Source organism: Flavobacterium sp. 22659, from assembly GCF_052044235.1.
Classification (GTDB): Bacteria; Bacteroidota; Bacteroidia; order Flavobacteriales; family Flavobacteriaceae; genus Flavobacterium; species Flavobacterium johnsoniae.
Genome location: NZ_JBQEMU010000001.1, coordinates 86,086 through 201,428, shown reverse-complemented (window position 1 = coordinate 201,428; position 115,343 = coordinate 86,086). Strand labels below are relative to the sequence as shown.

110 protein-coding genes and 2 tRNA genes (2 of these 112 only partly in view) are annotated in these 115,343 nt (G+C 33.7%); 33 read left to right on the top strand and 79 right to left on the bottom strand.

Annotated elements, in window-relative coordinates:
- From ACTJIW_RS01010 to recF, 8 genes are all read right to left on the bottom strand, one after another.
- Window positions 1-1,080, bottom strand: partial view of a glycosyltransferase gene (locus ACTJIW_RS01010; RefSeq protein WP_012022329.1) — the 5' portion only. It extends 27 nt beyond the left edge of the window; the window shows 1,080 of its 1,107 coding nt (coding positions 1-1,080); the start codon lies at window positions 1,078-1,080; its stop codon lies beyond the left edge, outside the window.
- An 84-nt stretch (window positions 1,081-1,164) separates the two neighbouring features.
- Window positions 1,165-1,779 carry an FMN-binding negative transcriptional regulator gene (locus ACTJIW_RS01005; RefSeq protein WP_012022328.1) on the bottom strand — a complete coding sequence of 205 codons (615 nt, stop codon included), beginning with the start codon at window positions 1,777-1,779 and terminating at the stop codon, window positions 1,165-1,167.
- A gap of 10 nt (window positions 1,780-1,789) precedes the next feature.
- A complete protein-coding gene (locus tag ACTJIW_RS01000) occupies window positions 1,790-2,248 on the bottom strand; it encodes a GNAT family N-acetyltransferase (RefSeq protein ID WP_440715356.1) in 459 nt (152 codons plus the stop codon).
- A gap of 39 nt (window positions 2,249-2,287) precedes the next feature.
- Window positions 2,288-3,301 carry a UDP-N-acetylmuramate dehydrogenase gene (gene murB / locus ACTJIW_RS00995; protein WP_012022326.1) on the bottom strand — a complete coding sequence of 338 codons (1,014 nt, stop codon included), beginning with the start codon at window positions 3,299-3,301 and terminating at the stop codon, window positions 2,288-2,290.
- A gap of 172 nt (window positions 3,302-3,473) precedes the next feature.
- Window positions 3,474-4,577 carry a pyridoxal phosphate-dependent aminotransferase gene (locus tag ACTJIW_RS00990; protein WP_440715357.1) on the bottom strand — a complete coding sequence of 368 codons (1,104 nt, stop codon included), beginning with the start codon at window positions 4,575-4,577 and terminating at the stop codon, window positions 3,474-3,476.
- A gap of 152 nt (window positions 4,578-4,729) precedes the next feature.
- Window positions 4,730-5,788, bottom strand: a complete 1,059-nt coding sequence (locus ACTJIW_RS00985; RefSeq protein ID WP_440715358.1) for a glycosyltransferase — start codon at window positions 5,786-5,788, stop codon at window positions 4,730-4,732.
- A 98-nt stretch (window positions 5,789-5,886) separates the two neighbouring features.
- Window positions 5,887-6,564: a DUF2461 domain-containing protein gene (locus ACTJIW_RS00980; RefSeq protein WP_440715359.1), complete on the bottom strand. Its 678-nt coding sequence runs from the start codon at window positions 6,562-6,564 to the stop codon at window positions 5,887-5,889.
- Window positions 6,565-6,762: 198 nt separating this feature from the next.
- Complete coding sequence (gene recF, locus ACTJIW_RS00975; protein ID WP_440715360.1) at window positions 6,763-7,842, bottom strand: DNA replication/repair protein RecF; 1,080 nt, start codon at window positions 7,840-7,842, stop codon at window positions 6,763-6,765.
- A 238-nt stretch (window positions 7,843-8,080) separates the two neighbouring features.
- Here recF and ACTJIW_RS00970 point away from each other — a divergent pair, with 238 nt between their 5' ends.
- The 6 genes from ACTJIW_RS00970 to ACTJIW_RS00945 all read left to right on the top strand — a co-directional run bounded on the left by ACTJIW_RS00970 (window position 8,081) and on the right by ACTJIW_RS00945 (window position 14,328).
- On the top strand, window positions 8,081-8,860 hold the full coding sequence (locus ACTJIW_RS00970) for a tetratricopeptide repeat protein (protein ID WP_012022321.1): 780 nt from the start codon (window positions 8,081-8,083) through the stop codon (window positions 8,858-8,860).
- Between the two features lie 78 nt (window positions 8,861-8,938).
- Window positions 8,939-9,511 (top strand): 6,7-dimethyl-8-ribityllumazine synthase, encoded by a 573-nt coding sequence (ribH, locus tag ACTJIW_RS00965; RefSeq protein WP_012022320.1) that lies wholly within the window; start codon window positions 8,939-8,941, stop codon window positions 9,509-9,511.
- A gap of 163 nt (window positions 9,512-9,674) precedes the next feature.
- Window positions 9,675-11,603, top strand: a complete 1,929-nt coding sequence (gene mutL, locus ACTJIW_RS00960) for a DNA mismatch repair endonuclease MutL (RefSeq protein WP_121360208.1) — start codon at window positions 9,675-9,677, stop codon at window positions 11,601-11,603.
- A complete protein-coding gene (locus ACTJIW_RS00955; RefSeq protein WP_440715361.1) occupies window positions 11,600-12,349 on the top strand; it encodes a rhomboid family intramembrane serine protease in 750 nt (249 codons plus the stop codon). Before mutL ends, ACTJIW_RS00955 begins: the two co-directional genes overlap by 4 nt.
- Before the next feature lie 46 nt (window positions 12,350-12,395).
- Window positions 12,396-13,259 (top strand): rhomboid family intramembrane serine protease, encoded by an 864-nt coding sequence (locus tag ACTJIW_RS00950; protein WP_012022317.1) that lies wholly within the window; start codon window positions 12,396-12,398, stop codon window positions 13,257-13,259.
- A 16-nt stretch (window positions 13,260-13,275) separates the two neighbouring features.
- Window positions 13,276-14,328, top strand: coding sequence for an endonuclease/exonuclease/phosphatase family protein (locus tag ACTJIW_RS00945; RefSeq protein ID WP_183044554.1), 1,053 nt, complete (start codon window positions 13,276-13,278; stop codon window positions 14,326-14,328).
- On the opposite strand, the gene ACTJIW_RS00940 is transcribed toward ACTJIW_RS00945, so the two are convergent.
- From ACTJIW_RS00940 to ACTJIW_RS00910, 7 genes are all read right to left on the bottom strand, one after another.
- On the bottom strand, window positions 14,325-14,939 hold the full coding sequence (locus ACTJIW_RS00940) for a WbqC family protein (RefSeq protein ID WP_012022315.1): 615 nt from the start codon (window positions 14,937-14,939) through the stop codon (window positions 14,325-14,327). The genes ACTJIW_RS00945 and ACTJIW_RS00940 overlap by 4 nt on opposite strands.
- An 87-nt stretch (window positions 14,940-15,026) precedes the next feature.
- On the bottom strand, window positions 15,027-16,580 hold the full coding sequence (lepB, locus tag ACTJIW_RS00935) for a signal peptidase I (protein WP_121360211.1): 1,554 nt from the start codon (window positions 16,578-16,580) through the stop codon (window positions 15,027-15,029).
- A 64-nt stretch (window positions 16,581-16,644) separates the two neighbouring features.
- Window positions 16,645-17,346, bottom strand: a complete 702-nt coding sequence (gene dapB, locus ACTJIW_RS00930; RefSeq protein ID WP_012022313.1) for a 4-hydroxy-tetrahydrodipicolinate reductase — start codon at window positions 17,344-17,346, stop codon at window positions 16,645-16,647.
- A gap of 38 nt (window positions 17,347-17,384) precedes the next feature.
- Window positions 17,385-17,945, bottom strand: a complete 561-nt coding sequence (locus tag ACTJIW_RS00925; protein ID WP_012022312.1) for a DUF5683 domain-containing protein — start codon at window positions 17,943-17,945, stop codon at window positions 17,385-17,387.
- Window positions 17,945-18,853: a ParB/RepB/Spo0J family partition protein gene (locus ACTJIW_RS00920; RefSeq protein WP_440715362.1), complete on the bottom strand. Its 909-nt coding sequence runs from the start codon at window positions 18,851-18,853 to the stop codon at window positions 17,945-17,947. The genes ACTJIW_RS00925 and ACTJIW_RS00920 overlap by 1 nt, the downstream gene beginning before the upstream one ends.
- A 5-nt stretch (window positions 18,854-18,858) precedes the next feature.
- A complete protein-coding gene (locus ACTJIW_RS00915) occupies window positions 18,859-19,626 on the bottom strand; it encodes a ParA family protein (protein WP_121360213.1) in 768 nt (255 codons plus the stop codon).
- Between the two features lie 219 nt (window positions 19,627-19,845).
- Entirely contained in the window at window positions 19,846-20,247 is a 402-nt protein-coding gene (locus ACTJIW_RS00910; RefSeq protein ID WP_274251307.1) for a septal ring lytic transglycosylase RlpA family protein, read from the bottom strand.
- A 223-nt stretch (window positions 20,248-20,470) separates the two neighbouring features.
- On the opposite strand from ACTJIW_RS00910, the gene ACTJIW_RS00905 reads away from it, so the two are divergent.
- Window positions 20,471-22,639 (top strand): hypothetical protein, encoded by a 2,169-nt coding sequence (locus tag ACTJIW_RS00905; protein ID WP_440715363.1) that lies wholly within the window; start codon window positions 20,471-20,473, stop codon window positions 22,637-22,639.
- A gap of 181 nt (window positions 22,640-22,820) precedes the next feature.
- Here ACTJIW_RS00905 and ACTJIW_RS00900 read toward each other — a convergent pair.
- Window positions 22,821-22,895, bottom strand: a tRNA-Pro gene (locus ACTJIW_RS00900).
- 176 nt (window positions 22,896-23,071) lie between these two features.
- On the opposite strand from ACTJIW_RS00900, the gene trxB reads away from it, so the two are divergent.
- Window positions 23,072-24,019, top strand: coding sequence for a thioredoxin-disulfide reductase (trxB, locus tag ACTJIW_RS00895; protein WP_012022307.1), 948 nt, complete (start codon window positions 23,072-23,074; stop codon window positions 24,017-24,019).
- A 148-nt stretch (window positions 24,020-24,167) separates the two neighbouring features.
- On the opposite strand, the gene ACTJIW_RS00890 is transcribed toward trxB, so the two are convergent.
- The 5 genes from ACTJIW_RS00890 to ACTJIW_RS00870 all read right to left on the bottom strand — a co-directional run bounded on the left by ACTJIW_RS00890 (window position 24,168) and on the right by ACTJIW_RS00870 (window position 28,522).
- On the bottom strand, window positions 24,168-25,001 hold the full coding sequence (locus ACTJIW_RS00890) for a GIN domain-containing protein (RefSeq protein ID WP_433813557.1): 834 nt from the start codon (window positions 24,999-25,001) through the stop codon (window positions 24,168-24,170).
- Window positions 25,002-25,086: 85 nt separating this feature from the next.
- Complete coding sequence (locus ACTJIW_RS00885; protein ID WP_433813555.1) at window positions 25,087-25,821, bottom strand: head GIN domain-containing protein; 735 nt, start codon at window positions 25,819-25,821, stop codon at window positions 25,087-25,089.
- Window positions 25,822-25,832: 11 nt separating this feature from the next.
- Entirely contained in the window at window positions 25,833-27,569 is a 1,737-nt protein-coding gene (locus tag ACTJIW_RS00880; RefSeq protein ID WP_274251303.1) for a PspC domain-containing protein, read from the bottom strand.
- A gap of 3 nt (window positions 27,570-27,572) precedes the next feature.
- A complete protein-coding gene (locus ACTJIW_RS00875) occupies window positions 27,573-27,905 on the bottom strand; it encodes a PadR family transcriptional regulator (protein ID WP_008464689.1) in 333 nt (110 codons plus the stop codon).
- Between the two features lie 161 nt (window positions 27,906-28,066).
- The gene (locus tag ACTJIW_RS00870; protein WP_183044555.1) at window positions 28,067-28,522 is read right to left on the bottom strand and encodes a DUF4870 domain-containing protein; all 456 of its coding nucleotides are present in this window, start codon (window positions 28,520-28,522) and stop codon (window positions 28,067-28,069) included.
- Between the two features lie 254 nt (window positions 28,523-28,776).
- Here ACTJIW_RS00870 and ACTJIW_RS00865 point away from each other — a divergent pair, with 254 nt between their 5' ends.
- Window positions 28,777-29,229 (top strand): DUF4442 domain-containing protein, encoded by a 453-nt coding sequence (locus ACTJIW_RS00865; RefSeq protein ID WP_012022302.1) that lies wholly within the window; start codon window positions 28,777-28,779, stop codon window positions 29,227-29,229.
- A 148-nt stretch (window positions 29,230-29,377) separates the two neighbouring features.
- On the opposite strand, the gene ACTJIW_RS00860 is transcribed toward ACTJIW_RS00865, so the two are convergent.
- The 7 genes from ACTJIW_RS00860 to ACTJIW_RS00830 all read right to left on the bottom strand — a co-directional run bounded on the left by ACTJIW_RS00860 (window position 29,378) and on the right by ACTJIW_RS00830 (window position 37,165).
- Window positions 29,378-29,536: a hypothetical protein gene (locus ACTJIW_RS00860; protein WP_175556815.1), complete on the bottom strand. Its 159-nt coding sequence runs from the start codon at window positions 29,534-29,536 to the stop codon at window positions 29,378-29,380.
- A 138-nt stretch (window positions 29,537-29,674) separates the two neighbouring features.
- Window positions 29,675-31,915, bottom strand: a complete 2,241-nt coding sequence (locus ACTJIW_RS00855) for a multicopper oxidase family protein (protein ID WP_440715364.1) — start codon at window positions 31,913-31,915, stop codon at window positions 29,675-29,677.
- A gap of 9 nt (window positions 31,916-31,924) precedes the next feature.
- Entirely contained in the window at window positions 31,925-34,438 is a 2,514-nt protein-coding gene (locus tag ACTJIW_RS00850) for a heavy metal translocating P-type ATPase (RefSeq protein WP_440715365.1), read from the bottom strand.
- Window positions 34,439-34,669: 231 nt separating this feature from the next.
- A complete protein-coding gene (locus tag ACTJIW_RS00845; RefSeq protein ID WP_121360221.1) occupies window positions 34,670-35,230 on the bottom strand; it encodes a helix-turn-helix domain-containing protein in 561 nt (186 codons plus the stop codon).
- Between the two features lie 4 nt (window positions 35,231-35,234).
- Window positions 35,235-35,765 (bottom strand): DUF3347 domain-containing protein, encoded by a 531-nt coding sequence (locus ACTJIW_RS00840; protein WP_121360222.1) that lies wholly within the window; start codon window positions 35,763-35,765, stop codon window positions 35,235-35,237.
- Between the two features lie 113 nt (window positions 35,766-35,878).
- A complete protein-coding gene (locus ACTJIW_RS00835; RefSeq protein ID WP_440715366.1) occupies window positions 35,879-36,259 on the bottom strand; it encodes a hypothetical protein in 381 nt (126 codons plus the stop codon).
- Window positions 36,260-36,331: 72 nt separating this feature from the next.
- Window positions 36,332-37,165, bottom strand: coding sequence for an AraC family transcriptional regulator (locus ACTJIW_RS00830; RefSeq protein WP_012022296.1), 834 nt, complete (start codon window positions 37,163-37,165; stop codon window positions 36,332-36,334).
- Window positions 37,166-37,268: 103 nt separating this feature from the next.
- On the opposite strand from ACTJIW_RS00830, the gene ACTJIW_RS00825 reads away from it, so the two are divergent.
- The 4 genes from ACTJIW_RS00825 (at window position 37,269) to ACTJIW_RS00810 (ending at window position 45,734) form a co-directional block, all read left to right on the top strand.
- Complete coding sequence (locus ACTJIW_RS00825; RefSeq protein WP_440715367.1) at window positions 37,269-38,435, top strand: MFS transporter; 1,167 nt, start codon at window positions 37,269-37,271, stop codon at window positions 38,433-38,435.
- Window positions 38,436-39,059: 624 nt separating this feature from the next.
- Window positions 39,060-42,302, top strand: a complete 3,243-nt coding sequence (locus tag ACTJIW_RS00820; RefSeq protein ID WP_274251296.1) for a SusC/RagA family TonB-linked outer membrane protein — start codon at window positions 39,060-39,062, stop codon at window positions 42,300-42,302.
- Between the two features lie 17 nt (window positions 42,303-42,319).
- Window positions 42,320-44,134 (top strand): RagB/SusD family nutrient uptake outer membrane protein, encoded by a 1,815-nt coding sequence (locus tag ACTJIW_RS00815; protein ID WP_440715368.1) that lies wholly within the window; start codon window positions 42,320-42,322, stop codon window positions 44,132-44,134.
- A gap of 31 nt (window positions 44,135-44,165) precedes the next feature.
- The gene (locus ACTJIW_RS00810; RefSeq protein WP_440715369.1) at window positions 44,166-45,734 is read left to right on the top strand and encodes a DUF4957 domain-containing protein; all 1,569 of its coding nucleotides are present in this window, start codon (window positions 44,166-44,168) and stop codon (window positions 45,732-45,734) included.
- 131 nt (window positions 45,735-45,865) lie between these two features.
- Here ACTJIW_RS00810 and ACTJIW_RS00805 read toward each other — a convergent pair whose 3' ends face one another.
- The 7 genes from ACTJIW_RS00805 to ACTJIW_RS00775 form a co-directional block, all read right to left on the bottom strand.
- Entirely contained in the window at window positions 45,866-46,438 is a 573-nt protein-coding gene (locus ACTJIW_RS00805) for a pentapeptide repeat-containing protein (protein WP_440715370.1), read from the bottom strand.
- 33 nt (window positions 46,439-46,471) lie between these two features.
- Entirely contained in the window at window positions 46,472-46,681 is a 210-nt protein-coding gene (locus tag ACTJIW_RS00800; RefSeq protein WP_012022290.1) for a hypothetical protein, read from the bottom strand.
- Between the two features lie 62 nt (window positions 46,682-46,743).
- Window positions 46,744-47,664 (bottom strand): helix-turn-helix domain-containing protein, encoded by a 921-nt coding sequence (locus tag ACTJIW_RS00795; protein ID WP_440715371.1) that lies wholly within the window; start codon window positions 47,662-47,664, stop codon window positions 46,744-46,746.
- Between the two features lie 2 nt (window positions 47,665-47,666).
- Window positions 47,667-48,230, bottom strand: coding sequence for a DUF6642 family protein (locus tag ACTJIW_RS00790; RefSeq protein ID WP_012022288.1), 564 nt, complete (start codon window positions 48,228-48,230; stop codon window positions 47,667-47,669).
- A 171-nt stretch (window positions 48,231-48,401) separates the two neighbouring features.
- On the bottom strand, window positions 48,402-48,611 hold the full coding sequence (locus tag ACTJIW_RS00785; protein ID WP_044047381.1) for a hypothetical protein: 210 nt from the start codon (window positions 48,609-48,611) through the stop codon (window positions 48,402-48,404).
- Window positions 48,612-48,635: 24 nt separating this feature from the next.
- Window positions 48,636-48,986, bottom strand: coding sequence for a hypothetical protein (locus ACTJIW_RS00780; protein ID WP_440715372.1), 351 nt, complete (start codon window positions 48,984-48,986; stop codon window positions 48,636-48,638).
- A 1,134-nt stretch (window positions 48,987-50,120) separates the two neighbouring features.
- A complete protein-coding gene (locus ACTJIW_RS00775) occupies window positions 50,121-50,363 on the bottom strand; it encodes a hypothetical protein (protein ID WP_012022286.1) in 243 nt (80 codons plus the stop codon).
- A gap of 334 nt (window positions 50,364-50,697) precedes the next feature.
- Here ACTJIW_RS00775 and ACTJIW_RS00770 point away from each other — a divergent pair, with 334 nt between their 5' ends.
- Both ACTJIW_RS00770 and ACTJIW_RS00765 read left to right on the top strand, forming a co-directional pair.
- Entirely contained in the window at window positions 50,698-51,957 is a 1,260-nt protein-coding gene (locus ACTJIW_RS00770; RefSeq protein WP_274251289.1) for a putative DNA modification/repair radical SAM protein, read from the top strand.
- A 4-nt stretch (window positions 51,958-51,961) separates the two neighbouring features.
- Complete coding sequence (locus ACTJIW_RS00765; RefSeq protein WP_440715373.1) at window positions 51,962-52,735, top strand: TIGR03915 family putative DNA repair protein; 774 nt, start codon at window positions 51,962-51,964, stop codon at window positions 52,733-52,735.
- A 143-nt stretch (window positions 52,736-52,878) separates the two neighbouring features.
- Here ACTJIW_RS00765 and ACTJIW_RS00760 read toward each other — a convergent pair whose 3' ends face one another.
- Window positions 52,879-53,631: a DUF1349 domain-containing protein gene (locus ACTJIW_RS00760; protein ID WP_073408921.1), complete on the bottom strand. Its 753-nt coding sequence runs from the start codon at window positions 53,629-53,631 to the stop codon at window positions 52,879-52,881.
- 105 nt (window positions 53,632-53,736) lie between these two features.
- Here ACTJIW_RS00760 and ACTJIW_RS00755 point away from each other — a divergent pair, with 105 nt between their 5' ends.
- On the top strand, window positions 53,737-54,507 hold the full coding sequence (locus ACTJIW_RS00755; RefSeq protein ID WP_274251286.1) for a response regulator transcription factor: 771 nt from the start codon (window positions 53,737-53,739) through the stop codon (window positions 54,505-54,507).
- Window positions 54,508-54,523: 16 nt separating this feature from the next.
- On the opposite strand, the gene ACTJIW_RS00750 is transcribed toward ACTJIW_RS00755, so the two are convergent.
- The 4 genes from ACTJIW_RS00750 to ACTJIW_RS00735 form a co-directional block, all read right to left on the bottom strand.
- Window positions 54,524-54,742, bottom strand: a complete 219-nt coding sequence (locus ACTJIW_RS00750; RefSeq protein WP_012022281.1) for a hypothetical protein — start codon at window positions 54,740-54,742, stop codon at window positions 54,524-54,526.
- Window positions 54,743-54,745: 3 nt separating this feature from the next.
- Complete coding sequence (locus tag ACTJIW_RS00745) at window positions 54,746-56,212, bottom strand: glycoside hydrolase family 130 protein (RefSeq protein ID WP_121362820.1); 1,467 nt, start codon at window positions 56,210-56,212, stop codon at window positions 54,746-54,748.
- A 279-nt stretch (window positions 56,213-56,491) separates the two neighbouring features.
- Window positions 56,492-58,066 (bottom strand): Na+/H+ antiporter, encoded by a 1,575-nt coding sequence (locus tag ACTJIW_RS00740; RefSeq protein ID WP_121360234.1) that lies wholly within the window; start codon window positions 58,064-58,066, stop codon window positions 56,492-56,494.
- 4 nt (window positions 58,067-58,070) lie between these two features.
- The gene (locus tag ACTJIW_RS00735; protein ID WP_274251284.1) at window positions 58,071-58,964 is read right to left on the bottom strand and encodes a helix-turn-helix domain-containing protein; all 894 of its coding nucleotides are present in this window, start codon (window positions 58,962-58,964) and stop codon (window positions 58,071-58,073) included.
- Window positions 58,965-59,143: 179 nt separating this feature from the next.
- Here ACTJIW_RS00735 and ACTJIW_RS00730 point away from each other — a divergent pair, with 179 nt between their 5' ends.
- Window positions 59,144-60,124: an aldo/keto reductase gene (locus ACTJIW_RS00730; protein WP_012022277.1), complete on the top strand. Its 981-nt coding sequence runs from the start codon at window positions 59,144-59,146 to the stop codon at window positions 60,122-60,124.
- A 72-nt stretch (window positions 60,125-60,196) separates the two neighbouring features.
- Here the strand turns inward: ACTJIW_RS00730 and ACTJIW_RS00725 are convergent, their stop codons facing one another.
- The 8 genes from ACTJIW_RS00725 to ACTJIW_RS00690 form a co-directional block, all read right to left on the bottom strand.
- Window positions 60,197-60,742: a YceI family protein gene (locus ACTJIW_RS00725; RefSeq protein ID WP_440715374.1), complete on the bottom strand. Its 546-nt coding sequence runs from the start codon at window positions 60,740-60,742 to the stop codon at window positions 60,197-60,199.
- Between the two features lie 11 nt (window positions 60,743-60,753).
- The gene (locus tag ACTJIW_RS00720) at window positions 60,754-61,104 is read right to left on the bottom strand and encodes a c-type cytochrome (RefSeq protein WP_274251281.1); all 351 of its coding nucleotides are present in this window, start codon (window positions 61,102-61,104) and stop codon (window positions 60,754-60,756) included.
- Between the two features lie 11 nt (window positions 61,105-61,115).
- Window positions 61,116-61,958, bottom strand: coding sequence for a DUF5777 family beta-barrel protein (locus ACTJIW_RS00715; protein WP_440715375.1), 843 nt, complete (start codon window positions 61,956-61,958; stop codon window positions 61,116-61,118).
- A 2-nt stretch (window positions 61,959-61,960) separates the two neighbouring features.
- Window positions 61,961-62,356 (bottom strand): OB-fold protein, encoded by a 396-nt coding sequence (locus ACTJIW_RS00710; protein WP_121360237.1) that lies wholly within the window; start codon window positions 62,354-62,356, stop codon window positions 61,961-61,963.
- Window positions 62,357-62,463: 107 nt separating this feature from the next.
- Window positions 62,464-63,366 carry a COG4315 family predicted lipoprotein gene (locus ACTJIW_RS00705; protein ID WP_440715376.1) on the bottom strand — a complete coding sequence of 301 codons (903 nt, stop codon included), beginning with the start codon at window positions 63,364-63,366 and terminating at the stop codon, window positions 62,464-62,466.
- 305 nt (window positions 63,367-63,671) lie between these two features.
- Window positions 63,672-66,176 (bottom strand): carboxypeptidase-like regulatory domain-containing protein, encoded by a 2,505-nt coding sequence (locus ACTJIW_RS00700; protein ID WP_440715377.1) that lies wholly within the window; start codon window positions 66,174-66,176, stop codon window positions 63,672-63,674.
- A gap of 27 nt (window positions 66,177-66,203) precedes the next feature.
- Complete coding sequence (locus tag ACTJIW_RS00695; RefSeq protein WP_012022271.1) at window positions 66,204-67,103, bottom strand: FecR family protein; 900 nt, start codon at window positions 67,101-67,103, stop codon at window positions 66,204-66,206.
- 51 nt (window positions 67,104-67,154) lie between these two features.
- Window positions 67,155-67,670 carry an RNA polymerase sigma factor gene (locus ACTJIW_RS00690; protein ID WP_433813518.1) on the bottom strand — a complete coding sequence of 172 codons (516 nt, stop codon included), beginning with the start codon at window positions 67,668-67,670 and terminating at the stop codon, window positions 67,155-67,157.
- 196 nt (window positions 67,671-67,866) lie between these two features.
- Here ACTJIW_RS00690 and ACTJIW_RS00685 point away from each other — a divergent pair, with 196 nt between their 5' ends.
- A complete protein-coding gene (locus tag ACTJIW_RS00685; RefSeq protein ID WP_440715378.1) occupies window positions 67,867-68,889 on the top strand; it encodes a hypothetical protein in 1,023 nt (340 codons plus the stop codon).
- Between the two features lie 113 nt (window positions 68,890-69,002).
- On the opposite strand, the gene map is transcribed toward ACTJIW_RS00685, so the two are convergent.
- The 6 genes from map to ACTJIW_RS00655 are packed head-to-tail and all read right to left on the bottom strand — an operon-like array spanning window position 69,003 to window position 74,002.
- Entirely contained in the window at window positions 69,003-69,767 is a 765-nt protein-coding gene (gene map, locus ACTJIW_RS00680) for a type I methionyl aminopeptidase (RefSeq protein ID WP_012022268.1), read from the bottom strand.
- Between the two features lie 51 nt (window positions 69,768-69,818).
- Window positions 69,819-70,361 (bottom strand): dihydrofolate reductase family protein, encoded by a 543-nt coding sequence (locus ACTJIW_RS00675; protein ID WP_440715379.1) that lies wholly within the window; start codon window positions 70,359-70,361, stop codon window positions 69,819-69,821.
- A complete protein-coding gene (locus ACTJIW_RS00670) occupies window positions 70,358-71,158 on the bottom strand; it encodes a helix-turn-helix domain-containing protein (protein WP_440715380.1) in 801 nt (266 codons plus the stop codon). Before ACTJIW_RS00670 ends, ACTJIW_RS00675 begins: the two co-directional genes overlap by 4 nt.
- Before the next feature lie 6 nt (window positions 71,159-71,164).
- Window positions 71,165-72,307: an MBL fold metallo-hydrolase gene (locus ACTJIW_RS00665; protein ID WP_440715381.1), complete on the bottom strand. Its 1,143-nt coding sequence runs from the start codon at window positions 72,305-72,307 to the stop codon at window positions 71,165-71,167.
- 2 nt (window positions 72,308-72,309) lie between these two features.
- Window positions 72,310-72,957 carry an NAD-dependent epimerase/dehydratase family protein gene (locus tag ACTJIW_RS00660; protein ID WP_440715382.1) on the bottom strand — a complete coding sequence of 216 codons (648 nt, stop codon included), beginning with the start codon at window positions 72,955-72,957 and terminating at the stop codon, window positions 72,310-72,312.
- Window positions 72,958-72,961: 4 nt separating this feature from the next.
- Window positions 72,962-74,002 (bottom strand): SDR family oxidoreductase, encoded by a 1,041-nt coding sequence (locus ACTJIW_RS00655; protein WP_440715383.1) that lies wholly within the window; start codon window positions 74,000-74,002, stop codon window positions 72,962-72,964.
- A gap of 165 nt (window positions 74,003-74,167) precedes the next feature.
- On the opposite strand from ACTJIW_RS00655, the gene ACTJIW_RS00650 reads away from it, so the two are divergent.
- Entirely contained in the window at window positions 74,168-75,598 is a 1,431-nt protein-coding gene (locus ACTJIW_RS00650; protein ID WP_440715384.1) for a hypothetical protein, read from the top strand.
- Between the two features lie 87 nt (window positions 75,599-75,685).
- Here the strand turns inward: ACTJIW_RS00650 and ACTJIW_RS00645 are convergent, their stop codons facing one another.
- The 10 genes from ACTJIW_RS00645 to ACTJIW_RS00600 all read right to left on the bottom strand — a co-directional run bounded on the left by ACTJIW_RS00645 (window position 75,686) and on the right by ACTJIW_RS00600 (window position 84,085).
- On the bottom strand, window positions 75,686-76,528 hold the full coding sequence (locus ACTJIW_RS00645; RefSeq protein ID WP_012022261.1) for a DUF4249 domain-containing protein: 843 nt from the start codon (window positions 76,526-76,528) through the stop codon (window positions 75,686-75,688).
- Between the two features lie 4 nt (window positions 76,529-76,532).
- Complete coding sequence (locus ACTJIW_RS00640) at window positions 76,533-79,151, bottom strand: TonB-dependent receptor (RefSeq protein WP_012022260.1); 2,619 nt, start codon at window positions 79,149-79,151, stop codon at window positions 76,533-76,535.
- Window positions 79,152-79,251: 100 nt separating this feature from the next.
- Window positions 79,252-80,094, bottom strand: a complete 843-nt coding sequence (locus ACTJIW_RS00635; RefSeq protein WP_121360245.1) for a FecR family protein — start codon at window positions 80,092-80,094, stop codon at window positions 79,252-79,254.
- An 11-nt stretch (window positions 80,095-80,105) separates the two neighbouring features.
- The gene (locus ACTJIW_RS00630; protein WP_044047378.1) at window positions 80,106-80,315 is read right to left on the bottom strand and encodes a hypothetical protein; all 210 of its coding nucleotides are present in this window, start codon (window positions 80,313-80,315) and stop codon (window positions 80,106-80,108) included.
- A gap of 47 nt (window positions 80,316-80,362) precedes the next feature.
- Entirely contained in the window at window positions 80,363-80,884 is a 522-nt protein-coding gene (locus tag ACTJIW_RS00625; RefSeq protein ID WP_012022257.1) for an RNA polymerase sigma factor, read from the bottom strand.
- A 234-nt stretch (window positions 80,885-81,118) separates the two neighbouring features.
- Window positions 81,119-81,601, bottom strand: coding sequence for a GNAT family N-acetyltransferase (locus tag ACTJIW_RS00620; protein WP_440715385.1), 483 nt, complete (start codon window positions 81,599-81,601; stop codon window positions 81,119-81,121).
- 4 nt (window positions 81,602-81,605) lie between these two features.
- Window positions 81,606-83,024 (bottom strand): PLP-dependent aminotransferase family protein, encoded by a 1,419-nt coding sequence (locus ACTJIW_RS00615; RefSeq protein WP_440715386.1) that lies wholly within the window; start codon window positions 83,022-83,024, stop codon window positions 81,606-81,608.
- 18 nt (window positions 83,025-83,042) lie between these two features.
- Window positions 83,043-83,411: a hypothetical protein gene (locus ACTJIW_RS00610; RefSeq protein ID WP_440715387.1), complete on the bottom strand. Its 369-nt coding sequence runs from the start codon at window positions 83,409-83,411 to the stop codon at window positions 83,043-83,045.
- 204 nt (window positions 83,412-83,615) lie between these two features.
- Window positions 83,616-83,873 (bottom strand): hypothetical protein, encoded by a 258-nt coding sequence (locus ACTJIW_RS00605; protein WP_073408900.1) that lies wholly within the window; start codon window positions 83,871-83,873, stop codon window positions 83,616-83,618.
- 135 nt (window positions 83,874-84,008) lie between these two features.
- A tRNA-Met gene (locus ACTJIW_RS00600) sits at window positions 84,009-84,085 on the bottom strand.
- Between the two features lie 150 nt (window positions 84,086-84,235).
- On the opposite strand from ACTJIW_RS00600, the gene ACTJIW_RS00595 reads away from it, so the two are divergent.
- Window positions 84,236-84,628: an START-like domain-containing protein gene (locus tag ACTJIW_RS00595; RefSeq protein WP_012022252.1), complete on the top strand. Its 393-nt coding sequence runs from the start codon at window positions 84,236-84,238 to the stop codon at window positions 84,626-84,628.
- A gap of 54 nt (window positions 84,629-84,682) precedes the next feature.
- Window positions 84,683-85,519, top strand: coding sequence for an aminotransferase class IV (locus ACTJIW_RS00590; protein WP_012022251.1), 837 nt, complete (start codon window positions 84,683-84,685; stop codon window positions 85,517-85,519).
- Here ACTJIW_RS00590 and ACTJIW_RS00585 read toward each other — a convergent pair.
- The 6 genes from ACTJIW_RS00585 to ACTJIW_RS00560 form a co-directional block, all read right to left on the bottom strand.
- A complete protein-coding gene (locus ACTJIW_RS00585) occupies window positions 85,516-86,076 on the bottom strand; it encodes a YqgE/AlgH family protein (RefSeq protein ID WP_044047376.1) in 561 nt (186 codons plus the stop codon). The genes ACTJIW_RS00590 and ACTJIW_RS00585 overlap by 4 nt on opposite strands.
- 129 nt (window positions 86,077-86,205) lie before the next feature.
- Window positions 86,206-86,478: an HU family DNA-binding protein gene (locus ACTJIW_RS00580; RefSeq protein ID WP_012022249.1), complete on the bottom strand. Its 273-nt coding sequence runs from the start codon at window positions 86,476-86,478 to the stop codon at window positions 86,206-86,208.
- A gap of 180 nt (window positions 86,479-86,658) precedes the next feature.
- The gene (gene fmt, locus ACTJIW_RS00575; RefSeq protein ID WP_440715388.1) at window positions 86,659-87,606 is read right to left on the bottom strand and encodes a methionyl-tRNA formyltransferase; all 948 of its coding nucleotides are present in this window, start codon (window positions 87,604-87,606) and stop codon (window positions 86,659-86,661) included.
- Complete coding sequence (locus tag ACTJIW_RS00570) at window positions 87,606-89,501, bottom strand: RecQ family ATP-dependent DNA helicase (RefSeq protein WP_433813483.1); 1,896 nt, start codon at window positions 89,499-89,501, stop codon at window positions 87,606-87,608. The genes fmt and ACTJIW_RS00570 overlap by 1 nt, the downstream gene beginning before the upstream one ends.
- Before the next feature lie 65 nt (window positions 89,502-89,566).
- Window positions 89,567-90,100, bottom strand: coding sequence for an AAA family ATPase (locus ACTJIW_RS00565; RefSeq protein ID WP_044047374.1), 534 nt, complete (start codon window positions 90,098-90,100; stop codon window positions 89,567-89,569).
- A 645-nt stretch (window positions 90,101-90,745) separates the two neighbouring features.
- Entirely contained in the window at window positions 90,746-91,657 is a 912-nt protein-coding gene (locus tag ACTJIW_RS00560) for an alpha/beta hydrolase family protein (protein ID WP_440715389.1), read from the bottom strand.
- Window positions 91,658-92,056: 399 nt separating this feature from the next.
- Between ACTJIW_RS00560 and ACTJIW_RS00555 the strand changes: the two genes are divergently transcribed.
- The 4 genes from ACTJIW_RS00555 to ACTJIW_RS00540 all read left to right on the top strand — a co-directional run bounded on the left by ACTJIW_RS00555 (window position 92,057) and on the right by ACTJIW_RS00540 (window position 95,517).
- A complete protein-coding gene (locus tag ACTJIW_RS00555) occupies window positions 92,057-92,353 on the top strand; it encodes a DUF493 family protein (protein WP_012022243.1) in 297 nt (98 codons plus the stop codon).
- Window positions 92,354-92,356: 3 nt separating this feature from the next.
- A complete protein-coding gene (locus ACTJIW_RS00550) occupies window positions 92,357-93,073 on the top strand; it encodes a DUF4290 domain-containing protein (RefSeq protein ID WP_440715390.1) in 717 nt (238 codons plus the stop codon).
- Between the two features lie 185 nt (window positions 93,074-93,258).
- The gene (murA, locus tag ACTJIW_RS00545; RefSeq protein ID WP_012022241.1) at window positions 93,259-94,572 is read left to right on the top strand and encodes a UDP-N-acetylglucosamine 1-carboxyvinyltransferase; all 1,314 of its coding nucleotides are present in this window, start codon (window positions 93,259-93,261) and stop codon (window positions 94,570-94,572) included.
- A 66-nt stretch (window positions 94,573-94,638) separates the two neighbouring features.
- Window positions 94,639-95,517, top strand: coding sequence for a cation diffusion facilitator family transporter (locus ACTJIW_RS00540; RefSeq protein WP_012022240.1), 879 nt, complete (start codon window positions 94,639-94,641; stop codon window positions 95,515-95,517).
- 181 nt (window positions 95,518-95,698) lie between these two features.
- Here ACTJIW_RS00540 and ACTJIW_RS00535 read toward each other — a convergent pair whose 3' ends face one another.
- The 3 genes from ACTJIW_RS00535 to ACTJIW_RS00525 all read right to left on the bottom strand — a co-directional run bounded on the left by ACTJIW_RS00535 (window position 95,699) and on the right by ACTJIW_RS00525 (window position 99,446).
- On the bottom strand, window positions 95,699-98,188 hold the full coding sequence (locus tag ACTJIW_RS00535; protein WP_440715391.1) for a DUF5686 and carboxypeptidase regulatory-like domain-containing protein: 2,490 nt from the start codon (window positions 98,186-98,188) through the stop codon (window positions 95,699-95,701).
- A 157-nt stretch (window positions 98,189-98,345) separates the two neighbouring features.
- The gene (gene aroQ, locus ACTJIW_RS00530; protein WP_440715392.1) at window positions 98,346-98,759 is read right to left on the bottom strand and encodes a type II 3-dehydroquinate dehydratase; all 414 of its coding nucleotides are present in this window, start codon (window positions 98,757-98,759) and stop codon (window positions 98,346-98,348) included.
- Between the two features lie 126 nt (window positions 98,760-98,885).
- Complete coding sequence (locus tag ACTJIW_RS00525; protein WP_149206324.1) at window positions 98,886-99,446, bottom strand: porin family protein; 561 nt, start codon at window positions 99,444-99,446, stop codon at window positions 98,886-98,888.
- Between the two features lie 281 nt (window positions 99,447-99,727).
- Between ACTJIW_RS00525 and ACTJIW_RS00520 the strand changes: the two genes are divergently transcribed.
- The 4 genes from ACTJIW_RS00520 to ACTJIW_RS00505 all read left to right on the top strand — a co-directional run bounded on the left by ACTJIW_RS00520 (window position 99,728) and on the right by ACTJIW_RS00505 (window position 103,715).
- A complete protein-coding gene (locus ACTJIW_RS00520; RefSeq protein WP_012022236.1) occupies window positions 99,728-100,288 on the top strand; it encodes an outer membrane beta-barrel protein in 561 nt (186 codons plus the stop codon).
- A gap of 203 nt (window positions 100,289-100,491) precedes the next feature.
- On the top strand, window positions 100,492-101,076 hold the full coding sequence (locus ACTJIW_RS00515) for a porin family protein (RefSeq protein ID WP_012022235.1): 585 nt from the start codon (window positions 100,492-100,494) through the stop codon (window positions 101,074-101,076).
- Window positions 101,077-101,155: 79 nt separating this feature from the next.
- Window positions 101,156-102,052: a site-specific tyrosine recombinase XerD gene (gene xerD / locus ACTJIW_RS00510; RefSeq protein WP_440715393.1), complete on the top strand. Its 897-nt coding sequence runs from the start codon at window positions 101,156-101,158 to the stop codon at window positions 102,050-102,052.
- A 142-nt stretch (window positions 102,053-102,194) separates the two neighbouring features.
- Window positions 102,195-103,715 carry a sensor histidine kinase gene (locus tag ACTJIW_RS00505; RefSeq protein ID WP_440715394.1) on the top strand — a complete coding sequence of 507 codons (1,521 nt, stop codon included), beginning with the start codon at window positions 102,195-102,197 and terminating at the stop codon, window positions 103,713-103,715.
- Window positions 103,716-103,781: 66 nt separating this feature from the next.
- Here the strand turns inward: ACTJIW_RS00505 and rny are convergent, their stop codons facing one another.
- From rny to ACTJIW_RS00490, 3 genes are all read right to left on the bottom strand, one after another.
- Complete coding sequence (gene rny, locus ACTJIW_RS00500; RefSeq protein WP_012022232.1) at window positions 103,782-105,341, bottom strand: ribonuclease Y; 1,560 nt, start codon at window positions 105,339-105,341, stop codon at window positions 103,782-103,784.
- Window positions 105,342-105,549: 208 nt separating this feature from the next.
- Window positions 105,550-105,843, bottom strand: a complete 294-nt coding sequence (locus tag ACTJIW_RS00495) for a cell division protein ZapA (RefSeq protein WP_440715395.1) — start codon at window positions 105,841-105,843, stop codon at window positions 105,550-105,552.
- A 4-nt stretch (window positions 105,844-105,847) separates the two neighbouring features.
- Window positions 105,848-106,138 carry a hypothetical protein gene (locus ACTJIW_RS00490; protein WP_073408887.1) on the bottom strand — a complete coding sequence of 97 codons (291 nt, stop codon included), beginning with the start codon at window positions 106,136-106,138 and terminating at the stop codon, window positions 105,848-105,850.
- Window positions 106,139-106,319: 181 nt separating this feature from the next.
- Between ACTJIW_RS00490 and ACTJIW_RS00485 the strand changes: the two genes are divergently transcribed.
- The 3 genes from ACTJIW_RS00485 to ACTJIW_RS00475 all read left to right on the top strand — a co-directional run bounded on the left by ACTJIW_RS00485 (window position 106,320) and on the right by ACTJIW_RS00475 (window position 111,280).
- Complete coding sequence (locus ACTJIW_RS00485; protein WP_440715396.1) at window positions 106,320-107,999, top strand: M23 family metallopeptidase; 1,680 nt, start codon at window positions 106,320-106,322, stop codon at window positions 107,997-107,999.
- 11 nt (window positions 108,000-108,010) lie between these two features.
- The gene (locus tag ACTJIW_RS00480; protein WP_440715397.1) at window positions 108,011-110,476 is read left to right on the top strand and encodes a TonB-dependent receptor plug domain-containing protein; all 2,466 of its coding nucleotides are present in this window, start codon (window positions 108,011-108,013) and stop codon (window positions 110,474-110,476) included.
- A gap of 84 nt (window positions 110,477-110,560) precedes the next feature.
- Entirely contained in the window at window positions 110,561-111,280 is a 720-nt protein-coding gene (locus ACTJIW_RS00475; protein ID WP_012022227.1) for a hypothetical protein, read from the top strand.
- A 167-nt stretch (window positions 111,281-111,447) separates the two neighbouring features.
- Here ACTJIW_RS00475 and ACTJIW_RS00470 read toward each other — a convergent pair whose 3' ends face one another.
- From ACTJIW_RS00470 to ACTJIW_RS00460, 3 genes are all read right to left on the bottom strand, one after another.
- Complete coding sequence (locus ACTJIW_RS00470; protein ID WP_073409119.1) at window positions 111,448-112,149, bottom strand: hypothetical protein; 702 nt, start codon at window positions 112,147-112,149, stop codon at window positions 111,448-111,450.
- 131 nt (window positions 112,150-112,280) lie between these two features.
- Window positions 112,281-114,110 (bottom strand): ABC transporter ATP-binding protein, encoded by a 1,830-nt coding sequence (locus ACTJIW_RS00465; RefSeq protein ID WP_012022225.1) that lies wholly within the window; start codon window positions 114,108-114,110, stop codon window positions 112,281-112,283.
- A 296-nt stretch (window positions 114,111-114,406) separates the two neighbouring features.
- The gene (locus tag ACTJIW_RS00460) at window positions 114,407-115,012 is read right to left on the bottom strand and encodes a nitroreductase family protein (protein ID WP_073408883.1); all 606 of its coding nucleotides are present in this window, start codon (window positions 115,010-115,012) and stop codon (window positions 114,407-114,409) included.
- 94 nt (window positions 115,013-115,106) lie between these two features.
- On the opposite strand from ACTJIW_RS00460, the gene ACTJIW_RS00455 reads away from it, so the two are divergent.
- Window positions 115,107-115,343 carry the 5' portion of a winged helix-turn-helix transcriptional regulator gene (locus tag ACTJIW_RS00455; protein ID WP_012022223.1) on the top strand. It continues 111 nt past the right edge of the window, so 237 of the gene's 348 nt are visible here — the first part of the coding sequence; its start codon is at window positions 115,107-115,109; its stop codon lies off the right edge, out of view.

The following is a 115,343-nucleotide window of genomic DNA, read 5'->3' as shown; positions in this document are numbered from 1 at the left end:
AATATTAGTTATAAAGATATTAATTTGCGTTAATATAAGCGCTATCTCTACAATAGGAAACCAGATTTTAATATCTTTTTCCTTTAATTTTCCGGCAGAAAATCCAATTACAGTCCAAACTACTGTGTATCTCGTTGCCAAAATAGCCACAACAGCAATCCATTGAAATTGAAAAGCCAGTAAAACAATAACTGATAAAAAGAAAAATAATTGTGAACAGAAGAAAAGTCCTAATTGAAATTTATCAAAAAACTTATAATGTTCTGCTGTAGAAATATGTCTTCTTTTTTGAGTAAACCAATCTTTAAAAGATTCTTTTGGATTTGAATATGTAAAACTTTCCGGATTATACGATATCGTAGTGTTTGATTTATTAGCTGCCTGATTTATAAATAAATCATCATCGCCTGAACGAACCTGAATATGATCGATAAAACCATTTACATTAAAAAACTCTTCTTTTTTATAGGCTAAATTACGTCCCACTCCCATGTACGGAAGTCCTGCTTTTGCCCATGAAAAATATTGAACTGCTGTTAAAACAGTTTCAAAACGAATTATTTTGTTTAAAAAAGAACGCTCTCTTTTTTCGTAACCTCCATATCCTAAAACAATAGTTTTACTTTCTGTAAATTGAGAAGTCATAGAAGTAATCCAGTCTTTTGATGTTGGATAACAATCAGCATCTGTAAATAAAAGGTATTCTTTTTTGGCAGCCTTAATTCCCAGTGTCAATGCGTATTTTTTATTTCCCCAAAAGGCTTCGTTGTTTTCAACTTTAACCAGACGAATGTTTGGGTATTTTTGCTCAAACTCTTCAAAAACTTCCAAAGTTTCGTCGCTTGAAGCATCGTCAATTAAAACAATTTCAAAATCAGGATAATTTTGTTCGGCTAATAACGGAACAAATTTCTTTACATTTTCTTCTTCATTTTTTGCGCAGACAATTACAGAAACCGGAATGTTTTTTGGTGTAACTTCTTGAGGTTTAGCAAAAGCAAACTTTCCAAAAATTCCTAAATAGTAGAAAAGTTGAATAAAAACAACAGCAATAAAGAAGTAAAATAAAGTTATAAGCATATAGTTTTAATGTCTGTTAGTACTTGAATTTTTGCGAGAACAAATGTAGTTATGAATTCCTAATTTTCAATGTTTAATGCCAATTTACTTTCGGCATTTTGACATTTCTTTTGCAACAGCAATAGACTGAGGGTTTTCGGTTTTCTCTAATTCTGAAATTATGTTTTTATAATTATGATCGTCGCGGTTTTGAGAAAGTTTTTTAGTGGCCTGAATCTCATCAATTTCAATTTCAAGACCAAAAATTCCTCTAGCTTCGCGCATTGTTTTATCTGATAAATTTTCAACACGAACCGGATTTGCAGAATTTGCTTCGTATTTGTCAACTAATTTTTTGAGCTGGTCTACAGAGGTATCGTAATCAACTATTTTGATTCTTCCGTAAACATGTACGGCTATGTAATTCCAGGTAGGCACATTTTCATGGTCGTACCAGGAGGACGAAATGTAACTATGCGGACCGGAAAAAACGGCTAAAACCTGATCGTTTGCTGCAAAACCTTCAGCCTGCGGATTGAGTTTAGAGATATGACCTTCCAGAATTTCTTTTCCCTCAGCATTAATTCCTAATTCCATTGGAATATGCGTGGCGTATAATTTCCCGTTGGTTTGATTAATCAGGATTCCAAAACTATTTTCTTTTAAAAATGTTCTGATTTCTTCCTGATTTTCATTTTTGTATAAATCTGGTGTGTACATTTTCTTGTTTTTATATCAAAGACTTCCCAAAACAAATTGCCTCTGGTCTGTCAATATATTTTCCATAATTTGGAATTATATTGTATTGTTGTTTTTTGTAAAATTCTACGGCTTCGACATTTTTTACTCTGGTTTCTAAAACTAATTCGGTAAAGCCAATTTTCTTTGCTTCTTTTTCCAGAAATGCCAGAATAGTCTGCCCGATTTTCTTTCCCCGAAACTTTGAATACATTCGTTTTACCTCGCCAATATTTCCTTCAATTGGTCTTATTGCACCGCATCCTATAATTTCATTGTTTAATTCTGCTGCGACAAATACAAATTTTGCATTATTGTTCTGCCAGTCTGTAAACGAATTTCTGCCGTCACTTCCAAAACGAAGATAGAGATTTGCAGACAATTCTTCGAGAATTGGAGCTGCTTTTTCATCATCCGGGTTTATTATTTTTATGGAAATGTCTTCTGTCATTATGCAGAATAAAAAATGATAAATTATTAAAAGATATTTTTAAATTACATTCACTTCGGCTTCAATCTTAATTCCGAAGGTTTCAAAAACAGTTTTTTGAACTTCTTTTGAAACATTCAATATTTCCTGACCTGTAGCATTTCCATAATTAACCAAAACCAAAGCCTGGTTTTTATGAACTCCGGCATCGCCAAAACGTTTTCCTTTAAAACCAGCTTGCTCGATAAGCCATCCAGCAGGAACTTTTACTTCGGTTTCTGAAACTTCGTAAAATTTCATTTCAGGGAATTTTTTGTGGATTTGCTCGAAATCAGATTTCAATAAAATTGGGTTTTTAAAGAAACTGCCGCTGTTTCCCAGTTCTTTCGGATCCGGAAGTTTACTTTGTCTAATCGCAATTACAGCATTGCTTACATCTTTTAGAGTTGGTTCTGAAATGTTGTTTTTAGCTAACTCAGCCAAAATATCGCCATACGATGTATTAATTTTATGATTGCGTTTTGTCAATTTATAAATAACCGAAGTGATAATAAACTGATCTTTTACTTCATTTTTAAAAATGCTTTCGCGATATCCAAAATTACATTCAGCATTAGTGAAAGTTTTAGTTTCCTGAGTTTCGATGTTTATGGCGTTGCAGGAAACGAAAGTGTCTTTAATTTCAGTTCCATAAGCGCCAATGTTCTGAACAGGTGTTGTGCCTACATTTCCGGGAATTAGAGACATATTTTCTAATCCGCCAAAATTATTATCGATTGTCCAAAGAACGAAATCATGCCACGTTTCGCCTGCCTGACTTTCTACCCAGACAAAATCATCGTCTTCTTTAATTATTTCTTTGCCTTTTAAATCAATATGAATAACCAATGCGTCTATATCTTTGGTCAAAAGCATATTGCTTCCGCCGCCAAGAATGAACTTTTTTTCGTTTTTATTTTCTTTTAAAATGGTTTTCAATTCTTCAACAGAATGTACTGCTATGAATTGTTTGGCTTTGGCTTCGATACCAAAAGTGTTGTAATTTTTTAAAGAAAAATTGGATTGGATTTCCATATATAAAAGCTTTTTAATCTGGGTTCAAAAGTAAGGATTATAATTTTTGGTTTTACCGCAAAGACATAAAGTTTGCAAAGTCAGCTAAGTTTTTCTGCTGCAGATTAGCACAGCTTAAAAAAAAATGTTGAAATGGGTTAAATCCTAATCTTCGACCGGGTTTTTAGAATCTTTATTTTACAGCTTCAATAAATTGCTGCATTTCTTTCATAGTACCAATTGTAATTCTGGTCCATTTTCCGTTTTCTTCGTAGATTTTAGTTCCCTGTATGTTGTTATTCTCTAATTGTTTAAAGTAATCTTTTTTGTAGTTGTCTAGAGAAAAATAGATAAAATTGGCTTGAGAAGGAATGCAGGTTAAATTTAGTTTGGTAAGCTGCTCGATAGTATATTTTTTGACTTCCTCATTTGCAGTTTGCACTTGCTGAATAAATTTATCGTCATTTAATGAGGCTAGAGCAGCGGCTGTTGATACTGAACTGACAGATAAATTAGGAGACGATTTTAAAGCGCTGAGTTCGTCAATTGTTGATGCAGCAGCAATGGCATAACCAATTCGCGCGCCGGCTAAACCGTACATTTTTGAAAAAGTTTTAGTGATAATTAAATTTTGGTTTTCTATTACAAGACCGCTCAGAGATTTTTCTTTCGTGAAATCAAGATAAGCTTCGTCAACAAAAACAATTATATTTTTAGGTACTTCTTTTACAAAAGCAACCAGTTGCTCGTAATTACAGATTGTGCCCGTTGGATTATTAGGATTGCAGATGTAAATCATTTTTGTATCTGAATCAATTGCTTTTAACATTGCTGTTAAATCATGTTTTTTATCTGCGGTTAACGGAACCGTAATTTTTTTGAGTCCTAATTTCTCAAAAGGAAATGTCCAATAGTTAAAGGTTGTTTCGACAAGTATAAAATTTCCCTTTTTTAAAGCGGTATATTGAAGAACTAAATCTAAGATTTCTGTTGAACCGGCACCTAATAGTATATTGTTGTCTGAAACACTGTTCTTTTTTGCAATAAGAGATATCAATTCTCCTGAAAGATCCCAGCCGTATCGATTACTGCTGTTGACGCTTTTTTGCATGGCAGTGCGGGCGAGTGGAGAAGGACCATACGGATTTTCATTTGATCGTAATAATATGGGAGATTTATTTAAATCTAAAGAAACATAGTTTTCTGCTGACGGATTTGCAAATGTTTCAAATTGAGTAAAGCTTAATCCGATTGCGCCTAAACCTATTTGTTTTAACCAGTTTCTTCTATTGCTCATATTATTTAAGAATTAAATTAGATAATTCATTTTTAATAATATGTCGTTGAGATTGAAAAAAAGTTACGATGGTTTTTTTACCGCAGATTTGCAAAGATTAGAACGATTGGTTAAAAACTGTTTAATCTAATAATCTGTGGCTGAATTTTAGGTTAGTTATTTCGAGAATCCAACAACTCATGATATCGATCAGCAATAACCTTCATATTAGTATCATAATTCGCATTTTTCTCAACAAACTTTCTATTTCTTAAAATAGCCTGATTTCTGGACTCAGCATTTTCAAATGACCAGATCAATTCATTGGCGAGCATTTCGATATTGTCAATTTCAATTAATTGTCCGTTTTCACGATGTGTAATCCAGCTCTGGTTTCCGGGAATATCAGAAACAACAGGGTAACAATTACAAGCCATTGCTTCAAATAATGATGCCGAAACGCCTTCGGTAATTGGCATGCTGATATAGATATTGGATTGCTGTAATAGTTTTGGAAGTTCTGTATTTGGGATTCTTCCTGTAAAGGTTACTTTGTTATCGATTTGCAGTTCTTTGGCTAAATCTTTTAAATACTGCAATCTGGTTCCATCTCCAACAATTGTAAGCGAAAAATCGATTCCTTTTTGATGTAAAATTCCGAAAGCTTTTAAAATAGAATCATGGCGGTATTCCGGCTGTAAAGAACGTGTTACAATCGCTTCAATTTTATTTGAATTGTTGGTTGAAGGAGTAAAAAGCGACAAATCAATTCCTTTTGGAACGACCAAAACCTTACTCATATCAACGCCGATTGCTTTCATATGAATTGTCATAACTGGCCCCCACGCATGAATTAAATGTGCTTTTTTGAAAGCATATTTCTGAATGAATTTCTTAAAAGGGTATAAAACAGAACCTTCCGGCCATAAATCAGTTCGGCCTTGCTGTGCAATGGCAATAGTTTTAGAACCGGATAAAGCAGCAAGAAAGCCGTAACTTGTAGTTCTTTCTGCAATAACCATATCTGGTTTTTGGTTTCTAATAATTTTTCTAATAGAAACAGGAGAGAAGAAATATTCTAAAATACGTTTGAATCTGTTAAGTTTTGAATTGTTTGGCGTTTGAAGTTCCCAGGTGATAATTTCAAAATCGCCAAATTCTTTCAAACCTTTCATCCAGGTTATAGCGTCAGCGCGGTAAGATTCTCCAAGAAAAAGTATTTTTCTTTTCATTTAAGTATTGTTTTTTGCCACAGATTAAAAAGATTAAAAGGATTTTGCTGCTGCAAAAATTAATCTGAGAGGATCCGTTAAATCTGTGGCAAATAAAACTAAAATTCCTCAGTTTCTAAAGCGCGGTTTATAAATTCGTTTAAAGGTTTTAGAGCAATCAGTTTTTTACTCACTTTAGAAACGAAGTCTTTCTGAGTAACTTCGGAAATATCATATTTTTGAGTAGCTGTAAAACTCTTCAATTTTAAAAACTCAATTGCCGGATGATCTTTTTCGTAACCGCGAGGCATGCTTTTTAGTGAGTTGTTTTCGTTGATATCTAAACTTCCAAATTCTTTTTTAAAGTTTTTGTCGTTTAATATTTCTTGCAGATCATCGTAGAAAAAAGCAATTTCTTTGCGGACTTTTTTTAAATCTTCAGGGTCAGGAGAGTAAAATCCGCCGGCGATAAAACTGGCGCCTTTTTCAATGTGAACATAATATCCTGCACGATTTGCGCCTTTTGCACCAGTTGACATCCAAACGCCCAAATGTGCTTTATAGGGAGATTTGTCTTTTGAAAATCGAATATCACGATTAATTCTAAAAGTACAATTTTTAACTTCCAGCAATTCTAATGAAGGATCAAGAGGTTTCATAGCATCCAGAAAATCACTTACCAATTGATGGTAATCTTTTTTGAAGACTTCATAACGTTTTTTGTTATCCTGAAACCAGTCTCTATTATTGTTCTTTTTTAAATCGTCTAAAAATTGCAATGATTCTTTCGTTAACATATTCTGTGTTTTTTGATTGCAGTTACTTTTTTTTTAATTCGTTTTTTTAGTTTGCCACGAATTACACGAATTTACACTAATTTATTTTCTTATTTTGCCACAGATTAAAAGATTTACACAGATTGAATCATTTTAATCCTTGCAATCTGTGGCAAAAATAATTCGCGTAAATTCGTGTAATTCGTGGCAAAAAAAACTTTATAAATTGAATATCTTATACGTTTGGTGTGTCGATTTTACAATCGCTTCGGTTCGTTCCGGATGTGTGTCTGAAATAAAAAGCTGTCCAAAAGTTTCGCTGTTCACCATTTCAACAATTTTAGCAACGCGGGTTTCATCCAGTTTGTCAAAAATATCATCAAATAATAAAATGGGTTTTACGCCGCTTTGTTTTTTCAAAAATTCAAACTGAGCCAGTTTCAAGGCAATCAAAAACGATTTTTGCTGTCCCTGCGATCCGAATTTTTTTATAGGATGCGAATCAATTTCAAAAGACAAATCATCTTTATGGATTCCTGAACTTGTGTAATGCAGCGCTCTGTCCTTATTTATGTTTTCCTGTAAAAGCGTTAATAAATCTTTTTCAAACAAATGACTTTCGTAAACCAATTGCACCGATTCTTCTGAACCTGTTATGGCCTGATGGTGTACATTAAATATAGGTATGAATTCTTCGAGAAACTCTTTTCTTTTTTCAAAAATCGATTTTCCAAATTCATTTAACTGCTCATTGTATATAGATAAGGTGTCGTTGTCGAAAGTATGGTTGAGTGCAAAATATTTTAAAAGAGCATTTCGCTGTACAATTACTTTTTGATATTGAATAAGCTGATGGAGATATGTCGAGTCTAACTGCGATATAACACTGTCCATAAATTTACGGCGTGTTTCGCTTCCTTCTACAATTAAATCGCGGTCTGCCGGAGAAATAATTACAAGCGGAATGAACCCGATATGATCAGAAAATTTATCGTATGCTTTTCCGTTTCTCTTTAAAGCCTTCTTTTGTCCTTTTTTTAAACTGCAGACAATTTGCTCTGTTCTGTCATTTTTTTCTAATTCAGCATCAATTACAAAAAACTCTTCTCCGTGTTTGATGTTTTGCACGGCAAGCGGATTAAAATAACTTTTTCCGTAAGCTAAATGATAAATAGCATCGAGAACATTGGTTTTTCCAATTCCGTTTTTGCCTACAAAGCAGTTGATTTTGATGTCGAAATCAAAACTGGCTTCAGAGAAATTTTTATAATTGAATAAAGAAAGTTTGTTTAAATGCATTTTGAGACTCTAAAAAGAAAATTTACTGTTTTATACCAGTAAAATTAAGGATGTAAAATTATCTAATTTTATCGATATAAAGGGCTTTTAGGATGTTTCAAGTTGATTTATTTTGATACTGATGTGAAAGGACTTAGCTTTATTGAAAATATTTTTTTTAAAATAGTGATAATTTTGATTTTTTTTGCCTCAGTTTCAAGAAAAATTTTATTTTTGCCGTTCACTAAATTAATTTTAAATGGCTACTTACAATAAAAGAGGATATAAAGCACCAAAAGAGAAGGAAGTTAAAGAAGTAACTGAAGAACAACAGGTGGTAATTGATGAAAAAGACAGCACAACTGCTGGTGTTTTTTCTAAATTAGATGAAACTGCTTCAAGAACTGAGGATTGGGTTGCTAAAAATCAAAAAATCATTATTGGTTTAGTTGCTGGTATTGCAGTTGCTACTATTGGTTATTTGGCTTACCAAAAATTTATTGAAACTCCTAAACAAGACGAAGCGGCAAACGAAATGTTTGTTGCACAGCAAAACTTTCAAAAAGCTGTTGACGGTGTAGCAAGTGATTCATTATACAAATTAGCATTAAACGGATCTGAAGGTAAATTTGGATTTGTGAAAATTGCTGACGAATATTCTGGAACTGATGCTGGAAATTTAGCAAATTACTATGCTGGTATGGCATATTTAAATACAGGTAAATTTGACGATGCTATTAAGTATTTAGGCGAATTTAAATCTGAAGATATGATTTTAGGCGCTTTAGCAAAAGGTGCTATTGGAGATGCTTACTCTCAAAAAAACAACCAAAAAGAAGCTTTAGATTATTATGTAAAAGCTGCTGAGTCAAACAAAAACGATTTTACTACACCTCGTTTCTTGTTAAAAGCTGCTAAAACTGCTTTGGCTTTAGGACAGAAAGAAGACGCTTTAAAATATTTAAATAATATTAAAGATAATTTCGATGCTGCTCCAGAAGCTGCTTCTGTTGAGGCATTGATTGGATTAGCGCAATAATTTATAATTTTAGAGTTAAGAATTTAGATTTTAGATTCGTATTTTTACAGTCTGAAACTTAAAATCTAAAATATACAGATGGCTACTGAAAATAAAAATTTATCAGAATACGATAAAAACACGATCCCAAATGCGAAAGACTTTCGATTTGGGATTGTTGTTTCTGAGTGGAATGATGTTATAACAGAAGGACTTTACAATGGCGCTTTTGAAGCCTTAATTGATTGTGATGTTCCTGCACAGCAAATTATCCGTTGGAATGTTCCAGGTAGTTTTGAATTGATTTACGGTGCAAAAAAAATGCTGCAGACACAAAATGTAGATGCAGTTATTGTTATTGGATGCGTAATTCAGGGAGAAACAAAACATTTTGATTTTGTATGCGAAGGTGTAACTCAGGGAATAAAAGATTTGAATGTTCAAACTGATATTCCGGTTATCTTTTGCGTTTTAACAGATAATAACATGCAGCAGTCAATTGACAGAAGCGGCGGTGTTCATGGTAACAAAGGAACCGAAGCGGCAATTGCTGCAATTAAAATGGCTTATATTCGCCAGCAGGCTTCTATTTCTCATCCGTTTAACCAGCCTTTATTATCTTCTGGTGCACTTCAAATTGAAGAAACACCTATAAAAATCGAGAAAGAATAAAACACATTTGTTTTAAAATATTAAAACCTATACTGTGTCATAATAGTATAGGTTTTTTGTTTTTTTTATGATTGCTGATATTCAAAAAGCCAGTAGAAATTTACTAAATTTGTGCTTCTTGGTTTTTAATTTAAACCCTAAACCTTAAAATTATTTTTGCTTAATGTCGAGTATTATTCAATTACTTCCTGATCACGTTGCTAACCAGATTGCTGCAGGAGAAGTGGTCCAAAGACCAGCTTCTGTTGTAAAAGAGCTGTTAGAAAATGCTGTTGATGCAAAAGCAACTGATATCAAATTGATTATAAAAGATGCCGGCAAATCCTTAGTTCAGGTTATTGATAACGGAGTAGGAATGACGGTTACTGATGCACGTTTGTGTTTTGCACGTCATGCGACTTCAAAAATTCGTCAGGCCGAAGATTTGTTTTCATTGGGAACAAAAGGTTTTCGCGGGGAAGCTTTGGCTTCTATCGCTGCGATTGCACACATGGAAATGAAAACCAAACAAGAACAGGATGAATTAGGAACTCATATTGTAATTGAAGGAAGTAAGTTTGTTTCGCAGGAAGTGGCAGTTCTGCCAAAAGGAACATCATTTGCCGTTAAAAACCTATTCTTTAATATTCCGGCGCGTCGTAACTTTTTAAAGTCGGATACGGTTGAATTTCGTCATGTAATGGATGAGTTTCAGCGTGTAGCTTTGGCGCATCCCAATATTCACTTCAGCTTTTATCATAACGGAAGCGAATTGTACAATCTTCCCGCTGCAGGATACCGTCAGCGAATTGTGGGGATTATGTCGGGTAAAACCAATGAAAAACTGGTTCCTGTAAATGAAGATACAGAAATTATCAGCATACAGGGATTTGTTTGTAAACCCGAATTCGCTAAGAAAAACAGGGGAGAACAGTTCTTTTTTGTAAACGATCGTTTTATAAAAAGCGGTTATTTACATCATGCTGTTATGGCTGCTTACGACGGACTTTTAAAAGATGGTTCACAGCCGAGTTATTTCTTGTATTTACAAGTACCGCCAAATACAATCGATATTAACATTCATCCAACTAAAACAGAAATTAAGTTTGATGATGAACAGGCTTTATATGCCATTTTAAGAGCGTCAATTAAACATAGTTTAGGACAGTTTAATGTAGCTCCTGTTTTAGATTTTGACAGAGATTCGAATTTAGATACACCGTATCACTATAAAGATGTAGAAGCAGAAGTACCGACAATTCAGGTAGACGGAACTTTTAATCCTTTTACAGACGATAAAACCAATCAGCATTATACAAAAGCGGGTTCAGGTTCTGGTTATAGTTCAGGATCTTCTTCGTCTTCCGGATCAGGTTCAGGTTCGTCTTATTCTGGATATTCAAAAAGGGTAGAGCCAACTGTAAGCTGGGAAAGTTTATATGTGGGCTTGGATACTGAAAATCCGGAAACTATCGAAAGTTCGCCTTTTATATTTGAAAATGAAGAAGTAACTTCTTCTTTATTTAATGATGATGAAGTAGAACAGGCGAGTCAAAAAACGTATCAGATACATAAAAAATATATTGTTTCGCCAATAAAATCCGGAATGGTAATCGTTGATCAGCATCGTGCGCATCAGCGTATTTTATATGAGCAGTTTTTGCTGAACATGACCGTAAATCAGGCTTCGAGCCAGCAATTGCTGTTTCCGCTGGATTTATTTTATTCTTCTTCAGAAATGAAATTGATCGAAGAATTAAAACCTTCGTTGGAAACAACCGGATTTGTGTTTGAAGAAGCACAAACAGATCATGTTGTAATTTCCGGAATTCCGGTAAATATTACCGAAAGCGAAGTTTCTTTGGTAATAGAACAGTTGTTGAGCGATTTGCAAGACGGAATTCCTGCAAGCAGTTATAGTCAGAACGATACTATTGCCAAATCGATGGCCAAAAGTTTAGCGGTTAAAACCGGATCTTATTTAACCGAGAAAGAACAAGATAATCTGGTAAACGGTTTGTTTGCTTGTAAAGATCCTAATATTTCACCTTTTCAAAAACCTACCTTTATCACTATGCGTGTTGAAGATATAGATAAAAAATTTGCCTTATGATGAATATGACTCCAGTTGTAAAACAACTGCTTATAATTAATATAATAGTTTTCATTGGTGCTCAGTTAGTGCCGGTTTCTTCCGAATATCTGGCGCTGTTTTTTCCGGAAAATCCTGGATTTAAAGTTTGGCAGCCTATTACGCACATGTTTATGCACGGCGGTTTTGCTCACATCGCATTTAATATGTTTGCACTTTATTCGTTTGGATCAACATTAGAGCATTTCTGGGGCGGGAAGAAATTTTTATTCTTCTATATTTCATGCGGACTAGGAGCTGCTTTGGTAAATTTTGCAGTAAATTATTATTTCTATCAGGACAGTTTAAATATTCTGCTGGCTAACGGATATCACAAAGCAGATATTTTGAATTTACTGAATGATGGAAAAATTGATACAAGATGGCAGCAAATTTTGACGGTTTCAGAGTTTAAACATTTCATGAATGCATATTTAGGAACTGTTGTTGGAGCATCTGGAGCTATTTACGGATTGCTTGTCGCATTTACTTTTATGTTCCCAAATGCAGAACTTGGAATTATGTTTATTCCAATTCCAATTAAGGCTAAATATTTTGTGCCAATTTATATGCTGTTGTTTGATGGATTTTTTGGAATCTTCGGAAGTTCTTTAATGGGCATCGATTCCGGAATTGCTCATTATGCTCACATTGGCGGTGCTTTTTTTGGATTTATGATTATGTGGTACTGGAAAAAAAATCAGTTTAACAACAATCGTTGGAATTAATTTTTAACTTTAATTGATTAACTTTAAGAAACCAAAAGAAGACTTTATGAATATCCTTGACGATTTAAAACTTCAATATAAATTAGGCGGTATCGCTTTGCGTGTTATTTATTGGAATATCGCTTGTTTTCTCATCTCTTTAGTTTTTTTCTATCAATTTTCTAACGGAAGTTTTGCTTTTCCAAACTGGCTGGCTCTGTCTTCAGATCCTCAGGTTTTTATGTTTAAACCGTGGACGTTTTTAACGTATGCATTTTTTCATTTCGGATTTATGCATTTGTTGTTTAATATGCTGGTTTTAAACTTTGCCAGTAATTTGTTCCTGACATTTTTTTCGCAGAAACAATATTTAGGATTGTACATTTTAGGAGCCATTTTTTCGGGAATTGTATTTGCTTTGAGTTTTTATGTTTTAGGAACTTCGGCATCAATAGTCGGGGCGTCAGCTGCTATAATGGCAATTTTAGTTGCGGCAACGACTTATCAGCCTTTAATGAATGTTCGATTGTTTTTGTTTGGCAATGTAAAGCTTTGGCATATTACAGGTGTAATTTTAGTTTTAGATCTAATGCAGTTTCGTTTGGATAATATGGGAGGTCATATTTCTCATTTAGCCGGTGCTTTTTTTGGGTTTATCTTTATTAAACTGCTTCAAAACGGAACAGATTTAAGTACTGTAATTACCAGAATATTAGATTTTTTTGCTAATCTTTTTAGAAAATCACCAACGACTCCATTTAAAACAGTTCATAAGAATTATAAAAAGCCTACTGAGAAAACAACATCAAAAATTGTCACAAAAGACAAAACACAGCAGCAAATCGATGAGATTTTGGATAAGATCAGTCAGTCTGGTTATGACTGCCTGACAAAAGAAGAAAAAGAGTTTTTGTTTAAAGCTGGAAAATAATCCTTAGCAGAATACTATGAAAAACCTTTCGTGGTTTAATAAAATAATGTTCTTTTTGAATATAGTGCTGACTGTGCTTACATTCAGCGTCTATATTCTGCCCTTTCTAGCACCTAAGAGTTTTCCGCTTTTATCGGTGCTTACGCTGTTTATGCCGGCTTTTTTTGTTGCTAATGGGTTGTTCTTTGTTTATTGGGCAATTCAGTTTAAAAAACGTCTTATTTTATCTGGTTTGGTTTTGTTAACCGGAATTACCTTTATCAGTAAGTTTTATAAATTTTCTGCAAAAGAATATAGTAAAGACGAAAAAGACTTTTCGGTAATGAGTTATAATGTCCGCTTGTTTAATGTTTTTAAATGGCTCGACCGCGATGATATTCCCGAAAATATAAAAGGATTTATAGATGAAAAAGACCCGGATATTTTGTGTATTCAGGAATATTCAAACTCTGCACATTTGGATTTAAAAGTATATCCGCATCGTTACATTTTTATTGATGGGAAACAAATAAAAACAGGTCAGGCTATTTTCTCAAAATTCCCTATTATCGATGAAGGAAAAATTGTTTTTCCTAAATCAGATAATAATGTGGTGTATGCCGATATTAAACGTGGAAAGGATATTATTCGTGTTTATAATATGCACCTGCAGTCTATTAAAATATCTCCGGATGTAAGTGAGATTTCTGATGATATTGATAATGTGAACCAAAAGAAATCACAGCGTATTTATGCCAGAATCAGTAAAGGATTTACGCAGCAGCAAGAGCAGGCAGAAATTTTTAAAGAGCATATAAAAAAGTGCAAATACCCTATTATTATTTGCGGAGACATGAATAACAGCCCGTTTTCATACGTTTACAGAAATATTAAAGGAAAACTTAAAGATGCTTTTGAAGAGGCCGGAGAAGGCTTTGGAGCAACGTATAAGTTTAAATATTATCCTGCAAGGATTGACTATATTTTTACCGACACTAAAATGAAGGTAAAACAATTTGAAAGCTTTCCTGATTTTGAAAACTCAGATCATTATCCTATAATGACAAGGCTTTCAATAGATCAGTTTTAGATTATTTTTTGGGTTTTTAAATAATCCATTGCAAATTTGCCTTCATTAAAAAGTAAATCCAAAACACTCAAGTTGTTGATAAACCCGTGTTTGTCATCAAAAACCTGGGTGTATTTTTCGAATGAATTCTGGTCTTTTTTTCCGTTTGCTAAATGTCTGAAATCAGAAATGTTTTCAACTTCGTGGAAATATTCGGTTGTTTTTCCAAACTCCAATTTCATTCTAAGACATTTTGTTACTGTGTCCAGAACTTCAAAATTAAGATCCATCAAAAAGTTATGTTTTTTCTCGAAAATAGGAACGATATCATCTTCAAAGTACTCAAAGAAAGGAGAACTTCTATATGCGGCTTCTAATGACTTAAAATGCTGTTTCTGCCAGTCAAATTCGTTTTCGATTAAAATATCTTTCGTTTTTTGATGTGCCGCTTTAGAGTGTTTAACCGGTATGTTTAATAATTGAATTCCGTTTGGACTATAGATATAAGTACGGTTTCTATTGGTCTGTTTCTGAAAATTATCTTCCATCTCAAAAGTTATATTTTCAGATTGAGCCATAACTGCAAAGTGGCTGATTGACGGAAAATAGGTGGGAAGTATTAAAGAGTTCATTGCGGTTCTAGTTTAATCGGTAAATCGTTTAATCGTTCTTTTTGTGAAACGATTAAACGATTTACCAGTTTAACGAATTAACGTTTTTTATGCTTTATTTTGTTTTCTTTTTTTCCAGAAAAATTCTCCAACGAAGTAAAGAGCTAGAATGATTAAGAAATATTTAAAGTAAGATTGCGGCTGACCTTCGCCGTCAACTGTTGTAAATACTCTGCTCCAGCGAATTTTGTTGATACCTTTTCCGTTTGTATCCCAGCTCATCCAGATGAAAACAGGCTTACCTACGATATGGTTTTCCGGTACATAACCCCAGTAACGGCTGTCTTCAGAGTTATGGCGGTTGTCTCCCATCATCCAATAATAGTTTTGTTTGAAGGTGTATGTGTTCGTTTCTTTACCATTAATTAGGAATTTAGAGCCTTGTAATTCTAAAGTGTTTCCTTCATAATTAGTAATGATTTCTTTGTAAAATGGCAGAGATTCATTTGTTAAAGCAACTGTTTTTCCTGCTTCCGGAATATAAATCGGACCAAAATTATCCTGACTCCATTTGTTAATGTGAGGGAAAATAGCATTGTCGTTTCCGTGGTCAATTTCTCTTTTTACAGCGGTAACGCCCGGAGTGTTTTTTAAACGTTCTGCACCTGCTTCGGTTAATGCTCTAAAATAAAGAGTATCTCTTTTTTCTGTTCTAAAACCTGCCGGATCAGTAATGTCTAATTCTTTAAATAAAGATTCGAAATCTATTGAAGTTTTCCCATCTAAAGCTACAGAATAAGAATATTGAGGTTTTGCTCTTTCAGGCAAAACCAATTTTTTGCCGTTAATGAAAACAAAGCCGTCTTTAATGGATAAACTGTCACCTGGAATACCAACACATCTTTTTACGTAGTTTGACTTTTTGTCGATTGGTTTTATAACACCCGGTCTTCCTTTTGGCTCGTAGAAATAATGTACTGTATCTACCGGCCAGTTAAAAACCACAATATCATTTCGTTTTATTTTTTCGAAAGCCGGAAGTCTAAAATAAGGCAGCTGCGGCCAGCTTAAGTATGATTTTCTTTTTGTTAACGGGATAGAGTCATGAACCATTGGCAGTGCAACAGTTGTCATTGGTACTCTTGGACCATAATTTAATTTACTTACAAACAAGAAGTCACCAATTAAAAGTGATTTTTCTAATGAAGAAGTTGGAATCGTATAAGGCTGAATTACGTAAGTGTGAACTAAAGTTGCTACGATAATGGCAAAAAGAAGCGAACTTACAGTGTCAGCTGTTTTGTTTTCCGGAGTTAATTTTCTGTTGGCATTGTACTCTAATTTTTGAGTATAGTTTACATAATAGATGTAAAAACCAAGTGTAAAAATTCCTAAAAGTGTATCTACAGTCGATTTTTTCCCAAAGGTTCTAAGTGTTTCAACCCAGACAACCGGAAACATAATTAAATTAATAATTGGAATGAAAAGCAGTAAAGTCCACCAAGTTGGGCGACTGATGATTTTCATCAATACGATTGAATTATATACCGGAATTGCTGCTTCCCAGCTTTTTCTTCCTGCTGCCAGATACAGTTTCCATGTACCCGCAAAATGAATTATTTGAACAGCCAGAAAAAATACGAACCAAGAGTAAAGTGTCATAATATTGTATTTTAAGTTTCAAATTAAGGATTGAGGTTTTGTTTAATCCAAAATTTTATTCTGTTTATTGTAGATTTAATACGTCTTTCATTGTGAAAATTCCTTGTTTCCCTGCAAGCCATTCTGCTGCAATAACGGCACCAAGGGCAAAACCTTCACGATTATGAGCAGTATGTTTAATTTCGATACTGTCGATAACTGAATCGTAATTTACGGTATGTGTACCCGGAACTTCACCAATTCTTTTAGCTTCAATGTGAATTTGATTGCTTTTTGCTTCTTCTAAAGTCCATTCTGCATAATTACTGTTTTGAATAACACCTTGTGCCAGAGAAATTGCAGTACCGCTTGGCGCATCTAGTTTATGCACGTGGTGAATTTCCTCCATTGAAACTTTGTAAGAATCAAATTGATTCATGATTTTGGCTAAATATTCATTTAATCCAAAGAAAATATTTACTCCAAGACTAAAATTTGAACTTGAGATAAATCCGCCTTTTTTCTCATTGCAAAGTGCAATCATTTCGTCGTAATGTTCCAGCCATCCTGTTGTGCCTGATACCACTGGTACATTAGCATTAAAAGATGCAGAAATGTTGCTTACTGCTGCAGAGGGAACGCTGAAATCAATGGCAACATCGGCAGTTGAAAGTCCGTCATAAGTATTGAATTCATCTTTCTTTAAAACTATTTCATGACCTCTTTCTAAAGCAATTCTTTCGATTACTTTACCCATTTTTCCGTATCCTAAAAGCGCAATTTTCATTTTGTATGTATTTGTGATTGTTTTAAACAGAAAGCTGTTTAAAAGCGATAATTAAAAGTTAGTCCAACATTTGGTTTAAATGTTACATCGTTGGGATAAATTTCCGGACGCATCGATAGTCTTTCGTTTACGTTAAATTGAATTAAAGCAGCATCAACATTGGCATCGATGATGTTTAAAACGTAAAATCCAACAACAAATAAAGCAGAAAGGTCTCTGTTTCTCTGGTAAAATTTTTGTCCTGCAACAAGACGGCTTTCATCCAGATATTGGTATTTATCGTCATTATAGCCTTCTAATCTTCGTTTGTAGGCGTTTCTGTAATCACGATATTTATTGTTGTTGTCTATATAGAAGTATAAACTTGTACCAATAGCTCCGTAAACTAAAGGAATTTTCCAGTATTTTTTATTATAAGCTTGGCCTAAGCCGGGTAAAATAGCAGAGTAAAAGGCTGCTTTTGCTGGTGTCAGCGGGTCTATTTCTTCTAACGCAATACTGTCTTTAGCGACCAAAACCGTTTCTTCTTTTACCTGGGCAAAAAGAGAGACGGTTCCTAAGAGAAAGAACAATAAACTTATGGGGACAATTTTATTCACTATCCGTTTATTAATTTTATGATTCTGTTAAAATCGGCTTCAGAATTAAATGGAATCGTAATTTTTCCTTTTCCGTTACCAGCAACTTTTATATCAACTTTCGAACCAAAATAATCATTGAAAGTGTTTTTTTGTGTTTCTCTAACTATAAATGCAGAATCAGGTTTAACTTTTCCTTCTCCTTCTTCTTTTGGCTGCTGGCCTTCGTGATAGTTTTTAACTAAAGCTTCGGTTTCACGAACTGATAAGTTCTGGCTTACGATTTTTTGGTAAATATCAGTCTGTACATCTAGATCTTCTATATTAATGATGGCACGGCCATGTCCCATACTGATAAAACCGTCGCGAATACCAGTCTGGATAATCGGATCTAATTTTAAAAGACGTAAATAGTTAGAAATAGTTGAACGTTTTTTTCCAACTCGCTCGCTCATTTGTTCTTGTGTTAATTGAATTTCGTCAATTAAACGCTGGTAAGAAAGAGCGATCTCGATTGGATCTAAGTCATGACGCTGAATGTTTTCAACTAATGCCATAACTAATGACTCATTATCGTTAGCAATACGAATGTAAGCCGGAACATGAGTTAAACCAATTAAAGTTGAAGCACGTAAACGACGCTCTCCTGAGATTAACTGGTATTTGTTGAAATCTAATTTTCGAACAGTAATAGGTTGAATTACACCAAGTTCTTTAATAGAAGTGGCTAATTCGCGTAATGATTCTTCATTAAAATTGCTTCTAGGCTGAAACGGATTTATTTCGATAGCACTTATTTCAAGCTCAATAATATTTCCAACAACCTTATCAGCATTTTTGTCTTCTACTGATTTAATGTCGTTTTCCGGATCCTTTAATAATGCTGATAATCCTCTTCCTAAGGCTTGTTTTTTAATTGCTTTTGTCATAAAAACTATTTACTGTTTTTCTTTATAATTTCTTGAGCTAAATTAATATAGTTTACGGCACCTTTGCTTGTAGCATCATAATTAATGATACTTTCTCCAAAACTCGGAGCCTCACTCAATTTTACATTTCGCTGAATTACGGTATCAAAAACCATATCGTTAAAGTGTTTTTGAACCTCTTCTACAACCTGATTAGATAAACGTAATCTTGAATCGTACATTGTTAATAATAAACCTTCAATGTCAAGATCCGGGTTGTGTATTTTTTGAATACTCTTAATAGTGTTCAATAGTTTTCCTAATCCCTCAAGTGCGAAATACTCACACTGAATAGGAATAACTACAGAATCTGCAGCTGTTAAAGCATTCAGGGTTAACAATCCTAGAGATGGTGCACAGTCGATAATGATATAATCATATTCTTCTTTTGCTTCTTCTAATGCTTTTTTAAGCATGTACTCACGGTTTTCTTTGTCAACCAATTCAATTTCGATCGCAACAAGGTCAATGTGAGCTGGTATCACGTCAACATTTGGAGATGTACATTTTAAAATGGCTTCTTTTGGTGTAACAGTATGTTCTAGAATTTGATAAGTTCCAACTTCAACTGTTTCTACGTCTATTCCAAGACCAGATGTAGCATTGGCCTGTGGATCAGCGTCGATCAATAATACTTTTTTCTCTAAAACACCTAATGAGGCCGCAAGATTTACTGATGTAGTAGTCTTTCCAACGCCTCCTTTTTGATTAGCAATAGCAATGATTTTGCCCATTTATTTTCTGAATTTTGAACCGTAAAAATACAATTATTTATGGTTTTTGAAAATCTATTTTGTTAACATTTATGAAACTTTGTTTAATCGTGGTTTCATGGGTCTTCGGAACAAAATAAATTTAGTTATGAATAGAATTATCAATTAAATTTTGGTCAATTTGCCTGATGTTCCTTCTGTAAAAAGAGACGAATCTGATTTTGGACTGAATAAAAGAACTTATTTTAAAATTTCTATAGTCACATAAACTACACCGCTTTTTTTGTTAGAAGCAATACTCATAAATGCCCTTTTGCTTAAATCAATTTCTCTTCCTTTAACAAAAGGACCTCTGTCTGTAACTTCTACAATTACAAATTTGTTGTTTGCTTCATTTGTAACTTTCAGCATCGTGCCAAAGGGAAACGTTTTATGTGCGGCAGTCAGGTCGTTGTTGTTGAATTTTCTTCCGCTGGCTGTTTTTCTGCCATTAAATTTGTCGTGATAATAGGAAGCATGAGCATCTTTTTTGTAAAAATTCTGTTCTTCATTTACTACATCGGTATTTGCAGAAGCAGGTGCTTTTTGTGAAAGAACTGTAGAGGAAACGGCTAAAGCCATAGATAGTATTATCTTTTTCATTTTCTAATTTTTGTAAAAGGGCAAAAAAAATCTATTAGAAAAGAATCAACATATAGCAGACGGTTTATTTATGTTGTAAAAAGCCAAAATTGAGGCTTTGTATAGTTTTTGATAAGAAAATTGGAACCAAAAACGGACTTTTAGGTTGGAGATTATTGCTATTTTGGGCTTCTTTAAAAGTACTATTATTACAAACTATCAAACCACAAAAATGAACATTCTTATGACTAAAAAAGCGATTTCAGTATTTACGGCATTTTTGTTTATGCTGACTTTATACAGTTTTATTTCATCTTATCCGTCTAATGAAAAAAAACAGGAAAGTACAACAGAACGAAAAATTGTTTACAACAAAAAAAAGCATAGTATAACCTTATCCTGGTCTGCTTTTGGTGCTTCAGGAAATTATATAATTACAAGAGGAGGCAGCCGTCTGGCATCAGATTTTGTTTCGGTTGGCTCAACTTCTAAATTGGAATTTACCGATAATAACCCAAATGCAGATAAATATGAAAATTATTATAAGATTACTCGTGGATCTGAATTCATAATAATTTCGCTTGAAAATCAGATTTTTGGAGACAATATGTATTTCTATGATAGAAAATATGAGAAAGCTGAAACGGCACGAAAAGAAATTAATTCGCAGTTTGAATCTATTGGTTTAGGCGGAGCCAACGGTGAGTGGACAACCAAACGTCAGGCTTATTATTTCAAAGCAAACGTGAAAGGCCAGACTTACGATTCTGGTGGTTCGGGTTCAGCATCAGGAGCAGAAGCAAATTCAATAGAGCTGGGATTTTACTCTCACATTGGAGGTTTAGGCAAAGTGCCTTCGGATGTTAAATTAGGTTCTATCTTTACAAGGCCTCATCTTTCCGGAGGCGCAAATGCTACTTGTACTTTTTGGCGTTCTGTAGAAAATGTAGAAGTAATGCGAGATTTTGCATGGACGGTTTCGCAGTCAACCAGCGCACGAAGATTATTGATTGACAGCACTTCGAAATATATTTCAGATGTTGGAAATACCAATTTTTGGGGAAGCGGAGGCTTTATCGCCGATACGCATTATACATCATCAAGACCCAACTGGGGTGGACAACAGCAATGGTACACTAGAAATACTGTTTTTCCTTCGGGCTCAGGAGCTATGGGTGGTTCTTATAATATGGTTTGGCAGGGATGTGTTAACCCTCCTCAGGCAGATAATGCTAATTCGCCAGTTCCAACTACGCCTATTATTAGAGAAAAACCTTTTCTTTTTATAGATAACGATGGAGAATACAAAGTCTTTGTTCCGGCTTGGCAAAAAGACAGAGCAGGAGTTTCGTGGTCGTCGAAAGATATGGGCACAGGTCAGGTTCAGGATTTGCTTACGAAATGGTATGTCGCTAAAGAAGGTGATACTGATGTAGAAATTAATAATGCGTTAAAAGCTGGTAAGAATATATTTTTTACTCCGGGACATTATGCGTTAAATGCTCCTATTCAGGTAAATAGAAAAGATGCCATACTTTTAGGAGCTGGAATCGCTTCGGTAACTTTGGAGCCAGCCGAAAAAAATATATGGGGATGTATTTATGCTGATGATAAAGACGGAGTTATTGTTGCCGGACTTCTTATGGATTCGTTTAATAGTACAACGTATCAAATTAGAATTGGTAACGAAGGCGCAAATGCAGATCATGCAGCAGATCCTATTTTGCTTGCAGATATTACTTGCAGAGTAGGAGGAGTTCAGTCTAAAAATATCCAGATACAGGCTTCTATGCAGATTAACAGTAGTAATGTTGTGGGAGATCATTTCTGGTTATGGCGTGCTGATCATGGTTCGCAGAAAGGCGGCGATGCACGCTGGCAGAGAGACAGATGTAAAAACGGACTTATTGTAACGGGTAATGATGTTACGCTTTATGCTCTTTTTACTGAACATTATCAGGAATATGAAGTATTGTGGCTTGGAGAACGCGGCAGAACGTATTTCTTTCAAAATGAACCTCCATATGATGCACCAAATCAGGCAAGCTGGAGCAGTCAAGGAGGGAGAGTTGACGGCTATGCAGCATTTAAAGTTGCTAATACTGTAAAAGAACATCATACTATAGGAATGGGATCTTACGCCGTTTTTACAGGAACGGATGGAAATGTAAACAAGAAAAACGGATTTGAAGCACCAAACAGCCCAAATGTGAAACTGGAAAAAATGTGTATTACTCGTTTTGCCGGTTCAGGAAATATTCAAAATGTTATTAATGGTACAGGCGGAAGCACCGCAAATGGAACAAAACGAGTTGCTGATTATAATAATGGGGAAGGGATACAGCCTTATGACGAAGAATTTATTCTGCCAAATCGCGAATCTTATCCTGCTTATATTAATATGGAGAAGTAATAATTTACAGATATTTTAAAATAAAAAAAAACTCTGAGGATATATTAATCTCCAGAGTTTTTTGTTTTTAACCTGTGTATGTTTTAATCGGGAATGATAATCGTTAGGGATTAATTTATGCTTTAAAAGATTTTGAGATAAGAGTAAAAAAAAAGTCTTTTCAAATTTGAAAAGACTTTTGTCGGGGTGGCAGGATTCGAACCTGCGGCCTCCTGCTCCCAAAGCAGGCGCGATAACCGGGCTACGCTACACCCCGATGATGTATTGTTGTACTGCCCGAAAGCGGATGCAAAGATATAAATAAATTTCGTTTACAAAAGGAAAAAATGAAAATAAATAAAACTTATTTTAAGATAGCTATTTCAGATTTATTTTCGGCGTTATTTTTTATAATAAAGTTTACATTTGCATCTCTTAAAAACAATACACATTATGTCAGATACAATCGAAAAAATTAAATGCCTTATTATAGGTTCTGGCCCTGCAGGTTATACTGCAGCTATTTATGCTGCCAGAGCAAACATGAATCCGGTTTTATACCAAGGAATGCAGCCTGGAGGTCAGTTAACGACAACTAATGAAGTAGAAAATTTTCCTGGTTATGTTGATGGTGTTACAGGACCAGAAATGATGATACAGTTACAAGAACAAGCAAAACGCTTTGGTGCTGATATTCGTGACGGCTGGGCTACAAAAGTTGATTTCTCTGGTGGAATTCATAAAGTTTGGATTAACGATTCAATCGAATTGCACTGCGAAACAGTAATTATTTCGACAGGTGCTTCGGCTAAATATTTAGGATTACCTTCTGAACAGCATTATTTGAATATGGGAGGCGGAGTTTCTGCCTGTGCTGTCTGCGATGGTTTCTTCTACCGTAATCAGGAAGTCGTAATTGTAGGAGCTGGAGATTCTGCTTGTGAAGAAGCGCATTACTTATCTAAACTTTGTAAAAAAGTAACGATGTTAGTAAGAAGTGAAAAATTCAGAGCGTCTAAAATTATGGAAGAAAGAGTTCGTAAAACTGAAAATATCGAAATCTTAATGAATCATGATACTCTTGAAGTTTTAGGAGACAATAATGTGGTTCACGCTATTAAAGCTTTAAATAAAACAACTGGTGAAACAATCGAAATTCCTGCAACCGGATTTTTCGTAGCAATTGGACACAAACCAAACACAGATATTTTTAAAGATTACATTACTCTTGATGAAACAGGCTATATCATAAATACTCCAGGAACATCTAAAACTAACGTTGAAGGTGTTTTCGTAGCCGGAGATGCTGCAGACCACGTGTACCGTCAGGCAATTACTGCTGCAGGTACAGGATGTATGGCTGCACTTGATGCTGAAAGATATTTGGCTTCTCAAGAATAAAAATGAGTCACAGTATTCAGTCACAGTTTCCAGGTTTTGTGGGAATTGAATAAAAAATAAAAGTCCCAATCTTAAACTGATTGGGACTTTTATTTTTAAAATAGTATGTGTTCTAATTCAGGTAAACTGAAAACTGTGACTGAATACTTTATTTAATCTTCTTAAACAATTTAGCTTCTTCAGAAAAACGGTTAAGCGTGATAGCCGGGCTTCCAAAAAGAGAGATTTCAGCCTTATCTCCTACAGCTAATGAAAGTGTTGTTTCTGCAAGAATAGTTCCTACTGCATAATTTTCAGCCGTAACATTTGCATCTTTTAAAGTAAACTTTGTTCCAGTAAAAACTGAATTGTTGTCTAAACGAATTGTTGCTTTTTCTGCAATTCCTTCTATAGCTGCAACTGCTTTTTGGTATAAATCGCATTTAAATTTAATAGCAGAAACCAATGTTTTAATAGAAGAGTTTTTGCTCAATTGCAAACTTCCATCTTCCGTTTTTAAGTTTAATTCAGTTTTTGATTTGTCATCAGCAAAAAGAGTGAATTTTTTTGAATTTACATTTAAGTATAATTTAGAATAATCAAAGCTGTTAAAAGTAATATTGTCTAATTGCAGTTCCTGAATTGCATAAATTTTAGAATCGTTTTTACTGATTACTTTGTTTAAAGAACTGGTATAGGTGACTTTTACAGCAAGTTTTTTAAAGATTGTACTTTCTTTTGATGTATATAAACGAAGTGTTTTATCTCTTAAGTCCATTGCGATGATTTCATGCAGATTGTCATCAGCCTCAATTTTAATTTCGTTTTTTTCTCCTTTTTCAAGATAAACTTCTAAATTATCATCGACTTCAATTGCATCAAAGCTTCCCGTTTCTTTAATAGAAGTTGTTACAATTTTTGATCCTTTTACTTTTTCTCTTTTTTGAGCAAAGGTTAATGTTGTAACTAAAAGTAACAGGAATAGTGCAGTATGTTTTTTCATTAATTCTAATTTTGATTTTAGCAAATATAAAAAAATCATCCACTTTAGATGAATGATTTTTTTTATATTTAACAGTTACGGCATATTAGCTCTGACTTATGCTTCCTCCTGAACTTGCGGTTTTGTCGATTGTTTTTGGAACATTGTTGTAGTTAATGTTTCCTCCGCTGCTTGCTTGTGCTTTAAGGCTTAAAATAGGGTGGACTTTAATAACTGCTCCACTCGAAACTTCGGCATCAACATCATTTGCTAATAACTGACCGGCTTCAACAGAAGACCCGCTTGCGGCTGAAGTTTTAATTTTTAATGCTTTTCCTTTAATATCAATTGAACTTCCGCTGCTTGCATGGAAAGAAACATTATCAGATTCAACTTCTACATTCATCGATGCTGCACTCGAAGTTTCCAATTCAATGTTTTCTCCCTGAAGTGTGTTTTTACTAGTAACACTTGAAGCACTAGAGGCTTCGATTTTGCCAATATGAGGCATTTTTACGGTTACTTTTTTCTGAGTTATATTACGAAATGATGAGTATTTGCATTCTATAACTAATGTTCCGTTTTCTACTTTAGTAATAATTTCTTTTTGCAGATTATCATCGGCTTCAACTGTTACTTCTACCGAGTCAGACTGCTGTACAACTACATCTATGGCATTGCTTACAGAAATATTTTTAAAATCTCCCTGAACTATTCTTTTTTCAGTGGTTACATTGCCGCTTCCTTCGATAGCGTTCATGTTGAAATTACATGAAGTAAACAATAATGCGGTTATAGTTGCAATTAAAAACTTTGTGATATGAATGATTATTTTTATCATGGCTTTGGTTGTTAGTTAATTTTTATAATAACTCCGTTTTTATCAGTTGTTAATCTTCCGTTAGTTTTTTTACCGTTTAGAACTTCTTTTCCGTTTATTTTAATCGAAACTTCTTTTACAGTATCATTGTCGATTGTATTTACTTCGTCAGAATCGTTGTCATTGTCACTGTCATTATCATGATCATCTGCCGGACAATTCAGGCATTTAACTTTTGAACCTTCAACTTTATAATCATAATTTCCATCATGATTCAGGTTAAAGAAATCATCATCGTAATTAAAGTAATCTCTAACAGAGCTGTCTGGTTTAAGCAATTGACCTTCTGGTAAATAAAGGTATATGTCAACTTCTTGTCCTCTGAATTTGTTTTTTATATCTGTCAGAAAATAATTATCCAAAATTAAATGATTTCCGTTAATTTGAAACTTGTAATTAATTTTTTCTGCTCTTTTTTTAGCGTTTGTAAAAGAGTTTCCTCTTGCACTTTTTTCTATTTGAACAAACGGAGCTTTTTCATCTGTACGTAAAACATGTAAGCGTACATCGTTTGAATAAATTAATTCGTTATTGGCAGAATCCTGAACAAATTCAAATTCTCTATAATGATTTAAGCTTTTTGCATAGTAGTCACTGTATCTGAATTTTACATATAATGTATCTGTTGGGTTGATGTTGAAGGCTTTTTTCTCGATGATTTTATTATCGTGTGAAATTTCAGTTGCCTGTTTAATTCCAATGCTTACCAAAACTGCAATTGCAATGATCCAAATAGCTAAAAGAGTATATTTTGTAATGTTTCCAATTGATTTTAAGTTTGGAGATAACAATTTAAATCCTAAAAGAGTTAAGAAGAAAAATGGAATCCCTACAGCAAAAAACATCAATAAACCAAATGACCACAACGGATATTCTGTAAAGTTTCCTGCTTCAATAAAATTCTGCCATGGAAATTCAACAAAAAGGTTAGTTCCTAAAGTAAAAACTCCAACTAGCAGCATTATTAAAGTTGAAATTCCTGCGATGATTAAAATGACACCTAAAAATTTAGCAAAAATTTTAAAAACAGTCATAATAAAGTCTCCAAATGAACTACTTATTCTCTCAGCTCCTGACTTTACCTGGTTTCCCATTTTATCATAATCTGCATTTTTGAATTTTTCAGATAATGAATCAATTTCTTCGCGAACTTTTTTTTCGATATTAGAAATTGTAACCGGTTCTCCTGTCATCTCTAATTTTTCAGAGGTTGTAACGGCTTCAGGTGTTACCACCCAAAGCACGAAGTAAGCTAAGATACCAGTTCCAAAACCAGCAAAAACAAAGATTAAGAATACGATTTTAACCCATACAGCATCAATTCCAAAATAATGTGCTAATCCAGTTGCAACACCTCCAACCATACCGTTTTCTTTATCTCGGTATAATTTTTTATGACGTCTTGTGTTATAACTACTGTTAGATTGACTTGTACTTTCCTCGTCTTCGATTCTGTAATCTTCCGGCTGTCCCATAACCGCAATCACTTCATCTACGTCTTTCAGTCCAACAACATGTTTTTCGCTTTTTTGTTTTTCTGTTAATAATTCAGAAACACGCATTTCGATGTCTTTAATGATTTCATCTTGTCCAGATGAGTTGTTAAGTGATCGTTTTATAGCGTCAAAATAGCGTGATAATTTTAAATATGCATCTTCATCGATGTGAAAAAACATACCGCCTAAGTTAATATTTACTGTTTTGTTCATGACTTATTGATTTTGATTGGTGATTAAATTTACAGCGTCAGACAATTCTGTCCAGGTACCGCTTAGTTCGTTTAAAAATGTTTGTCCTATTTCGGTTAATCCATAATATTTTCTTGGTGGTCCGGATGTCGATTCTTCCCATCGATAATTTAGTAAACCGTCATTTTTAAGCCTAGTTAACAACGGATAAACAGTTCCCTCTACAACTAGTAATTTTGCGTTTTTTAAAGTGTCTAATATTTCAGATGTATATGCGTCTTTTTCTTTTAGAACTGATAAGATGCAAAACTCAAGAACACCTTTGCGCATCTGTGCTTTTGTGTTTTCAATGTTCATAATTTCATTTTGTTTTTTTTTGATTGAACAATTCGTTTTTTGATTGAACAATTCGTTTTTTGATTGATGATTGATTTCGAAACTATATATTGATTGATTGTATGCTGGTTTCGACTATAACTTTTAATTTTTTAGATCTCGCACTTTGCGAATCCAAAATGTTACTTTATAAAAGGTATCGTCAGCGGATATTTGTATAATTCTCCGTTTGAAGCTTTTATCGAAGCATAAATCACTAAAAAGAATTCAACAAATTTTAAAAGTCCAAAAAGTATTACCGCCGTTGCTCCAATGCTTAAAAGACCAATGTTTCCTTCAAAATTGAAATTTCTAATGTAGAAATCGTCATCGTTAAAAACAGCTTCCAGTGGCAGGTTTTGTAAAAAAACTGTAACGAAAATTGGAATAGCAATTAAAGCTAAAATTAACGTGTAAAGCAATAAACTTAGTTGAAAGTTCAACGCCTGTTTTCCGTGGTGGTCTACAAATTCTGATTTGTCTTTGTAGCTTGACCAGATTATAATTGGGAAAATATAATTTCCAAACGGAATAATGTATTGGCTTAATGTACTTAAATGTGTGAATGCCGAAGTATTCTTTTCTGTTGATTTTTCCATGATGAGTGGTGTTGATGATTGCATGATTAAAAGTATATAGTAATTTCTTATGCAAATATATGTCTAAAAAACAGTATCTTGTTTTGCATAGTAGTAAATATTAACAAAATATTAACAAATCTAAATCTGCTAGATTTTGATTAATTAACTGAAAATCATCGCTAAGTATTGATTTTGTTGGGTTCATTAGAAAGTAAATATGAAGTATTGTGCGTGCATAGTTTTTTTGTATTTTTACATAAAAAATATATCAAATGGCAATTTCAGTATCGAAACTCAACAAATTTGTATTATTCAAATTACCATCGGCATACTTTTGCGGTGTGCGTGTAAAAGCAATCGACAAAGACAGATGCATAGTAAGTGTAAAGCACAGATGGATAAATCAAAACCCGTTTAATTCGATGTATTTTGCTGTTCAGGCAATGGCGGCAGAATTAACAACTGGGGCTTTGGTGATTTCGCAGATTCAGCAAAGCGGTAAAAAGATTTCTATGCTGGTTGCTAATAATAAAGGGAACTTTACAAAAAAAGCAACGGGCAGAATTACTTTTGTCTGCAACGACGGACATTTAATTGCCGATGCAATCAAAAAAACAATTGAAACTGGAGAAGGCCAGACTTTTTGGATGAAATCTATTGGAACTAATGAAGAAGGTGTTCAGGTTTCTGAAATGGATTTTGAATGGAGTGTCAGGCTGAAATAAGTCTTAAAGTTTTTTGCCACAGATTACACAGATTATAAAGGATTTAAATTTGCTTCTTTTTATTTATACAATATGTAGTAAGAAAAAGCAAACCATAAAAAAAGGCTTCAAATATTTGAAGCCTTTTTGCATTTTATATATGCTGGGATTATTTTTTAGCACAGCATTTTTTGTCTTTTTTATCATCTGTTTTTTTGCAGCATGATTCTTTTTTAGCTTTTTCCTTTTTAGGAGCTGGTTTTGTGTCTTGTGCTTGTGCACCAATTGTAAATAAAGCAATCGCTAAAACGGCAAATAATTTTTTCATTTTTTGTATAATTTAAATGTTAGATATTTTTCTTTTTTGATTGAAGATGTTGATTCAAATATAATACGATTTAGTTTTGGAAATTGTCAATGATAAGTTAATATCTAAATGTTTATGCAATCCCTATGGGACAATTTTTTAATAATTCAAATTCAATCCAAATCCAATTCCCATATCACTGTCATAATGTGTTGTGATTCCAAAGTTACGGGCAACGATATATTTTAATCCGGCCATATATTCTTTATCCGTATTCCACATTAAATTCATTCGTAAACGTCTCGAAAGCGGAATATCTTTTCGTTCAAACTGAATTCTCACATTTCCATCTGTATACATTTCAACCTGGGCTTTTACGAGCATTGGCAGTGTGTATTCAGCACCGATGCTAAAAACTGAACGATTATCTTTTGTGTTTTTTTGACCAAAAAGGTTTTGTTCCTGTTCGTCTATCCCCATTTTTCTGTATCGCCAGTCAAAACCTATAAATGGCATAAACCATTGCATTTTGCCAATATAACGGCCAATATGCGTTTCGGTTTCATAACCATGTTTGTCGTTATAACCCAATCTCCATTCAGTGCCAATACTCCAGCGCGTGTTGCTGTACATGGCTTCTCCGTCGTTTCCGTTTGAAGCAAAATCATTTTCGGCCATGAAATGAAACATACGATCGTCCATTTTTAGCATTTTGTAAGCCATTTCAGGATGATGGATTAACGGATTTGGTGCTGAATTTTCATAACTAAAAATACGTCCCATTCCTGCCATCATGTGATACAATATGTGACAATGAAAAAACCAGTCACCATCGGCATTAGCTGCAAATTCGATAGTATCAGTTTCCATCGGCATAATATCCAGAACATTTTTTAATGGAGAATAATCGCCGTGTTCGTTTAAAACTCTGAAATCATGTCCATGCAAATGCATCGGGTGGCGCATCATCGATCCGTTATATAGAGTTATACGAACAATTTCTCCTTTCTTGATTAAAATTTTATCAGTTTCAGAAATCACTTTATTATCTAAACTCCAAACATAACGATTCATATTTCCTGATAATTCAAAGCGAAGTTCTTTAACAGGAGCATCTTTAGGGAGATTCGTTTTATAAGGCGATTTAAGCATTCCGTAATTTAAAGTAACAATTTCCGGATTTTCTGTGCTGTCACTTTCCATTTTCATTTCTTCCATATTGTGACCTGAATGATCCATCGCCGGTTTTGAATTTTCATTTTCTCCGGACATTTCAGGATACATTACGGCATTCATATCCATTTTATTGAGCGACATATTCATGCCCATGTCATTCATTTCACCGTTCATTTTCATCATGTCATTCATCATTTTCATACCGCTAAAATATTTTAATTTTGGAAGATGATGAACGGGTTGTTTTGTTCCGCCTCCTAAAAATAAAGATGCAGATCCGGTTCTGTCTTCAGCTGTGGCCAAAAATGCAAAGGATTTTTTGTCCTCAGGAATTGTTACAACAACATCATAGGTTTCAGAAACTGCAATAATTAAACGATCGACTTCTACAGGTTCTACATCATTTCCGTCGCTGGCAACAACTGTGATTTTTCCGCCGCCATAAGTCAGCCAGAAATAACTGGATGCTCCTCCGTTTGCAATTCGCAGTCTTACTTTATCACCTGCCTTAAACTGCGAAAGCTGGTCTTCATTTTTTCCGTTAATTAAAAATTTCTCATAATAAACATCACTCACATCCATGGCATTCATACGTTTCCATTCGTTAGTGACTTTTGTAGAGAACTGTCCTTGTTTAAGAGCTTCAAAATAACTTTGCGTTGTTCCCTTTTTTATTGCAAACCAATCATTTGCATTGTGCAGCATTCGCTGAATGTTTTCTGGCTTTAAATCAGACCATTCGCTTAGAATAACCGGAATCGTTGGCAGATCATCAATTCCTTTTCGAATAGTTGGATCGTCTTTTTTCTTGTTGATAATAAAAAGTCCGTACAAACCAATTTGTTCCTGTAAACCAGAATGGCTGTGGTACCAATATGTTCCGTTTTGAATTATTGGGAAAGTGTATTTATGTGTTGTTCCCGGTTTAATAGGCATTTGCGTAAGATAGGGAACGCCGTCTTCTTTATTAGGCAGAAACAATCCATGCCAATGCATTGCAGTATCTTCGTTTTTTAGTTCATTGTGTACATAAATTTCGGCAATATCCCCTTCAGTAAAAGTCAGCGTAGGCATCGGAATTTGTCCGTTTACCGTAAGAGCACGTTTTTCTTTTCCCGAAAAATTGACAATCGTATCCCGAACATGTAAATCATAACGAACTACCTTTTGTGCTTTTGCATTAAAAGCAATCAAAATAACAATTAGTATAGCACGTAGTTTCATATTGATTTTTTAAAGATTTAAATTTCGTAATCGTAAAGCATTTGCAATTACAGAAACTGAACTTAAACTCATAGCCAGCGCAGCCAGCATTGGCGAAAGCAAAATCCCAAATACAGGATATAAAATTCCAGCCGCAATTGGCACTCCTAAAACATTGTATATAAAGGCAAAAAATAAATTCTGTTTGATATTTTTCATAACAGAGAAACTTAATTTATGAGCTTTTACAATTCCGTTTAAATCACCTTTTACAAGCGTGATTTTAGCACTTTCAATAGCAACATCAGTTCCGGTTCCCATTGCAATTCCAATATCGGCTTTTGCAAGTGCCGGAGCATCATTGATTCCGTCTCCTGCCATTGCCACAACTTTTCCTTCGGCCTGCAGACGTTCAATTTCTTTTAGTTTGTCTTCAGGAAGACAATCCGCTTTAAATGAACTTAAATGAAGATGATCTGCTACTGCTTTTGCAGTGTTTTTATTGTCTCCGGTAAGCATTATAACTTCGATTCCCTGATCCATTAAATCTTTAATAGCTTTTGCGCTGGTTGCTTTAACGGCATCTGTTATAGATACATAACCGACAGGTTTATTGTTTACAGCAATATAAGAAACGGTTTTGCCCAAATTTTGCTCGGCAATAATCTTAGTTTCTAAATCATCAGGAATAGAGGCGCCAATTTGATCCATCAGTTTTTTATTTCCTAATGCTGTTTTTGAATTATTCACGGTTCCTAAAACTCCTTTTCCGGCAACAGCTTCAAAATTGGGAACTTCAAGTAAAGATTGTTTTTTTTCTTTAGCAAAATTTACAACGGCTTGCGCCAAAGGGTGTTCACTATGCTGATTTAGAGAAGCAATATTTTGAAGCAGAAAATCTTCATTATTATCAATTGCATAAATTTTCTCAACTGTTGGTTTCCCTTCTGTAATTGTTCCGGTTTTATCAGTGATTAAAACATCGATTTTATTCATGTTTTCGAGTGCTTCGGCATTTTTTATCAGAATTCCGTGCTGAGCGCCTTTTCCAACGCCTACCATAACCGACATTGGTGTTGCCAGTCCTAAAGCACAAGGGCAGGCAATAATTAAAACGGCAATTGCATTTATTAATCCGTATATATAAGAAGGTTCCGGGCCAAATTTTGCCCATATAATAAAGGTTAATATAGAGATACCAACAACTGTAGGCACAAAATATTTAGCAACCCGGTCTGCCAGTTTTTGAATTGGTGCTCTGGAACGGCTAGCATCGTTTACCATTTGGATAATCTGCGAAAGCAACGTTTCTGAACCTACTTTTTCGGCAGTCATTACAAAAGATTTTGTTCCGTTGATGGTTCCTGCAATTACATTATCGCCCGTTTTTTTATCAATAGGAATAGGTTCTCCGGTAATCATGGCCTCATCGATACTGCTTTCTCCAGAAGTTATTTTTCCGTCAACCGGAATTTTTTCTCCGGGTTTAACTCGCAGTAAATCTCCTTTTTTAATGTTATGAATAGAAATTACTTTGTCATTTCCGTTTTCTACCAAAGTGGCTTCAGTTGGAGCCAGTTTTAATAATTCTTTAATGGCGCCGTTTGTCTGCCCGTGTGCTCTCGCTTCTAGCAACTGACCTAATATGACTAAAGTTGTAATTACTGTTGCAGCTTCAAAATAAAGATGAATCGTTCCGTGATGCGATTTGAATTCTGCCGGAAAAATATCAGGAAAAAACATTCCGGCTATACTAAAAAGAAATGCAACGCTGGTTCCAATTCCTATTAAGGTAAACATATTTAAATTCCATGTTGTAATAGATTTCCATGCGCGTACAAAAAATATCCATCCGGCATAAAACAAAACCGGAATTGAAAATATAAACTGAACCCAGTTCCATTTTTCAATTGACATGATTTTAAAAAGAGGATTATCCGGAATCATTTCTGACATTGAAATAATGAAAATTGGAAGCGTGAACAATGTCGCAATTTTCATTTTCTTTAATAAGTCAGTATAAGTTTTGTTGTCTTCAGATTCAGAAGCCTGTATTGGTACTAAATCCATTCCGCAGATTGGGCAGTCGCCAGGTTCATTAGAAATAACTTCCGGATGCATTGGGCAGGTAAATTGTGTTCCTGCTGCAATTTGAGGGACTAAATCCATTCCGCAAACCGGACAATCTCCGGGCTTGTTATAGGTTTTATCGCCTTCACAATGCATTGGGCAGTAAAAAACTCCTGTTGCATTATGAGGTATGGCAGCTTTTTTTGCGTGATCGTGGTGAGAATGTTCTTTTTTTGATGAACAGCATGATTTTACAGCATTTTCTGCTGTTTTCATTTCAATAGTATAGTTTCCTGCAGCCGATAGAGCTTCCTGAAGTTTTTCGGTTGCGACATGTTTATCCATTGTAATAGTCGCTTCTCCCGGATTTAGGTTTACCTCTGCGTGAATGCCTTCTATTTCATTTAAAGTTTTTTCGACTTTGGTTCGGCATCCGTTACACGACATTCCTGAAATTATATATTGATGTTCCATTGCTTTGCTTTTTTGTTTACAATGCAAATTTCTAAAGTATATGTGAGTTTGGTTTGTAGAATTTTGTGAATGATTTGTAAGATTTACAAAATTTTATTTAACCGCAAAGGGCGCAAGGATTTTTGCTATGCTGGGTTTTATATAAAAAAGCAAAGTTCGCAAAGCTTTGTCAAAACATCTTTGCGAACTTTGCGTAAATCTTTGCGCTATTTGCGGTTAAAAATCAAAAAACTACAAATTCTCGATCTGAATACGCATTTTATCTTTCTGCTGTTTGAAAGAAGTAGGAGTAAAGCCCGTAATTTTCTTAAACTGATTACTTAAATGTGCGACGTTGCTGTAGTTTAAAAGATCAGCAATTTCACTTAATGAAAGCTCATTGTAAATTAAAAGTTCTTTTACTTTCTCGATTTTCTGGCTTATAAAATACTTTTCAATAGTAGTATTTTCAATCTCAGAAAATAAATTACTTAATGTGCTGTAATCCTGATTGAGGTTTTCGACTAAATAATCAGATAAATTAATTTTTAGTTCGTTGTTTTTATGATGAACCAAATCAACAATCAGGTTTTTAATCTTCTCGATTGTTTTACTTTTTTTATCATCTAATAAATCGAAACCTAAATCCTGAAGATTTTTAAGTAAAGCTTCTTTTTGATCTTCGGTTATTTCGTTTTCTAATTCTACTTCGCCAAGTTCAACAGAAATAGTAGGAAGTCCGAGTTTTTCAAACTCAGACTTCACGACCATTTTACAGCGGGCGCACACCATATTTTTGATGTAAAGCGTCATATTTTTATTTGATGGTTTCTACCACGTTTCCGCAGGTTAGCATTGAAGAACCATAATACGGATTTTTAACTGCTTTTTCTTTGCTTAACCAGTCAGCATCGGCCATTGGACAGTATTGTTTGTAAATTGGCTGATCCGGATTTGAAACTTTTATTAAATCGTAAGTGTTTTTAGATAATGATTTAAAAGACTCACGCTGCTTTTTAAGATCTGTATTTGACGAAATTGCTTTCGCATCGGCAGTTAATTTTTTAACTACTTTCATCCAAACAGTATGTTCGTTACTTTTTAATTTGTCCATTTTTACAGCACTAATTGCAGTTAGTAAACTTGCTGCTTTTGCCGAAGTAGTTTTGGCATCACTTTTAATTAAGGCATCTTTTACAGCAAAATAGTTGTCAAAAACGGATTGTAATTCACCAGAAGCTATAACATCTTCTGTGTTGATTTGTGATTTTATTTCGTTTGCTGTAATAGTGTTTACAGAAAATAGTATTGCGATGGCTGCTAAAACAGCTGTTATTGAATTTTTCATTTTTATGTGTTTTTTTTAAAGAAAGAACTTTTTTCTTTAGGTTGTTTTTATTGAATTTTAATGTGTAATAAGTTTCCCAACAAGACCCATTTATGGCTGTTAAGAATGTTATTTTATATTTTTGGAGGTAACCAAATTGTAGTGAAACCATCAGAAATATTGGTTTCATTGTAATACGTAATAGATTTTTTTACAGAGAAATTAAAGTTATTTTGAAAATTAAAATCGCTTGATACCGGAATACTCAATTGAAAAGATGAGGTTGTACAATTGGTATGACTGCATTTTCCGTCGCAGTCGTGTTTTTTATTTTTCGATTTTGACGTTTCCTGACAGCAGCTTTTTGTGCAGCAGTTGTTTTTCTTTTTTTCTGCAGCATTTTCTTCTGTATGAGATTTTTTTAGAGATGGATTGCTGCATGCATAACCAGAAACCGGAATCAAAAAGAAACCAATCATTACTAACAGAAATGCTATGTAGACTTTTTTTGCCAAAAGAAAAATTTGTTTGTTTTACAAAATTAGATAAAAATATTTAGGAGAAATGCTCTTTTAGGATTTCAATAACTAAAGCCTTTTAAAATCAGTCGGCTTCATATTTCTTTTCTTTTTAAAATAATTAGTTAAATGGCTCTCGTCTGTAAAACCAAATTCATAAGCAATCTGCTTAATAGGCAATTGATTATTTTGAAATCTTTTCTCTATTAATGTTGTCCTCAAATTATGGATATAATCGCGATAACTTATTGAAAAAGTTCTTTTGAAATAAGCACTGAAATACGTCTGGGCAATATTAAAATGTTCAGCAATTACTTTTATTTGTACCAGTTTTGGCTGATAAATATTCTGATGAATGTAATTGGCAATTTGTTCATTATCGATATGAGTCGAAGTCATCTGCAGGTTCATGCATCGAATAGTTTCTTTTATTAAACCAAAAATCGAAAGAATCTGATAAAATACAATTGGCGAATTCGTTACATCAATATATTGGTCATATTTTGTAATGTTCTCAACCGTATTTCTAAGAATTGTTTTGCATGGTTCGCCAAATTTTAAAACCGTTTCTTTTAGGATTTTATCACGCATAAAGTTCTCCGGCGTATGAACCAGAAATTCGTCGCAGGTAAGGTTTTGTTTTGAGTTGAAATAATTATCTGTGAATTTGATGAAAATAAAACGAGTGCTTTTTTTAATATCAAAGTAATGCTCATCATCTGGTGAAATTACAAACAAATCACCGGCTTTATACGATAACAGATTGTTGTTGATATGATGCACACCGCTTCCTTTCTTTATATAAATAATTTCATAATAAGTATGAGAATGCGGCGGGAGATGAAATTTTTCTTCTTCAAACTCATCAATCATAAGTGTTTTGAATTGATTTAATTTCGGCATAACATATATTTACAAATTTATATCGCAAATATACAATTTATTTCTGCTGTATGGGTTTTAAATTTGCATCGTAGAAAGTTAATTCCCTTTCTCTCTTAATCTTATGAAAAAAAGTCTTATTGCATTATCATTTGGAGGTTTAACAATCGGTATTACCGAATTTGTAATGATGGGCCTTCTTCCTGATATTGCCTCAGATATGAAAGTCAGCATTCCTGTAGCTGGATATTTAATCTCTGCATATGCTCTGGGAGTTGTTATTGGAGCTCCTTTATTAGTAATACTTGGAAGAAATTTTCCGCCTAAAAAAATGCTTTTAATTTTGGCAGCAATGCTGGCAGTTTTTAATGCTTTGTCTATAATTGCACCAACATATAATATTTTATTTGCTTCCAGATTCTTGTCCGGATTACCGCATGGTGCCTTTTTTGGTGTTGGAGCTGTAGTTGCAAGCCGTTTAGCTGATAAAGGAAAAGAAGCTCAGGCAATTGCTATTATGTTTTCGGGTCTTACATTGGCTAATTTAATTGGAGTTCCTATTGGAACTTATATTGGGCATAATTTTATCTGGCGTTATACCTTTGTTTTAATAGCTGTTGTCGGCCTGCTTACCTTTTTGTTTATTTCATTGTGGATGCCGCATTTAGATAAAGGTGAGTCAGTAAATATGAAGAAACAATTAGAGTTTTTTAAAAGAAGAGAAGCGTGGCAGATTATAGGAATCACGGCAATTGGATTTGGCGGATTGTTTGCATGGATCAGTTATATTGCACCGTTATTAATTAACGTGTCAAAATTTGCAGAAGGTGATGTATCGTATATTTTAATTCTGGCAGGCCTCGGAATGGTCGTTGGAAACTTCGCCGGCGGTAAACTGGCAGATAAATATTCGCCTGCGCCTACAACATTAGCTTTACTTTTTATAATGTCAGTTGATTTAATATTAGTGTATTTCTTATCCTCAAATCAATATGTTTCTTTGTTTCTGACTTTCTTAACAGGAGCTATTTCTTTCTCTGTTATTGCGCCAATTCAAATGTTAATGATACGAACAGCAAAAGGAGCAGAGATGATTGCTTCGGCTTCACTTCAGGGAAGTTTTAATATAGGAAATGCTTTAGGGGCTTTCTTAGGTGGATTACCTTTGAGTGCCGGATATAGTTACGCTTCACCAAATCTTATAGGTGTTGGAATGTCGGTTATAGGAATGCTTATTACCTTAACCTTAATTAAAACTCACAAAAACAGCTTAAAGCTTCAAAGCGCATAAGATTTATTTAAATTTAGTTTGTTAATCAACCCTTAGATGATTCTAAGGGTTTTTTTATGCCTAAAATTATTTTAGAGTTGTTTAACGACTAAATGAATATAAAAGGATGGTTTATTATTCTACACTTCTTTGCCAAAAACGGATTTTTAAAATAAAAACTTGTTAAAAAACGAGGGGAATATAAAATAATATCGTTTTCGTAACTGTTTTTAAATGTCAAAAATACACTTAAAAAAATCTTAAAATCTAAACATGTAATCGATTGTTTTTTTTGAAAAATCGCAGCAAAACATCTATTTATAATAATATATTTAATATTTATATATCGATAAAATTACATTTGTCGTATAAAAAAGCATATTTATTTTTGATTTGTAATTTTATTTATGAATTTTTTATGAATTTTAATTTTTTATATAAAAAAAATATCTATGTTTGTGTAATCGATTACAACTTTAAAAAAAAGTTAAATTATAGGTGTCTATTAGTGATTTTATCAGGCTGAATCACAGATTTTGTTCAAATAGAGATGTTTTAAACTTTCTTTAAAAAAGTAGAATTGATACACAAAAAACTAAACCACAAAAAACCACTTTAAACAATTAGTAACTTAAACAATCAACCATGAATTTTAAAGATTTATTAAACAAAGGAGCAAATCGTTGCTTTGCAGTTGTTTTTTTATTGTGCTTACTGATGAGCAGTCGAGCTATGGCTCAGACTGTGACATTGGAAGGAACTGTTAAAGACGCAGCAGGGCTTTCTTTACCAGGAGTTAATGTCTTGGAAAAAGGAACAAAGAACGGAACTTCTACAGATTTTGACGGACGCTATAAGATTAAACTCAGTAATCCGAAAGCGATTCTAAGTTTTTCTTTTATAGGATTTAAAACTAAAGACGTATCTGCAGAAGGTAAAACCAAAGTAGATATAGTTTTAATCGAAGATTCTAATAACTTAAATGAAGTAGTTGTAATTGGTTATGGTACAGCAAAAAAAGGTGATTTAACAGGGGCTGTGTCTACTATTTCAGGTAATGATTTGAAAAAAGTTCCGGTAGCAAATGTTGCTGAAGCTTTAACAGGTAGAATTGCCGGTGTACAAGTAACATCAGCAGAGGGTTCTCCAGATGCTGATATACGAATTAGAGTTCGTGGAGGGGGATCATTAACTCAGGATGCTTCACCTTTAATTATTGTTGATGGATTTCCTATCAATAGTATGAATGATATTTCTTCATCTGATATTGAAACAATGACAGTTTTAAAAGATGCCGCTTCTACTGCAATATACGGATCTCGTGGTGCAAATGGGGTAATTTTGATTACAACAAAAAGTGGAAAAGACGGAAAAATTTCTGTGAATTTCAATATGTTTTATGGTATGAAAACCATGGCAAATGAAATAGATGTTTTGTCACCTGAGGATTATACTAAATGGCAGTACGAGTATGCTATGCTTTCACAAACCGGAACAAAAGTACCTTCAGATCCAACTTCTTATACTAAGTATTTTGGAAATTGGCAGGATCATGATATGTATAATGGTTTAAAAGGAAATGACTGGCAAAAACAGATTTTTGGACGCAGAGGTGAGGTGCAGAGCCGTGATTTAGGAATTAGAGGCGGAACAGATAAGCTTAATTATAACTTTAATTATGCTCATTATGATGAAAAGGCAATCATGCTGGGTTCAAATTATAAAAGAAATAACCTTGCTTTGGCTTTAAAAAGTAAAGTAAGCAATAAAGTTGACGTTGGTTTTACAGTACGTTATTCTGATACTGAGATTGATGGTGGAGGAGTAAACGAACAAAATGAAAAATCGGCTACAGATTCACGTATGCGTACTATTGTTGGTTATGCGCCAATTCCGGTATCTGGTTTAACTTCTGATGATGTTTCTGGAGACGGAACAGATATATTGGTAAATCCTTTACGATCTATTTACGATAACAACCGTCAGCAGTTCCGTAAAAACTTCAATATGTTAGGAAGTTTTGGATGGGAAATTGTAGATAATTTAAAATTCAAAGTAGACTTAGGTCTTGATAATTATAACAGTTTAGATTATCGTTTTTACGGACGCAGTACTTACTATGTAGCTAATACTCCGGCTAGTACACTGCAAGGGAAACCGGCAATGGTTATTACTGATGGTAAAGAGAGACGTTTTAGAAATGCCAATACTTTGAATTACGATTTCAAAAAAATAATGGGAGAAAACCACCATTTAACAGCATTGATTGGTGAAGAAAGTATTAATTATGAAGTGAATACAGTGACTTCTACTATTCATGGATATCCTTCTTTCTTCGATTTCAGCCAGGCAAAATCGCTGACATCACAAGGAACTCCGCAGGCAGTTGATAACTATTATAACCCAGACGACAGATTATTGTCATTTTTTGGACGTGCCAATTATGATTATAAAAATCGTTACATCTTATCAGCTACATTCCGTGCGGACGGATCAAGTAAATTTTTACCACAAAACCGTTGGGGATATTTCCCGGCATTTGCTGCAGGATGGAAAATCTCTGAAGAGAGTTTCTTAAAAGGTAAATCATGGATTGATCTTCTAAAAATAAGAGCAAGTTATGGTGAAGCAGGAAATAATAATATACCTGTAGGACAGCAGACTCAAATTTTTCAATCTATTCCAACAGCATGGATTAATGGGGTAACTAGTGTTTGGGCTATTCCTAAAACAATGCCTAACCCAGATTTGAAATGGGAAACTACAGTAACACAAAACGTTGGTTTGGATTTTGGATTCTTTAAAAATCGTTTGAGCGGTAATTTTGATGTCTATAAAAATGTTACAAGCGACTTATTAATTAATTTCCCGGTTCCAGGATCTGGATATGATTATCAATACCGTAACATGGGAGAAACTCAAAACACAGGTTTTGAAGCTACTTTAAATGTTGTGGCAATTGAAAAAGCTAAATACGGATTGAATTTCTCTTTCAATATGGGAGTAAATAAAAATCGTATTAACTCACTAGGTGTTATGAACAACTTTGGAGCTGCTACAAACTGGGCTTCTTCACAAATTGGAGATGATTACCTAATATCAGTAGGTTCTTCTTTAGGAACTATGTATGGTTATAAAAATGATGGAAGATATGAAGTTTCTGACTTTGATTATGTTGGAGGAAAATATGTTTTAAAAAGCGGTGTAGTTGCTACTGCTACAACTTTAGTTGGAGACGGAAGTTCTCTTAAACCTGGAGATATGAAATTGAAAGATGTTAATGGTGATGGTAAAGTGGATCTGACAGATAAAACAGTTATTGGCAATATTAATCCTAAAAGTACCGGAGGTTTCGTTATTAACGGAAACGCCTATGGATTTGATTTAATGGCAGCTTTTAACTGGAGTATTGGTAATGAAGTATACAACGCTGATAAAATTGAATTCTCTACAGCTAATGCTTCAGGACAGTATAAAAATTTAAATTCTACAATGGCTGATGGAAAAAGATGGACAAATTTGGATCCTGTTTCAGGCCAGTTAGTAACAGATCCTGATGCATTAGCGGCTCTTAATGCTAATACAACTATGTGGTCTCCATATATGAGAACTGCTATATTTACTGATTGGGCAGTTGAAGATGCATCATTTTTAAGATTGAATACGTTAACATTAGGGTACACAGCACCTGAAATGTTTACATCTAAGCTTGGAGTTTCTAAATTAAGATTTTACATGACGGCTAGCAATGTTTTTGTTTGGACTAAGTATTCTGGTTCTGATCCGGAAGTTTCAACAAAAAGAAAAAACCCACTTACTCCAGGGGTTGATTCAAGTCCTTATCCAAGAAGCAGACAAATGGTTTTTGGGATGAATCTTAATTTCTAATTTTAAATTATCACAAAATGAAACATAAATTAATAATAGCAGGATTGATAATTTCAAGTTTATTTAGTTCTTGCCAGCAATTTGAAGACGACTATTTAGATACAGACGCACCATCAACATTACAGCCTTCTTTGATTTTTTCTGATGCCGAACTGGCAAAAGGAGCTGTTGATGGAATAAAAGTGCCATTTGCAGAAACGAACTCTTACAGAGGAAGATTTTTACCATATTATGGATTAAATACAGACGTGGAATGGTATAATACTTCGCAGACAGCTGGAGATAAGGCAGATTTGTGTGTTTATGATGCCAGACCGGGTAATACAGAAATGAATACCACTACAAATGCTTATGCAATGATGTATTTAGGTATTGAGCGTGCAAATATCTGTATTCAAGGTATACGTCAATATGGAAAACCATCACCGGGAACAAACATGGGACAGTTATTAGGAGAAGCATTAACTCTAAGAGCTATTTACTATGCTGATTTACTTAAAGCATGGGGTGATGTTCCTGCTCGTTTTGAACCTATCACTACAGCAACTTTATATTTGCCTAAATCGAACAGAGATATTATTTACAAACAATTAATTGCTGACTTAGGTGAAGCATCAACACTAGTTGCATGGCCTAACGAAACTTCTTATACTAGTACTGTAGAACATGTAAATAAAGCTTTTGTAAAAGCATTTAGAGCACGTTTGGCTTTGGCAGCAAGTGGTTACCAGCAATACCCTGACGGCGTAAGAAGAAGTAATGATCCTGAACTTTCAGTTCCAGCTATGTATGCATTAGCATTAAAAGAATCTCGCGAAGTAATTGAGAGCGGTTCAGCTCATTTAGAATCTACTTTTGAAGGATTATGGAGAAAATACAATCAGGAAATTACTACTGCCGGCGGTGAGTCTCTTTGGGAACTTCCTTTTGCAGATGGACGTGGGCGTATGTTATTCACGTTTGCGGTGAGACACACTTCAGCAATTGATCAATTTCAGGCTAATGGAGCGAATCGAGGCGGTGCAGCGGGACCTTTACCATTTGTTTTTTACGATTACGATCAGACAGATTTGCGTAGAGATGTTACCTGTGTCCCTTACAAATGGGGTACTGCTGTAGCAGCAAGTCCATATCCAATTGCTAAACAAGAGCTGGGGACTTTAGATACATGGTATTTCGGTAAATACCGCTATGAGTGGATGACAAGAAGAGTTACTTCAGATAATGATGATGGGGTTAATAAAATGTATATGCGTTATGCTGAGGTGCTTCTTATAGCTGCTGAAACAGCAAACGAATTAGAAGGTCCGGGAGCAGCAATGCCTTATTTAAAAGAAGTTAGAAGAAGATCATTCCCAGCAGCGGCACAAGCTGTTAAAGTGGAGGCATATGTAGACGGTTTAAGCAGCAAAGAAGCGATGTTTAATGCTATTGTTGAAGAGAATAAATATGAGTTTACCGGAGAAATGGAGCGTAAACAAAATTTAATTCGTTGGAATCTTCTTAAAGTAAAATTAGACGAAGCTAAACAAAAAATGACAGATTTGGCAGCGCGTTCAGGTGCTTATGCTGATGTACCGGCAACTCTATATTATAAGTATAAAACAGATAATGTAAGTTTAGATATCTACGGATTAAACAGAGGAGAAACAACAAATCCGGGAACAGGATATTCTTCTATTGTCTGGACATGGACAGGTACAGCAGCAGATGCTAAGATAAACTCACTATACAAACCAGGAGTTAATCCGGATAACAGACAGTACTGGCCAATATGGCAAGTGTTTATCGATGGAAGTAATGGACAGTTAAAAAATGATTTCGGTTATTAAAATCTTAATTGATAATAAATTATAAGTTATTATGATGAAAGCAAAATATATATTTAGAGGACTAATAGCCGTATTACTTCTTGCAGTTGGAGTTTCAAGCTGCGAAAGTTATAATGAAGAGTTATTAGACAGCGTAGGAAATACAAGAGAGTTTTCTCCAATTGGGCTTAAAGCCACAGTGAGAAACCAAACTACGGTTGAATTAAACTGGACGGTTAAAACAGATGAAAACGCAGATCATTATGTAGTAGAATTCAGCCCGGACGATCCTGAATTTAAAACTATTTTTAAAACAGTAAATGTAACTCCGGCAGAACTGCCAATACAAGTAGCTTTAGAAGGAGAAACAACTTATTCTATTAGAGTTAAAGCTGTAAGTGCAGCTGGTTTAGACGATTCAAAATGGTCAGTAACCACAGCTACAACATTATCTGAACAGATTTTCTTTCCAATTAAACCGGAAGAAATCGAAGCTGGGTATCTTACTGTACGATGGACACCTAACAGTAACGTAACAGAGATTTTAGTTCAGCCAGGTAATATAACCCACACTATAACAGCAGAAGAAAAAGCTGCCGGAGCAGCAATTGTTAACGGTTTAACTCCAGAAACAAATTATACTGCTACTTTAAAGAATGGGACTAAAACCAGAGGAATACTAACTTTTACAAGTGGTGTTGATCTTACAAAAGGTATTGTAATAAATCCACAAGACGATTTAATTGCTAAAGTTGCTCAGGCACCATCAGGATCAAGATTATTACTTATGCCGGGTGTTTATTCAACAACGGGTGAGATCATTGTAAACAAAACACTTATTTTTAGAGGTGTAAGACCAGAAAATAAACCAAAACTGACAGTGAAATTTACTCTGGCTAATAATCCGGCTAATGCAAGTGAAGCTGTAAGTCTGTCTCTGGTTGATCTGGATTTAAGTGGATCTGGTTTAACGGGCGGTGTCATTTCAATTTTAACAGCACAAGCGTCACCTTTAGGAGATATCTTGATAAGCAGTTCTTATGTTCATGATTACCCTTCTCAGCTTATGTACGGAAATGCAGCAGCCAGATTGAAATCATTCACTATAGATAATAGTATTGTTAAAAATGTAAATACTGCCGGATCAGCTGATTTTATCGATTTCAGAACTACATATGTTGAAAATGTTACTTTAACAAGAAGTACATTTAATAATTGTGGATCACGTGATTTCATTCGTTTAGATGCAGCTGCTGGTTCAGGAGGAAGTTTAGTAAGTAATGTGGTAATTGATGGATGTACGATATATACTCCAACATTAATAGCTTCAAGCAGAATTTTATATGTACGTTTTGCGACAAATATTTTAGCGGTACGTAACACATTGCTTGTTGTTGGTCAGGCAATTTATACTAACAATGCTGCAACAAGTGCTCCAGGATTTGGAAACAATAATAATTTTAATTCACCAAATTTAAAAGCGACTACAAATAATAACAGACCAGATGCTGCGGCAACAACATTAGATCCGCAGTTTGCAAATGCTGTAGGAGGAGATTTCACATTAGGAAATCAAACTTTGAAAGATAATAAAATTGGTGATCCACGTTGGATTAAATAAATTTCATTTTCATATTTTTAGTTTTTAAAAGGGATGCAATTGCATCCCTTTTTTTATAAAGTACTTTTTTGTGAAATCTTCACAGTAAAAGAAACCTGAGACTAAAAACTGCGACTGAATACTTTTCAAGCTTATTCAATATCCAAATCAAATTTTTCTAATAATCCGGCAAGCGCTGTATGAGAAACTTTTGTCCCTTTAATTTTATTTTCAGAAGGATCGAAAGCATAATTTCTCGAAGACCTGAAATCGGTTTTCTCCAGGATGCATTCCGCGAAAGTAGCATTAGATAAATCACAATTTTTGAAAACTGCCAAAGACAAATCGGTATTTGAGAAATCGACATCTTTAAGCGAACAGTCAATAAAATTGGTTTTCTTTAGTTTTTTATAAATGAAAGTTGAATAGTCTAAAAGACAGTCCTGAAAACTCATCGAAAACAAAAAACTGTTACTTGCACTAAAATCTAATCCCATTAATTTACAGCCGATAAACTTGATATTTTTTAATCCGGTATTTTTAAGCACAGCCAGCGAAAGATTGCAGTTTTTAAAAGTAGAATCTAAAAAATCATTATGACTCAAATCACTTTTAGAGAAATTGCAGTTGATGAACTCGCAGTTTACAAATTCTGTATTCGATAAACTCTGATCAGAGTAATCTACTGTGTCAAAAGTTCGGTTTTGGTATAATTTAGTTTCCATTTTATTTGTGAAGATGTTGTAAGTATTTAAGTTTTATTCTAATTCAATGCAGTCAAAAATGCCATTGTTTAGAATTAGTTTTGGAATATCAAGCTCGCTGTCGATTCTTAAAATATTATCGCAGTCCTCAAGATCAAAATTCCATAAAGTATCAGGTAATAATTCGTGAAGCAGTGTAGAAGCCGACTCAAATTTTGATTGGCTGTTAACGGAAGTTTTAAAAACATAAATCATAATTTGCATTTTTTGAAGAGGCAAATTTCTGAAAAATGTATGGCTGTTTAATAGGATTCAATAATCAATAATTAGGACTTATCAATCATTTTTCTGTACTGAATTGGTGTAATTCCTTCATGTTTCTTAAAAAAACGGCTAAAGTACGATTGGTCCTCATGACCTACTTGTGCTGCGATTTCACTTACAGAAAGTGTGGTTTGAAAGAGTAAATATTTGGCTTCTAATAATATGGTTTCATCAATCCATTTTGTGGCTGATTTTCCTGTAACCGTTCTAACAGATTTATTCAAATGGTTAGGCGTAACATTCAATAATGATGCATAATAATGAACCAAATGATGTGTTTTAATATTTTGGTGAATCAACTCTTTGAACTTATTGGTAATAACTTCTGCCGCAGAAATATTTTTTGAACTCTTAACCGAGTTTTTATTCATTTCATAAAACAGCGTAATTAAATACGACTGCACAATATTTAGGTTTGCTGTCGAAGTTTCAGAATATTCTTTTTCAAGCCGGCTTAAAATAGCCGTTATGTGCGGAACATCTTTTGGAGCCAGAGTAATTTTTGGATTGCCTGAAATTTTCATGAAATCAAATTCATTAATCATTTCACGGCTTCCGTATTTTCTAATTAAAATATCAGGGTGAAACTGGCAGATATAGCCTTTATGTATGTTATTAACATTTTCAAGAGAAAAAATCTGACCAGCGGGAACCACAATTATTTCGTTATCTATAGTGGTATATTCCTGATACCCCAATTTCATGACATGCTGGCCCGAAGAAATAAAAATTAAAGTATGGCAGGAATGTTTACAAGGCGGTACCGGATGTTGCATCTGCATTATTTCTTCAATCTCCAAACAGAAAAAATGATCAGAATTTGATTTAAAAAGCAAATGAATAGGATTATCCTCTCCAAGGAACTTCTCCCGAAATCCTGAGGCATTATAAGTCTTTATTTTTTCAATTGTCTTTGTCTTCATACTTAATAATACAATCTAAAATCAAGTAATTTACAAAGAGCATAATGCTTTTGGTACAAATCTTCTACAACTTCAGTCAAATCGTCATTTTCCTGATATAAGCTGAAAAACGCTTTATCGATTGTACTGCAGCTGGCAATTTTATTATAGGTAGAACCATATCCCGAAATGGCGCGGGCACCAGTAATATCAAGAAAATATTGTGCTTCTTCGTCGTTAAGGTCTAATCTTTTTTTATTGGCAAAATGAATAATTTTTCCTTTCATTTTCCCTTCAAAAAGTTCGGCTATTTCTTCAATGCTGTAATAATAATCATGAAGACAGATGTTGTTTTCCTGTCCCGGCATTACCAGATAAATGATTTCATAATCCTTAAAATTATGATCATCATATAATAAAGTATTTAAACTTTCTTCTAAACCCTCAATAGTATCACAGGTTTTATAGATGCTCGAAATTCCCTGATTAAAAGCAATTTCTTCCAGATTTTTAACCACATCAGTAGTTGTAACGGTATCTACGTCCTGAACGCCTTCGAGGCAGAAAATAAATTTTTCATTATCCATGCTACTGTCTTTTCGGTTTTTGGGTAAAACTGGGTTTAAGACAAATATATTTTTTTATATGGAAAAAGCCTTATGAGATCAGGACTTTAACGTCTTTTTTACAAATCATAAAGAAAAAAGGCATCTTTAAAATTTAAAAATGCCTTTTTTATCAAGAGAAATAGTTCTTATTTAATTTTTAAATTTATGAATTCTGGCAGAATACAAATTACTGCCAAAAATAATGGCTCCCATTACAAAAGGAACAAAATGAGAAATTTGCCAGAATAGTTCTTTTCCAGATTTTATTCCTTCATTTGAAGTTTCATAGATTCCTATTCCAATGAAGAAAAGGCAGATAGCAAATAGGCAAAATTGAATTTTATAATTTATCTTAATCATAATTTTATAACTTAACAGATTAATTTATTTAATTTTTGGCACATAGCTAATATAAATAGGAGATTCGATTAAATCTCCATTTTCGTCTAATATAAGAAAATTTCGTGAAGTTTTTTCTTGTGATTTGTCTATATGTGCCGGATATAATCTTTTTTTTCCTGTTCCTTTACAAGCGGCTCCCCATTCAGCGCTTGCCCATATAAATCCAGCAACAGCTACTCCTGTTGCTAAACCAAAAGATCCAACTTCTATAGTCGCAAGTCCAACAAATGCTATTCCAACTCCTATAGATGCAGATAAACAACTTCCAAATAATCCATTACTTTTAGATGTAAAACTATTTCCTTTGAAAAAATCTGGATCATATTCATTCATAACTTTTAATCCATCAATAAAATTATAAAAGCGCTGTAATTTTTTATTTGTCATCGGTAGAGATAAAATAGCATTTTCGAAATTTGTTATTGAAGTATCAAAATTTTTAGTGTTTAATAGCTCATCTTTAAATATTGTTACAGTTGCTAGTTCAGTACTTGTAAACAGATTTAAATCATTTAAATACTGAATATTTTGTTCATAAGTTTGGTCCAGTATATGAGAAGTTCTGGAATCAATTTCAATTGTTAAATCCTGACTTGCCAGCAGACTTTCATATTCTAAATATGGCTCTTCCGGAGCTGTCTCTATATAAGGTTTACTTGTAAAACTAATTCTTTTAGCTTGTATTTCAGTATCTTTTATTTTAATGATATTGCTTGCTCTATTAACATCTTCATTATTTAATCTATAAACGTTATTGTATTATTTTGTTTAACATCTTCTTTATTATCGCAGGAAGTTGTTGAGAATAAAAATTATAGTGGTAACTATTAATATTTTAGTTTTTAATAAATGCTTTGTCATTTTATCTTGTTTAAAAATTAATATTTATTTTGAGTGTACGATATCTCCGAGTAATTACAGTTACTCGGATAAATTCTCAAATATTTTTCGCAGTTTTTTATGATTATTTTTCATTTTAAATATAGGTTTATTCTTTCAAATATATAAAATATAATATATTTGTAAATTTTAACATATTTCTAAATTATGATAATTTTAAATTGCAAAGTAGTAGACTGCTTGATACAACTCATTTCAAACGAGCTTAGCATTTGCTTGATATTTGGTATATTAAAGTTTTAGATAAATTATTAAAAAGCCTCAGGATCTTTTACTACGACTTCTAATATCACGTAGATAAAAAACAGAAACTATTTTTAAAGCACGAACAAAAACCTGGTTTAGAAAAGATTTAGAAAATAGGAATATTTACTCAGAAATTAAATCACCGCTTTTATTTATTCAAAGAGAAAACGATGAGGACGGAACTTAAATTATTTTAATACAACAATTACTTTGGTGAGTGGAAAAGCAGAGAAGTGTATTTCCAAATGCTGGTCACATGCCACATAAAGAAACACCAAAATTAGTTATAAATAAAACAGCAGTATTTATTAAAAGCAGTAATTACGCCGCTTTTTTTGCGCGCTGTTTTTTCTCCAAAAGCTTAATTTGATTTTCAGTACAAAGAATCTGTTCTTTAATACCAACTTTATGGACTTCTATCAAATAATGGTAGGTCATCTCCTTAATTGCAGATTTTTTGATAAGTCCTTTTTTAAAATCTATTTTTCTCTCTATTACTGTCGCCCTATAAGATCTTCCACTCAATGTTGTGTAGAATACATCTTGTCCTTTTACAAAATTCATCTCTTTAGCTTTTGGTTTTTAATACTCGCTAATATCCAAGTCTCCATTTTATCAAAAAGGACCGAAAAATTTATCTAGGGGGGATAAAAATTTTTCTCCTTAAATGATGATGCAATGTATAAAGATTCAATAATTCGGCATTACGTATTTTTACCTGTTTTTTGAGTCTAATTCATTTATTTACAAGGCTTCATTTATTAAGAAAAGCTTTGTTATTGCTAATTGTACTAAGAAAATTTGGTACAATTTAGAACATCAGAATTCAGTTCTTTTCAATATCAAATATTTAGTTTTGAGGAAACAAATTTTATTCTAAAACTAAATTTAAGGTCAAATGGTACAGGAAAGAGTGATGGAGAAATTGGCAATTTTAGCCGATGCTGCAAAATACGATGTTTCGTGTTCTTCAAGTAACAGCAGCAGAAAAAATAAAGATAAAGGTTTAGGAAATGCTTCCGGAAACGGAATTTGCCATGCGTATACAGAAGATGGACGCTGTGTTTCGCTTCTTAAAATATTGCTGACCAATCATTGCATTTTTGATTGTGCTTATTGTGTCAGCAGAAAAAGCAACGACATTAAACGCGCTGCTTTTACGGTTCAGGAAGTGGTCGATTTAACGATAGGTTTTTACCGAAGAAATTATATCGAAGGTTTGTTCCTGAGTTCGGGTATTTTTGATAATCCCGATTATACAATGGAACGTTTGGTTAGAATTGTCAAGAAACTGCGGTTAGAAGAAAACTTTAACGGATACATTCATTTAAAAGCAATTCCGGGTGCGAGTCCGGAATTGTTGAAAGAAGCAGGATTGTATGCCGATCGTTTAAGTGTAAATGTTGAAATGCCAACCGAGCAAAGTCTTAAATTATTGGCTCCGGATAAAAATCATATTGATGTTATCAAACCAATGGAATATCTGAAAAATGAAATTATAGGTTATAAAGAAGAAAAAAAGCAAAACTACAAAGCGCCTCTTTTTGCTCCGGCGGGTCAAAGTACTCAAATGGTTATTGGCGCGACAAAAGAAAATGATATGGAAATTTTGGGCATGGCCAATTATTTTTACGAACAAATGAACATGAAAAGGGTCTATTATTCGGGATATGTGCCTATAAGTTATGACAACAGACTTCCTGCAATTGGAACTCCCGTGCCTATGATTCGCGAAAATAGATTGTATCAGGCCGATTGGTTAATTCGATTTTACGGATTTCATGTCAATGAAATGGTAGGTTTCGACCAGCCGAACCTTGATTTGGATATTGACCCAAAATTGGGCTGGGCTTTGCGAAACTTAAATCAATTTCCGGTTGATATAAATACTGCCGATTTAGAATTGATTCTCAGAATTCCCGGAATTGGTGTTTTGAGTGCCAAAAAAATTGTTGCAGCTCGAAAATTTAAAAAGCTGCAGCCAGAAGATTTACAAAAATTAGGAATCTCTTACAGCAGGTCAAAATACTTTCTGGCTTTTGCAGCGCCGTTTCAGTTACAAAGAGACCTAACTTCAATTCAAATAAAAGAACACATTTTAAATTCGCAGAAAAGTAAATACAAAAATGATTTCTCAAATCAATTAGCTTTATTTTAAACCAATGACGCAAGTAATTTACGATAGTACTTTTGAAGGCTGGCTGACGGCAGTATTCGAAATTTACGAATTAAAACTCGCAGATGTTGTTTTTGCTAAAAATGAAGTTTTGAATGCTTTACTTTTTTCAGAGACGTATTTTGTGACAACTGATATCAGTAAAGCAAATCGTGTTTTAAACGGATTAAAACAGCGTCTTTCTCCGGAAGGTTTTGCTAATATTTACAGAGCATTTTTATCTGATTTGGATAAAATAGAAGAAACCTTATTTCAATTTGTAAAATATGTATTTGACAGTTCAGTTAATATTGAAGAAGATCTGGCAAATACTTTTGTTTTGGATGTTCAAAGAGCGGCACATTTAACCGGAAAAGAAAGCCATCGTATGAAAGCTTTTGTTCGGTTTAAGCTCACAAAAGACAATTTGTATTATGCGATAGTAGAACCAGATTGCGATGTGCTGCCTTTAATAGAAAAGCATTTTAAAAACCGTTATGCCGATCAGCGCTGGCTGATATATGACTCAAAACGCAAATACGGAATTTACTATGATCTTGAAGATACCTCAACCGTGCAGCTTCAATTTAATGCTGAATCAACCTCATCGAAGTTTTTAGCCGAAATATGTGATGACAACGAAGAGTTTTTTCAAAATCTTTGGAGACAGTATTTCAGCAGTGTAAATATTGAATCCAGAAAAAATACCAAACTGCATTTACAGCACATGCCAAAACGATATTGGAAGAATTTAACTGAGAAAATTCCAAATCTAAAATAAGTCCAGAGTTTACTATTACACAGAGATACACAAAAATTATCGCTGAGACTCGCAAAGTTTATTTGTGGCGATTTCTGTTTTTGTGAATCTTTGCGAATAATCTTTGCGAATCTTTGTAAAAGAACTTTTTATTATCTTAAATTTTAAATCCCCAAACGAAAATCTTTTACACTTTTCTGTTCTAAACTAATCTCTTCAAAATAACTCGTAGTTCCTTTTTCAACCGGACACTGTGCGCTTATACCGCCCCAAAGTTCTGCAGGATAATTGTTTTTGTACAAACGAACCATCTGCCAGGTTTTGTTGTCAAGAGAATAATAACTGGCAACCGTCTGCGTATCTGATGATATTTTCATATAAACCGTTTTTCCCTTTACAACATCATGATTGTTATCGTCTGAAGTTCCAATTGTACGAACCGTCACGATTCTGTGATTTCCTCTTTCATCCTGCTCAAAACAAAATTTCTGATAAAAGCTGTCATTTACATACAAATACAAAACACCTGCATTGTACAAACCGCCTGTAGTAAATTCAGGACTTACTTTTGCCGTAATTGTAAAAGGTTTTGTGTTGTCTATTTTAGATAAAAGAATAGGAGCGGTGTTGTTTGAAAGCTTGTTATTTGGATCTGAAAAATAATCTTTTTTCTCGCCCACATGAAACTGGATATTCTTTTTCTCATCAACTTTTGCCAGAGTATCGGCACCATTAATAGATTTTGTAAAATGAATTTTCTCTAGTTTTATATCGCACGGATTACCTCGAACAAAAGCAGAATCTGAAATTTTTTCAGTGGTTTTTTCTTCAGTTTTATTTTCTTTTGAAGAATTGTTGCAGCTTGAAAAGATTATAATTCCAAAGAGAGCGAGGCAGGTAATAAATTTAGTTTTCATAAAATGTTTTGTTAGAAGTATAAAAATGATAATTTAGGTTTTTCAAATTTAGTCCTGCTTTCCAAAAACAGCAATACGTAAAATTAACCAATTTATAAAGCCGCTATGTCCAAAGTTTCCATCGAAGATCAGTTAACTTCAACTTTGTTACAGCAAACCTTTCTGGATGGGGAAGTTTTAGACATAGAAGAATATAAAAAATCGGTTGTTTCTTATGTCGAAATCGAACAATGTGTAGCGGTGCTTTCTGATTTTCAGGCAGACTGCAGTTATATTTATGCAGGCAATTTTGGAGAATTTTTTGGACTTTCTTCAGAAGATTTAATAATCGATTCTGCTTTTGAAGACTGTATTTTTAATAAAATAAATTCTGATGATGTAACCGAACGTCATGCTTTGGAACTTCAGTATATACAATTTCTTAAAAATTTACCCGGAGAAGAATATAGAAAATTCAGCACTTTCAGTCGTTTAAGAACTTCTGATTCTCAAAACGTGAATTACATTAATCACCGCACCATGTATCTTAAAAAATCATCAAACGGGAGTATCTGGCTTGCATTGTGTTTGTATTCGCCTTCTGGCAATTTACAAACCAGTACCGGAATCGACGGCAGAATTGTAAACATGCAGACAGGCGAAACGATTGCTTCTGAAAAATACAAATCTCTTTCCGAAACGTTACTTTCGAAAAGAGAATTGGAAATTTTAAAACTTGCTGCAAAAGGAAACAACAGCGGTCAAATTGCCGGATTTCTAAACATATCAGTTTATACCGTTCGGCGCCACAGACAGAATATCATCCAGAAAATGCAGGTTTCTAATACAACCGAAGCTTTACGAACGGCTCTTGTTATGGGACTGATTCAAGTTTAAAAATGAAAAGCAGTTTTTAAGCCATTATTTTTACACGAGACCCATCAGTATTACAAATTTGAATCTCAATAGTATTATTTTCTTTTAGTAAAGCATCTGCCTTATCTTCTGCCTCTTCAAGAGAAGCAAAAAAAGTTGGAGGAAAATCATTTATACCATCATACGAATATCTTGTTTTTCCATCAAGTTCCAGAATAATACCTGTTGCCTTTTCGCATAAAATAATTTGATACATCCTTTATTTACTTTTCTTCAAAGCATCCAATAATTCAACCATATCAACCACACCATAAGTCGAAGAATAATCAGAAACTGCATAAGGCAGGATTAGACTATTGTTGTGAATAATGGCTCCGCAGGAATACACAACATTTGGGACATAACCTTCTCGTTCATCTTCCAATGGAGAAAGTAAAGGTTCGCTAAGTCTTCCAATTTCTTTTGACGGATCATCAAGATCAAAAAGTGATGCACCAATGCAATAACGTCGCATTGTACCTACACCATGTGTAATAACAAGCCAGCCTTCTTCGGTCCAGAGCGGTGATCCGCAATTTCCTATTTGTGTGAGTTCCCAGGTGTAACGCGGCTGCTGCAATAAAACAGGAGTGTTCCATTGTGTAACTCTGTTGGAATACATAATGTAATTGTTTACACCGTCAATTCGGGCAAGCATGGCATATTTTCCTTTTATTTTTCTCGGAAATAAAGCTAGGTTTTTATTTTGAGCACCTTCTCCATGTAGAGGCATAACTCTAAAAGAATAAAAATCCTCAGTAGAGATTAATTTGGGCAATATCGCGTGACCATTATATGCCGTGTATGTAGCCATAATGCGAACAGAATCGTCGTCGTCTACAAAACGCACAAAACGGGCATCTTCAATTCCACGGCTTTCAGAATCTGATATTGGAAAAATGACACGTTCTGTAATATCAGAATCGTGTTTGAATTGTAAATCATAAAAAGAGTTGGCAAGCCAGAGTATTTCTTCGAGAGCAGTTCTTCTTTCCTGACGAATTGCAGGATCACTTAAAGCTGTTTTTAATGTGTTTTTTAAAATTGCAAATTCAAATTCCTCCGGCAGATCCTGCATAATCTGATCAATGTATTTGTCCTGCGTATGCATTTCAATGAGCTTGGTGAGAAATCGCTCTTTATTGAATAAAGTTTTATGTTCAATTTCGGCCTTATCAATATGATGACCAATTTTCATTATCTGAAGATTGTTGTCTCTGTCCAGAATTCCTCTTCTAAAAACAATAGAAGAAATATGTCCTTCACCAGTGGCGCGGAAAGAAATTATTACACGTTTTTCACCCGCTTCTAAACCAGACTGATCAAAATCTTCTACAATAGAAGGATTAAAAATAGCTGCTGATTCTATGGCATATTCCATTGTGCAATATGAACCAATTAGCATTTTTCGATTAAGTGTCATGGCTTCATAATCAACCTGCATGGCTTCGATTATGGGTCTTATTCTTTCGCAGTGTCTAAAAAACACCGCCGAAATATTTCTGTGGCGTCTGGCAAATTCCCGAAGTGTTTGTTCTAAGGTTTCTGAAACTTGTTTTTCATCCAGCGTCATTATCCGAAGCACCATCTGCTGGGTTCTATCATAACCATTCATGAAATAACGGGCTACAACTCTTCTGGAATCTGGGGTAAATTTTATACTTTTTCGAACAACGGATACACGCATAGTTTTGGTTTTTAATTGCAATAAAATAATTATTTGATGCAAATTAGGTTTGGTGTATTATGACCTGTAATTTGCTGAGAAAAAATAGAATTAAACCTTTTTTATCGGCTTTGATATCCTGATATCTTTTCTATTTCTATAACAAGTTAACAATTTTGTTAAAGAAAAAGCTTAATTTTTTATTAAATTCTCCGCCAGTACTTGTTTCTTCAATTCCTGCTCAGCATAAAAGAGATAAACTTAATACAAAAGTTTTCCTCTCTTATCGCTGTAGTTTTTTTAAAGATATCGCAATTTTTCTTCTTCAATATCAAGGTAATACATTTGTCTGCGTATAATAGCTTCGTCTAAAGTTTTGTCTTCTTTATTTCTATTTAAAAGCCATTTTCTCTGCTGGTCTAATAAATCCCGATAAATATGTTTGAGTTCCTGACTTATGGATTCATCATCAATTCCTTTAATATGCTGTTCCCATTTTTGAATAAGATGCTGTAATGAAGTATTGTTTTCGGCATGATCTTGATAATTGGTTCTTAAGTAATGTAACGCAAATTCAGCCAATTCTTGTCGTATCTGGTGATGCGCTTCTTCGCGGGGAACAGGATCGTAGATATTGGGAAGTTTGATTTTTTTAATAAAATACGGAAGCGTCAATCCCTGAATCAATAAAGTTAAAAGAATAACGATAAAGGTGATAAACAAGATGAGGTTTCGCTGCGGAAATCCGTTGCCATTGTTCAGATAAACGGGAATAGATAATGCTGCTGCTAATGAAACAACACCGCGCATTCCCGTCCAGCCTAATATAAAAGGCGTTTTATATCCAGGATGTCTATTGTCTGCTACAGTAATAAAATTTCGGGCGATAAGTGTTACAATTACGGCACCGTAAGAAGATAAGAGCCTGCTTATAATTAAAACAACCGTAATCAAAACGCCATAACCAATTGCTGTTAAAAGCGTGGTTTCTTCCAGTCCTTTAGTAATTTGAGGTAAATCTAATCCAATCAGCATAAAGACCAATCCGTTTAGTATAAAACAGAGACTTTCCCAGACATTTACGCCTTGTATACGCGATCTGCTGTTCAAAAAACGGTGTCGGTTATTAGACAAAAGTAAACCGCAGCTTACTACAGCCAGTACTCCGGAACTATGAACTTCTTCGGCTGCGAGATAAATAATATAAGGCGTCAGCAATGATAAAACAATATCGCTGTTGGCATCGGTAGGCAGATATTTATGTGCTTTCATAAACAGCCATCCTATTAATAAACCAATACCAGCGCCGCCAAAAACCATCCAGCTGAAACTTAATGCCGCTTTATAAAATATAAATTGTTCTGTTGCAACGGCAATCATGGCAAATCTGAAAATAATAAGGGAAGAGGCATCATTTAATAAACTCTCGCCTTCTAAAATCGACGACATGGTTTTGGGTACTTTGACAAATTTTAAAATTGCACCCGCACTTACAGCATCTGGAGGAGAAACAATTCCTCCTAAAACAAAACCTAATGCCAATGAAAAGCCGGGAATAAAATAATTTGCAACCAATGCAACGGAAAGTGCTGAAACAAAAACAACGATAAAAGCAAAACTCGTTATAATGCGTCTCCAGCGCCACAATTCTTTCCATGAAATTGTCCAGGCAGCTTCATATAATAATGGCGGAAGAAAAATAAAGAAGATGAGCTCTGGTTCGATGTTGATTGAAGGTACACCCGGAATAAAACTGATTAACAATCCTGCAAGTACCAGAAGTACAGGATAAGCTACTTTTATTTTATTGGCCAGCATAATGAGCAGTAAAATAACAATTAACAGACCAAGGTAGAAGGGGAAGTTATCCAGCATTTTTTTAGTTTAGGTTTCTATATTCGATTGGTGTATAACCGGTATTCTTTTTAAACATGCGGTTAAAATGCTGCGGATATTTAAATCCTAATTCAAAAGCAATCTGGCTGACTGATTTTTCGGCATCAAAAATTCGTTCTTTTGCCAGATTGATTAATTTTAACTGAATGTGTTCCTGAGCCGATTTCCCAGTTTCTTTTTTTATTAAATCTCCAAAATAATTAGGTGAAAGATGTAAAAGATCTGCAAAATATCCAACAGAAGGAAGTCCGGAATCTTGTGCATTTTGAGATTGGAAATAGTCATTTAAGCAGTTTTCAAATTTTGATAAAATATCAGAATTGATGTTTTCGCGGGTAATGAATTGTCTGTCATAAAAACGTACACAGTGATTTAAAAGCAGTTCTATAGTATTGCTGATAATGTTTTTGCTGTGTTTGTCAATAGACTGGCTTAACTCGTATTCTAATTTATTGAATAAATCTTTTATAATTTCCTGTTCTTTTAAAGACAAATGAAGCGCTTCGTGCGAGTCATAAGAAAAGAACGAATATTGATTTATATTTTTAAACAAGGCAGTTCCTTTTATAAAATCAGGATGAAAAAGCAGTGTTAAACCTGTAGATTTATAATTATCGGTATTGCTTACTTCCAGAACCTGTCCGGGAGCAACAAAAACCATTGTGCCATCATCGTAGTCATAATTATTACGGCCGTATTTTAATTCGCCGCAATTTCCGGCTTTTAAAAATATAGCATAAAAACCAAAATGCAGACGGGTATTATTGGGTAACGGATTACTGTTAGAATTATCAAAAATACTTATTAAAGGATGCTGTGTTCCAACACCTTTTAACTGATTGTATTGTGTAACGTGTTCAAGTTTTAGTTGGTCCATGATGTGCTTGTGAAATTTAGATACACAAATATACTATTCAGATTATTAATAACTTAGCATGATTATTCAAATCAGTAAAAATGGTAATAACAGCAGTAATATGTATTATATACAGCTGGTTTTATTACAAGAAATTTGTACTGTTAAAAATAACAATAAACTTTTATATAAATAAAATTATGGAAAAGAGAATATTAGGAACACAAGGATTAGAAGTTTCTGCATTAGGATTGGGCTGTATGGGATTGAGTTTCGCTTACGGTACAGCAGTAGATAAACAACACGGAATAAAAATAATCAGAGAAGCATACGAACAGGGAATTAATTTTTTTGATACTGCCGAAGCATACGGCATTGCCAACGAAGAGTTGGTAGGAGAGGCGGTGAGCCCGTTTAGAAAAGATGTTGTAATCGCGACTAAATTTGGTTTTAAAGGCGGACAGGCATTTAACGGACAAGACAGTCGTCCGGAAAATATCAGGGCTGTTGCCGAAGAATCTCTAAGACGTTTAAAAACGGATGTTATTGATTTATTTTATCAGCATAGAGTAGACCAAAATATTCCAATCGAAGATGTTGCCGGAACGGTTAAAGATCTTATACAGGAAGGAAAAGTAAAATATTTTGGTATGTCTGAAGCTGGTGCCGAAACTATTAGAAAAGCAAATGCTGTTTTACCAGTATCGGCTTTGCAAAGTGAATATTCTATTTGGTGGAGAGAACCAGAATTAGAAGTTTTGCCTGTGTTAGAAGAATTAGGAATTGGTTTTGTTCCGTTTAGTCCGCTTGGCAGAGGATTTTTAACAGGCGCTATTACCCAAAACACAAAATTTGAAAGTACAGATTTTAGAAATTCTCTTCCAAGATTTAGCGAAGAAAACAGATCTGCCAATCAAAAATTAGTTGATTTATTATCTGCTATTGCTTCTCAAAAACAAGCGACTCCTGCACAAATTGCTTTAGGATGGCTTTTGGCACAAAAACCTTGGATTGCACCAATTCCGGGAACCACAAAATCAAACCGATTAACAGAAAATATTGGCGGTGCTTCAATTAATTTATCGGCAGAAGATGTTAAAAAAATTGACGATGCTTTTGCTCAAACTACAATTCAGGGTGATAGATATCCTGCTCAGATTCAGCAAACTGTTGGGAAATAAAGCTTAGATAAATTAAAAGTGCTGTATTTAAAAATGCAGCACTTTTAAATAATTAACCATAAACTAAAAAAACTACATTTTTGTAAGCGGAAGATTGAAACTCACTTTTATCTTTTCAGCGATTTTTTTGCTGACCAGTTTTGGAATTTCAATATCAAAATCTTCTGCTTTTACTTCAAAACTTCCGGTAATTGTAATCTTGTCATCTGATTTTTGGATTTTAGAATTAACGGTAATCTTTTTTGTTTTTCCGTGCAAAGTCAAATCTCCCGAAATCTTAACTGGTTTTGATGACGCTGAAAGTTTTGATACATCAAAATCTTCAATTTTTCCTTTAAATGAGGCTTTAGGAAATTTATCCGATTCGACATAATTTTCATTAAAATGCTCTTCCATTAAAGCCACTTTAAACCGAAATCCTTTCATGAGTGCTAAAACAGCAACGTCTCCCGTTCCTGAGTCTAAAATGGCTGAAGTGTTTTTGTTTTCTGCCGCCACTTCTTCAAAAGAATCTGTGGAAGCTTCAAACTTTAAATTCCCTGTTTTTGTTGCATATTTTTGTGCCGAAACTTGAAATAGTCCGGCAAACAAAAACAACAGTATAATATGTTTTTTCATTTCCTGTCGATTTAATTTTCTAATAATCCATCCGCATTCCATTGCAAAATGGTATTTATTTTATCCTGAGACATTCTTCCTGCTCTTGGCATTTGTCCCGGAGTTCCGTTTTGACGCTGAATTCGGTCTAATAAATCAGTGTTTAACATTGCGTCTCTAACCTGTGCATAAGTTTCCAACGGTTTCAATGTTCCGCCAGAAGCATGGCACGCGATGCAGTTTGCATCGATAATGGCTTTTGCGTTTGCGTTATAGGTTACTTTTCCAACTATTACCTCTGGTTCTTCCAGACTTTCGTACGTGTTAGATTCACAGCCGTATAAAGACAACAATATGCCAGATAAAAAGATATATTTTTTCATATTCTATACTTTTAAAAAACTCTATATAAATTAAACCCAAAGAAAAAATCGCCTTTTCCCCAGTCGCCCGTGGCATTTGTTAAATAACCGCTCTCGGTCATAGATTGCGAATTGGTAAAAATTAATTGAAAAATATGACCGCCGGTTTCTATATCCAATCCAACAGAAAGCGGATTATTGTAAAAATCCGGTTTATTAAAATTTTCTCCGTATTCCAGATTTAGAGAAAGTCTTTTGGTTAATTTTAATCTTCCTCCGGCACTTAACGTAAACTGATTGTCGCTTTCAGTATCCTGATTGTATAGATTTTTATGAATATAAGACGGCACAAGTTCAAGAGATAATTTATCAGAGAATTTTCTTGAAATTAAAAGCTGATTTACATACGTTAATCGGTCAGAAAACTCAATTTTAGGATAATCGTCTTTTTTCAATCCGCTGTTAATATCGATTGTATTATAACCCACAATGTCAAACGGAAATTTGTCGTTTTGTCTTGCCAGTCGATATTTAAGCGATGTTTCATAAATTTTTAAAAGTGTATGGCGTGATGCACTTACAGAAAGCCAGTCGGTTACACCATAAATTCCTCCAATTTTCGTCGTGGCATCATCAAAACCAAAAAACTCAGAAATACCGCCTTTTACAGAACCAAATCGGTGCGATATAACAATATACAGTTCTTTTTTGGCTGCCATTTTTGTTGACTGAAGTGTTATAATCTGCAGGCCTTTAAAAGTGGCCGTCGCATTTTTATCTACAACCTGGGTTGAGTCCAGACTTGACAGTAAATCTTCCTGAGCATTGGCACATAAGCAGATTAAAAAGCTGGCTATTAAGAATATTTTTTTCATATTTAATTTTGTTGTGTACTGCATTGATCCAATTTTACGACTCCAAATAAATCATCATAACCAATACATCTTCCTTTTATATTGACTTGTTTTTTAATTAAATTTTGGTTTGATTTTTTATTCATTTTACAAAATACCTTTCCGTCAATTACCATTGAAGAATCAGTAACTTCTGTGGCTGTTCCTTCAATTTCAATTGTTTTATTTAAGTATTTTGAATCTGCCTGCGAAGAATTTTGCGCATATTGACTTTCTAAGTTTTGGGCAGAAATAGTAAGCATTGATTTTTCATTATCGATGTCTCTGGCATCTTTGTAAAGAATGTTTTGGTAGATATAGTAAGGGCCAAAACTTATTACCAGCAGTACTATCAAAATCGTGATTTTTCTTTTGTTCATGTCAATTTGGGATTTAAATTTTACAGCAGTGTGCCAGAATTTCTTATTAATAATTTCAAATCAGCCCGGTGAAAACGGACTAATTTGAAATAAACAGGTTTTAATTTTTAAATCGCCAGCGGAATATCTTTTACCGGAACCGGCCATACAGCAGGAGCAGGGAAACTAATTCCTTTATTAGCGCCTCTTACACTTGCATCCTGTCCAAAGTAATACAAAGGCCAGCCGTTGTAAACCAATTGTGATTTACCAAATACGGTAATAACAGAGAATTTTGATTTATCAAGAATAGAAGGCACTACGATTTTGTCTGTTTCATATATTGGCCAGACTGCATTGTTTGAAAAATCTTCTTTAGAGAAGTTATTTTTCTTGAAATTATCATTTTTAAAAGTATACAATGTTAAACCTTTGGCATCTGTAAAATAAGTAGTCTGTCCGTCGCCGACAGTATAATCAGATTTGTAATTTTTACCGTCATGACCAACAAGCTGACTTCTTACGATCATAATAGAGTAATCTGGTTTTGCAATAAACCAAACACCGCCAATTCCGTCTCCATCTGTTTTACCAGCAGCTTCCGGTGTATTGGTTACGTTGCCGTATCCGTCGTTTGCAGAACTTGGTGCATAGTAATATAAAGGCCATCCTTTGTAAGTAAGCTGTTTTTTTGAAGATGCAGTAGTAATAGTTCCAAAATCAGATAATGTTAATCCTGTGCCTAATTTATCTGCTGTTAAATTATCTACATTAAACACGGGCCATACTGCCTCGCATCCGCCTGTACAAGAAGATTGTCCTTTTGCATCTGTTGAGAAAAAATATAAAGATCTTCCGTCTTTGTCTACAAGATAAGAACCCAATGTAGTACTTGTTGCAAGCGTAACTTCTTTCTTAGTTTCCGGAGTTGGATCAGGATTAGTATTGTCACCAGAATTGTCACTGCTGCAGCTTAAAAAAAATGTTGTAACAGCAAGTGCTGCAGCGAATTTAAGTTGTTTTAATTTCATCGTCTTTAATTTTAGTTAAATTGAAATGGGTAAATAGGCTTTACAGAATTTATAAAGCGTTTGTTTAAAAAATGATTCATCAAAGAATTGTTCTTTACTGATGAGCATTTCGCAGCGCTACGAAGTGTCATGTAAAAGCTGTCCCTGCGGTGTTTTGTAAAATCTGCTGCGGTCATTTTAATTCTTTTGATAAGGTTCAATAGTAAAACAGCCTTGGTGCAGATAACCCTACCAAAAAATTAAAAATTTTAAGAAAAAAAATATAAAAGGAGTTCGGGCGATGAAAAAAGCTTGCCTGAATAGAATTAAAATGAAACTCTAAAACTCAGATTTGGAGTTCTTTGCAAAGAAAAAGTTTCGACTTCTTCTATAGAATTTGTAAGCGAACTTATCCTGTAATATTCGCTGATTTCATTTTTTCTGTTGAGGATATTTAAAATAGAAATCCCCAATTTGTATTGGATTCCGTTGTCAGTTTCCCATTTATAAGTGGATGAAAAATTGACTTGGGAAAAAATATGCAGATTGGTATTATTAGGTTTATTGTAAACCAATGTGGGATTTGACGGATCGATTTGAGAATTGTCAGGAGAAGTTTTCGGCCTGCCCGAAGTCCATTTTGTTCCCAAAGCAATTTTAAAATTGTTTTTCTCATAAATGCCTGCCCACGATGCTGTATGCATTACCTCAAAATTGTTAGGAAAAACAGGGTATTCGTAATTAATAAAATGGTAATTATTATGATTGTAAGTATAGCTTAACCAGGTTAAAAAATGATTCATCTTTTTTTGCAGCAGGATTTCGGCTCCCCAGACTTCATAATCGCCGGTTGTTTTAACAAACTCCAGCTGGTTTTGAAACCCCTGGCTTGAAGTCGTAATTCCGGTTACTTTTTTATAGAAATTTTCAATATCAAACAGCCAGTCATTTTTTATGTATGATAAATTTAGAGACAGCTGTCTGCTTCTCTGAATAGGAATTGAGCCATTATTGGAGATAATCCAGCGTCTTTTTTCTATTCCGAAATAATCTTTCTGCAGGTCAATAATCTGCTGGGAGTTCTGACTTTTTAATTCTCCGAGTAATTCTAAATTCAGGTTTTTATTAATGCCGTAACCAAACTGTACCCGTGGTTCCAGAATAAATTTCTCAAATTTTTCGATATAATTAATTCGGGTTCCGGCTTTAAAATAGGTTCGGGAAATTGTGTCATTGTATTTTCCTTCTAAAATCAAAGCATGTGTTCGCAGTACATCTTTTACTTTTCGATAAAAATCAGGATTTGTTACCTGCTCTAAATTTGTAATACCAATTTCATTAAACTGATAACCATCGCTAAAAGTAAATTTAGAACTGAGAATATGATTGTTTTCTAAATTGATTCCGTTATTGTTTACCGAATTTTCCTGAATAACCCTTTGGCCTTCGCTGTTGGTCTGATTGCCCAGAAGTTCATAAGCCGAATTGTAAACGTTAATTTTAGTAGTGTTGAAATTGTTCCAATCTCGTTTCCATGACAAATTACCGCCATAATTCTGCTGGCGCAAAATACTGTTTTCAGATCGGTTTATGTTGTAAATAGTCGCGCTTTGAAAAACTTCCAGATTATCTTTAATCGTAATAAGATCTAGTATTATCTGATCTTTGTTTCCTATTTTTTGAACATACTTAAAGGTGGCATCATAAAAATCAAATTTTTTATCACTTTGATAATCGACATTCTGATTGTTCGAAAAATCGGTAATTGTCGTGTTTTGAAACACTTTGTTAAAATACTCTTTGTACGTAGGAGTTTCAATAAAATCAGTAATAGATTTGCGTGCAGCAACTTCAATATAACTCTTTTTCGAAAGATTGTATTTTCCGTAAACATCAGCATTAATCATATTGAGTCCGGCGCTGAAAGAATTTTTTTCTGCCGTTTCTGGAGTAGAAGAAATGGCTACAACACTCGATACACTTTCTCCGTAAAAAGCAGAACTTCCGTTTTTGTAAATTGAAATGGTATGGGCCAGATTAGGATTGAAAGCAGATATTAAACCAAAAAAATGTCCCGTTTGAAACATTCTTATTCCATTCCATAAAAATAAATTCTGGTCATGCGTACCGCCGCGCACATTAATGCTCGACACACTTTCGTCGATACTGTTTACACCCGGAATTTGCTGCATAGTCTGCAAAGCATCTGGTTCGATAAGTCCGGGCAGAATACCAAATTTCTTGGGCTTAATTTCAAAAGAACCATTTTTGTTTTTAGAAATTCCTGATGCCAGAATAGCATTTGTCTTAATTTCTTTAAGTTCTGTAATTTCGGGTTGTAATACTATCTGCGGGCAGTTTTTTGAGTTGAAATTTATCGCCGCTATTTTTTGGGTTACATACCCAACATGGCTTATAGAAACTACTGCTTCTTTTTCTTCGTTACATTCAAAATAACCATTTGAATTGGTCGAAACCTGAGTATGATTTGATACACTAATATTGGCATTTTCAATTGGTTTTTTATCCAATGCAGAAAAAACGTATCCGCAGATTATTTGAGAAGCATTATCTTTTTTATAAATATTGATGAATGTATTTCCAATATTCTCAAATGATAAATGCGTCTTTTCACTCAGATATTCCAGTTTTTTTTCTAATGAAAATGATTTTTTTGGCGGAATTAATTTTACTCCCAAAATGTTGTCTTCAGTATAATTGAAACTTACATGATGCTGTTTTTCAATATCAATTATTATTTTTTTAAAAGGCAAGACTTTTCCTTTGCCCTGAGCAAAACAATTCAGGGCAATGAAAAAGAGAAAAAACAAAAAATGAAATTGTTTGGGGAGCAACATTTATTTTTCGTCAAATATTATTTTATTTTTCGAGACTTGTTTCGCCTCTAAATGATATGTTGTACTAATAATCTGCAAAGCTGTATTTAAATCTTTAGCGGGTAATTTCCCTGTAAATAATGATGTTGTATCTTTTGTATTTAATTCGATCTTAATGTTATATTGTCTTTCAACTTCATCCAGAAGACTTCTGATATTTTCTTTATAAAAACCTATTTGATTGTCAATCCATTCCGGTTTAGATGTATTTACAGTCAGGTTAACTTGTTTTCCGTTTTCAAAACTTACGCTTTGTCCGTGGGTTAATAAAATTTGGGTATTGTTATAATTTACTTTTACACGTCCTTCATAACACACTACATCAAACCTGTTTTTTCTGGTTTTTACATTAAACTGGGTTCCTAAAACCGTTACTTTTCCAAGACGGGTTTCTACTTCAAATTTTCGGCCTTTGGCTACTCTAAAATAAGCTTCGCCTTTTAATTCTAAATGCCTGCTGTTGTCCCAGTTCCATTTTTTATACTGTATTTCAGAACCTGAATTCAATACTACTTCTGAATTATCCGGTAATGAAAAAGTGGTTCTTTTTCCAAAATCGGCTGTTTCAGTCTCAGGCACAAAAAACTGCATTACAAAAGTTACTGCCAATGCGAGAACAAATATTGCAGCGGCTCTAAAAGCCCATTTTTTGTATAGCGGTACAACTTTTGGAGCTGTTTTTTTCTGACTCAAAATATTCGACAGCATAGCGTTTTCATCAAGATCACCAACCTCTAAATGAGCTGTATAATTCTTGATTTTTTGATATTTTTCAAAATCCGGACTTGCCTCAAATGCTGCCAATTCATCCGGAGATAAATCATCGTTGAGCCATTTTGCCAATAAGCGATTTTTTTTCATTTTATCGTACTATTATAATTAAAACAATTAGAACTTATTTTACCCTACTTTTTATAAATCAATTTCTTTACGTAAGCTTAACAACGCAAGATGAATGCGCTTTTCTACCGCCTTTACGCTGATATTTAACTCCGCAGCAATTTCACTGTATTTTTTTCCGTCAATTCGGTGCATCAAAAAAGCGGTGCGTTGTTTTTCGTTTAAGTTTTCGATGGCTTTTAAAAGTTTTGCCTGAAACTGTTTTTCTTCCAGAATATATTCCGGGCTTTCATTGGTTTTGTCTAAACCGGTGAAGTTTTTTTCGTACTTCAAAACCACTTTCTGATGCGCAATCTGGTTAAGACTGCTGTTGTTTGCAATGGTATAGATATATGATTTTGCTTTTTCGAGCGGCACCGAAGCACAATTCTGCCAAAGTTTTACAAATGCTTCTTGTGTTAGATCTTCTGCCTGTTCGATATTGCCAAACTTGTAAAGAAGAAAATTTCGAAGCGCTTTTGCATGGCTTTTAAAAAAGGACGAAAAGATTATTTCGTCACAAGTATCTGATTGGTTCTTAGTTGGCATTTATATTTGTGATTGGTACGATGCAAAAGTATTTGTTTTTAGTTTAAGTAGGGTAAACGCGGTGCTGATTGTTTTATAGAAACATCAGATGTTATTTTCTGTAATTATAGAGAATTAAAAATATGAAACAGAAGCCGTTGATGCCGGATTTATTAAAACCGTTTTTTAATTTTATTACCTTTGTAAAAATATAAATATGCTTTCTTTTCAAAAATATTTATCAATAGCAGTCGTTTTCCTGCTCTTGTTTTCCTGTCAGAACGAATCAGACGATCAGGACAATACGGCGCAGGGAACCATTACAAATGCTTCGCCTCTTACGTCTTATCTGCAAAGGGTTGCCATGGTGCAGACCGTGCAGGATAATATAATCGACGGGTCTACTTATTGTACTATAAAATTTCCTTACACGGTTACGGTTAACAACACGCACATTGCCATAAACAGTGCAGCCGATTATCAAAAAGTAATTGACAATATTAATGCAAGTAATTACGATGATGATATTGTAAAAATAGATTTTCCGGTTACGATGGTTTACTATAATTATATTGAAAAACTAATCCCGAATGAAGCTGATTTTGATACTTTAATCGATTACTGGAATCAATATCCTGATCTTCTTTCTAAAATTAACGGACTCAATATTAATTATCCAATCACTATCAATATTTACAACAGCGCTAATCAAATAGGAAGTTCTCAAACTATAATAAGCGATCAGGCATTTTTCAATTTTATAAAAAACCTCAACGCTAGTCAGTACATTTCTTTAAAATATCCAATTTCGATAGTTGATTACCACGGACAGACGAAAGCGGTTAATAGTAATTTAGATTTCGAAAATGCTATAAAATATGCGATCGATTACTGCCCAGAAAATAATATTGTAACACTAAATTTAAACGAAGTAATTACAAAAGGTTCCTGGCAGATCCCGTATTATTTTGCTGATTCTGATAAAACTTTGTCTTACGGCGGTTATTCATTTGTGTTTAAAAGTGATAATTCTGTTACAGCTGCTAAAGCGGGAATTTCAGAAACAGGACAATGGGAAAGCACCGTACAAAATAATGTTAGGGAATTAAAGCTGACTTTCAGTTCAGAGTTACTCAGCAAATTAAACAAGAGCTGGAAATTGTTTGAGTTTAATAATTCGCAAATTCGATTGCGAGATGTAAGCAGTAATACGAATTATCTTTATTTTGAAAAACAATAAAGAAGTTTACAAATCATATAGAAATTAGATTAAATCTTATTTTTGAATTTTCAAAGACATAAAAAAACTCCATTAGCAATAATGGAGTTTTTTTGTATTTGTATGTAATTTTTTTAATTCCAGATTCCGTTCATTTCTGTCAAGATGATTGGTTTTCCTTCTGTAACTATGATTGTATGTTCGTGCTGTGCCATAAAACCGCCTTTGTTTCCAACCATTGTCCAGCCGTCTTTTAGGGTTTCGGCAATTGTAGAAGTGGTAGAAATAAAAGTTTCGATAGCAACAACTGAGTTTTTCTTAAACCTTGTCAGGTTAAAACGATCTCTGTAATTGGCTATTTCGTGTGGTTCTTCATGCAGACCTCTTCCAATTCCGTGGCCAGTTAAATTCTTGATTACTTTGTAGCCTCTTTTCTTAGCTTCGGTTTCCATTATAAAACCAATATCAGAAATGCGAACGCCTCCTTTTATATTGTGAATGGCTTTATGCAGAATTTCTTTTGATGCTTCAATTAATTTTTGATGCTGGTTTACATCTTCACCAATAACAAACGAACCTCCGTTATCTGAAAAGAAACCGTTTAATTCTGCCGAAACATCGATATTGATTAAATCGCCTTCTTTTAAAATTCTTTTTTCTGAAGGGATGCCGTGGCAAAATTCTTTATTTACGCTGATGCAGGTCCATCCCGGAAAACCATACGTTACATAAGGCGCAGATTTTGCTCCTAAATCGTTTAGTATTTTTCCGCCGTATTCATCCAGTTCTTTTGTCGATATGCCGGGTTTTGCAAAATTTCTCATTTCTCTTAAAGCATAAGCTACTGCTTCGCTCGCCTTTTTCATTCCAATTAATTCTGCTTCTGTTGTTATTGACATGGTACTTTAATTTAAACTTCTGCTAAGATACAACTATTTTTATTTTCGGTTTTATTCCGGCTGATAAGTCAGCTCTACAACTCCTGATTTAAAAACTCGTGTAGCCATTAGTTTCAGTCCAATACGTTTTGATAAGTTTTCAAATAAAGGTTTTCCGGAACCTAAAACAATGGGATGAACAGAGATTTTGTAAACATCAATAAGGTTTAAATTTATAAAGGTTTTGATAAGACTGGCACCTCCGTACAGCCAGATATCTTTGCCCTGCTGATTTTTTATTTCGTTTACTTTGGTAATTAGATCTGCAGTGATAAAAACAGCATTTTCGTCATTTCTGTTTTGGCTCGAAAAAACAAATTTATTTTTAGAGTGAATTCCATTCCACATTTCTTTTTCTGCTAAATCAGCATTTTCATCTGCCTGATAATTTCCCCATGCATCGTAGCTTATTCTTCCATAAAATATAGTGTCAACGCTTTCAATAAAGGCAGGAAAATTCATGTCTTCATCCATTATGCACCAATCAACTTCTCCGTTTGGACCTTCAATAAATCCGTCTAATGTAACCGCAAGATTTAAAACTACTTTTTTCATTTGTTCACGTTTAATTTTAAAATATCAGAAGGTGAAATTCCGTATTTCTTTTTAAAAGCAAAAGAAAAATGGGAGAGATCTTCAAAACCCAGATCAAGATAAATATCCGAAGGTTTTCTGCCTTTCTTTTCTAATAAAAAATAGCCTTCTTTGAGTCTTCGCTGAATAAGCCATCGGCTTGGAGTGTCTGAAAAAATAGCAGCAAAATCACGTTTAAAAGCCGAAATACTTCTTCCGGTTAAATACGCAAAACGTTCCATACTGATATTAAATTTGTAATTGCGATTCATGTATGCTTCTAAATCGATCTTTTCCGGCGGTGCGAAATCAAATAAAATATTTGTTAGTTCAGGATTTTCTTTTAGCAAAATCAATAAAAGTTCTTCGCGTTTTATGCTTGAAAATGTTTCGTCGATTTCGCCTCCTTCATTATAATATGGCATTAAAGAAAGAATAAAATTTGGAACCAGATGGGTTTTCTTTAACTGTACAAATGCGGCTTCGGTTTCGCTTTTTTGAGCTTTAATTTTATGTTTTTCAGCAAAAGCTTTTAAAAAAAGGGTATCGAAAATAACCACGACTTTTTCAAATTCGTTATCCTGTTTTTGTTTGTGGTATCGTGCAAGATGATTTTTTCGGGCAATGCAATACTCGCCAGGCTTTAAACTGTATTTACTAATACCGTCATAACCTTCAATAGTGCCTTTTGCCAGATACAAAAAGAAATGTTCTGCAATAAAATGTTCCGGCGATATTTCGGGACCTATATAACAACTTTTAATTTCTGTATATTTCATGAGGCATTAAATTGGTTTGTCAGTATTATTTTTCCACCATTCAGGAAAAACTTTATGATTCTCAAAAATAACGATTTCTCCAATAACGGGCGTAATTAACGGAATTTGATGTTTTTTATTTAAACGGCTGATTTCATTAAGCGGTTCGTTCCAGGTATGTTTGGCAAGTGCGAATTTTGAATTATGAACAGGAATCATACTTTTGGCGTTTAAGTCTTTTGCAGCTTGTAAAGTTTCTTCAGGAAGCATGTGGATATAATGCCAGGCTTTGTTGTATTGTCCGTTTTCCATAATCGCAATATCAATTGGACCAAACTTTTTTCCAATTTCGGCAAAGTGTGTGTCGTAACCGCCGTCGCCGCTGTAGAATATTTTTGTTTTAGGCGAATGAATTAAAAAAGAAACCCATAAAGATTGGTTCTGTTTTAAACTGCGTCCTGATTTATGTCTTGCCGGAAGTGTATGAATGGTGTAATCCTGCTCAACGGTAACAGAATCGTTCCAGTCTTTTTCGATGATTTTATTTTTAGGATATCCCCAGCGTTCAAAATGTGCGCCAACACCCAGACCGCAGATTACGGTTTTTACTTTTTCTTTTAATGCCAAAACGGTTGGATAATCCAGATGATCGTAATGATCGTGAGAAATCAGCAGATAATCAATGTCTGGTAAATCCTTTACCTGATACGAATTTGTTCCTGCAAAAACTTTTACGCTGTTTGGCAGCGGCGATGCATTGCTGCTGAAAACCGGATCGATTAAAATTTTCTTTCCGTCAATCTGCAAAAAGGAGGAAGAATGCCCAAACCAAACTAAAAGATTTTGATTGGCAGGCAGGTGTTTTAAATCTCTTTTTACAGACGGAATTTTGCCAGCAGGTTCAGTTGGAACTGTTTTATCAAAAAGCTGACTTCTTATTACGCCCCAAAAAGTGTAACCGGGAGCAAATGTAGGCGTGTAAGTATTATTTTGAAATTCACCATTTTTATAATGAACTGATTTTTCAATTCTGACCATGCTTTCTTCAGAAGGTAAACTTCCAAAAACTGCTTTTTGCATATAGAGCCAAGTGCTGAAAGCAAGAATAAGCAAAAGGACGGCAATAACTATAAACATTCGTTTTAGGATTTTAAAAATTCTGTTTTTCATTTTTAGTTCGCGGCTTTTTTAATATCAATTGGTTCCAGAATTTTTTTAGAATACCCAAACTGTGCTGTAGAAATCATAGCACGTCCTATTTCTCTAATCTCGCATCCGGTATAAAACAATCCCAAAACAGGGTAGAGGAATTTGATGTATTTATTAAAACCTTTAAGATGTATTTGTTCTTTGTCTGGTTTCATTAACCCCGGACGAAAACTGTATTGCGCTCTAAAAGGCATTCTTTGTAAAGCATTTTCAGTTTTTCCTTTTACGCGAGCCCACATAACTTTTCCTTTTTCAGAACTGTCTGTGTGAAATCCCGAAACGAAATTGAAAACAAGATTTGGGTTTTGATTTAATACGGCTTTTGCAAAATGAATCGTTGTGTCGTATGTAATATGGGTATATTCTGTTTCGTCCATACCCACACTGCTTATTCCTGCACAATAAAAACAGGCATCATAACCAGCAAGTCTGCTGTCATTGCTTTGCAGCGAAAGAAAATCAGAAACCAGATATTCGGTTAATTTAGGATGCGATCTTCCGCTGGTTTTTCTTCCCACATACAATACTAATTCTATATTTTTATTATTTAGGCATTCTATTAAAACACCTTCGCCAACCATTCCGGTAGCGCCTGTCAGGATTACTTTCATTTCTTTAAATATTAAGATTTTTCCATTTTATGAGACTTATTACACTAGCTGTTACAGCTTCTTCATTGGTGCGCGGTACCCAGCCTAATATTGTTTTTGCTTTTTTATTGCTGGCATTTCGATTAATTCCAACCAATGGTAAAATTGCTTTTGCCTGATCGTTAAATATTGATGATAAGCGTATTATAAAGGTAGGTAAAGATTTTGCAGGTGCCTTTGTTGTTACATACGGCATTTTTTCTTTCAGCAGTTTTACAATTTCCATTAAAGACATTGTTCCTCCGGATAAAGCTAAAAAACGCTCGCCTTTTGCTTGTGGTTTTTCCATTGCAAGAATGTGCAGTTCGGCAACATCTCTTACATCGACAATTCCTAATCTAATATCTGGAATTGCTTTCATCGAGCCGTCTAATAATTTTTTAAGTAACTCAAAACCGCTTGATAAATCTTCGTTTAAAGATGGTCCAAAAATTCCCATTGGGTTAATTACAGAAAGTTCAAGAGCGCCTCCTTCTTTTTCAATAAAATCCCAGGCTGCTTTTTCGGCCAGTACTTTTGATTTATTGTAGGTCGAAAGTCCTTTTTCGTTTGGGTCTGTCCAGCTTTCTTCGGTAATAAGAGAATTTTTGTCTTTGTGGCTGTAACCAACAGCGCCAAAATTTGAAGTCATAACAACACGTTTTACGCCACAGTCTCTTGCAGCTTTTAAAACTCTAAGTGTACCGTCGACAGCAGGGCGTATCATTTCGTCTTCATTTTTTGGAAGTCTCAAAAATATAGGCGAAGCAATGTGTAATACATATTGACAGCCTATCATGGCTTCGTTCCAGTTTTTATCGGAAGTTAAATCGGTTTCAATAAATTCTAATTGGCTAAAATCTGTTATACCGCCATTTTTCAGCATTTCAAATATTTTATCTCTGCTATTTAAAGATCTTACGGTTGTTCGAACCTGATAACCGCGATTTAGTAATTGCAAAATACTGTGAATTGCCACAAAACCAGTTCCGCCGGTAACCAATACTTTTTGATGTGAATGTATCATTTGCTGTATTTTTATAATGCAAAGTTCTACAGATTATCAAGAATTTATTTTGTTGAAAAGTCCAAAGTTATTTTGTTGAGAGGTTCATGATTTTATATTTAAAATAAGAAAAAACTTATTTTTTTTGTTTATTCTTGTATTTTTGCATTTCCTAAAATGAGGATTATGAGTACAGAAAAATTAAATAATAAAACTAAAGAAGAATTAAAAGATATTTTGGTTAATGATAGTGACATACATAAGATAGAAACGTGGGAGTTTTTAGTAAAACATAGTTTGAGTAATAATGAATTGGTGATTATTTTAGAAAAATGCGATGATCTTAGAATTAGGAGTAAGGTCGCTGCCATTTTATCTGGACAGAATCCTTCAACTAATGAACTTGTTTGCATTATCAATTACAGTTGGAACTTTGAAATTACAAATAATGCTTTTGAGATTCTGTTAGAAAAAGATCTAACAAACTATAATTTGATAGTAATTATAGAAAAATGTCCAATTATTGAAGTGAAAAAAAGAGCTTTTGAAGTTTTGATAAAAAATAATCCAAGAAATGAAGAATTGGCAGATGCACTTAGATGGTGCGGCAATTATGAAATTAGAAATGATATATCCAGGTTTTTGCTTACAAAAAATCCAGATATTGACGAACTAAAAGACATTATTGTGATGTGTAATGATCCTAAAATTGGAAATAATGCTTGGGAAATGTTAGAAAAACAAAATCTAACAAATAAAGATTTGGAAAATGTTATACGTAATCCTATTAGTCTTAATAATGAGGGAATAAGAAATAAAGCTGCAAAAGTATTATTACAAAAAGAGCCATCAGACAATGAATTGCATAATATTTTACTAGGGTGTTCAGATATTCAAATGGTAAACAAAGCAGCAGAAGTTCTATTAGAAAGAACAATAGTAAATGAAAATCTACTCGAAATTTTACGCCTTTGTACAAATCATGAAATCATAAACAATACGTGGGAAATTCTTAAACGTAATAACCCAACAAGCAGTAATTTGAGATTTGTTATAAGTTTTTGTACTGTTATAGAAGTGGTTAAGGAAGCTTGGGGGATTTTTGAAAAAGGTGATCACAAAAAAGAGGACCTATTGGGGATTACTAAATGTTGTATAGATATTGAAATTGTAAAAACTGCCTGGAAAAATATTGAAAAAGAAGAATGGAATTTTTATGATTTGCGTGATGTGATAGGGGAGTGTATAGATCCTGAAATCAGAAAAAGTGTCTGGGAGAAAATGAAAGAGCAAAGCCAGCATTGGCATTGGGGAGCGTTGGCTTATATTCTTACAGATGATTTTAATACAAATCTGCCAGCAGAAATTAGAAATGAAGCATGGAAAATGTTAGCAGTCCGTGCTGGAATTACCAAACCATTTAATGAAGAACCGTTGATCCAAAAAATGCTTTCGAAATTCGGCGATAAATTTGATCATACACAAAAAAAGATCATGTTTCGCCAGATTTGCATTGAAGATGAAGAAATTATGAAAATTAAAAAAGAATATAGCCCTATACTTGATTTACTTGTACTGCCTAATTATTTTTATAACATTACAAGTGCAGATGCCTAATTTTAGCTTTGACAAATCAGTTATAAAAGACAAATCCCTTAAATGCGATATTTAAGGGATTTGTCTTTTATTGTCGAAAATTGGTTTTTATTTTACCACATAATCAACTGCATCTGCTTCGCAAAGTCTAAAATAACCTAATGCAAAATTGCTGGCATCGGTTGTGTTTACAATGTTTCCTCTAATATTTCCGGGAGGCACAAGAAACGGATTTGCGCTTGAAGCTTCTAAAATTAGTTTCATATAATTGAAAAAGTTCTTAGAAACGCCTCGGTGCGTAATTTTTACAACACTTCCGGTTTTAATATCATCTTCGTGAGAATAACGGGTGCTTATTTCGTTTCCATTATAAAACTCATCATTTGTAATTTCGTATTCCGGATATATTAAGAAATCGCTTTTATAATCTGTTAAATAAAAATTGACTTGATCTGCAGGATCTGTATAATAAAAAGTAAGTTCAATAATGTCTTTTCCTCCAAAATCTGGAACTACAGCCTGCTCAACTTTGGTTATTGACGTTACAGAAGTCAGTTTTTCAACTGCTGTAAAACTTTTTCCTTCAGCTTCAATAAACAACTTATAATCCATGTCGATTACGGGTACAAAATTAGTGCACACATATACGCCCGGCTCAGTTTCATTAAAAGTAAAAACGTCGCCGCTGGTGTTTTCAACTCTTACCTGCGCACCAGAAACTTTTGGTGTTGAACCGCTGTAGTATGAAGCTGTTTTACTGATTTTTATGGTTTGTTCGTTGCCGCTGGTTCCTTTTTTCCAGATAATTTCGGCGTCGACTACTAATCTTGTTTCTCCGGTTTCTAAATCCAGAGTTACAACATCTTCACACGAAGTAAAAAATACAACAAACAGAAGACTCATTAATGCCAGTATTTTATTCATTTTAGTATATTTTTTTAATTTATTCATAGCATTAAAATTTAAAATTATAAGAAACTCCAGGTACAATTCCGAAGATTGATAACCTTCTTGTTTCATTTGCTCCAGTGTCTTCATTAGTCGTAAAACTCATAGAAGCAGCATTTTTTCTGTTGTAAATATTGTAAATGCTGAATACCCAATAGCTTTGCCATCCTTTCTTTTTATCTGGTCTTGGCGTATAAGTTGCAGCCACATCGAGGTGATGGAAAAGAGGCAGCCTGTTTTCGTTTCTCAAAGAATAATTTGGCACATGAATTCCCCCAAATTCATAATACCCATTTGCATACGTTACAGGCTGTCCTGACTGCAGCGTAAAATTACCGTTGAAAGACCATTTTGGACTAAACTCATAACTTCCTACAACGCTTAAATTGTGCATTTTGTCATATCCAGATAAATACCAGTCTCCGTTTGCAATTCCCGGTTCTTCGGCAGTTCTTCCCGGAGTTTTTTGTTCTGCTCTTGATAGAGTGTACGAAATCCAACCCGTAAAAATTCCAGTATTTTTTCTAAATAACAATTCCATACCATACGATCTGGCTTTACCATTTAAGATAACTTGTTCGATATTATTGTTTGCCAAAATATCGGCTCCGTCAATATAGTCAATACGGTTTTGAACTTTTTTGTAAAACAGCTCACCTTCAAAAGAATAATCGTTGTCTTTAAAGTTTTTAAAATATCCTACAGCATACTGATCTAAAAGCTGAGGTTTGGTAAACGGTCCGCTTGGAGTCCAGATACTCATTGGCAGCGGCGATTGAGTATTTGATAAAATATGAATATACTGCGCCATTCTGTTGTAACTTGCTTTTACAGAAGTGTTGTCGTTAAAAGCATACGAAAGTGCTGCTCTTGGTTCGAAATTATCAAAACTGCTGATTTTTTTTCCTTTGCCGTAATATGTTGTTCCTGTTGGAGTTCCTTCTTCGTAAATTTTGTATAACGGATTGTATACAACACTTTGTCCATTTTCATAAGTACTGATTGCTTCAGAACCTAAACGATAAAACATGCTGTAACGAAGCCCGTAACGGAAATTCAATTTTTCAGTAATTTGATTTTCAAAATCCAGATAAGCAGAAGTTTCTAAAGCATATTTTTTATCAAGCTGCTTGTAATTAAACTGAGAATCAATACTTGTTGGCTGTACAGTACCTGGATTGAAATTATAATACAATCCGTCAATTCCGTAATTGATCTTGAATTTTTCTGATTTTTGATAATTCCATCCGTATTTAAGACCGTAATTTTGAATGTTGCTGTCCCATTCAAAGTTTTCCATTGAAAGTCCCAAATTGAATTTATAATCGCTGTAAAAAACAGAAAGATTATGATTTAAGCGATCAGAGAATTTGTGTTTCCAGCTTAAAATTCCCATTGTATTTCCGTATTTACTTGAGAAACGATCGTTGATGTCGAATATATCATTTCCTAAATAACCAGAAAAAGTCAATGTATTATTAGCATTAAAACGGTAATTTAATTTAGCGTTGAAATCATAAAACATAGCTGAGTTTTTATTGTCTGCCAGTTTTAAAAATAAATGTGCATAAGAAGTACGTCCAGATACAATAAAAGACCCTTTGTCTTTTTGTAAAGGTCCCTGAACCAAAAGACGACTTGATATTACGCCAATTCCCCCGTTTACTTTGTAATTTTCAAAATCTCCCGTTTGCTGTGTTACATCTAAAACAGAAGAAACACGTCCGCCAAATTTAGAAGGAATTCCTCCTTTATATAAATCTAAACCATTTACGATATCAGCATTAAAAACAGAGAAAAAACCAAACATGTGCGAATCGTTATAAACCGGAGCGCCGTCTAAAAGAATTAAATTCTGATCGGCAGCACCGCCTCGAACATTAAAACCTGATGAAGCTTCTCCTGCATTGGTAACTCCCGGCAGAGTAAGTATCGATTTTAAAGGATCTGGTTCGCCCATTGCTGCAGGAATTCTTTTTATTTCCTGCATCGAAAGTCTGTTTACACTCATTTGAGTGGTTTTAATATCAACAGCTTTATTACCAGTTACAATAACCTGTTCTAATTCCTGACTATCAGAGTCTATATTGAAATTGATTTTAGTGTCATCAGAAATTGTAATGCGTTTTTCGTGATTTTTAAATCCAACATAGCTGACTGCAACTGTATAGTTTCCGTTTGGGATTTCAATACTGAATTTTCCGTTTACATCCGTTACAGCGCCAACTTCTAATTCTTTAATATAAACATTGGCGCCAATAACGGGCTGTTTGGTATCATCAAAAATCTGGCCTGTCAGCTTACTTTTTTTTTTGACAGTTTTAGCTGATTGTGACTTTTGTTTCACAAAAATATTATTGCCAACAATAGAAAATTGTACAGAGGCAGTTTTGTTTAATTCAGAGATAAGTTTCTCGATTTCGACTTGCTTATAAGTGCTTTTCTTTGTAAAATACTTTTGATTTGTATCTATCTGATCTGTAAAAGCAAATTTAAAATCGGTTTGATTTTCTATCTGCTTAAAAAATTCTTTTAAAGTTACATTTTGATCTACAGTTATTGTAACGGTCTGAGCAGACATACATAAACTGAATAAAAAAAAGCATGCTGAAATTATATGCTTCATGAAATTTTGTATTTTTGAATTATTAAATGGAATAACTTCCTGTTATTCCTGACTATAAAGGAGGATGTGTAGTTTCGCGGCTTACATCCTTTTTCTTTTCTTATTGAAAAGTAATCTGTTTTAGATCTTCATTTATTTCAAAGTTTAGGTTATACATTTCTGATATTAATTGTACAATTATTTTTAAATCTTCTTTTCTGTTTATTCTAATCGTGATTTTCTGGTCTTTATATTCTTTAGGCAGTGTCACTTTATATCCGTAATTTTCTTCGATGTAAGTACTTACAACAGTTAGCTTTTCATTATCAAAATCTATAAATCGGCTGAATTCTGCTACTGATGCGGTTTGATTTCCGTAAGTAAATTTCTGTCCCGGTTTTAAAACCCAATTTTGATCCTGGCCTTTTACATTCATCTGCACACTTCCTTCAAACAATTCAACAGTTACTTCCTTTTTTTGAAATCCTTTTACAGTAAAACAAGTTCCTAAAACGGTTGTGGTTGTTTCGTTGCAAAAAACCTGAAACGGATGCTGTTTGTCTTTTTTTACCTGAAAATAAGCTTCACCTACAATTTCAATTTTTCTGTTTAATGCAAAGTTGTTTCCGTATGAAATTTTAGAATTTGGACTTAGTTCTACTTTTGAGCTGTCTGGCAGCACAACATGTTTTATTTTTAAAGTAGTATTTTCAATCACATTTTCAGAAAGTACAATTGCTCCTGCTGCTGAATCATTGGTAAAATAAATTCCTGTTCCTACAAGAACAAAAAGTAAAACCGCCGCGGCAGCATAATAGCGCCAAGGTTTAAATTTCTTTTTCTTTGGAGTAAAAGTTTTTGAATGGAATTTTCCCCACGAAGCTTCTTTTATTTTATCTGAATGCGAAGCTGGTGTTTCATTCCATAACTTTTCAAACTCTTCGTCTAATTTTTCTTTATCCATGACTTTGGGGGTTAAAGTTTTTTACAATAAAATCCTTGTTTATTAAAAACACCATAAACCACATCCTTAATTTCTCTGTTAGTTTCGATTCTAAGTATTCTTTCGCGATTTTTGAAATCAAAATTTATGATACAATCTGAAATAACAAATTGTAAAAGAACTACAAGCAGACTTGCATCTTTTTTTGTTCTAACATTGGTTTTGTACGCTTCGATATGCATTTTTTTGTTCTCGTTTTTATATATAACAAACGAGATCAAAAAAGTTCCTAATGGTTTTCGATTTTTTTTCGAATAAATTTACTGGCGAGATAAATATGATTGGCAATAGTCTTCTCAGAAAGGTCTGTGAGCTCTGCAATCTCCTTATAGCTAAGGTTTTCCAGTTTGTGTAAAGTAAATATTTTTTGCTGCTGCTCAGGAAGCTGATTGATGAAATTGTATAATTTTTCTTTTCTATCCTCAAAAACTCCCAAGTCAGTTTCTTCTTCGGCAATATCAGCTTTATGCGGATCAAGCTGAATTATTTTGCTTTCTCTGTTGACATGATTGATGATGATGTTTTTGCAAATTGTAAATAACTGCTTGTCAAGTAAAACATCTTCGTTAAGAAGTTCTCTTTTGTTATAAAGTCTTAAAAGACTTTCCTGAACAAAGTCTTCAGGAGTAAGAACCGTGAGATTAAATCGTTTGGCAATATTTACCAGTTTATCGTAGTAATTGAAATACACCTCTTTAAAAGCTGCTTCATTACCTTTTTTTAAACTTAGTATTAATTTTTTATTGTCCATAACGAAAATATCGCGACTAGTTTTATCTAGTCAAAACTCAATGAGTTCAATATTATTGTACTTAGAAACCGACTATCTAAAATCCTGAATGTAATAAGTTACAAAGAACCGTAATTTAATTTTAAAGTTTGTCGCAGTTAATAAAAAAAGTTACAATCTTATTGAAATTAAAAAACCTTAAATTGATATTTAAGGTTTTTAAGAATGCGGTTTAAAAAGAAATTTCAGTTTTATTTAAGAATTTAAAGTAAGCAGCATTTGAATATCGACTCTGTTATAAGCCGAAGAAATGCCCGTAATTCTTTTAAAACCTAGTTTTTCATATAATTTAATAGCAGGCGTTAATTTCGTATTGCTTTCCAGATAAATTTTTGAAGCACCTTTTTCTGAAGCCCATTTTATTGCCGATTCTGCCAATAATAATCCAACGCCTTTTCCTTGTGCCTTTGGACTTACGGCCATTTTTGCTAATTCATAATCGTAATTTTTTCCATCACTTTTAATTAAAGCACAGACACCTAAAACTTCATCATTTAAAACTGCCGAAAAAATTTCACCGCCTTTGTTTATAATATTTTCTTCTGCATGATCCAGAGCTTTGATATCATTGGGTTCGACTTCAAAATAATTTGAAATCCATTCTATGTTTAAATCCTTAAAACTTTTTTGATACTTTGAATTATAAGCTGCTATTTCAACTTGGTCTTTGTTATTCATAATTTTAAATACTGTTTTTTATTATACTGCCTAATTTTTTTAAATCAGAGTCTACGCGGTCATTCCATTCTAAAACATACGTTAATCTCATGCAGTTGTTATATTGATTGTACTGCGAAAAAATTCTTCCCGGTGCAAAAACGATTTTTTGGGCCAAGGCAGTGTTGTATAATTCTGTTGTAGAAATTCTTTCATCTAATTCCAGCCATAACATAAAACCGCCTTTTGGCTGTGCTATTTTAGTGTTATCCGGAAAATAGGTTTCTACAGCACGGTTAATCTGGAGATAATTATTATAAAGCTTGTTTCTAAATGTTCTAAGATGATGATCATAACGCCCATGTTCTAAGAAATCTGCAATGACATCAGAATATAAAGAAGAATTACAAACCGTTTGAACCAGTTTTTGACGAATGATTTTATCTTTAAATTTTCCCGGTGCAATCCATCCAACCCGATATCCGGGTGCAAGAGTTTTAGATACAGATCCAATCCATAAAACTAAACCGGCTTCGTCATAAAATTTGCAAGGTTTAGGACGTTCTGAGCCAAAATAAAGATTACCATAAATGTCGTCTTCAATTAATGGAACGTTGTATTGTGTAATCAATTTTACCAGTTCCTGTTTGTTTTCGTCAGGCATTTGAAAGCCCATTGGGTTGTTGAAATTGGTAACAAAACAGCAGGCTTTTATTTCAGGCAGTACTTTTTTTAAAGCATCGAGATCTAATCCATATAAAGGATGGGTTGGAATTTCAACCGCTTTTAAACCTAGAGCCTTAATTGCCTGCAGTATTCCAAAATAAGCCGGACTTTCTACAGCAACGCTGTCTCCCGGAGAAGTTACAGCCATAAGCGCATTGTACATGGCATGCATGGCGCCGGAAGTAATTACAAGATCATCTTCGGTAATTTTTCCTTCCATAACCAACGCCCATTTGGCAATGGCGCGTCGAAGCTCTTCAGATCCCTGAACAGGTTCATAAACTGTGCCGGCATCACCTCTGTTGCGGACAGCATTGATAATGCCTTTGTTAAGTTTGGCAACAGGAAGGAAATTTTTTCCTGGTAATCCCAGTGCAAACTGTGTTACATCAGATTTATTAATAGTGCCGAAAACTTTATCTATAAGCTCCTCAGGTGTATTTTCTGTTTCATGATTGTCTATGCTGGCAATTGTTGGAAGTGCAGTGGTGCGCTGTGAACTTTTGCTGACATAATAACCCGTTTTGGGACGCGATTCTATAAGTGAACGGCTTTCTAGTTCTAAATATGCCTGTTTTATTGTGTTTAAACTAACATTATATAATTTCTGCGCACTTCGTACAGAAGGCAGTTTGCTGCCAAGAACGAGAGTTTCATTGTGAATTTGATCTTCAATTATTTTGGCAATTTTTAAATATAATGTTTCGCGATTTTTCATTTTGCTTTTTATGAGCGTTTAAAAATTTAAAAAATGTACAAAGTGATCAGTGCTGTGTTTCAGCTGTTGTGCATTATTGAAATTGGCACTTCTTTTTTTCTTCATAAAAATTGAAATGTATTCCTCAAATAGTGTTTTGTCTTTATCTGTTAGACTTCCGTCATCGTAAATTTTATAAACGATTTCATTGCTTGAGTTCAATAATAAAGTTGCAAACGAATTGATCTTGTTATCTTTCTCAGCGAGTAGAAAAGGAATTCCAAAAAGCATTTTACCTTCGGCTTTTACACAATTGTTTTGACTGAAAATGTTTTGTAAAATCTCCATGTCAAATATGTACACTTCTCTAAAAGTTATTTTTTCCTGTAGTAATGCTTTAGATTCCATCTTTTTTTTAGCAAAATTACCACTGCTGTTAATTAGGGTACAGATACAGAAAATGATTTTTTTAAGGGTACAGATAAATTTACTAAAGTTTTTTGACTACAGGGAAATATTTTTGCAACAACAATTTATCTTGTTTCAAAAAGCGATTAAAAAAGAAAAGCCCTTAAATAATTTAAGGGCTTTCTATTTATGTTTATATGGTGCTTATTCTCCGGCTTTTAAATTATCAATATCAGAAATCTGATCAAGAATATTAGTTTGGTTAGGAGAAATGTAATTTTTTGTTTCAGCAGGTGCTTCTTTCTTAAAAAGAAGATCCAGAGCATTATAAAGTTTTAATAAAACATCTTTGTCTTCTTTTGCAATATCTAATGCAGTATTAAAATTAAAAACATAATTATTCGAATTGCGTACTTCTACTTTTATCGTTTTAGATGTGATTTTAAATTTAACTATATCCATATATGACTGCAAATTACAGTTAGTAAAACATTATTTTAAAAGTAGTTATATAAAATGTAAACAACAAATTTAAAAATAATTACAAAGTATTTTAAATAAAAAAACATCACTTTTTAAAGTGATGTTTTTTTTACCTGGTAGCGAGGACGGGAGTTGAACCCGTGACCTCAGGGTTATGAATCCTGCGCTCTAACCAACTGAGCTACCTCGCCTGGACTGCTATCATGAATTCCTGATTGCGGGTGCAAAGATAGAAATAATATTAAAGCTCGCAAGCATATTTTGAAGAAAAAAAAATATTTTTAAAAATGTGTTGTTTTTGAACATATATTCTTATATTTCCAAAAAATTTAAAGTAGCACATGGATCCAAAAATACGTTACGAAATAGAGTTTCCGATCAATTCTTCGCCGCAATTATTGTATCAATATATATCAACTCCGTCAGGTTTATCAGAATGGTTTGCTGACAATGTTAACTCAAGAGGAGAATTTTTTACTTTCATTTGGAATGATTCGCAGGAAAAAGCGCGTCTTGCTTCTAAAAAAAGTGGAGAAAAAGTAAAGTTTAAATGGGTTGATGAGAGCAGTAAGGATACTGAATACTTTTTTGAACTGCATATTTTAGTTGATGAATTAACTAAAGATGTCTCTTTGATGGTAGTTGATTTTGCTGAAAAAGAAGAAATAGGAGAGGCTAAACAATTGTGGGAGAATCAAATCTCAGACCTAAAACATCTTATAGGATCTGTTTAGTAAAAGTCTATTTTATGCCTTATATTTGCCCTGAACAAAATTCAGGGTTTTTTTATGATCAATTTTAACGGAAACATTGTAGAGGAAGAAAATTTATTAACTCAAAATCGCGCATTTTTATTTGGAGACGGCGTTTTTGAAACAGTTAAAATAATCAATAATAAAATTCTATTTCTTGAAGACCATTATTTCAGGCTTATGGCTTCAATGCGTGTTGTGAGAATGGAAATTCCAATGAATTTTACAATGGAACATTTTGAAGAACAGATTTTAAATCTTGTACAGCAAAAAGGAATTTCAGCATCTGCAAGAGCCCGTATCACGGTTTTTAGAAATGATGGAGGTTTGTATCTTCCAAAAACCAATGAAATTTCATATTTAATTCATGCATCGCAGCTGGAAAGTACAGTATATGCTTTAAATACAGGTCAGTACGAAGTGGATTTGTATAAAGACTTCTATGTAACAAAACAGCTTTTATCGTCGATTAAAACGACTAATAAGATGATAAATGTAACCGGAAGTATTTTTGCTTACGAAAACGGACTTGCTAATTGTCTTTTAATTAATGATGCAAAAAATGTGGTCGAAGGTCTTCAGGGTAATTTATTCATGCTGGCTGGAAAAAAGCTAATTACGCCGCCAATTTCTGAAGGCTGTTTAAACGGAATTATGCGCAAGCAGATTTTAGCCTTAGCTAAGAAAGTAGAAGGCATAGAAGTAGTTGAAGAAATAATTTCGCCGTTCGATCTTCAAAAAGCCGACGAATTATTTCTGACCAATGTAATCATGGGAATACAACCGATAACTAAATATCGAAAAAAAGAGTTTACAAGCAATCTGGCTCATTTATTAGTGCAGAAGCTAAATGAATCCATAACTGAAAATTAATTCAGATATGGATTTTCAGGTGCGTTAGACCAAATAAGATAATCTCCGCCTAGCTCAATAATCTGCTCTTTCCAAAAATGGGTAGTAGATTTTCCGATAATTTTATTTTTATAATTATTATCAGCTATAATCCAGGAGTTGCCTTGCATTTCATTTTCAAGCTGGTTTTCGTCCCAACCGGTATAACCTAAGAAAAAACGAATATTGTTCTTATTGATCGATCCGTCGTTTATTAAGTCTTTGGTTGATTCGAAATCTCCGCCCCAATAAATTCCGTTTGAAATCTCGACACTATTCGGGATTAAATCCGGGATATTATGAATGAAGTACAGATTGTCTTGTTCAACCGGGCCTCCGTTATATATCTTGAAGTTGGCATCAATCTCCGGTATTAAATCATTAATAGTATATTTTAAAGGTTTATTAATGATAAAACCTATTGATCCTTCCTTGTTATGGTCTGCTAATAAAATTACCGATCTGTTAAAAGATAAATCTCCAATTATTGAAGGCTCGGCAATAAGCAGGTGTCCTTTTTTTAATTTTTCTGAAATCATACGGCTACAATTTTTATTAAATTTAATCATAAAAAAATTAAAATCACAAAAAAAATCGTTAAACCGCATAAAAAAACCCTCCACAAGGAGGGTTTTAATTATATTATTTAGTTTAGAGAACTTTCTTACTTAGTTCACTGCACCTTCTAATTCAGCTCCAGCTTTGAATTTTACTACATTTTTTGCAGCAATTTTGATAGTTTTTCCTGTTTGAGGATTTCTACCGTCTCTAGCAGCTCTCGCAGATACTGACCAAGATCCGAAACCTACTAATGAAATTCTTCCGCCTTTTTTCAAAGTAGTTCCTACATTTCCTAAAAATGACTCTAAAGCTAATTTTGCCGCAGCTTTTGTAATTCCTGCATCAGCAGCGATAGCATCGATTAATTCTGATTTGTTCATAATAATTAGTTATTAATTGTTGGTTAAAAAAAATTGTTAATACACAAATTTAGTAGGAAATCCGTTGCGTGCAAGTGTTTTCTTTAATTTTAGCAATAATTGTTGATAACTTGCTTTTTTTGTTCATAAAGCATGTTGTTTGTCGATCAAAAACAGGTACAAACCCCTGTTTTACTGACGTTAATAGACCTTTGCCTCATTAGAAAAAGTTATCCCGTTTAACAATTCTGCCACCTGCATTCTCTTTTTTCCTGGTAATTGTAAACTTAATAACTGTATGAAGCCGTTTTTTATTGCAATTTTAATTTCTTTTTTACCGCTTATTAATTTCCCGGCTTCATAAGAATGGGCTTCTTCAAGCAGTTTGGCTTCATATATTTTGATGTTCAATTCTTCATTTTTATCTTTCAAAAAGCACCACGCTGCAGGATAAGGACTTAAGCCGCGAATAAGATTGTTGATTTCGTCTCCAGATTTCGTCCAGTCGATTTTGCAGTTTTCTTTATTTAGTTTATAAGCTGTTTTGATATCCTCGTTATCTTCCTGAATTGTTGTAATAACATTTCCGTTTTCAATTACTTTTAAAGTATCGATTACAGTTGTGCTTCCTAGGTTCATTAATCGGTCGTGTAGTTGACCTGCATTTTCCGCTGGTTCAATTGCAATTTCTGAATTAAGAATCATTGCTCCGGTGTCAATTTTATCATCAATAAAAAATGTCGTAACGCCGGTTTTGGTTTCGCCATTAATAATTGCCCAGTTAATAGGTGCAGCACCGCGGTAATTTGGCAGCAAAGAAGCATGAAGATTAAAAGTTCCTAAACTTGGCATTTCCCAAACTACTTTTGGCAGCATTCTAAAAGCAACAACAATTTGTAAATTTGCATTCAGTGCTTTTAATTCTGCTAAAAAACTTTCATCTTTTAAATTTGTTGGCTGCAGTAAAGTAAGGTTATTTGCTAAAGCATATTCTTTAACAGCTGAATATTTTATTTTTTGTCCGCGCCCGGCTGGTTTATCTGCTGCTGTAATAACGCCCACAACATCGTAATTGTTTTTAATGATGGTATCCAAAATGCCGACAGCAAATTCTGGAGTTCCCATAAAAATAATTCGTAATTTTTCCATTATGATTTTAAAGTGTATTTATTGTTCGCTAATATAACGATGTGATTGTTTTCTAATAATTCCTGCAACACCAAAAGAACATCTTTTGCGTCTAATTTAATTTGATTTTGAATTTCGCGCGAAGTTAATGCAGTTGCTTTTAATAAGTGAAGAATTTTATCAGCAATAGAATCAGCTTCTGTGATTTTTCCTTTTTGAGTAATGCAGTAAGAACAAACTCCGCAATTGACCTTAGTTTCTTCTCCAAAATAATCCAAAACCAGTCGGTTTTTACAAGTTTTGTCTTCTTTTATATAATATAGTACAGAAGAAAGCTGGTCGCGTTTCAGTTTATTTTGTTTTTCCAGATATTTAGAAACCCTGTTTATTGTCAAATCATCTTCGCGGACTTCATTAAATAAAATAGTCGCGTCGTTATTTTTAGATTTATACTCAATGATCTCTTTCTCTTTTAATTTTTCTAAAAGTGCTGTAACTTGTTCTTCAGAATGATTTGATTTTTTTGCAATAAGTGAGAGATTAAGCGGTGTTTTCATTTCATGAATCCCAGGATAAGTTCTTAAAATTGCCAGAATAATTTCTTCATCATTCGGGTTCAGGCTCATGTATCGAATCACTTCCTTAGATTCGATTAAAAACTGCATTGTAACCTTTTCTGAAAATTCCTGAGACATGGTAATAATGCCTTGCTGATTTAAAAACTGCAGAGCATTATAAGTTTTTAAAGTAGGGAAGTCATATTTATTGCAAAAATGATTCATTTTAAACGAATATGAATCGTCTAAACCTTCACCATAAGCTATTTGAAAATAATTACAAAGTTTAATAAATATGGTTTTTAAGAACTTCTTGTCTGGCAAAACATTTATAAACTGTTGTTCTGTTTGAGTTGCATCAGAATTATTGAATAATAAAACCGAGAAAGCCTTTTCGCCATTTCGTCCCGCTCGTCCAGATTCCTGATAGTAGTTTTCTAAATTTTCAGGTAATTGAGTATGAATAACCGTTTTTACATTGTCTTTGTCGATTCCCATTCCAAACGCATTGGTGGCTACAATAACTTGTGCCTGCTCCGACATCCACAACTGCATGTTTTTGTCTTTTTCCTGAGCCGAAAGTCCGCCGTGATAATACGTTGCTCTAAAACCTAACGATTGTAATTGAGTTGACATATTAAGGCATGATTTTCTGTTTCGTACATATATAATAGACGGTTGTGGATTTTTCTTTAAAATCTGCTCGACGCGATATAATTTGTCTTCAACTTCAAAAACCATGTATGCAATATTCTTCCTTTCAAAAGACTGTTGAAAAAGTCTGGTGTCTTTTAATCCGAGTTCAGTTTTGATGTCTTCAACAACTCTAGGAGTCGCTGTTGCGGTCAAAGCCAAAAACGGAATTTTAGGGAAGTATTTTTTAAGTTCGGAAATTTTTAAATAAGCAGGTCTAAAATCATGCCCCCATTGCGAAACACAATGTGCTTCATCAATGGCAATTAAATTTATAGGAAGATTTTTGATTCTTTCTAAAATCCAGTCCGATTGTAAACGTTCCGGAGAAAGATAAAGGAATTTATAATTTCCGAATTGGCAGTTATCCAGCAGATCAATAATTTCTTCTGTATGAATGCCGCCTGTAAGTGCAATCGCTTTAATATCTCTTTTTTGCAGATTCGCCACCTGATCTTTCATTAAAGCGATCAAAGGTGAAATCACCAAGCAGATTCCTTCACGCATCATAGCCGGAACCTGAAAACAAATTGATTTTCCGCCTCCGGTTGGCAGCAGTGCAAAAGTGTCCTGACCTTCTAAAACCGAATCGATAATTTCTTTTTGGAGCGGTCTAAAACTGGAGTGTTTCCAGTATTTTAAAAGAATTTCCTGTGCGTCCTGCATGGCCAATGTATTAAAGTTAAAAATTTAGAAATCAGATTCTAGTTTTGCAACTTTAAACCCGGCTGCTAAATTTTGTCTAAGATATAAAGAATTCTGTTTTCAACCGTATCTTTAGGAACCTCAATTAGATCGTAACCATATTTTTTATAGGTCTCGATTAGATGTTTTTGGATTTCTAATGCCTGTTCGAAATTTTCATAACGTTCTGTGTCGCTTTGATAAATTTCTTCCCACGGCGGTAAAATGAAAGTTTTAGAATATTTATAGTCCTCACAAGCTTTTATGAAATGTTCTGGATATTCATCGCCAATATAATCCATGTAAGCGACAACATCTGGAATGCCGCGGTCAATAAAAACTACGTTATCAGGTTCTTCTTTCGCATTTTTAAACTGTTGAATACGGCCTTCTAGCAGCATTTCGCTAAACAATAAAGGCTGTTCTAAGAACAATTGCTCGATGCCTCTTTTTTGGGCTTCAAGAGTAACTTCTCTGGAAATTTCTGGGTAGCAGCAATAGCCTCGAGCTACTAATTCGTTTATAAGTGTAGATTTTCCTGTACCAGGACCGCCAAGTAGGACTATGATTTCTTTTTGCACTATTCTAAAAATAAAGCGCAAATTTACCTAAACTTATTCATAATTAAAAAGAATATTTATCAAGAGCGAAAGATTTTGCATTTTTAGTAAAAATTGGTTCCTGCTGTACGCTGCAATCTTTTGCTTTTTAAAGGAAAAAGCAAAAGGATTTCCGCTTCCATCAGGGCTGGAAGAGAGGCAGTGTTTTTATTTTTGGAGTTCTTTTTAAAAATTTAATTTAAAAAAAAAGAAAATCCCAGTGGGACGACATATTTATAGAAAAATATACATTATAAAAAACTGCTCCAGCGGAGCGACACATTTTGAATAATTTATATGTCGCTCCGTTGGAGCTTTTTGATAGGTGTAAAATTGTATCTGCTATAAATATTTTACTCCGCTGGAGTAGTTTTGTTTGAATTGTTAAAATAAATTTGACAAAGAATAAAGTCCCAGTGGGACGATATATTTATAGAAAATTATACACGTATAGATGTAAGCTCCAGCGGAGCGACACATTTTGAATAATTTATATGTCGCTCCGCTGGAGCTTTTTGATATTGGGAAATTGAATTTGCTATAAATATTTTGCTCCGCTGGAGCAATTTTTATTTGAATTGTGATGACTTTTAAATGATTTGCATATCTTAACTTTAGTCAAACAAACTATTCACAAAACAAATACTTCCCAGAACCTTTTCCTTTTTTAGAAGGCATAATCAAATGCGATTCAAACTTCTTTCCTTTTAAAACATTATTTACAAAATCCAGAACATATTGCTGTCCTTCATGAAAAAGATAACCTGAGAATTCATGTCCGCCTCCGCAGAACGTAATCAGTTCGATGTCTTTATGTAAATCCTGCATGTGATTGTAAACGGCATAAGAGCCAAACAAAATCAGCCATCCCGAAGCATTTGTTGGACAGGAGCGGTGCGAACCTGCGCTGTAAGGAACCGTATCGTCATTGCTTCCGTGTGCTAATAACATCGGAATTGCTTTTTCTTTAGTAATTAAATTAATGTCCTGAATTGCTCCCGAACCTCCAATGAAACCAGTATATTTAAAGTTTTCCGGTAAATTACTTTTATATAAATTCATGAGTTTATAATCCCAGAACGAGGCATGAAAACCAATTTCGGCACCGGCGCTAATTCCTGAAATAAAGATTTTTGAAGTGTCAAGATTGAATTTATCCGCATTTTCAATTAAATAAGAAGTTGCCTGCCACATATCGCTCACACCAATTTGGATTGCTTTTATTTTTTCGGTTAAAGTTCCTTTGCACCCAAAATCTTTTCCTTTCATGTACAAACTGTATGATATACTCGCAACAGCATAACCGTTTTGTGCCATAAATTTTCCAAACTCTTTTTCGCTGGTGCGCTCTCCTCCAGAAAATCCACCTCCAAAAGCAAACATAATCAACGGGATTTTTTCTCCGGCTTTTTTCTTTGGCAGATATAAATCTAAATCTAGTTTTAAAGTGTCGTTTTGAAAATAAGTAAGGGTTTTAACTTCCTGCGCCTGAATATTGTTGATTATAAGTGTGATAAAAAGTAAAAGGAGTTTTTTCATTGTAATGTGGTTTTAATTTCGCAAAGTCGTTAAGACGCAAAGTTTTTTGCGCAATATTGTCATTTCGACGAAGGAGAAATCTTCGAGAGAAGCTCTACAAAGATTGGTGAAATTCTGTGAGGAGTTACTCGCGAAGATTTCTCCTTCGTCGAAATGACAAACAGTACGTTGTATAGTTGCTTCTAAGCAAACTTTTTGAGAAATATTTTAAGTAATGTTTTCTCAAATATAAGATGAAATTTTACAATGAAATAATCTTCTATTGCTTTTTTCTCTGCACCTTTGTGCCTTTATAACTTTGCTCCTTTAAAACAAAGTTTTAGGCTCGAAAAAAATCTAAAATCTAAACTTAAAAGTCTAAAATCAAAACCGTATATTTGCGTTTATTTTTAATTACGAATGGAGAACGATAACGAAAAAAATACAGCCGAATTTTACGAAAGATTAAAAGTTGAACTTGATAACGCAAATACTTGGCCGGCAGAATACTTGTACAAATTTATTGTGCCTTCTGTAGCCGATAATGTGGAGCGTGTTGAAAAAGCTTTTGACAGAATGGGAGCGGTTATTAAAACAACAAAATCTAAAACCGGTAAATTTACCAGTGTTTCTATAGATGTTACCATGCACAGCTCAGACGAGGTGATTGCTAAATACAAAGAAGTATCTACAATTGAAGGTATAGTTTCATTATAACTTATGATCGAAAAATATAAAAAAGAAGTCGCAAACGACGTTGTTTTTAATTTAGAATATAATTCTGAAAGACAGCGTTTGATTATTCCGGAGTATGGTCGTCATTTACAAAAACTAATCGATCAGGCTACTGCAATCGAAGATGATGAAACGCGCAACAAAGCAGCGAAATACATCATTCAGGTTATGGGAAGCTTAAATCCGCATTTGCGTGACGTGCCGGATTTTCAGCATAAATTATGGGATCAGCTTTTTATCATGTCTGATTTCAAATTAAATGTTGAATCTCCATATCCAATCCCGTCAAGAGATGTTTTGCAGTTAAAACCAGAAACTCTGCAATATCCGCAGAATTTTCCAAAATACAGGTTTTATGGTAACAATATCAAATACATGATTGATGTTGCCAATAAATGGGAAGAAGGCGAAATGAAAAATGCATTGGTAATGGTTATTGCCAATCATATGAAAAAATCTTTCCTGAGCTGGAACAAAGACACTGTAAAAGATGATGTGATTTTTGAACATTTATACGAATTGTCTGGAGGAAAAATCAACTTGCTGCACAGCACAGAAGAGCTTTTAAATACGACAGATTTAATGCGTACAAACAAACGTGTTTCAAACAAAACAGCTGTGGGCGGACAGACTAAAATTCAAAACAATAAAAATAATAAAGGAGGTCAAAAAAAGACTTTTCAAAAAAACAATCAAAAGTAAAAAAGATACTAAGAGGCTGAGCTTCTAAACTGCTAAGATTTTTTACTTAGATGCTTAAAAAATAAACAAAAACAAAAATAGAAAAAGCTGCTAAGCTGCTAAGTTTCTAAGACGCTAAGTTTTTTTACTTAGAATCTTAGGATCTCAGAACCTTAGAAACTTTAAAAGAACCTTAACAAAGATCTATGGGAATTTTTAAAATCGAAGGAGGGACACCTCTAAAAGGAGAAATCACTCCACAAGGAGCAAAGAATGAGGCATTACAAATTTTATGTGCCGTGCTGCTGACAGGAGAGAAAGTGAAAATTAATAACATTCCTGATATTATAGACATCAATAAATTAATCACTTTGTTGGGTAATTTAGGGGTTAAAATTCAACGTAATGAGCCGGGATCAATTACTTTTCAGGCAGATGAAGTAAACGTTGGATACTTAGAAACTGAAGCTTTCAAGAAAGAAGGCGGAGCGCTTCGTGGTTCTATTATGATTGTTGGACCGCTTTTGGCTCGTTTTGGAAAAGGATATATTCCAAAACCAGGAGGAGACAAAATTGGACGTCGTAGATTAGATACGCATTTTGAAGGATTTATTAATCTTGGTGCAAAATTCAGATACAATAGAGAAGATCACTTTTATGGAGTAGAATCTCCAAAAGAAGGACTTAAAGGAACAGATATGCTTCTTGATGAAGCTTCTGTAACAGGAACTGCAAATATTGTAATGGCTGCGGTTTTAGCAAATGGAACAACTACTGTTTACAATGCAGCCTGCGAACCTTACTTACAACAACTGTGTAAAATGCTGAACTCAATGGGAGCAAAAATCACTGGAGTTGGTTCTAACTTGTTGACTATTGAAGGTGTTGAAAGCCTTGGAGGATGTGAGCATACAATTTTACCGGATATGATCGAAATTGGTTCTTGGATTGGTCTTGCGGCTATGACAAAAAGCGAAATTACGATCAAAAATGTAAGCTGGGAAAACCTAGGTTTGATTCCAAATACATTTAGAAAATTAGGTATTACAATCGAAAAACGTAACGACGATATTTATATTCCTGCTCACAAAGACGGATATGAAGTAAAAACAGATATCGACGGATCAATCTTAACAATTGCCGATGCACCATGGCCGGGATTTACTCCTGACTTGTTAAGTATTGTTTTAGTTGTGGCAACACAGGCAAAAGGTGATGTTTTAATTCACCAAAAAATGTTCGAAAGCCGTTTGTTCTTCGTGGATAAATTAATTGATATGGGAGCAAAAATTATGTTATGTGATCCGCATAGAGCTGTGGTTATGGGACATAATTTCGAATCTCAATTAAAAGCAACTACAATGTCTTCTCCTGATATTCGTGCAGGAATTTCATTATTGATTGCGGCGCTTTCTGCAAAAGGAACAAGCACAATTCAAAATATTGAGCAGATTGATCGCGGATACGAACGTATCGACGAGCGTTTGAGAGCAATCGGTGCAAAAATCGTGAGAGCTTAAAAAAAGTTACCCGCGAATTCACGAATTAAACTAATTTGTGAATTCGTGGCGAAAAAAATAGTCTAAATGACAAACGAACAAAAAGCTGTAAAAGCTACTATTTTTAGTATAATAGGAAATACCTGCTTGGCCCTTATAAAAGGTCTCGCAGGTTTTTTTGGCAATTCATACGCCTTGATTGCAGACGCGATCGAATCGACTACAGATATATTTTCGTCTTTTTTGGTTTTATTCGGAATTAAATATTCTAATAAACCCGCAGATGAAAACCATCCGTATGGTCATGGTCGTGCAGAACCTTTAATTACTTTTTTGGTGGTTGGGTTTTTAATTACTTCGGCAACTATTATTGGTTACGAAAGTATCGCCAATATCAGTACTTCTCACGATTTACCAAAATCATGGACGTTGTATGTTTTAGGCGCAATTATCATCTGGAAAGAATATTCGTTTCGTGTTGTAATGAAACGAAGCAAACAAACAAACAGTTCTTCTTTAGCGGCCGATGCATGGCATCATCGCAGCGATGCCATAACTTCTGTTGCGGCATTTGTTGGAATTTCGATTGCTTTGTTTATGGGAAAAGGTTACGAATCTGCAGATGACTGGGCGGCACTTTTTGCAGCATTTTTTATCTTGTATAACAGCTACAAAATTTTCAGGCCTGCACTTGGTGAAATCATGGATGAAAACCTAAACGATGATTTAGTTGAAGAAATTCGCGTCGTATCCTTAAAGGTTCCAGGAATTCTTGGAACAGAAAAATGTTTTATCAGAAAAGCAGGAATGCGTTACCATGTTGATCTTCATGCCATAGTTTCGGCTAAAATTTCGGTAAAAGAAGGACATGATTTGTCACATAAACTGCAGGATACTTTAAAAGAACAAATTCCGCAGTTAGGAAATGTTTTGATACATATTGAACCGGATGATTATCATTGTTGAGTGGCAAAGGGATAAAGGTACAGAGGGACAAAGGTTTTGTTTTAACTTTAGCATAAAAAAATCCGTTTATTCTTTAAAAGAGTAAACGGATTTTTTTTGGATATGTTTGTCAGTTCGAGCGAAGTCGAGAACTTCTGAAAGTATATACCTTTGTAACTCTGTCCCTTTGTAACTCTGTATCTTAATTCAACACATTCAAAATCTTCAATCCAAACACAACACCATTCTGCTGCATACCGCCTTGGTAAGAATGTACATAATCGACTCTGAACAATTTAAATTTTCCGAAACCTAAATTGTCTAAACCTACCGTAAATTCAGTATAAGGTTTACGATCCGGAATTGCCAGCGAATGAAAGCCCAGATTCATAGTTGATTTTAAAAGATTTAAAAGCGGAATCTTATTCATTATAAATCCCATGTCATTGTGTTCCAAATGCATTTCAAAATAGCTGTCGTTTGTGCTGTTTGCGTAGTACGGCATTAAATTGAAAACATTCAAATAACGATCGCTTGTGCCTATGTGAGTTTGATTTCCGTTAAAATGCCTGTAATCGATAAAAGAAATATTTTCGGCATTAAAGAATTTACCAGCTTTAAAATTCATTCCTAAAATACCTTTATTATTTAGTTTTAAATCATATTGAACAGCGGTTCCAATACGTTCAAATTCATAGTTTTTCTCACTTGCAGCAAAAGCTTTTTCAAAAGCGAGATAAACTGTTGGATATTTTTCATCTTTAAAATTATATCTTCCGTCTGGTCTTGAAATGTATTTGTTTCCAAAATTAAATCTGAAATTCAGATTGGCCTTCATTAAATGATGCTGGCTGAATGCGGGAGTACTAAAATCATACGGCGCCAGCGGATTATTTGATGAATAAATATCATCTCTTTTAAAAAAAGAATAATCAGTAGTATTAAAAAGTGGTTTTCGCTGTTCGTAAGCTAATTTAGCATTTAGATTAATACCATTTGCAATATCCTGCGTGTAATTAACCTGAGCAAATTCCAGATTGTATAATTTCATGTAATTGTCTTTGAAAAATAAAGAACTTACAGAATTGACTAATTTGCTGATAGGTTCAGCACTATTATACTGAGCTGTTTTTGTTCCACCAGAGGCCGAAATTGTGGCATAGTTAATTGTATTAAATCGGTGGGTGAACTGACCAGTAATACGTAAACGCTCATCCGAAAAGCCATAATTAAAATCGGTGCTTATTGAAGTGCTTTTTCCGGTTTCTTCATTCCATTTTTTAAATGAAAAACCGGTCCCAAGATTAAATCCCTGAACGGTATTAAAACTCAAAGATGTCGGGCTTAATAAACCATCAAATGCAAATGAGTATTTTTTAAAAGTGTTTTTATAATCATAACCTCCCAGAATATTCAAAACTTTGAATTTATTGTTTTTAGCATCGATAGAATCGGTATATTTTTTTGATTTTCTAATGGTCTGCAGACTGTCTTTTTTAGTATAATCAGCGCTTTCTTCAAGTGTTAAAGGAATAGGACGTATTTCATTCCAGTACGAGTCATCTTTTTTATTTGCATTCAAATCAAAAGCAACAATTTCGTTTCCAAAAGTTTTCTTAGCAAATGAATCCGGAAATTCATAATTGGAATAAACGTAATTAAACTGACCAGAAAATTTTACTCCAAAACCACCTGCATTAAAAGAAAGAGTTTGTGCGTTTTTTGACCAGATTTTGTTTTTTGAATTGTAACTAAAGCTTTGTTTTAAAGTCATGCTTTCAGTAAATTCATTTTTTACTCTATATCCTTTAATGTCTACATCTACAGCGTAAATAGCAAAACTGTCATCAACAATATAGATGTATCCCTCAAAAACAGGCTCTTTATCGCGTTTTGGGATTACTTTAATTTTATAAATCTGGTTTTTATTATCGTCATAAAAACTGCCTTCCAGTTTGTATTTGTAATAACTGAAAGCATTATTAGCAATAGGAGAGATGAGGTTAATGTCAAACTCTAAGGTGTTGTCATAGAAATCGTATGTAGATAAAGCTGCAGTGTTGTAGCTAAAGCCTTTATTGTTTCCAGAGATTTTTGATGCAATTATCGTTTCTTTTAACTTATCTGGTTTTTGATAGGAAATTTTAGAGATGGTTTCAGATAAATATAAAATTCCAGTTCCGGTTGAATCTAAATTGGATGATAAATCTGGTCCAAGATCTACTTTTTGGCCTAATATTTTTTTAGGCAGATCTTTTACTTTTAAAATACCTTTTGAATAAAAATCGGCTGTAAATCGGGCTGTTTTTTCGGAGTTTTCCTTTCGGTTTGCAATGGCGTTTTTGATGATTGCATTTGCAGGATTATTTTTTGGGTCTATCACAACTTCATTCAATGCAAAACTTTCTTCCTGCATTTTTACATCTAAAGTCAAAATTTTAGAATCAGACGAAACAGTTAATTTCTGGGTTTTAAATCCAAGATATTGAAAAACGATTTTATTTTTTCCAATTTCTTTTACCTGCAGCTGGTATTGTCCTTGTTCATTTGAAGTAGTTCCTCTGTAGGTGCCTTCTTCAAAAATAGAAACAAAAGGCAGCGGATTTCCTTTTTCATCGGTTACAGTTCCTTTGATTTGGGCAAAATTAGAAATTGAAAATATTAAAAAGGCAAGTATAGTAATGTTTTTCATGAAAGTGGTTTCTCTCACAAAAATAAAACAACTTCAAAATGAGCTTATTAATAATTTGTTAAATTGTAATCTATCTTTAAATGCATCTTTTAAAAGACTCAACGAAGTCAAAGCTGGGTTTCTTTTCAAATCTTTGACTTCGTTTAGGGATGTTATATTACAAAAAAGATTGAATTGCCAATTCGTAGCTTTTTAATCCAAAACCTAAAATTACACCTTTAGCATTTCCTGATAAATAAGATTGATGTCTAAAGCTTTCGCGTGCGTACGTGTTTGAAATATGAACTTCTATTACAGGAGTTGTAATGGCTTTCATAGCATCGCCCAAACCTATAGAAGTGTGAGTATAAGCGCCAGCGTTAAGAATAATTCCGTCAAATGAAAAACCTACTTCCTGAATTTTACCAATCAATTCACCCTCAATATTACTTTGGTAATAAGAAAGCTCAACGTTTGGGAATTTTTGTTTCAACGTTTCAAAATAATCTTCAAAAGTCTGACTTCCGTAAACTTCTGGTTCACGTTTTCCTAAAAGATTCAAATTTGGCCCGTTGATAATGCAGATTTTCATATTTAAAAATTATTTATTGAAATATTGATATTGCTGTTGATTTTTGCAATTGTTATTGAGTTGTGTAAAAATAAAAAAACCGCTCTAATTAATAGAACGGTTTTTATAAAAGTATGTGATATTCTTTTAGAACATATATCCTGCCGAAAGTTGGAATACAGAGTTTTTAAAGTCAGCTTCTTTTGAAACTTCTGTTAAACCTATACCATAACGAGCCTGAACAAAAAGACCTCCAACTACTTTTAATCCTAAACCTGCGTTAAGAGAGAAGTCAAATGTTTTTGGATCTGCAGCATCAAATTCCTTTTTATTACTTACAAGAAATGAAGCTTGCGGGCCAAGTTCTAAACTAAGAGATTTAGTCATGTAGATTTTTGCCATTACAGGAATAGCGATATACCCCATTTCATTTTTAAAATCCTGTACAGCACTTTTGTATTCTGCTCCTTGTGTAGTGTACAAAAGCTCTGGCTGAATTGAGAATTTTTCTAATAATTTTAGTTCCGCCACAAGACCTGCATGGTAACTTGTAATACCTTCTTTATCAACTGAAATCCCATTGAAGTCAGAACCTCCAGTTTGGTTAGCAAAGTTAACCCCTGCTTTAACCCCGATTTGTATAAATTGTGCCTGGATTGCAGTTGTTGTTGCAATGAACAATACAGCTGCTAGAAGTATTTTCTTCATAAAAAATGTTTTAGTGTTTGGTGTTTTAAATGTTATTCTACAATTCAAAACTACATTATTTTGATTTTATTGTTTTATATGTGGCTTTATATAATTATTAAAATTCGCACTTTTTTTGTCGTTTTTTAAGTTTTTTCTTTGTGTTTATTGCTTAATCTACTGAAAGTCAATATATTATTTGTAATATAATTCTGTCTTATTTTAATACTCTATTACCGTTTACAGGACTTTTTTTAATAGGTATAATCTTAGTTTTGATTTCTGTAATTAAAATTTAAATCATGAAAAAAGTTATTTTAACTGCTATTGCAGTATTAGGATTTGCATTTGCTAATGCACAAACAGGAGGTTTTGCTAAAGGTGATGCGTTTATTTCTGGAGCTTTAAGTGTTAACTCAACTAAAGAAGGAGATGCAAAAACAAGCGGATTTATAATTGAGCCAAAGGTTGGATATTTTGTGTCTGAGAATATTGCAGTTGGAGCGAAATTAGGTTTTGGATCAACAAAAGTTGGAGATATCAAAACTAATGATTTTACAGTTGGAGCATTTGGTAGATATTATTTTACTCCTGCTTCACAGTTCTCTGTTTATGGTCAGGCAGGTGTTGATTTTACTAATAGTAAAGTAAAACCTGGAGATTTTAAATCAAACGAAGTTGGTGCAAATCTTGGTTTAGGTTTAAGCTATTTCTTATCTAACCATTTCGCTATCGAAGCTACTTGGCTTGGTTTAGGTTACAATGTAAACAACAACGGAGGTCACGGAGCAGACAAAACGAACAGTTTTAACTTCGGAACTGACTTAAGAGATGTAGCTTTTGGAGTAGTTTACAAATTCTAATAAGATATTTAGTTAGTTTTTTTAAAGGCCTTTCTCAATTTGAGGAAGGCTTTTTTTATTTGCGAGAGTACAGTGTTTTTAAAATCAATTAATTTTAACTTAACAATTTAAGGGCTTATTACCATTTTATTTGTTAAATTCCTAATGTAGAATTATGAAGAATATTTTTATATTTGAAAATTAATAACCCAAAACAAATTGTAATGAAGAAAATTATTTTAGCTGCGATTGCAGTAATGACATTTAGTTTTGCTAACGCTCAACAAACAAGATTTGGTGTAAAAGGAGGTCTTAACCTTTCAAATTGGGCAGGTGGAGATGTTAGTGATACCAAAGCTTTGGTAGGTTTCCATGTTGGAGGTTTTGCCGAAATTAAAATCATTGAAAAATTAGCTATCCAGCCAGAACTTTTGTTCTCTACTCAAGGAACCAAATTTGATGGTGGTGCATTTTTAGGAGATTTTGATGTTAAAACAAATTACTTGAATATCCCAGTTTTAGCTAAATATTACATAGTAGAAAAATTTAGTGTAGAAGCTGGTCCACAACTTGGAATCTTATTATCTGCAAAATCTAACGGTGAAGACGTTAAAGATGGTTTTAAAACTGTAGATTTTGGTTTCAATTTAGGAGCTGGTTATCATTTTACAGATAATGTTTCTGTTAACTTACGTTATACAATTGGTTTATCTCCTCTTGCAGATAATGCAGATATCGAAAATGAAGGCGATTATTATGACAGTGCAAAAAACAGCGTTTTAGCTTTATCTTTTGCTTATAAGTTCTAATAAGATCTCTTTTAATATTTTAGAACCTTCCTAATTTAGGAAGGTTTTTTTATGACCAAAATTGTTTTACTTTGTAAATATGAAATGGAATAATTATATAAAAGATTATCAGTCGTATTTAAGGATAGAGAGAGGTTTGTCTAAAAATACAATTGAAAATTACAGCTTTGATATCGAGAGATTATGTCTTTTTTTAGAAACGAATCAAATTGAAGTTTCGCCTTTAAAAATTACAGATGAAACTATTCAGCAATTTATATATGCCGTTTCTAAAAAAGTTAATCCAAGGTCTCAGGCGCGAATTATTTCAGGATTAAAAAGTTTTTTCAGCTATTTGGTTTTTGAAGATTATCGAAATGACAGTCCGCTGGAATTAATAGAAAGCCCTAAAACCGGAAGAAAGCTTCCTGATACTTTAGCTGTAAAAGAAATTGATGCTCTAATTGATGCAATTGATTTAAGCAGTAATGAGGGAGAACGTAATCGTGCCATTCTGGAAAGCCTTTACGGATGCGGACTTCGGGTTTCTGAATTGGTTTCGCTTAAAATATCTGATCTTTATTTTGATGAAGGTTTTATAAAAATTACCGGAAAAGGAAACAAAGAACGTTTTGTTCCAATTGGAAAATTAACTCAAAAATATATTCAAATCTATCAAAACGAAGTAAGAGTTCATCTTAATATAAAAAAAGGCTGTGAAGACACTTTATTTTTAAACCGAAGAGGAAATCAGCTTACCCGTGCTATGATTTTTACAATTATAAAAGATCTGGCAGTAAAAATAAATTTAAATAAAAGTATAAGCCCTCACACTTTGCGTCATTCTTTTGCTACTCATTTGTTAGAAAACGGTGCAGATTTAAGATCGATTCAGCTCATGCTGGGTCATGAATCGATTACCACTACTGAAATCTATGTTCACTTAGACAGGAGTTTCTTAAAAGAAGTAATGCATTCCTACCATCCGCGCAGATAATTTTTTTGAAAGGTTGTTAATATTTAAATCAAAAATTAATACCTTGTATTAAAATTCTACGTTAAAGCAAATAAATTACATTGATTTTTGAGTATTCAGTGGCTCGGTTTTAGTATAGTATTATTTACTTAAATAGCGATATATGGTTTTTGATTTATATAGTAATGAGGATTGCTTAGAGATAAATAATTTTTACAGAAAGTTATTTGCTGAAATGCCGGATTTGATTTTTCAGTTTATTATTGACAGTGATAATAACTACACTTTCCCATTGGTTAGTAAGTCAGCAGATGAAATTTTTGAACTTTCTGTAAATGAATTTACTGACGATATAAAACTCACTATTTACGAAAGAATCTTAGAACAGGACCGCGAACTTTTTTTTCAGTCATTAGTAAAAGCAAGAAAAGAAATTGAACCATGGCAGATTGAATTTAGGGCTGTTCTGCCTAAAAAAGGTCTTCGCTGGTTTAAGGTTTCTGCAAAAACAGAATTGTCTCCTGATAACAGAGTGAGTTTTTTTGGACACATTTCGGATATTACGGAATTAAAAGATAAAGAAGAAAAACTTCGTATTTCTGAAGAACGTTTTCAGTTTGCTCTTGAAGCATCAACTGCCGGAATCTGGGACTGGGATATGGTAACCAATAACGTTTTTTACTCTTCACTTTCACTTAAAATTTTAGAACTAGAATCGACGGATATTTTTGATGATCCTGAACGCTGGGATAAAATCGTACATCCGGATGATCTGCCAAAATATTATTCAGATATCAGGGAACACTTCGATAATAAAATTCCATATTATGAAAATTACCATCGCGTAATGACTTCAAGCGGTAATTATAAATGGATTTTGGATAGAGGGAAAGTCATTAAACGTGATCAAAACGGAAAACCATTACGTGTAATTGGAACCCACACAGATGTTTCGGCTCAAAAGGAAAAAGAATTAGAACTTTTAAAAACAATGAAACTGTACAGCGATCAAAACAGCAGACTGTTGAATTTTTCGCATATTGTTTCGCATAATTTAAACACACAGGCAGGAAATATAAAATCAATTTTAGATTTTATTGATGCTGATGGTGATAAAGAAACGGTTACAGAAATGTTAGAGCATCTTCGTACAGTTTCGAATGATTTAAATGAAACCATTTCTAATTTAACCCAGATTGTAAAAACACAAAGTAACATTAATATTGCCGTTGAGCCTTTAAAGCTTCACGAATACATTGAAAAAACAATTTCGACTATAAAAGGTTATGACAATCAAAAGAAAGTTACGATTGTAAATAATGTACCGCAGTATTTAACGATTAATTTTAATCCGGCTTATCTGGAGAGTGTTTTACTGAATTTTACAACAAATGCGATAAAATATGCACATCCAGACCGTGAACCTGTTATTGTTTTTGATTTTGGAATTGAACCAGAGGGCTATAAATCATTGAAAATTACAGATAATGGTTTAGGAATCGATTTAAAAGTATACGGTGATTTGTTATTTGGCATGTATAAAACATTTCACAAGCATCAGGAAGCGAGGGGAATTGGTTTGTATATTACCAGAAACCAAATAGAGGCGATGAAAGGAACCGTTTCAGTAGAAAGTGAGGTTGGAGTAGGAACAAGCTTTAAAATCGTTTTTAATGATCTTTAAATATAAAAGCAATAAAAAAGGCTGTCGTGTTGACAGCCTTTTTTTTATATAATATCGAGAGCGTAATTATTTTGCAATATTAACTGCTCTTGTTTCTCTAATTACAGTAACTTTTACCTGACCTGGGTAAGTCATTTCAGTTTGAATTTTTTGTGAAATCTCAAATGATAAGTTTGCTGCATTGTCATCAGAAACTTTTTCACTTTCTACAATTACACGTAATTCTCTACCAGCCTGGATTGCGTAAGCATTTTTAACACCGCTGAATCCGTAAGCTACATCTTCAAGGTCTTTTAAACGCTGAATGTATGAATCCAGAACCTGACGTCTTGCGCCTGGTCTTGCTCCTGAAATAGCATCACAAACCTGAACGATTGGTGATAATAATGATTTCATTTCGATTTCGTCGTGGTGAGCTCCAATTGCGTTGCAAACCTCGTCTTTTTCGCCGTATTTCTCAGCCCACTGCATACCTAATAATGCGTGTGGTAAATCACTTTCTGTGTCCGGCACTTTTCCAATATCGTGAAGTAAACCTGCTCTTTTTGCCAGTTTTACATTTAAGCCTAATTCGGCTGCCATGATACCGCAAAGTTTAGAAACTTCTCTAGAGTGCTGTAATAAGTTTTGTCCGTAAGAAGAACGGTATTTCATTCTACCAACCACTTTAATTAATTCAGGGTGTAAACCGTGAATTCCTAAATCGATTACAGTACGTTTTCCAACTTCTATAATTTCGTCGTCGATTTGTTTTGCTGTTTTAGCAACAACTTCTTCAATTCTTGCAGGGTGAATACGTCCGTCAGTTACTAATTTGTGTAAAGACAAACGTGCAATTTCTCTACGAACCGGATCAAAACAAGAAAGGATAATAGCTTCTGGTGTATCATCAACAATGATTTCAACTCCGGTTGCCGCTTCAAGAGCTCTAATGTTACGACCTTCACGACCAATAATACGTCCTTTTACATCGTCAGATTCAATGTTGAAAACAGAAACGCAGTTTTCAACCGCTTCTTCGGTTCCAACTCTTTGAATGGTATTAATGATGATTTTTTTAGCTTCCTGCTGTGCAGTAAGTTTTGCCTCTTCAATAGTTTCCTGAATATGAGACATAGCTTTGGTTTTAGCCTCAGCTTTTAAACCTTCAACTAATTGTTCTTTTGCTTCTTCTGCAGAAAGTCCGGAAATAACCTCAAGCTGCTGTAATTGACTTTTGTGTAATTTGTCTACTTCGGCTTGTTTTTTATCCAGAACTTCAATTTTGTTGTTGTATTCAGCAGTTTTAGCTTCAAACTCGTCATTGACTTTTTTAGCTTTCGAAAGTTCGTTAGAAACCTGAGATTCTTTGTCACGAACTCTTTTTTCTACTTCGGCCACTTTTTTATCGCGTGCTAAAATAACTTGTTCGTGTTCAGATTTTAACTCGATAAAACGCTCTTTTGCCTGAAGTATTTTATCTTTTTTTATGTTTTCGGCTTCTAAATTAGCATCTTTTAAAATGGAAGCTGCTTCTTTTTTAGCGTTTTTGATTAGGTTTGAAATATTACTTTTCTCGATAATTTTAGCTATTGCAAAACCTGCCGCAATACCTACAATACCAATAATGATCGTTATGATGTCCATGTTTGTTAGGGTTTATATATAAAAAAAGCCTACATTAATTGCTTGAATAAACTCGTAAAGACAAGTTTTGAGCTAACTCACTGTTCAAGTTTCCCGGTCAAAGCTGGGCATACTATAGTAGCGACGATTTGCTCATTCTAAATTGTTAGTGTTGAGTTTACCAATTGTGAACTAATGTAGGCAGTATCTTAGTTTCTGTAAAGAACGTTTAATTTTCGAGATATTGATCTAAAAGCGAATTTAATCTTTTAATTCTTTCGATAGTTTCTTCTCCATCGATTGCGTTATCGATTTGTTTTTGTTCTACCTGCGATGCAAATTGTAATGCACACATAGCAAGAACATCTTGTTTATCGCGTACTGCGTAGCTTTCTTCGAATTGCTTAATCATGGTATCAATTTTTTTTGAGGCGCTTCTAAGGCCTTCTTCCTGAGCGGGTTCAACCGTAAGTGGGTAAACACGGTCTGCAATTGATATTTTAATTCTAAGCTTTCCGTCCATGTTGTTAATCTGATAGTTGCGCTATACAGTAATCAATTTCGCGAATTAATGAATTTATTTTAAGCTTTGTCTCTCTCTTGTTATTGTCGCTGCCAAGTAACGAATTGGCTATCTTAAGTGTTTCATATTGCTTTTTCAAAGCTTCCATTTCCTCAGATTGTTTCTGGATAATTTGCGCAGCTTTGGCTAGTTCTAATCGTAATTCCTGATTATTTTTCTCCAGGCCTTTTGATTTTTCAAAAAGCTTTTCGACTTTATATTCAAGAGTATCAATTATTTCTGCAATTACACTCATTATACATCCTATTCATTACTTAATCCTACAAAGTTAATATTCCTTTTTATTAATGCAATTTTTTATCGAATTTTTTACATTAAAATAGATAAATAGATGTAATTCAATGAATTGTATATTTGTAGTTTTTTTCTTGCTTTAATTGCTTTTTTTTTTGCTTATCTTAGCAAAAATGTTGCTTATGAGATTTTCTGTACTTACCCTTTTGATTTGTAATTTTATATTCGCTCAAACCCAATATCCTAAAGACTATTTCCGTCCGCCGCTTGATATTCCAATGCAGCTTTCCGGTAATTTTGGCGAGTTAAGACCAAATCATTTTCATGCCGGGTTTGACTTAAAAACAAACCAAAGAGAAGGACTAAATGTGTACGCGGTTGCTGATGGTTATGTGTCAAGAATCAAAATTTCGACTTTTGGAAACGGAAAATGCATTTATATTACGCATCCAAATGGCTATACTTCTGTGTACGGACATTTGCAGGCACCTGTTGGACCAATTTTGGATTACGTAAAGAAAACCCATTACAAAGAAAAAGCGTATGAAATCGAAATGTTTCCAAAACCAGATGAACTTCCGGTTACAAAAGGGCAGTTAATAGGGCTTTCAGGAAATACAGGATCTTCAGAAGGGCCTCATCTTCATTTTGAAATTCGTGATTCTAAAACAGAATTTGTAATCAACCCAATTTTCTTTGGCTTTGACAAAAATATAAAAGACACCAAAAAACCAACTTTATCAAGTTTATATGTTTATCCGTTAGATAATGCAACGGTTAATCAGTCAAAACAGCCTTTGCTCGTTAATATGACACTTCAAAAAGACGGAACTTATTTAGCCGGAAAAGTAAAAACAAACGGAAAAATTGGTTTTGGGATTAATGCTGTTGATACTGATGATGTATCTTTTAATAAAAACGGAGTTTTTAATGTTTCGACTTTTTTAAACGGAAATCAGAATTACAATTATCAGTTTAACACCTATTCATTTGATGAAATGCGTTATATCAATGCATTTATCGATTATCCGAGATATAAAAAGACAAGCCAGCGTGTTCAAAAGCTTTTTATGAAAACGCCTTTTGCATTAAGTATTATTAAAACAGATTCACTTAGAGGAATTGTTTCAGCTGAGCCCAATCTGGCTTCGTCGTATAAAATTGAAGTTTCTGATTATTTTGGAAACCAAAATTCAATTACCGTTCCAATTGAATACGATACAGCAACACCGCTTGTGCAGGCAGAACCTTCGACGTCTAAATATTTTGTAAAATACAATAGAGATACAAATTTCGAAAAAGGCAATATGTCAGTTTTCTTTCCGGCGGGGACTTTCTATGAAGATTTTAATATGAATTTTGATGTTCGAAACAACAAAGTTTATATTCATGATGATACTGTTCCGGTGCATTCTAATTTTACAATTACGATAAAAGATACGCTGTATCCGGAATCTTCGAGAGATAAACTTTATATTGGAAAAGGAACGAGTTATAACGGAACTGTTAGAAAAGGAGATGTTTTTACAGCCAAAGCAAAAATATTAGGTGCGTATGGATTAGTACTGGATACTATTCCGCCTGTTATAAAAATTACAAAACCAGTAGAGGGAAAATGGATCAGTGATCAGAAAAAAATTGAATTTACAATTGGCGACTCTCTCTCTGGAATAAAGTCTTATAACGGATATTTAAACGGAAGCTGGGTTTTATTTGAGTATGAAAATAAAAACAGAAAGATTACACATACTTTTGATGATCAATATTTAACAGAGGGTGAAAACTTTTTAAAAATTGAAGTGGTTGATAATGTAGGAAATTCTACTATCTTTGAAACTCATTTTTTTAGAAGTCAAAAATAAATCCCAAATCTTTGAATAAAAACAAGTTAATATTCGCTTTACTTTTCTTGTGCTTTACTTGTATTTCATTTGCTCAAAACGCTCATGTAAAAGGTATTATTTTAGATAATGAAAATCATCCGGTTTCGAATGTCAATATAACTTCGGGAAAAAATAATACACAATCTGATGTAAATGGTTTTTTTGATATTGAAGTAATTTCAAATAAAAAAGCTTCGATTATTTTTACACATATTTCCTTAAAAATGATCAGCCTTACAGTAAGCTTAAAACCAAATGAAGTTTTTGTTTTTAATCCTGTAATGAATAATTCGCAGGAACAAATGGGTGAAGTTTTTGTTTCGTCCAAAAACAGAAAACGGGTTCAGGGAATTACAACTGTAGAAACTGCGACAATTAAAAAGATTCCTGGCGCAAATGCCGGTATAGAAAATATTCTAAAAACACTTCCGGGCGTAAATTCAAACAATGAATTGAGTACGCAATATGCAGTTCGAGGCGGTAATTACGATGAAAATTTAGTTTATGTAAATGAAGTCGAAGTCTATCGTCCGTTTTTAATTCGTTCAGGGCAACAGGAAGGTTTGAGTTTTACCAATACAGATCTGGTTCAAAATGTAGATTTCTCGGCTGGAGGATTTCAGGCCAAATTTGGAGATAAACTTTCATCTGTTTTAGATATCACGTATAGAAAACCAACACAGTTTGGAGCTTCGCTGGAAGCGAGTTTTTTAGGTGGAAGTGCTTCTGTTGATTTAGTTTCAAAAAATAAAAAATGGTCAGCCGTTACCGGAGTTCGTTACCGCAATAATAGTCTGCTTGTAAACAGTCAGGATACACAAACGAATTATACGCCCACTTTTGCCGATATCCAAACGAATATAAATTATGATATTTCTGAAAAATGGCAGATGAGCTTTTTAGGGAATATTTCGCAGAATAAATATTTGTATCAGCCATTAACGCGCGAAACAAAATTTGGAACTATTGATCAGCCAATGGCGCTTGCGGTTTATTATGAAGGTCAGGAAAAAGACCAATATGATACTTATTTTGGTGCTTTAAAAACAACATATAAAGTTTCGCCTTCGCTGACTTTAAAACTTATAGGTTCTTTATTTCATACAACAGAACAAGAACATTTTGATATTTTGGCACAATATCGTTTAGGGAATATTGATTCTGAAAACCCAAATAATGCATCGTCAATAGATTTTACCCGCGGAATTGGTTCTCAGCTAAATCACGCGCGAAACGATTTAGATGCTTTAATTGCGAATGTCGAACTTAAGGGGACTAAAGAATGGCAGGAAAGCCAGCTTGAATTTGGATTGAAATATACCAGAGAGTCTATTCGTGACAGAATTGTAGAGTGGGAGATGATTGATTCGGCTGGATTTTCTATTAATCCACCGTTAGTTATTCTTCCGGAAAACAATCAGCCGTATACGCCATATACAGGTCCGCTTTTGCCTTATCAGGATATTCGTGCGACAAACTTCAATACCATTAATAGGTTTTCTGGATATGCACAGTGGAATAAACAATCTCAATTGGGGTCAAGCCAAATCTGGTACCATCTTGGAGCACGTTTTCAGAGCTGGAAAGTTTCGGGTGCTTTAGAAGAAGGGAAAAATCAAGTTGTAGTAAGTCCGAGAGCGCAATTTGCCATAAAACCAGATTGGGATATGGATATGGTTTTCAGGATTTCTGGAGGATTGTACCATCAGCCGCCGTTTTATAGAGAACTTCGTGATCTGGACGGTGTTGTAAATCCAAATGTAAAAGCTCAGGAAGCAGTTCATGTAGTTTTGAGCAACGATTATAATTTTAAAATGTGGAACCGCCCATTTAAATGGGTTACAGAAGTGTATTATAAATCGCTTTCAGACGTAAATGTGTATTCGATAGATAATGTCCGCATTCGATATGTTGCCAATAATAATGCAAAAGCTTACGCACAAGGTTTGGATTTTAGATTAAATGGCGAATTTGTTCCGGGAACAGAATCATGGGTTAGTTTTGGGTATTTAAAAACCGAAGAAAACTACGAAAACAAAGGATATATTGCCAGACCGACTGATCAGCGATTGAAATTTGCAATGTTGTTTCAGGATTATATGCCGAATATTCCGAGTGTAAAATTGTATTTGAATTTGGTTTACAATACAGGACTGCCAGGCGGAGCTCCGGCCTATTCTGATCCGTATTTGTATCAAAACAGGTTAAATGATTATAGAAGAGCTGATATTGGTTTTGCTAAAGTTTTTGTTGATGCCAGTACACAGAGTTCTAAAACGAGCTGGCTGAAAAACTTTAAAGAATTATCGCTTGGTGTAGAAATTTTTAATCTTTTCAATAATCAAAATGCCATAACCAATACCTGGGTGCGCGATGTGTATTCTAAAAACCAGTATGCGATTCCAAATTATATGACTTCGAGGGTTTTTAATATAAAACTGAATGCGAGATTGTAACTTTTAATTTGTCATAGTAAAATTCAATAAAAACCAAAATTACAATCAAAAATAGTATATTTGATAATTGAATATAATTTGTCGATGAAAAAGTACTCTAAATATATAGCCTTAGCAATTATAGGAACGTTAATTAGCTGCCGCGAAGAAGTTCAAAAGCCAAAAGTAAGTTACGATGTGTCAAACAAAGTAAGTGTTACAAAAGCAGATACCACTCAAATTGAAATTGCAGATCTGCCAATTCAAATGGAAGGTACTGATTATTTAATTCATCCTGTTGGAGATTTAAGGGTTTTTGAAAGAGGCTCAAAAGCACGTTTTGGATCTTCTAGTGTAAACGATGTGAGTTTTACAATTTCTAATTTAGGCGAATATGAAATTACAGGTTATCTTCAAAATCTGAAGTTTCAAAAAGTTGATTCAGATTCTATTCATGCTCTTTCTGATAAACCTATTTTGATTTTAACTGCTACTTATTTAAAAACAGTTGCAGATAAAACTCAGAATAAAGTAATGGTTTACACCTTAACAGATTCTGATACTAATAAAGATGGTAAAATTGATACCAGTGATATTAAAACTTTGTATTTAAGTAATATCAGCGGAGAAAATTTTACAAAAGTTTCAGCTGATCTTGAAGAATTGGTTGACTGGAACTTAATTGAGTCTAAAAACCGCTTGTATTTTAGAACAATTGAAGATACCAACCAAAATGGTCAATTCGATAAAAATGATGTCCTGCACTACAATTATATTGACTTAGCTTCTAAAAAATGGGAAGTGAAAAGTTATAAACCTATTTAAAGGTGCTAAGATGCTGAGGTTCTGAGGTGCTAAGTTTTTTTTTAGCTTTTGACAATAGGATTTCCTTGAATATTATAATATAAAAACCTGCTGAAAATTATATTTCAGCAGGTTTTATTTTTATGCACAAAGATTGAAAAACTTAGCACCTCAGAACCTCAGAACCTTTATATTAATATATCACTTTCCAGATCTGATTTTTCGATTTCAAAACCAAAATCCAGACGTTCTACCAATTCGATTACCAGTTTTTTGTACCAGTTTTCGGATTTTGGGTGAATGTAGATTTTTTCGATTAACTGATTAATATCAACATTGATTTTTAATCCATCGTTTAGTTTGATTTCGCTTTTTGAAGTATCAGTAAGAATACGGACTTCGCGTTCGTATTGAAAACTTTTTCTTTTAAATAAAAAGGGGAAGAACAAATCATCAAACGGAATATATTCTTTTTTATAATCGATGTAATTGACTTCGCCAATATACTGGTCAAAATTGTTTTCCGGTCTTACTGCTTTCTGCAGTCTTCCAATAGTAGACTGAATGGCTAAACCTTCGTTGTTTTTTGTGAAAATCTGCCACATGGCAAAAGATTCATATTCGTTAATATGCCAGCTGCTAATGGCTACTTTTTCGCGATGTGTTTTGTAGTAATTTAAAAATTCAGGATTGTCTACAGCCAGTTTTTTAATCTCCTCGTATGTAGGTTCGCTGAAAGTCCCTTCGTATTGATCTTCAAATTTATCAGAACGAGACATGAAAAGTTTTTTAGAAAGCAGTAGATCTAAAAATTTAGATAAGTCAAGATATTTCCAAACAATAGTATCAGGATCGTCCGGAAGTTTTATGTTGGGGTTGTTAAGATACATTTTTCTGAAAGAATTAAATTTCAATCTTTAACTATCCTAAAGTTATAAAATAAAACACAGATTAAAGAAATTAAACTAAGTTTTAATATTTCCTTAATCTGTGCAGATTATTTTATATGTATGTTTGAATCTTATGACTCTAGAGACTGCATCGTTACTAATTTGTTGTAAGTTCCGTTGTGTGCAATCAGTTCTTCGTGAGTTCCCTGTTCTACAATTTTTCCTTTTTGCATTACAACAATAACGTCTGCCTTTTGAATCGTTGAAAGTCGGTGGGCAATCACGATCGATGTTCTGTTCTGCATCATGTTTTCGAGCGCAACCTGAACAAATTTTTCACTTTCTGTATCTAATGCTGATGTTGCTTCGTCCAGAATCATTATCGGCGGATTTTTCAATACGGCACGGGCAATAGATAAACGTTGTTTTTGTCCGCCCGAAAGTTTGTTTCCGCTGTCTCCAATGTTAGTGTAGATTCCCAGCGGCAGTTCTTTTACAAACTCATATGCGTTGGCAATTTTTAAAGCTTCGATAATTTCATCATCAGTTGCATCTAATTTTCCTAAAGAAATATTTGCTTTAATGGTGTCATTAAATAAAATACTGTCTTGTGTTACCAATCCCATTAAGCTGCGAAGCGATTGCAGGTTCATGTCTTTAATATTGATTCCGTCAATAGAAATTGAACCTTCGTTTACATCATAAAAACGAGTCAGTAAATTGGCAATTGTACTTTTTCCGCTTCCAGATTGACCCACAAGTGCAACAGTCTGTCCTTTTTTAATTTGAAGCGAAAAATCTTTTAAAACAGTTTCTTCTTCGTATTTAAAATTAACATGCTGCACATCTATAATAGAATCAAAAGATGTTTTTTCGATTGCATTTTCTTTTGATGTAATTGTGTTTTCCTGTTCTAATATTTCAAGAACACGTTCAGCAGCGGCATTTCCTCTTTTTACTCCGTATGAAGCTTTAGAAATGGCTTTTGCAGGAGTTAAAATATTATAAGCTAACCCCATGTAAGCAATAAACGAAGGACCGCTTAGTGTTTTGTCAATCAAAACCATTTGTCCTCCATACCATAATAGAATAGCGATTACGGTAATTCCCATAAACTCACTTGCTGGAGAAGCTAAGTTTTGACGGTTTCCTATTTTGTTTGATAAACTAAAAAAACGTTCAGTAGAGTTTTGAAAAACAGTATTAAAATAGCCTTCAGCATTGTATCCTTTTACCACTTTTAATCCTCCCACGGTTTCTTCGATAGTAGATAAAAAAGTACCTTGTTCTTCTTGTGCTTTTGTAGATTGTTTTTTTAATTGTTTTCCAATTAATGAAATAATATAGCCGGAAATTGGAATGAAAATAAATACAAATATTGTCAGCTTCGTGCTGATAATAAGCATTGTCGTTATGGTGAAAATAATGGTCAGCGGTTCTTTAACAATAAGCTCCAAAATTGCTAAAAAGGAATTCTGAACCTCATTTACGTCTGCAGAAATTCTAGAAATAACATCTCCTTTTCTTTTTTCAGAATAAAAAGCCAGCGGAAGTTCTAATGTTCTTTTATACAAAGCATTTCTCATATCTTTTAAAACACCATTTCGTAAAAAAGTGATAAAAAACATGGCTAAATAATCGGCTAGGTTTTTTAATAAAAAGATCGAAATTATAATCGCTACCATTATAGATAAAATGTAGCCAGGATCATGAGTGCCTTTTGTTGTTGTTATGTAATAACTCAAATAGTCTTCTCCGTACTGCTGAAGTTTTAAAATGCCTTCGTATACAGGTTTTACTTTTCTTTCTTTTGTCTGGTCAAATAAAACCTGAAGCATTGGTATTAAAGCAACAAACGAAAGTGTGCTGAAAAGAGCATACAAAACATTAAAAAAGATATTTAAGAATGCGTATTTTTTATACGGATATATAAAAGGAACTATTTTTTTGAAATTACTCATTTATTTTTTTTGATATTGTTTTTTGGGTAATGACTATTTAATGTGTATTAACGTAATTGTCATTTAAATTTTACTGCACAAATTTAATCCAATTGGATTGTTTTCAATTTCTTTTTGCTTTTTTTTATAAAAAAAGTTTCTTTAAAAGTAAAAATAAGGAAAACACTTTATTAAGTTAATATTAGGCAGTATATAAAAACATTCTAAAAAATAAAGGTGGGTTTTGAAAACAAAAAAACCGGACAACTTTTCGATATCCGATTTTTTTAAATTTTATAGAAAGAAAATAATGCAGTTTAAAAAGATTCTATAATTTCTTTCATTTCAAATCTCGATTTTGGTAAAACTGCTGGATGAGCCCAGTCATTTGCAGCATCGGCATAACCTACTGTTACGGCAAATAAGGGTGAATATCCGTCTTGTTTTAAAATGTTTTTATAAGCCGTACGGTCGATTCCTTCCATTGGAGTCGCATCGAGACCCATACTGATACAAGCGCTTAGAAAGAAGCCCAGAGAAATATAAACCTGATTTTCTAACCATGATTTTACAGCTTCATCTCCATTCGATTTTATTAATGGTTCATAAAACCCTTTTATCCACGCTTCTGGGAGTACAGAAAGATTTCGGTTTTCAAAATGTTCTATATTTTCCATTACGCTGAATACAACTAAAAGATTAACATCATTTATTGACTGTTCGTTTACATAAGATTGTGAAGCCAGTTCTTTTTTTAAAGTCTGATTTGTAATAAAAGTAAATTTCCACGGCTGGCTGTTAATGGAAGATGGACTTAAACGCAGAATTTGTTTCAATTCTTCGATTTGTTCGTTTGAAACCTGTTTGGTATTGTCGTACTTTTTTGTTGAATATCTAACTTTTGCAAGATCTAAAAAACTCATATTTGTAAATTTAAATTAAACTATACTTTTTATTGTTGCAAAACTAAGTATAGTGAATTACCTTTGCAATAACGGTTAAAAATGATAGTAACAGATGTATAGTATAGATGATAAGCAGTATCCTTGCAGTACCAGTCTGACAATGAAATATATTGGAGGAAAATGGAAGGCAGTTATTTTAATTCACTTAATTCAAAAAAAGCGATATAGTGAATTGAGAAAAGAATGCAAGGTTATTACAGAACGAACATTGAGTCTGCAGTTAAAAGAAATGGAAGAAGACGGTCTGGTTACCCGCACAGTTTATACGAGTAAACCGCCATTAAGAGTG

Excerpts from the sequence above, each read along its gene's own strand:
- ACTJIW_RS00985 (WP_440715358.1), bottom strand. The coding sequence starts at position 5,788 with ATGAAAAGAAAAATACTTTTTCTTGGAGAATCTTACCGCGCTGACGCT.
- ACTJIW_RS00990 (WP_440715357.1), bottom strand. The coding sequence starts at position 4,577 with ATGAGCAATAGAAGAAACTGGTTAAAACAAATAGGTTTAGGCGCAATC.
- ACTJIW_RS00725 (WP_440715374.1), bottom strand. The coding sequence starts at position 60,742 with ATGAAAAAACATATTATACTGTTGTTTTTGTTTGCCGGACTATTTCAA.
- ACTJIW_RS00665 (WP_440715381.1), bottom strand. The coding sequence starts at position 72,307 with ATGAAAAACAGAATTTTTAAAATCCTAAAACGAATGTTTATAGTTATT.
- ACTJIW_RS00800 (WP_012022290.1), bottom strand. The coding sequence starts at position 46,681 with ATGCAAATTATGATTTATGTTTTTAAAACTTCCGTTAACAGCCAATCA.
- ACTJIW_RS00970 (WP_012022321.1), top strand. The coding sequence starts at position 8,081 with ATGGCTACTTACAATAAAAGAGGATATAAAGCACCAAAAGAGAAGGAA.
- ACTJIW_RS00535 (WP_440715391.1), bottom strand. The coding sequence starts at position 98,188 with ATGAAAAACATTACTATACTTGCCTTTTTAATATTTTCAATTTCTAAT.
- ACTJIW_RS00845 (WP_121360221.1), bottom strand. The coding sequence starts at position 35,230 with ATGACGCTTTACATCAAAAATATGGTGTGCGCCCGCTGTAAAATGGTC.
- ACTJIW_RS00630 (WP_044047378.1), bottom strand. The coding sequence starts at position 80,315 with ATGCATATCGAAGCGTACAAAACCAATGTTAGAACAAAAAAAGATGCA.
- ACTJIW_RS00610 (WP_440715387.1), bottom strand. The coding sequence starts at position 83,411 with ATGGAATCTAAAGCATTACTACAGGAAAAAATAACTTTTAGAGAAGTG.
- ACTJIW_RS00750 (WP_012022281.1), bottom strand. The coding sequence starts at position 54,742 with ATGTATCAAATTATTTTATGCGAAAAGGCAACAGGTATTATTCTGGAA.
- ACTJIW_RS00885 (WP_433813555.1), bottom strand. The coding sequence starts at position 25,821 with ATGATAAAAATAATCATTCATATCACAAAGTTTTTAATTGCAACTATA.
- ACTJIW_RS00625 (WP_012022257.1), bottom strand. The coding sequence starts at position 80,884 with ATGGACAATAAAAAATTAATACTAAGTTTAAAAAAAGGTAATGAAGCA.
- ACTJIW_RS00775 (WP_012022286.1), bottom strand. The coding sequence starts at position 50,363 with ATGAATTTTGTAAAAGGACAAGATGTATTCTACACAACATTGAGTGGA.
- ACTJIW_RS00470 (WP_073409119.1), bottom strand. The coding sequence starts at position 112,149 with ATGTATCTTAACAACCCCAACATAAAACTTCCGGACGATCCTGATACT.
- ACTJIW_RS00735 (WP_274251284.1), bottom strand. The coding sequence starts at position 58,964 with ATGGACCAACTAAAACTTGAACACGTTACACAATACAATCAGTTAAAA.
- ACTJIW_RS00980 (WP_440715359.1), bottom strand. The coding sequence starts at position 6,564 with ATGTTAACGAAAGAATCATTGCAATTTTTAGACGATTTAAAAAAGAAC.
- ACTJIW_RS00635 (WP_121360245.1), bottom strand. The coding sequence starts at position 80,094 with ATGGATAAAGAAAAATTAGACGAAGAGTTTGAAAAGTTATGGAATGAA.
- ACTJIW_RS00790 (WP_012022288.1), bottom strand. The coding sequence starts at position 48,230 with ATGGATAATGAAAAATTTATTTTCTGCCTCGAAGGCGTTCAGGACGTA.
- ACTJIW_RS00765 (WP_440715373.1), top strand. The coding sequence starts at position 51,962 with ATGACGCAAGTAATTTACGATAGTACTTTTGAAGGCTGGCTGACGGCA.
- ACTJIW_RS00660 (WP_440715382.1), bottom strand. The coding sequence starts at position 72,957 with ATGAAAGTAATCCTGACAGGCGCTACCGGAATGGTTGGCGAAGGTGTT.
- ACTJIW_RS00940 (WP_012022315.1), bottom strand. The coding sequence starts at position 14,939 with ATGAACTCTTTAATACTTCCCACCTATTTTCCGTCAATCAGCCACTTT.
- mutL (WP_121360208.1), top strand. The coding sequence starts at position 9,675 with ATGTCGAGTATTATTCAATTACTTCCTGATCACGTTGCTAACCAGATT.
- ACTJIW_RS00560 (WP_440715389.1), bottom strand. The coding sequence starts at position 91,657 with ATGAAAAAACTCCTTTTACTTTTTATCACACTTATAATCAACAATATT.
- ACTJIW_RS00620 (WP_440715385.1), bottom strand. The coding sequence starts at position 81,601 with ATGAATAACAAAGACCAAGTTGAAATAGCAGCTTATAATTCAAAGTAT.
- ACTJIW_RS00880 (WP_274251303.1), bottom strand. The coding sequence starts at position 27,569 with ATGAACAAAACAGTAAATATTAACTTAGGCGGTATGTTTTTTCACATC.
- rny (WP_012022232.1), bottom strand. The coding sequence starts at position 105,341 with ATGGACATCATAACGATCATTATTGGTATTGTAGGTATTGCGGCAGGT.
- ACTJIW_RS00815 (WP_440715368.1), top strand. The coding sequence starts at position 42,320 with ATGAAACATAAATTAATAATAGCAGGATTGATAATTTCAAGTTTATTT.
- ACTJIW_RS00915 (WP_121360213.1), bottom strand. The coding sequence starts at position 19,626 with ATGGGCAAAATCATTGCTATTGCTAATCAAAAAGGAGGCGTTGGAAAG.
- ACTJIW_RS00690 (WP_433813518.1), bottom strand. The coding sequence starts at position 67,670 with ATGCCAACTAAGAACCAATCAGATACTTGTGACGAAATAATCTTTTCG.
- ACTJIW_RS00595 (WP_012022252.1), top strand. The coding sequence starts at position 84,236 with ATGGATCCAAAAATACGTTACGAAATAGAGTTTCCGATCAATTCTTCG.
- ACTJIW_RS00820 (WP_274251296.1), top strand. The coding sequence starts at position 39,060 with ATGAATTTTAAAGATTTATTAAACAAAGGAGCAAATCGTTGCTTTGCA.
- ACTJIW_RS00745 (WP_121362820.1), bottom strand. The coding sequence starts at position 56,212 with ATGCGTGTATCCGTTGTTCGAAAAAGTATAAAATTTACCCCAGATTCC.
- ACTJIW_RS00650 (WP_440715384.1), top strand. The coding sequence starts at position 74,168 with ATGAGTACAGAAAAATTAAATAATAAAACTAAAGAAGAATTAAAAGAT.
- recF (WP_440715360.1), bottom strand. The coding sequence starts at position 7,842 with ATGCATTTAAACAAACTTTCTTTATTCAATTATAAAAATTTCTCTGAA.
- ACTJIW_RS00780 (WP_440715372.1), bottom strand. The coding sequence starts at position 48,986 with ATGAATGAATATGATCCAGATTTTTTCAAAGGAAATAGTTTTACATCT.
- ACTJIW_RS00695 (WP_012022271.1), bottom strand. The coding sequence starts at position 67,103 with ATGAAAAAAAATCGCTTATTGGCAAAATGGCTCAACGATGATTTATCT.
- ACTJIW_RS00830 (WP_012022296.1), bottom strand. The coding sequence starts at position 37,165 with ATGCCGAAATTAAATCAATTCAAAACACTTATGATTGATGAGTTTGAA.
- ACTJIW_RS00760 (WP_073408921.1), bottom strand. The coding sequence starts at position 53,631 with ATGAAAACTAAATTTATTACCTGCCTCGCTCTCTTTGGAATTATAATC.
- ACTJIW_RS00555 (WP_012022243.1), top strand. The coding sequence starts at position 92,057 with ATGGAGAACGATAACGAAAAAAATACAGCCGAATTTTACGAAAGATTA.
- ACTJIW_RS00870 (WP_183044555.1), bottom strand. The coding sequence starts at position 28,522 with ATGGAAAAATCAACAGAAAAGAATACTTCGGCATTCACACATTTAAGT.
- ACTJIW_RS00905 (WP_440715363.1), top strand. The coding sequence starts at position 20,471 with ATGACTAAAAAAGCGATTTCAGTATTTACGGCATTTTTGTTTATGCTG.
- ACTJIW_RS00825 (WP_440715367.1), top strand. The coding sequence starts at position 37,269 with ATGAAAAAAAGTCTTATTGCATTATCATTTGGAGGTTTAACAATCGGT.
- ACTJIW_RS00850 (WP_440715365.1), bottom strand. The coding sequence starts at position 34,438 with ATGGAACATCAATATATAATTTCAGGAATGTCGTGTAACGGATGCCGA.
- ACTJIW_RS00865 (WP_012022302.1), top strand. The coding sequence starts at position 28,777 with ATGGCAATTTCAGTATCGAAACTCAACAAATTTGTATTATTCAAATTA.
- ACTJIW_RS00755 (WP_274251286.1), top strand. The coding sequence starts at position 53,737 with ATGTCCAAAGTTTCCATCGAAGATCAGTTAACTTCAACTTTGTTACAG.
- ACTJIW_RS00710 (WP_121360237.1), bottom strand. The coding sequence starts at position 62,356 with ATGAACAAAAGAAAAATCACGATTTTGATAGTACTGCTGGTAATAAGT.
- murA (WP_012022241.1), top strand. The coding sequence starts at position 93,259 with ATGGGAATTTTTAAAATCGAAGGAGGGACACCTCTAAAAGGAGAAATC.
- ACTJIW_RS00810 (WP_440715369.1), top strand. The coding sequence starts at position 44,166 with ATGATGAAAGCAAAATATATATTTAGAGGACTAATAGCCGTATTACTT.
- lepB (WP_121360211.1), bottom strand. The coding sequence starts at position 16,580 with ATGACACTTTACTCTTGGTTCGTATTTTTTCTGGCTGTTCAAATAATT.
- ACTJIW_RS00795 (WP_440715371.1), bottom strand. The coding sequence starts at position 47,664 with ATGAAGACAAAGACAATTGAAAAAATAAAGACTTATAATGCCTCAGGA.
- ACTJIW_RS00910 (WP_274251307.1), bottom strand. The coding sequence starts at position 20,247 with ATGAAAAAGATAATACTATCTATGGCTTTAGCCGTTTCCTCTACAGTT.
- dapB (WP_012022313.1), bottom strand. The coding sequence starts at position 17,346 with ATGAAAATTGCGCTTTTAGGATACGGAAAAATGGGTAAAGTAATCGAA.
- ACTJIW_RS00805 (WP_440715370.1), bottom strand. The coding sequence starts at position 46,438 with ATGGAAACTAAATTATACCAAAACCGAACTTTTGACACAGTAGATTAC.
- ACTJIW_RS00655 (WP_440715383.1), bottom strand. The coding sequence starts at position 74,002 with ATGATACATTCACATCAAAAAGTATTGGTTACCGGCGGAACTGGTTTT.
- ACTJIW_RS00950 (WP_012022317.1), top strand. The coding sequence starts at position 12,396 with ATGAATATCCTTGACGATTTAAAACTTCAATATAAATTAGGCGGTATC.
- ACTJIW_RS00855 (WP_440715364.1), bottom strand. The coding sequence starts at position 31,915 with ATGAAACTACGTGCTATACTAATTGTTATTTTGATTGCTTTTAATGCA.
- ACTJIW_RS00955 (WP_440715361.1), top strand. The coding sequence starts at position 11,600 with ATGATGAATATGACTCCAGTTGTAAAACAACTGCTTATAATTAATATA.
- ACTJIW_RS00890 (WP_433813557.1), bottom strand. The coding sequence starts at position 25,001 with ATGAAAAAACATACTGCACTATTCCTGTTACTTTTAGTTACAACATTA.
- map (WP_012022268.1), bottom strand. The coding sequence starts at position 69,767 with ATGTCAATAACAACAGAAGCAGAATTAATTGGAATGAAAAAGGCGAGC.
- ACTJIW_RS00580 (WP_012022249.1), bottom strand. The coding sequence starts at position 86,478 with ATGAACAAATCAGAATTAATCGATGCTATCGCTGCTGATGCAGGAATT.
- ACTJIW_RS00485 (WP_440715396.1), top strand. The coding sequence starts at position 106,320 with ATGAGATTTTCTGTACTTACCCTTTTGATTTGTAATTTTATATTCGCT.
- ACTJIW_RS00840 (WP_121360222.1), bottom strand. The coding sequence starts at position 35,765 with ATGAAAAATTCAATAACAGCTGTTTTAGCAGCCATCGCAATACTATTT.
- ACTJIW_RS00615 (WP_440715386.1), bottom strand. The coding sequence starts at position 83,024 with ATGAAAAATCGCGAAACATTATATTTAAAAATTGCCAAAATAATTGAA.
- ACTJIW_RS00640 (WP_012022260.1), bottom strand. The coding sequence starts at position 79,151 with ATGAAGCATATAATTTCAGCATGCTTTTTTTTATTCAGTTTATGTATG.
- aroQ (WP_440715392.1), bottom strand. The coding sequence starts at position 98,759 with ATGAAAATCTGCATTATCAACGGGCCAAATTTGAATCTTTTAGGAAAA.
- ACTJIW_RS00505 (WP_440715394.1), top strand. The coding sequence starts at position 102,195 with ATGGTTTTTGATTTATATAGTAATGAGGATTGCTTAGAGATAAATAAT.
- ACTJIW_RS00875 (WP_008464689.1), bottom strand. The coding sequence starts at position 27,905 with ATGAACATTGAAAACACAAAAGCACAGATGCGCAAAGGTGTTCTTGAG.
- ACTJIW_RS01005 (WP_012022328.1), bottom strand. The coding sequence starts at position 1,779 with ATGTACACACCAGATTTATACAAAAATGAAAATCAGGAAGAAATCAGA.
- ACTJIW_RS00465 (WP_012022225.1), bottom strand. The coding sequence starts at position 114,110 with ATGAGTAATTTCAAAAAAATAGTTCCTTTTATATATCCGTATAAAAAA.
- ACTJIW_RS00605 (WP_073408900.1), bottom strand. The coding sequence starts at position 83,873 with ATGGATATAGTTAAATTTAAAATCACATCTAAAACGATAAAAGTAGAA.
- ACTJIW_RS00490 (WP_073408887.1), bottom strand. The coding sequence starts at position 106,138 with ATGAGTGTAATTGCAGAAATAATTGATACTCTTGAATATAAAGTCGAA.
- fmt (WP_440715388.1), bottom strand. The coding sequence starts at position 87,606 with ATGGAAAAATTACGAATTATTTTTATGGGAACTCCAGAATTTGCTGTC.
- ACTJIW_RS00945 (WP_183044554.1), top strand. The coding sequence starts at position 13,276 with ATGAAAAACCTTTCGTGGTTTAATAAAATAATGTTCTTTTTGAATATA.
- ACTJIW_RS01000 (WP_440715356.1), bottom strand. The coding sequence starts at position 2,248 with ATGACAGAAGACATTTCCATAAAAATAATAAACCCGGATGATGAAAAA.
- ACTJIW_RS00590 (WP_012022251.1), top strand. The coding sequence starts at position 84,683 with ATGATCAATTTTAACGGAAACATTGTAGAGGAAGAAAATTTATTAACT.
- ACTJIW_RS00770 (WP_274251289.1), top strand. The coding sequence starts at position 50,698 with ATGGTACAGGAAAGAGTGATGGAGAAATTGGCAATTTTAGCCGATGCT.
- ACTJIW_RS00670 (WP_440715380.1), bottom strand. The coding sequence starts at position 71,158 with ATGAAATATACAGAAATTAAAAGTTGTTATATAGGTCCCGAAATATCG.
- ACTJIW_RS00720 (WP_274251281.1), bottom strand. The coding sequence starts at position 61,104 with ATGAAAAAATATATCTTTTTATCTGGCATATTGTTGTCTTTATACGGC.
- ACTJIW_RS00585 (WP_044047376.1), bottom strand. The coding sequence starts at position 86,076 with ATGATTTCAGAAAAATTAAAAAAAGGACACCTGCTTATTGCCGAGCCT.
- ACTJIW_RS00460 (WP_073408883.1), bottom strand. The coding sequence starts at position 115,012 with ATGAGTTTTTTAGATCTTGCAAAAGTTAGATATTCAACAAAAAAGTAC.
- ACTJIW_RS00705 (WP_440715376.1), bottom strand. The coding sequence starts at position 63,366 with ATGAAATTAAAACAACTTAAATTCGCTGCAGCACTTGCTGTTACAACA.
- ACTJIW_RS00515 (WP_012022235.1), top strand. The coding sequence starts at position 100,492 with ATGAAGAAAATTATTTTAGCTGCGATTGCAGTAATGACATTTAGTTTT.
- ACTJIW_RS00475 (WP_012022227.1), top strand. The coding sequence starts at position 110,561 with ATGAAAAAGTACTCTAAATATATAGCCTTAGCAATTATAGGAACGTTA.
- ACTJIW_RS00550 (WP_440715390.1), top strand. The coding sequence starts at position 92,357 with ATGATCGAAAAATATAAAAAAGAAGTCGCAAACGACGTTGTTTTTAAT.
- ACTJIW_RS00495 (WP_440715395.1), bottom strand. The coding sequence starts at position 105,843 with ATGGACGGAAAGCTTAGAATTAAAATATCAATTGCAGACCGTGTTTAC.
- ribH (WP_012022320.1), top strand. The coding sequence starts at position 8,939 with ATGGCTACTGAAAATAAAAATTTATCAGAATACGATAAAAACACGATC.
- ACTJIW_RS00740 (WP_121360234.1), bottom strand. The coding sequence starts at position 58,066 with ATGCTGGATAACTTCCCCTTCTACCTTGGTCTGTTAATTGTTATTTTA.
- trxB (WP_012022307.1), top strand. The coding sequence starts at position 23,072 with ATGTCAGATACAATCGAAAAAATTAAATGCCTTATTATAGGTTCTGGC.
- ACTJIW_RS00570 (WP_433813483.1), bottom strand. The coding sequence starts at position 89,501 with ATGCAGGACGCACAGGAAATTCTTTTAAAATACTGGAAACACTCCAGT.
- ACTJIW_RS00645 (WP_012022261.1), bottom strand. The coding sequence starts at position 76,528 with ATGAATAAATTAAAAAAATATACTAAAATGAATAAAATACTGGCATTA.
- ACTJIW_RS00715 (WP_440715375.1), bottom strand. The coding sequence starts at position 61,958 with ATGAAAAAAATATTCTTAATAGCCAGCTTTTTAATCTGCTTATGTGCC.
- ACTJIW_RS00520 (WP_012022236.1), top strand. The coding sequence starts at position 99,728 with ATGAAAAAAGTTATTTTAACTGCTATTGCAGTATTAGGATTTGCATTT.
- ACTJIW_RS00785 (WP_044047381.1), bottom strand. The coding sequence starts at position 48,611 with ATGATTAAGATAAATTATAAAATTCAATTTTGCCTATTTGCTATCTGC.
- xerD (WP_440715393.1), top strand. The coding sequence starts at position 101,156 with ATGAAATGGAATAATTATATAAAAGATTATCAGTCGTATTTAAGGATA.
- murB (WP_012022326.1), bottom strand. The coding sequence starts at position 3,301 with ATGGAAATCCAATCCAATTTTTCTTTAAAAAATTACAACACTTTTGGT.
- ACTJIW_RS00540 (WP_012022240.1), top strand. The coding sequence starts at position 94,639 with ATGACAAACGAACAAAAAGCTGTAAAAGCTACTATTTTTAGTATAATA.
- ACTJIW_RS00685 (WP_440715378.1), top strand. The coding sequence starts at position 67,867 with ATGCTTTCTTTTCAAAAATATTTATCAATAGCAGTCGTTTTCCTGCTC.
- ACTJIW_RS00860 (WP_175556815.1), bottom strand. The coding sequence starts at position 29,536 with ATGAAAAAATTATTTGCCGTTTTAGCGATTGCTTTATTTACAATTGGT.
- ACTJIW_RS00730 (WP_012022277.1), top strand. The coding sequence starts at position 59,144 with ATGGAAAAGAGAATATTAGGAACACAAGGATTAGAAGTTTCTGCATTA.
- ACTJIW_RS00525 (WP_149206324.1), bottom strand. The coding sequence starts at position 99,446 with ATGAAGAAAATACTTCTAGCAGCTGTATTGTTCATTGCAACAACAACT.
- ACTJIW_RS00675 (WP_440715379.1), bottom strand. The coding sequence starts at position 70,361 with ATGAAAAAAGTAGTTTTAAATCTTGCGGTTACATTAGACGGATTTATT.
- ACTJIW_RS00920 (WP_440715362.1), bottom strand. The coding sequence starts at position 18,853 with ATGACAAAAGCAATTAAAAAACAAGCCTTAGGAAGAGGATTATCAGCA.